The organism is Bartonella sp. HY328 (assembly GCF_025449335.1).
In the GTDB taxonomy this organism is placed as follows: domain Bacteria; phylum Pseudomonadota; class Alphaproteobacteria; order Rhizobiales; family Rhizobiaceae; genus HY038.
On sequence record NZ_CP104883.1, the window covers coordinates 1,881,273 to 1,996,615 of the forward strand.

A 115,343-nucleotide genomic window follows, 5' to 3' on the forward strand; every position below is an offset into this window, starting at 1 on the left:
GCCCAGGGGCATCAGGTTTACCTGGTTTTCCCGGCTTCGCATGGGGACCACGAGGACCGTCAGGACCGAATGGTCCACCTTGGAAATCGCGGAAGAAACGCTTTAATGGATGACCATCAGGTAACTGATCAAAATCTGGCCCACCAAAGAAAGGACCGTCGGCTTCTTGAGGGCGAGCGTCGCTTTTCACTTGAACAGAAACAACTGCGGGTTTTACCTTGTCCACCACATCAGCAAAACCCGTTTGTTTAGGGCCTTCAACAAAAACTGGATCAGCAAGGGCGGCACTTGAAAATGTTAGTGGCCCACTCAACACCACAGAACCTAGCATAATAGTTGATAGGCTGACTGCTGACAAAAAACGATGGGCAAAACGAAAGCGGCTTGACTTCGTCATTTATTCAACTCCTTTAATCCATTGGATTTAAAATGCAATTTTAAATAAGTTAGTAGAGAATAAAATTTTATCCAAATAGCTCAACTTGTATTACGTTCTTTATAATTTTTTAAACCTTACCAGCCAATGTCCAATAAATGAATTATTGGTAAGGTTTAGCATTTAAGAAAAGATTTAAAAAATAAAAGTACAAATATAAACTATTAAAAAAATTAATAAAACCAGTCGCATATTAGTCTTAAAAAAAGCAAGAGCAACCTTAATGTCTTCCATTTTGGCAATGCGGCCATTAATATTCTGTAATGGCTCATCCACGATGATGCCATCATATATTCTTGGCCCTGAAAGCTGAATATCTAAAAAAGCCGCATAAACGCTCTCCGGCCAACCGCCATTGGGCGAACGATGCCTAGGGCCATCATACATCATATTAACAAAACATTTTTTAAAGACTATAGTTCCCTTTTTGATTAGTGCAGCTATAAGCCCAATAAAAGCTGTAATTCGCGCTGGAATAAAGTTGGCAACATCATCTAATTTGGCTGCAAAATATCCAAAATAAAAATAACGCAAATTTTTATGCCCAATCATAGAATCGGCAGTATTAACCATTTTATAAAATAAGAGACCTGGCAAACCAAAGAAAAGATAAAATAAGATTGGCGCCATAACACCATCAGAACTATTCTCGGCAAGACTTTCAATCGCTGCACGAGAAATAGCAGCCTCATCAAGATTGTCGGGATTTCGTCCGACAATCATCGATATCGCATGACGCGCGCCTTCAATGCCATATATTTTAAATTGATGATAGACATCAAAAACATGATCATAGAGACTTTTTTGCGCTAAAAAACATGCAACCACTAGTATTTCTAACGAAATCCCCCAATAACCGCTTTGCCAGCAAACATATTCTACGATAACACCCATAAAAATTGCTATCGAACACAAAATAAAAATTGTAATAAAACCATTTAGCTTTTTGATATAATTAGAAAAATTTTTATTGTTTCCCCATTTTTCAGCGACAGTTATTAATTTTCCAAATCCGATTATAGGATGTGGAATATTCTTCCATAGCCATTTTGGATCACCAATTATGGCATCAATTATCAAAGCAAAAATCAAAACCAATATGCTATGTTGCAAAAATATTTTCCATTCAATCATTCATAGAACTAGGATAGTTGAAATATCCAGCCTATTTAAAGCTTCAATATTTTAAAACTTCGATTAAATAATATGCCAATTTTAAAAAGCTGGCTTAAGCTAAAAAGTAGTTTTAAGGTTGATCACTGTCGAGCGAAACAGCATCATTTTCACTTTTCTTTTCAATTTTCCATGCCCAAAGAAAAATAAGAAAACCTAATATCACCAAAAAGGCTCCTAACCATGCCGTCACTTCCAAACCAAAACCATAAATGATAACCAAACCACCTAAAAATGCTCCTAAAGCATTAGCGACATTAAAGGCAGATTGCATTAAGGCTGTGGCTAAGGTTGGAGCATTGGAAGAAACCTCGATGATTTTTGTTTGCACCGATGGCTGACTAACAAATGACGTGCCTATTAAAAATATTGCTATTACAGCAAGAATAGCATTCTCGACCATGAAGCCAAATATTATAAAGACAAAAATTCCCCAAAGCGTGGTAACAAAGATGGACGGCATAAGCCCCATTCGATACGCGATTTTAGGGCCAATTAGATTTCCGGCTACCATACCTGCACCGAAAAGAGGCAAAACAAATGGTATCCACGATCTGTCTATGTGAGACACATCGGTCAAAATAGGTTTTATATAAGTAAAAACAGCAAATAAGCCACCTGATCCTATCGCAATAATTGCTAAAAATAGCCATAATTGCCCACTTTTTAAAGCAGATAACTCACGCAGGGGACTTGCTCCTACAGCGGCATTTAAATGGGGTACAAAACGCCAAATCAAAAAAGCTGCGAAAAAAGCTAAAAAACCAACCAAAAAAAACGCAATACGCCATCCAAACAATTGCCCAACTAAAGTTGCACCGGGCGCACCGATTACTGTTGCAACAGTCAAACCAAGCATAACACTTCCTACTGCCTGCGCCCGTTTTCTAGCTTCTACCATCGATGCAGCAGCAATGGCTGCAACCCCAAAATAAATACCATGGGGTAGTCCACTTAAAAAACGCAAAACGCTAAATTGATCATAGGTTGACACACAGCCGGATAATATATTGGCTATTGCATAAAAAATCATAAAGGCCATTAACAGCATTTTTCGCGGCAACTTAGCAGTTAAGACAGCTAATAAGGGTGCTCCTATAACAACGCCTGACGCATAAAAAGAAACAAAATGACCAGCTGTTGAAGTGTCAACCTTGGTTGCAACAGCCACTTCAGGCAGTAAGCCCATGATAACAAATTCTGCTGTTCCAATAGAAAAACCGCCCATAGCAAAAGCTAGCTGACTCATTTTACGAGTTTTGTCATCAAAAGATTGCCCTGCTGGGAGATGATGAATTTTAAAAGCCATTTTGGCGTCTTTTCCTTGAAATATGAAACTTAATTTTCGTTATGCCCAAAGTAATTCTTTAAAAACTTCAACACTTAATCCATTAATAAGAAAACACCGCGTTAAGCGATTAGTTCCATATAACCTAATGATAATATGTTACAAAAATTTATTTTTTTAACCTATCAATGTATTATTAGTAAAAACACTAGACAAATAATTTAAAAATTTATGAATAATGCAAAAACCAGCTACATTTCTAAGAGGCAATATAGCAAATTATAGTTAAAATTTATTCCCGATCAATGACATGCAAAAAAGAGCCACTCACATTTTGGTGACACATTCCCACCCTACCCTGATCCTCATCCAAGGCATCCTTAACAGCAAAGAGTGGTGAAATAACCTTGGCATTAATGGTCGTTGCATAGTGAAATTCATGCCCCCTTAGAGCCTGTCGCCAAGGAGCGCCGGACAATGGAGATAATTTACGATAACCAAGATGAAGTTTTGGTTTTTTGATACTAGTTATTAATGGTAGTAAGCCGAGCATTGGATATAATGTTCCGCCTTTGTCTTCTATATATTCCCCCAACACCATATAACCACCACACTCGCCATAAATGATTTTGCCATCTGCTTTTGCTTGTTGTAGGGCATTTTTGAATATTGAAGCATTTGCCAATTTTTCAGCAAAAAGCTCTGGATAACCACCCGGCAAAAAAATTGCATTTGCATCTTTACTTGGTGCTTCATTATCAAGGGGAGAAAAAAAACTAAGGCTTGCACCTTGACGCTGCCAACCAGCCAAAATATGAGCATAGGCAAAGCGAAATGCATTATCACGTGCGATGGCTATATGTTGGCCAAGCGGCTCAAGACGTGGAACGCCAGCACTATAATCAGGATCAGATGTTGTTTTTGCCAATGAAAGCAAACCATCAAAATTCAATGAATCAGCCACAAAATCAGCAGCACCATCAATGAAACTGTCGATATTTTGCATTTCATGGGCTTGAACGAGACCCAAATGCCGCTCAGGTAACATCAATTTTTCGCTACGATGAATGGCGCCTAGGATATTAACACTAAGGGGCCTTAGCGCATCACGCAACAGCTTTTCATGACGGACACTACCAACCTTATTGAGAATAACACCAGCAATATAAATATCATCGGCAAAATTATTAAACCCATAAACTAAAGGCGCGATAGAATGAGACATCTTAGAGCAATCTATTACCAGAATAATAGGCAATGAAAGTTTTCTGGCTAAATCAGCTGCAGAGCCAGTTCCATCAAGTGCGCCATCAAATAGTCCCATCATTGCTTCTGCAATCAGCAAACGCCCGCCTTCTACCGCGCGCGCTGACAAGGCACTGACTAAATCACTGCGCATTGCCCAACAATCAAGATTTACACCGGTGTTACGGCAAGCCATTTCATGAAATGATGGATCGATATAATCTGGACCAACCTTTACAGGTGATATGGAAAAGCCATCCCGCGCCAATTTTCGCAAAATGGCCATCGTCAATACGGTCTTACCTGCACCTGAATGGGGCGATGCCAGCATGAAGCCTTTCATATCACAATCCCTAATCTAAAGCCTAATAGAGCACGTTTAGCTTATATAACTTAGCAAACTATTTGTTTCCTACTTAATGTTTTTTTAAATAAGCTATTTTTACAGACTAAAAAAACTAATTAAGACATCCAATCTAATAATGATGCAAACTCAACAACCGGTCCCAAAATGATAATTGCTGGTGCGCTTATTTTTTCTTGCATCATTTTCTCAACACTTTGTTCTAAACTAGTAATAACAACTTTTTGTCTTTGAGTTGTCGCATTAGAAATGAATGCCAATTGTTCGTTTCTGTCACGCCCACCTTTAAGCAAAGCGTCAACTATTGCGGCGAAATGCTTCAATGCCATATAAAAAACAATGACCTGCGAACCTTTTGCAATTGCGGGCCAATCTAGATTATCAGGTAGCCTTCCATTGGCGTCATGACCAGTAATAAAAGTTACAGATTGATTTGTATTGCGGCTAGTAATCGGAATTCCTGCATATGCGGGGCCAGCAATGCCGGCAGTGATCCCAGGAATAATACGGAAAACTATTGAAGCCTGCTTCAAAGCAAGAGCCTCTTCGCCCCCCCGACCAAAAACAAAAGGATCCCCACCTTTTAAGCGCAAAACGCGTTTGCCATTTTGCGCAAATTTAACGAGATCATTGGTGATTTCTTCTTGACTTAATGATGGCTTGCCCCCTCTTTTACCGGCAAATTGTAAAATTGCATCGGACTTTGCAAAACAAAGACAAGTAAGATCTACCAAGGCATCATAAAGTATAATATCTGCTTGAGCTATTGCATTAAGGGCATGAATTGTGAGCAAACCCGGATCGCCCGGCCCCGCTCCCACCAACCACACTTCACCTGGTAAAAATATTGGTAAATTCAACTTTTGTGCGATTGATCCATCTAACATTACTTTATTCAAACCTATTTCAAATCAATAGTTATTTCCGACTTCAAAAATATGGATAACAGCGATAAAATCCAATACAATATTTTAAAATAATTACCGCAACGACCAAAAAAGAGACAAATAACAGCTTATATAAAATCACTGCGGTATCTAAAACATTTTCTATAATTTCTCAACCACTGAAAGGCTAAGCCTTTAACATCTAAAAACCTTGTTTAACAGCAGGTTTGCCTGAGGTAATATAATGAGATTTCTGTCCGATAGATAGATCTATAATCAAGCGTATCTCAGATATATTCCTCATCTAAACTTTAAAATATGAAAACTTGAGACATATGCATTTTTGTACCTGCCTATTTTAGTAAGCAATAGTGGCTCACAAGATTAAGAAAAAAATTCATTATCTAAGGAAAAATTTAAAAGCCAATTTTTAATTTTGGTATTTTGAAACCAAAATCATTCTTCTTGCTACCGGCATGTAATTTCGTTACTATTTAAGCTATAGGAGTATAAGGAGCTGTTATTTGGATGCAGCATCAAGGTGGTTCATTGTAAAACCAATTCTTATAGCTTACAGGCGGATATTAAAATAGGAGCCGAAAAAACGTTAGAGTGCTCTGCCCCCTTGCCGTCCCTGCCCATTTTTCGTTTACATAAATAAGACTCCTATCATTGGTTAAAAGTTAAATAAAAAAAATAAGTTAGCAGTTTTATTCACCGCGATGTCTTTAGCTTAGCTCATATAAAAAAAGCACTTAGTTTAATTTTCAAGCTATTCATTAAGCGATCCCAGGGCTAGCCTTCACTTTTAAAAAGGCTTTAGAAAGATGACAGGCTGTTTGTTTATTTAAACCTTTGAAAAAATCGGGATAGTTAAGGTAAATTTTTTTCCGATGCTTTACCTATATTGATCTCGCAATTAGCCGAAAACACGTTACTAATCATTTAGCACCTTCATTAGGCTGCTCGATAACTATCATTTGGCATTGAGCCCAATCATGCGCAATTTTAAAAGCCAATAATGGAATTGCCGTCTTTCAATTATTTATGAGGCCAAACGCACAAAAAGTGACGATGCAAGAGATTCAATTTAAAAAAAGAATTTAGCTTAAAATGTGCATGAACTAAATTCAAATAAAAATAAATGCACCATGATATATCTGAAATTAGATAAATCAAAAACACCAAAAGAATAGACGTTCAAGAATTTTATACATCTAATTTAAAATTTGAAAAAAAGCGAGTATTATTAATAAAAAAGGGGGCAAAGCCCCCTTTTTTATTGAATGCGTCCACTTGCATGAGCAAGCATTGTATAAACTTTACCTGTATCGGAAGTCAAATATTCACGCACTGTATCGTTATTGCCACCGTTCTTAGTAACATCACCAAGTAAACGTTCAAAGTCTGTTATATACTGACTTACCGCGCGGCGGAACTCACCCTCTAATGCATATTTATGCTTAATTTTTTCAAATATCTTTAAACCACTTGCATTATATAAACGGTTTGGTGTGATATTCCTTTGTCCGCGACGATAATACTGCCAAAGCTCGGTAATCGCATTACGATCAATACCTTGAACAATATCAGCAGACATTGAGGTTAAAGTATCGCCTGCATTTTCAACTACTGGCTTTACTGTATTAACTGGCGTTTGAGCGGCACCCTTATCCATATCATCACGCGAAGCTCTCGCTAACAAATCTGATACCCAACCGCGCGACTGATTTGAACGCGGTGTCGATGCTGTGCGTGTATCTTGATGACCTGCACCAGCATCGGTTCCACGATTTACTGTTGGTTGCGGTTGCGGTGCAAAAGCTTGTGGTTGGACCTGTACATTTTGGGCAGGAGCATTTTGCACTGGCGTTGCCGGCTTGAATGTAGGTTGTGCCTGATAATTTGTATTTCCACTATTGCGCACAGCAGGACGAACAGCATCGCTCACCGCAGTAGAATTTGCCCCCGATAAATAGTTGGTCGCTAATGGAGCCGTATTTTGTACTTGTGAACCAGCAGTAACATTGGAACTAGCAGGATTATTACCTAAAAGACTAGTATTTTGTGAAACACGAGTATTGGTTGCGGTAAATGGTGTTGTCGCCATTGAAGGCATGATTGAAGGCAATGGATCAACATGCATATCACTTACACCAGCTCCAACAAGATCAGCTTGCAACGTCGCTGCCTTTTGCTCCTGCGGTGCAAAACTGCGAACAGGCTCTGCTACAGTTTGCTTTCTAGGTTCAGGAACAAAAAGGTTAGGCTGGTTAACCGCACCTGCGGCAGGCGTTGATACATCAAAAACTCGGCCAGACTCTTCAACAATCCCTGATAATTCCTTCAAAGCTTCAATTTGTTCAACGACAGCTTTGCGCATTGCTTCGGTATATTCCTTAGTCTGCGTTGGCAGTGTGCGCACGCCACGACTTAAATCAGCACGGGTACGGGCCAATTCTTCACGAATTTCTTCGGCTGACTTGCGAATTTCAGATGTTGCACCTTCAAAACGATTAGATGCATCATTTACCATTTCACTCAAGGATGATTGCAATTGCGCTGTCGATGAACGAGCTCGCTCTTCAGTACGTTTCATGATTGCAGCAATGATTTGTTCACAATTTTGCATCGTTTCAGAAACTTCTTCTGACTTTTGCACCAAACCATTTGCTAAAGATGATAACGCAACCTGCCGTTCATCTAGACGATCATTGAACATATCATGAGAACGATCAAGAAGCCCTGTAGCTTCTGTCAATATTTTGGCATGATCGTCAAATTGTTGCGAGAATTTAGCAACACCGTCCAAAGTAGATTTTGAAAGACCGTTGAAACGCTCAAGATCACTGTTGAGATTATTGCTTGTTACAGCAAAACTATCTGATAGCTGACCAATATTTTGTTTAAATTCATTTGTAACATCATTCAAACGGGTATCAACTTCATAAACACCATTACGAAGAGCATTAACGGTCTGTTGAATAGTACCATTTGACGTATCAAGACGATCGAGAAGCTGAGCAATGCTTTCTGAAATGTCGTTTTTAATTGCCTTTACAGCGGAAACGGTTTCGTCTGAACTATTAGAAAAATTACTAATAAAGTTATTATTTTCAGAACGCAAACGCTCTTCAGCTGCACGTGTGACTTCCTTAAGCTGATCACTAAACTGATTAGTGAGCATACCAAGTGAATCACTGGTCTTGGTAGCGGCAGCTTGTAGCTGCTCTGTCAAGCCATGCAAATCTTGTGTTTTATTAACAAGCTGACTTGCAGTTTTTTGCGTAATTTCTGAAATACGCCCCTCAATAGAGCTTAAGCCCGTTGCAACCCTCTCTTCTATAAGATTAATGTTTTCTTTTAAGAAAACAGAGCGATCAGCAAGCTTTTGCTCAACCGACTGAGCAGCCTGAACAACAGATCCACCGAGCCTTTCGCCAGCACTTACCAACATCGTTTCTGCCTTATCTGCCTCACCAGCTAAAGACAAAGCAACTTCGTTCATACGATTATTGATGCGTTCAAGACCTCCCGACAATTGATCGTCAATTTTGAACGTCTCTTGCTGCAGTCTTGAAGAGGCTGATGAAACATGGCTGCTGATAGCACCAAAGCTATTTTGCAATTGCTCATCAATTTTCTGAGCTTCTTCTGTAAGATTACCAGCAGCATCCACCATTTTCTCGTGGATACGGGCGATACTACCTGATAATTGATTATCAACCTTGCGCGCTTCTTCATTAAGATTTGCAGCAGCACTTGCCATTCTATGGCTGATCAAATCAAGACCAACAGCAATTTGGCCGTCAATTTTACGCGCTTCATCATTAAGATTAGAAGAAGCATCGGCCATGCGATTAGCAATAAGGTTCAAACCAGAATGAATATTACCTTCGATAATACGTGATTCATCAGTCAAATTAGCTGCAGCATCCGCCATACGACTGCTAATCAAATCGAGACCAGCGTGAATTTGGCCTTCAATTTCTTGCATATTACTCTTAAGCATTTGATCACGAACATTAAATTGTTCGTCAACATTTTGCGCAGCCTGAACAACCGAACCTGATAGGCGTTGGCCTGCAGACATAATAATATTATGGGCTTTTTCGGCTTCATTACTAAGATTTGCAGCTGTATTAGCCACACGATTTTCGATCGCACTAAAGCCACCGCTAAGCTGCACTTCAATATCTGCAACATTTTCTTTTAGATAAATAGCACGCTCTTGCAACTTGCGTTCAACTTCAAAAACTGACTCTAGTACAGATTCATTTAGCCTATCACCTGCGCGGGCAATCTGGCTTTCAGCACGTTCCGCCTCAGAGGCCAATGTACCAGAAACTTCAGAAATACGTTCCCTTAAAGTTTCAGACAATGACAATGCATTTTGTTCAAGCACTGTACGAACATTCGTAACACCGATTTCTAGCGCATTTTGCAGCGTTGCAGAGCGTTCATCAATAACTGCTGTTTGAGTTTCAAATGCTTTATCAAGCAATCCACTATTATGCTCAACAACCTCGCGCAAACTCACAGCACGTTGATCCAACTGCTGACCTTGTAATTCCAAACGCTCATCAACAGTTTGGAGAATACCACCAATATTATTCTTTAGTTCGATTGCTTGCTGAGAAATAATGTTACCATGATTGTAGAGCGTTTCCTCAATGATACCGTGACCTTGCTCAATTGCGCCCTTAAGATTATTTTGCCCATTTAGCAAAATATTATTAAATACACCTTCACCACTGGACAGAGTTTCCTTTAGTCCTTGTTGGCCACTTTGCATGATATCGTTAAAGTTAACGTGCCCTTGATTTAAGGTATCGGAAAGCATCGCTTGATTAGCGGATAACACTTCAGTCAAAGCATGCTGGCCATTATGCATAATATTATTAAATGTTGCATGGCTACCGCTTAAAGTATCTTCAAGAACAGCCTGACTACCAGATAATGTTTCCTTTAATACATGCTGCCCTGAGCCAAGCACCTGCTTAATATTTTCCTGCCCCGTTGCAATGGCTTCACCAATAGCTGCTTCGCTCTTAGTCAAAGTTTCCTTGACGCCGACTAAACGCTCATCAATTGTTTGGGCCAAATGAACGTGATTTTCAGCAAATGCATCTTTTAATCGTGACGTTTGATCTTCAAGGCGCTCAAGCTGTGTCATAAATGTTGATTTCAATACATCATCATTGGTTATAACCGCAGATTGAACGAGATCAACATGCTGGCCTAAAGCCTCAGTAAAAGAAACATTCCCTTGCGCAATCATATCACGAATATGAGCAATACGCGCTTCAATCACACCAGCCTGTTCGCCAAGAACAGCATTTAATGCTTCACTATTCATCTTAAGTGAGTCGTTTAGTGCTGTTGAACGTATATCAAGGTTCTTAGATTGAATCTCAATCGCCTCGCGCGCACTCTCAAAGCCGCGCGAAATAGTTTCTTCAAACTTGGCGCTGCGAACGAGGAACTCTTCAGATTGTGAAGTTGTCTTTTCATCAACCGATTGAATATTTGTTAAAAGTTTCTCTTCGATTTCACCTACATGGCGCGAAAGCAAGCCCAACTGTGTCGAAACGGTTGCAACAATTTGTGCGGCTTCCTTTTCTAATGTAGTTGATAGGCGTTCACGTCCCTCAGTAAACTGATGAATAAAACCACCTGCTCGCTCGTCCACCAATTTGGCAATGGTTGTACCAACAATTTCCATTTCATGAGAAAGACGTACTTTGGTTTCTTCAACAACAGAAAGAATGCCATCACGACCACCTGTTAAGGTTTGCGCAATATCACGCGTGCGTTGCTGGAATGCATCATTAATACGACCGACGTGGGTATCTAAAGCCACATTTAACTTGTCGGTACTTTCCTCTAAAGCTTCTGTGCGAGCAATAAATGAGCGAATTAAGGAAGTACTGCGATCATTCAACGATTCGTCTACTTGATCAAGCCGCTTTTCAAACGCCTGAATTGCCAGATTGGTAGCAGTATCAAAACTAGATGAAAGATCACTCGCCTGCTTTTCAAGATCTAAAATTTGATCGCTGAACTGACGCAAAGACCCTTTTGTCTTCTGATTTATAGTTTCATCTACATGGCTAAACTTGTCATTAAACTCACTTACCAACCGATCGGTTGACGACTTAATCCGTGCATCAATCTCCTCTGAACGCTCCTCAATTTCACTAAGGCTACTTGAAATAGCATCGGTTACACTAGTACCGTTCTTGGCAAGCCGCCCTGAAAGAAGAGCAAACTGTTCCTCCACCTTGGTGATTTGCTGGGCAAATTGATCTACGGATGATATAGCAAGATTATCAAGGTTTAAAGGTAAATCCTGCGCACGACTTTCTAACCTTGCGATCTGTTGTGAGAATGTAGCAAGTGACTTCTCACCACGGGTTTCAATTGCTTCATCAAGGCTGTCAAACTTACTTTGGAAGTCACTAAGCACCTTATCAGCAGTTGATCGCAATCTTGTATCGATATCATCAGACCGCTTCTCGATATCGGAAACACTATCATTAACCGCTTCAATAATTTTCTCACCGCTATTGGCTAAACGCCCAGTCAGACTGCTAAAGCGAGTTTCTACATCCTCTGTTCGATCGTGAACGATTTTAACAAAATCATCCATTTTCGAACCAAGACGTTCTGCAACTGCATTACTTGCTTGCTCTGTATGCTGATCAATTTGAGCAAACCGTGTATCAAGCTCTTCAAAAAAGCGACCACGTGATGCATCAAAGCTTTCAACCGTTTCAACAAATTTGTTGGACAATTGCTGCGCAACGCCTTCATTAGCAGTATTAAATTCATCAACCAACTCGCCCCAACGCATATTGAGTGTGTCGGATAATGTCGAGGTAAAGGACTCAGCGGATGCATTAATATGATCAGCAATTGAGTTAAACTCACGTGTGAGCTGATCTTTTGCGCCTGTAATTGTTGTTTTTACATGCTCAGCATGAGTAGAAACAGCCTCGCGCTCATTAGCGAGCTCAATAATAAGCGAACGAATGCGATTTTCATTTTCGCTATAAGCTTGCTCTAAATTATTCACTTCACTTTGCAATAAGGCTTCCAACTCACTGGCGCGCGAAATTGTCCGATCAATACCATCGCCCATTGCTTCAACTTCTTGGCGAATCGACGACCCAAGACTTTGTACCCGTTCCTTAGATTCCATTTCAGGTTCAAGCAAACGACGTGCAGCAATATTAATTTCTTCTACGGCATCCTGAAGTTCTCTGGCACGCCGAGCCAACTGGGCAAACCCTGCAAACATCATAATCGGAACAATCGTACCAGCAGTAACCAGCAAGCCTGAAGCACTAGTCATAAAGCCAGAAAAAGAACTATCTGCCGCAAGCTTATAAGCGGTAGCAACACCACCTACAAACCACAAGGCGCCGAGCGCTGTAGTACTCCAAAATACTGGCCCCAGCTTAGATTTCTTTTTACTTTTAACAGTCGGAAAGCTAGCATCACGCATCGAAACATTATTTATCGACAGCTCATGACGAACTCTATTTGGTTCCGTTTGCCCAACTTTTGGATCTATATCAGGCCGTGAAAACATCGAAGACCGATCGAGATCATCTACACGGCCTGCAACTACAGGCTCAACCTTTGAAGCAATAACATTTTTAGCAACATTAATACTTGCATTATCCGCAACAGCAATGCGTTCAACATCCCGTTTATTTGATTTTTCAACACCAGCAATTACCGGCATGTCAATTACAGCAACATCTTGCTCTAAATCATTGGACATTACCGATGAGGTTTCATTGGCATTGCTCTTTGAGAGACTTCCAACACGCGGAACAGGACGCACATTAGCAAGTTCTGGTGTTATTTCATCATTTGACAGTTCATCAGCAACCGCATCCATAAATGAAGCAGCGATATCCTCATCGAAATTAGGCTTAATAGCTTCACTAGAAACTGCTTCTTGGCCACTAGCCTTTTCTGAGTAATTTGTGTGGGCCACTAACTCTTCCGCAGCCAAAGCCATCTGCTGCTCTAAATTTTCAAGATCAAATAGCTCTGAATCTACTTCTTCAAACGCAGTTTCCAATTGCAGCTCTTGCAACAATTCCTCATCATGACTACGCTGATCAAGAACAACTTGATTTTCCACCGAACTTGATAAAGTGTTTTGATTGGAAAGATTTTCCTGAGATGTACTTTTCTCTACTGCGTTTTCTTCCAATGAAGCTGAGCGCAAAGCATCATCATCAAAATTAAAGTCGAGAGCATCCTCTACAGCGGCTTCAACATCGATATCAAACTTATCTGCTTTGGTTCTACGTGCCATATTCCGTCTCATCACCATTTTTAATCTGCAAGAATCATTTCTGCAAGACTAGTGGCTTTATGCCTGTTAAGAAATTAGAAAGGAAGAAGTTCTGAACAAAACGCGATACAAAACAGAACACATCAATTACATAATTACGTGTCATCTTAAGTGAGAATGAACGGAAAAGCAAATAATTTCAGTTATTAATAGGATAATTTTATTATGGTAAAAATATTGTTTATAACTTTGCCTGAAATGAAAGAAATCGCACTAAATGGTGAAATTGGTACATCTCTAATGGAATTAGCAGTTATAAATGATGTTAAGGGAATCATTGGCGAATGTGGTGGGGCATGTTCATGCGCTACCTGTCATGTCTATATTAGCGATGAATGGAGTACCAAACTACCTGACGCAACTACCATGGAAAATGATATGTTAGATTTTGTCGATAATGTTAAGGAAAATTCGCGTTTAGCCTGCCAAATATTTTTAACTGCAGATTTAAATGGTCTTAAAGTTTTCATTCCTTAAATGATAAAGCACATACCTAACTTTTCTTGACGTAAAATTTTAAATAAAATAAAAAATACTGCATTGGATTTTACCAATAGATAATAATTATACTTAAGTTCCTCATATTGAAAAATTTAAATAGCCACTGTGACACCACAAAAACATTTAATTTCAGCAAAAGCCCACGCATAGCTTAAAAATATAACTCAGTAGCCAAATAACAAAAAGGGCGGATATTTATCCGCCCTCAATAGGTTAATATAAAATAAGATTACTTTGTATTAACAGCTTCTTTAAGAGACTTGCCTGCAGAGAATTTTGGTACGTTGCGAGCAGGAATATCAATTTCTACATTGGTTGTTGGAATACGACCCTTAGTAGCAGCGCGATGGGAAACTTCAAAAGCACCAAAACCAGGTAAACGTACATCACCGCCTGCTGCCAATGCTTCAGTAACAGAGGCAATAAATGCATCTACAGCTGCACCAGCCTGCACTTTTGTAAGACCAGCTTTTTCTGCAACAGAGCTGACGAGTTCGTTCTTATTCATTCGGTATTTCCTTTCCTGACTTACCGGAGACATAACAATTTTAGCTATAAAGCAAGTTTATTGAAATCTACAACAAATTGAAGCAAAAAATTGCTACAACCACCTGTTTTCTGGCTCTTTTCATTATTTTTGTGCAAAAAAGCCACAAATTTTAAGAAAATCCCAAAAAAAAGAGCGGTAAAAACCGCCCTTTTCGTTATATTTTTGTGAATCAGTGCGCTATTGCATGAACACCTTTTTCTTCATCTGCATCTGAAGCAGTTGAAATTGGACTCAATGGCTCAGTCCACTCAATAGCCTCGGGTTGACGGACCAAAGCATGCTTAAGCACTTCACTTGCATGAGATACAGGTATAATTTCCATATTATTCTTAACATTATCAGGAATATCTACCAAATCTTTAGCATTTTCTTCCGGAATAAGGACTGTCTTAATACCACCACGCAATGCAGCAAGAAGCTTTTCTTTTAAACCGCCAATCGGCAATACACGACCACGCAATGTAATTTCACCTGTCATGGCAACATCCTTTCGCACAGGAATGCCAGTCATAATAGATACAATTGCTGTCATCATACCAACACCGGCAGAAGGACCATCTTTGGGTGTAGCACCTTCAGGAACATGGACGTGAATATCACGTTTATCAAAGAAAGGTGGCTCGATACCAAAATCGACAGCGCGCGAACGTACATATGATGCTGCGGCTGAGATTGATTCCTTCATGACATCACGTAAATTACCAGTCACGGTCATGCGGCCTTTACCAGGCATCATGACACCTTCAATAGTAAGCAACTCGCCGCCAACCTCTGTCCAAGCCAAACCAGTAACAATACCAATTTGGTCTTCGCCGTCAATTTGGCCAAAGCGATAACGTTTAACACCAAGATATTCGTCAATATTATCAGCATTGATCGTCACGGATTTTTTACCCGTCTTAATAATCTCAGTCACCGCTTTACGGGCAAGCTTCATCAGCTCACGCTCAAGACTTCTTACACCTGCTTCACGAGTATAATATTGAATGATCGAGCGAATAGCACTCTCATCAACAAAAAACTCATCTTTTGAAATTGCATGATCACTGATGGCCTTAGGCAGTAAGTGGCGTTTTGCAATTTCAACCTTTTCGTCTTCTGTATAACCGGCAATACGGATAATTTCCATACGGTCAAGTAATGGACCAGGAATATTAAGCGTATTAGCCGTTGTTACAAACATGACGTCTGATAAATCATATTCAACTTCAAGATAATGATCCATAAAGGTTGAATTCTGCTCTGGATCCAATACCTCCAATAAAGCAGATGATGGATCACCGCGGAAATCTTGCCCCATTTTATCAATCTCATCCAAAAGGAAAAGCGGATTAGAACGCTTAGCCTTTTTCATTGATTGAATAATTTTACCTGGCATTGAGCCAATGTAAGTACGGCGATGACCACGAATTTCAGATTCATCACGTACACCACCTAACGACATCCGAACATATTCACGACCAGTTGCCTTAGCGATAGAACGTGCAAGTGAAGTCTTACCAACACCTGGAGGGCCTACCAAACACAAAATTGGCCCCTTAATTTTAGAAATCCGGCTCTGCACAGCAAGATATTCAACAATACGTTCTTTTACCTTATCAAGACCAAAATGCTCCTCATCAAGAACCTTTTCTGCAAAATTGAGATCCTTCTTTATCTTGGACTTTTTGCCCCAAGGAATCGTTAGCAACCAATCAAGATAATTACGAACCACTGTTGCTTCAGCAGACATGGGTGACATGGAGCGAAGTTTTTTAACCTCTGCCGCGGTTTTTTCCTGAGCTTCTTTGCTTAACTTGGTATTTTTTGCAAGCTCTTCAATTTCAGATACTTCATCACGACCATCTTCGCCTTCGCCAAGCTCTTTCTGGATCGCTTTCATCTGTTCGTTAAGATAATATTCGCGCTGTGTTTTTTCCATTTGGCGCTTAACACGCGAACGAATACGTTTCTCAACCTGTAAAACAGAAATTTCACCTTCCATAAACGAAAGCGCTTTTTCAAGTCTTTGCGCTACAGAAAGTAACGATAACATTTCTTGCTTTTCAGAAAGTTTAATAGCAAGATGCGATGCTATAGTGTCTGCCAATTTAGAAGGTTCGTCAATTTGGCTAACTGCGGTTACAACCTCTGGTGAAATCTTTTTATTCAATTTCACGTAATTTTCAAAATCCGCAATAACTGAACGTGCTAAAGCCTCAATTTCAACCTTATCTTCCTCACCCTCATGAAGAACAATTGCCTCAGCCTGAATATATCCATCATCTTCTGAGAATGCTGATAATTGTGCACGAGCAACACCCTCTACAAGTACCTTAACGGTACCATCAGGTAGCTTAAGCAATTGCAAAATATTTGCCAAAGTGCCAATTTCATAAATGTCTTCGGTTTTGGGATCATCATCAGCGGCATTTTTTTGCGTTGCAAGCAAAATTTGCTTGTCTTCACGCATAGCCACTTCAATAGCTTTAATTGACTTTTCACGCCCAACAAAGAGCGGCACAATCATATGCGGGAAGACAACAATATCTCTTAGCGGCAAAACGGCATAAAGCCCGTTCTCGGCTTTTTTAGTCTTCTCGTTATTTTGCATTTCGTGTCCTTTCTGGGACCAATGGCCCCCACCGCCATAATGCATGCTCCAATTTTTGCAAACATGCATCACGCTTCTGAACAGATAATTGGTTGCCAAAAGAATGAAATTCAAGCCCTTGGCAAAGTTTAATTATTAGATCACATATTTTATGTAAATATTTTTTTCTAATTAATCATGCTATAAGCGTTTCTCCTCAATATCGCTTTAGCCTTCCAATTATCAGCAGCCAAATTAAAAAAACCATACTAGTAGATATGATTCAATAAGCAATGATAAAAAGGTCTAAATGGGCTATTTTAGGGAATTTTCCAAGCCAAATAATAATTATTGTGACGAAATAAGCATCCCCTACTCAATACTGTCGGGGTTAAAACCTTCAAAAACCATTTGGTCGGCTAACTTATTAACCGCTAACCACTGCTCTTTATTTTTAATGACACCAGCCAAAATAGGTACTCGCAAGCGTTGGCGCGTAAATCGCACAAAGGCATTGGGTAACTCATCCTTATTATATAAAATGAACTGAATATCATGGGCTAACATGGAAAAATTTGTTTCAATGGCGGCACGCTGAATGCCACTTGCACGCATACCATGAGTGACACCTTCAGCCGACACTGGAAAGCGCCTTAATAAATGAACCTCCCCAGCCAACATTGCAGCATTATTCCCATAATGACGCAACATATCACTTGTGGACGTTGCTAAACCTGTATCAAAATGGGGTGGATTACCATGCAGATTGACTAATACTGGAGTTCGTCCCTGAAGCTTTTCGAGGACGTATTCCAAACTTTGAATTACATCATTACTATCGGTAATCTTTTGACCAACAACATCTTTGGCTAGGCTGTCGATAACTTTTGGATTTGATGATGAAACCGACAAGTGATCATGATAAACAATAACAACACCGTCTTTAGTTAAGCAAGCATCCAGCATGATTGGAAAATTATGATCAACCGCTGCGTAAAAAGCTGTTAAACTATTTTCTGCAATATTTTTTTTAACATCATGTAATCCTCGATGGGCAATTGGCCTTTGCGTTAACCAGTCAAATGTCATTTTGCTCCCCTATGTTTTAGGAAAGGGGATATATATGCAAGTTATGAAAAAGGTCAACAAAATAGCTTCTTGCACAAAATTACAATAAACTATTAAAACGACTAATCCATCAACCCTATCATGTAGCAATAGCAAGCTAAAAGGCAAATTTTGCCAATTGGTCCGCTATGTTATAATATTCGTCGTAGCTCAGACTTTAATGTGATTTGCTGTTATTTGGCCATAGTCACGGTAAAATTTAGGCTTTGGCTTGAAAAGTGTATGGCTTTTCTAACCGATAGCTATGTTACCTCTGCAAGCATTGAGCTCATCCTCATCGCGTAAAACCAGTAACAGCCGAATACCCCCTTCTCATTACACGTGCTCTCTTCTAATAATAAAAGCATATAAGCTTGCCATTTTTATCACAAGCCATTTTGATTTTTAACTACAAGCCGCATTCATTTCGCTTAATCTGGTAGTGAACCGCAATATTTTAGCTAGATCTGTGCCTGTGTGCAATCCGACTTGAGGTCATTGCAAAAAAATATTTCACTGTAAGTTGGAATCCCGAATGAACCCACGACATCATTTTTCCAGACATAAAATCATGGCAGAGTATTTTATTTAATCGATGACTAATAGGTGCTATTTTCGATTGCAACACATGGTCGACATCATACATATAATGCGAAAAATGGCGTAATATCTATGACTTATACTTATCAGCAAATAAACCAAAGCCTTTATTTTACCCTTGCAATAAGCTGATGAATCACAAACCATAACACGCAACATAAAAATAGACGATCTTGCCTTGATTTCATTTCATAGCAAATGACAAATAAGATATTTTTTCCAATAATACAATTTTTAACGCAAAATTATTCTAAATTTACGATTAAAAATATTATGCAAGGGATTCATTTTTTTAAATAGTTCTGATAAATTACTATTGAAATTTTATAACAGGTCATAAAGTAAATCTACTCTATCTTGATGTCAGGGGTTTAGTTCTTTCGTTGAGTGAGTGCTTTAACAAATACCGTTAATATAGCGCCGGAAGACGGATCAGTTTTAAAACGTGCAAAAAAAGAAAAGTGAAAACAATCAGTTTTAACTGTTTTCTATAATAAAACGAGGAACAAATGGATAGGTTAGATCGTAAAATACTAAGACTTCTTCAAGCAAATGCAACCCTTGCTGTTGCGGATGTGGCCAAAAAAGTCGGACTTTCTACCACGCCGTGCTGGCGCAGAATACAGAAACTTGAGGAAGATGGTGTTATCCAGCGCCGCGTTGCTATACTTGATCCAGAACAAGTTAACACAAAGGTTACTGTGTTTGTATCCATTCGCACTGGCTCTCACTCTCACGAATGGTTGAAGCGGTTTTCAGAGGTTGTTCGCGAATTTCCAGAAGTTGTAGAGTTTTACCGAATGAGTGGCGATATTGATTATCTCCTACGAGTGGTTGTACCAGATATTAGCGCCTACGATAATTTTTATAAAAAACTAATTAGCAAAATTGAAATCCGTGATGTCTCATCCTCTTTTGCAATGGAACAAATCAAATATACAACCGAATTGCCACTTGATTATATGCTTATAGAAAAAGATACCGGCAAAAAAGATTTTGAATAAGTTTAATTTTCTAGTCGTTTTGATTAGAGCTTAAATTTGTTAATCCGAGTAAAAAGGCAGCTTAAACGTTAAGAACATACAAAAGAAGCGGATAGCAGTAGATTTACGTCTCAATTTTTTTAAACGCTGTAAATTAAAATTGATTTTATGTGAAAATTAAATAGCAAGGGAATGGATGGTTGTAAAAAGCTGTTTATATCAGATGGAGAAGTGCCGGCGCAAAAGTATTTTTCAAAAGTAAAACAGGTAAAGCTCATCAAGTCTTTAGTCGCAGACTCAAACGCACGTTCCTTTGCCGTCTTACTAGGAGTAAATAGGAACACTACGATAATTTATTTCCATAAGCTACGAGAGAAAACAGTTTCACGTCTTGAACAAAAAACACACCAACTTATGTGTGGTGAAATTGAACTTGATACGAGTTATTTGGGGGAGTACATAAAAGAGAAAGAGGGCGTGAAGCTGGTAGGAAAACACCCGTTTCGGATTATTAAAAAAAGCACTTCCACCTTTAATTAAAGGAGTGTGAGTGGCGTTTTAATTATCATTCAACACAGAACTTGATTAAAATATTGTCAAGTGGATGAAATGATTATACTTCAGATCATTTATGCCAGCCTCCGTAAATAATGTGAAAACTTTACTGAGAAATCCTTTAAATAATTTTTTCGTCGGCGTTCCGCAATCCCAAAGTTTTTTGACGTTTTTTCTCATCCCATTTTATTAAAAAATCAGTCTCAACCCTAAATATTTTTCTAAAACGATATTTCCTGCTGTTTTAACTAACTTGATAATGAGGGTGCAATACCTGCATGACTCAAATCAATATTAAATAAAGTCATTATAAAACATCTAGCCTTTCACCGGTTTTGGCCGGTCTAAACATTAAATGACGTCCGTCCCATCTTCGGCGACAAACTCCACCTTGGTACACTTGCCCCCCCTTGCAACAATGTAGAATATTTGCACAATTGCGAGCCTACCATATACTGGATAAACATTATTAATGATCTATATTTTGGATCAGTTAATCAGTGATTTGTTTTTTAGTAAATATCTGCGTGTAGGCTTAACGCTTCATTTTGCCTTATCTCGCGATATTGCAAGCATTGATCACCGGCGGATTATGAATGCTATTATCCGTATCTTTAATTATGAACTGCAGTAAAAAGATACCCGAAAGGATTTATGCCAACATAAAATATGATGCGGCCACTTTATACGCTCGAAACACTTGGTTTTATAGCCCTTTCTCTAGAGCAACTTGCTAAACAATAAATTAAACCTTAGCACATCATTATTGATGCACCAGATTTCAAAATAGACACCAAACCAGCCTTATGCTTGAAAAAAGATATACCTGTTTAACATCAACGGAAATATCACTAAGTTGTAGATGAGAATTAACTATTTGAGTTGAACCTAAATCTAGGACATTTTGGGGAAACCAAACCAAGTTTGCAAGTGTTTATCAAATAGGGTTGCAATCTGTCTGAATTGCTTAAGCTTTGAAAAAATTCAAAAATATGACGTGCTTTTCAGATGTGCCTATCCAAATAGCGACACCAATTAGCGCTCAAGCGCTGTGCAACAACCGGTATTGCCTGTGCTGCACTGGCCATGTCAAGATGATGCTGACCATCATTTCCCTTATCCGCAAGCAAAAAGTTTGCTTTAAAACCTCTAAAAAACTCCTTAACTTGCGTGATAGCATTACGATTTCCCGGTGTTACAATTATACGTAATGGTGTCCCCAAAACATTACCAACAAGTTGTATTTTACTGGTCAAACCGCCCTTGGAACAACCAAGCCGATGGGCATCAAGCCTCTCCTTTTTTGCTGCGCTCCGCAGCCGGTGCATGAGCACGATTAATCGTTGCATCAAGCATAAGCTATTCCATATCCAGCTCTTATGCATTTTTCTTCGCAGTAGGACACCTAAACACCTAATTAAAAGCAAGAAATATTTGTTTTGGCTTTAAAAATCATTAAATTCAAAGTGTAGATCCAACAGATGAGATTAAAAAGACATAGCGGGACAAAACCCTTGCGAAGTCTTTAGACCGCAAAATAAAAATGAAAACACATGATCAACTTAAACGGCAAAACAATCGAATGATAATCTAGCTTATCATGTAGCTGGTTAGAAATATACTGAAACAACCAAAACATCGCTATAAGTGCCAACTTCCGGCTGTTGATTACCTTGTGGATTTATTTGAGCATCAACCCGAATAGTTTGCTCAGAATTATTGCCAACACCCTTATAAGTATCTACGCCCCTTTCATTTCCCCAATTACTGCGAGTATTAGGCAAATAGACATCATATGCAATTGTTTTAGAACTATCATACATTCCATTAGGTAATTGTAAAGACATTCTACGATCTGTTGTATTCTTATTACGCCCACCATCTAACCCTATTTGATAATTTGCGTCAGAATTACACCGCACACTCAACTCTCCATAAGCAGTCATATTGGGAGTTAAGCGCGTATGTAAACCAAAATTAATGTTGCGCTTCGTAGTGACCATACATGAAGACTCAATTTTAGCCATTACTCTTACTGTAATTGGGTTAACGACATTGGGAAAACCACCACATAAAGTCATTGACGAAGGACTAGACCCACCAGCTCCAGTTCGCATATTTATAGTATACTCATTCCAATATTCGCCTATAGGAAGATTGGTATAATGAAAATTATATCGGGCAATCAAACTGAATCGCAGATCAACATCAACAGGTGCGGTTGGCATTGAAGTAGCCGAACGTATTGCACCAGCGTAGGACAGAGAAGCACCTGGTGTGGTATCGCCGTCGCCTACCTCTAAGCCATTGTTAGCGAAATTGATATAGTAATTATACGGCAGCTTATATGGAGAGGTGCGATCACCCTTAAGGTAAAGATACCTTGGTTCTATATCTTTAGGTGATTCGAGAGCGGTCACGCCAACACAGGCAGAGCCACTTACAATCCAATTATTATTACTATCTTGAGTAAAATAATCACTTTTGCATTGTGGCTGTATGTCGCTAGACGCTGTCAACACCCTATCTTCAAAGCCACTAATAATGCCAAAATTAATTAGGTTTGTACCAGTTAACGTACATATCATGCGATCCGGCAACCAGGCACTTTGAGCGGAAACATTATTAGCAAAAGAAAAAACAAAAACGGAAGCCAACAAAGTGTTTTTCAATACACACCATGAAGCAGTTTTTGTGCTTTTATTCTTGTCTGAATACATATTTTCAAAATCCTCTAATATTAATCTACAATATAAACGAACATGGAAAATCATATAAAAAGTAGAATATAAATAATTTAACTTATCAATAAAATACTTCCACCACGTTTAAAACAAACAAAGATTAGTATTTAGAACAGTATACAACTAATAATAATTTACATAAAATTACTATCTTCGAATTACACTTCCCATCGGTTTACATGTTATAGTTTGGCTACCCGACTGCAAACCAGAACTAACTGAGGCTTCAATAATAGCTTCACATGTATTTCCATTTTTTTCTAAAACATGCAGTGTTGCCGGCAAGCTAAGCTGACTAAGTTGAATAACAGCAAGTCCATCATAACCAATATCAAACCCAACATCAGACCCTGCAACCTGTGCATAAGATCCAACTTCAACTGCATTCCCATTCGGATTTTTTAATGAGACATATAAATATTGATCGCCTGTGGTTCCGCCAAAATGCACGACAACGCCACTTTGCGCGGCAGGGCGAACATCCTCATCTGTTTTTTCAACAATAGCATCAGCAGGCAAACTATCCATATCTAACGAAATATTTGAAGTTGTATAGGATAATAGATCTGGCACAACTAATCGGCCATTCCGCCAAGTATTACCATATTTCTGATTATTAACTTTAACGCCGACATCGGCTATACCAGTATTTACAACAGCAAATGAATCATTGATACGTGTTGTTGGCATCAAAGCGCCATCAGCATATACTAAACCACCCGAAGCGCTTGCGGTAGCGCGCCAAGTATCCTCGTACTGATCAATAGAAGCCCCAAGTAAAGCAACAGAAGTACGATATTGACCGTCTGCACCACGTTGCGTACGCTTGCCTTCAGTATCACGAATTGCCCACCCGTAATCGCCAACATTGCCACCCAAACTTTTACCAACTTGCGACGTGAAGCGAGAGCCTTCATGATCAGTAGTAACATTGGCTGATGCGCTGTATCCTTTATCAAAAGTGAAGGATAAGCCTGCAAAAACACTATAGGCGTTTGAATCTTTTAAATTCACAAAGCCAGTCGCATAACCATTTATACCCTTCCCGAAACTACGACTACTAGATATACTTAAATATTTGGAATCTTTTTGATCCCAATAATCAACTTCGGTATAACTCAAGGTAATTGTAGCAGGATCAAACCGCAAATTTGTACTTAAAGACAATTGGTTAATCGCTTTCGCAGGCCTGCTAGAGGCACGAGTATAGCCACGAAAACGGTCATTAGAAAAATCAATATTTTCCCAATCTATATCTTCAGTAATATTGCGATTTTTGCGGTCAACAATTGATGCCATATCATTATAATTGCTATAAGTCCGTTGCGTCATAGCATTAAAATAAAAGCCCCAGCGCTGTAACTGTAAATTTGCATAAAGCTGTTGCCCAGTTTCACTTCTATAGCTACTAGCACTACCGGCGACAGAAAGACGACCAAAATCAGCTAACGTAAATACAGCGCCTAAACCACCATTAAAAAAATGGCTTCCAGCTTCTGCATGGGCTTCGCCGGTCAAGCTATTCGTAAAGCCATAGCGTGTCGTACCAGATACGAAGAAATCACTCGAATAGCTACCAGATTTACTACCATAATTGGTACGTGGGACACCAGCTTCTACTGCGAAATCCCAAAGCCCTTGAGCCAATAGATCGCTAGAAGCGTAAAATGATATTTCCTTTACAGTTTCTTGTCCCATCGCATCACGTACAACAAGACGAGCCGAATTGGCGCCAGTCACTACAGGAATATCGGTTAGAGAAAAAGGACCGGTTGGCACATTTTCAACAGCTCGTTGCGCGTTATTAATATAAAGATCTACTGCTGATGGAACCGCAGCTGAACCTGAAACTTCAGGCAAAGCCATAGTTACAAGATTATCCCGTAAATCAAAATTTCTGCGAAGTTGAACGCCGCCTAAACGGGTCGAGCGTGACCAAGCAACACTTCGAGTAATCAAATCACCCACTTGGTAAGTCATCAGACGCTTTTCATCTGAATAGGTCCAGTAGCTATCTAAGCGAATAGCATCGCTTCGATTCCGTCCAAACCCTTGCGAGGAATAACGCAAAAGTTCAGATGTGTAAAACGTACCAAACTTCCCTGAAATACGACCATCTATAGTGGCTGAAACACCCTGAAAATCCCAAATATCTTTGAAGTTTTCGTGACCAGAATCAGCAAAAATATCATAATTTAAAACTGCAGCAAAATCCGATTGTGGCTTCAACTCACCCTCAGCACCACCAGAACGCGCAGCAGCAGCTAAAGGATTAAGACTTAAAGCATAGGGAGCAAGAGCATCAGGATCCGTAGTTACAAATGCTAAAACTTCAGTACGTGGATCAAATGTAAATTGAACATTCTTAAGAGCAGATAAATTGACCCACCCATCGCGATCCGTAGCAGACCTTTGAGGAAGAATACCAATTCCCCTCAAGACATCTGCATTCATAATAAAAGAACCATCTGCCAACTGACGGATAGCAATAACATTAGGACGAGTTTCACCATTAACAGTAACATCAACGAAAGCATCAGCTTGCTGAGCTGACACAGTATCCAGTGCTGGCCCTACAGAAGCCCCCTCTTGATAACCAAGGGCAGCTAATTCATCAACAGCATCAGTGTGGTTATTCGTTGCACCTGTATAATTAGAACTAGCGACTTCATCAGATGTCATCCATTGCACATTATCGCTTATCTCCTGTGCAAAACCATCTGCAGTAAAACATCCTAAAAAAGTTCCACCAGCCAATAACAGAGCCATGCCACTTGAACTAGAAAGCAGCTTTATACCAGTTTTTCTACTGTACTTATTAATCATCCTATATGCCCCCATAGGAATTTAAACTCTTAGGCATAAGCAATGCCATTCGGTCTAATTTGTCCCGCACAAACCCGACCGAAAATTCAACCGACTACCCACATAAACATTGACTATTGAACTGGATACTCGACCTGCCCCGCATCAGAGGTGAATCTTATACCATCGGGCTTACCACCTCCCTTAGTTGCAACAAAAAATCGAAAGGCAGATCCGGGTAAAGCATATCCAGCAAGCTTCGACTTACTTCCAATAACCTGACCACCAGCAAGAAGGAAAACATCCGCCATACGAACACGATTACTGCCTCGATTGGTTGCAGTCACATTAAAACCACCGGCTGCAGGTTGAGCAACAAAAGACATACCAGACTGAACCGCTGTTCCTCCACCGGTACCCGGAGAGAAAAACACTGGAACAACCTGACGTAAAACCATACTAACCCCTGCAGAAGATTCACCTGCACCATTTGTCCGCAATGCAGAAGGCGGAATTTGGTCAACGAAGACACGATAAGTCTCTTGCTTTGTTACAGCGCCCTTTGCCACCCGCGACACACGAACTGTTGCAACACCACCAGCTTTAACAGAAACAAAGGGCGGAGTAACAATTACATCATTTGTTGGGGCATAATAATCCTTGCCACCCTTTTGCTGCCAACGATAAGCGCGGACCTGCAGGCGAACTGGCATTCGACTCGTATTTCGAACCATGATATTGTCTGAAACCTTTGGCGGCTTTACATCCAAAACCAATGGCATAACAGTTAAGCTCACACCATTAGCTAATTCTTGCGATTGCACTGCCCCAGTCGCCAAAGCCAAGTAAACTAAGATAAAAGCTAAAATTCGCATGTAACTATCCATCAAATTTAAAATCAAAAAAATAAAATTGGGATGGAGTTTCCCCCACCCCAGCCCCCAGAAGGGAGCATTAGCTATTAGTAGGTAAGTGTTGCAACCAATGCATCAGTATAAGTACCAACGGCTGGCTGAGTCTGGCTAGCTGGAATAGCTGGAATACAAATTGCAAAATAATGGGTTTTGGAACCATTCATGCTACCACCGGTATTATCAATAGTACCAGTAAATGAACCAGCAGGTGTTGCATCCCAACGCTGACCACCACAGCTACGTGAAGCCAAGTTAACAGCTTGATAAACATCATAGTTAATCAAGTTAGTACCGCTGCGAAGCTTACGACCTTCACTAAAACTACCGTCTGCGGCCCAATTATTACCTTGACCAAGGGTCAAAGTATAAGCACCAGCATTTGTTGCAGTACCTGCGTTACAATCAACAACAACTTCACGTGTTTCAATCAAGTTTGTTGAAATGCGTGAATAGGTACCAAAATTAACATTACCAGAATTATTAGGGAAATTTACTGTACAACCAGTTGTAATAGTAACTTCAACCTGCAAATTTGCAGTAGCTGGATTTGGTGATTGTGCCTGAGCCAAACCTGCCCCCAAAGCCATAATACCTGCAGCAGTCAAAGTTTTTAAAATAATACGTTTCATTTGATAACTCCTAATTCTAAGCACAGTTTATTTAATTCTGCACACCCTATGCAGAATTTAACATTACCAATGGCAATCCAATGGCAATCCAAATAATACTTCACGAAAATCGAAGACTCTTTATTAAATTAACTCACCTACCCCAGGCAAGTTAAAACAAACAAACAATGAAATATAAAATAGACTTCAAATGATTGTAATTAATAATAAAGAGTTAAATCAAAATACTAAAAGAAATAAATATTTTACTTCAAATTAATACATCAAATCGCCCCCGACTTAAACGCTTAACTGTTGTTTATCATTCAATATAGCTTAAATCAATATAGAATTTATTAAAATATGCACGTAATGCACAAAAGCAACATTTTAAAAACTGTTAATATCTTAATATACTAATATCTATATTAGAATATTAAGATATTAAACAACTAATATACGAATATATTTTAGAAATTTTTTATTACGATATTTATACTTAAAACAGCAAATTATAAGACAAAATGGACATAATACCGCCTATTATTTTACTCTAAATTTAAGTTTAAGTTATTAAAAAGCTATTATTAAAATACCATTCGCCTTATTTTAAAACAATGCAATAAAAAAACATTGTAACGGCGTTAGATATCCGTTTCATTGATCTAAACCGCAATACGATATATTTTAATAATGAGAAGTAAAATGCCTTTGAATATAGCAATGTTAAAACAGTTATATATTGCAATTTAACTTAATTCGCAAAAAACCAATACTTTATTCCGAGACCTACGATTATCCATCCATTGCACATTCCACCCTAAGAGGTGTCATTAACTTGCTCTCACTATAAAGTAATTTTAGATGTTTTTATGGATTATGAAAAAATTACAATCGATGAAATTATTATCTAACTGTAGCATTATTAATACCAAATAAGACAACAGCTAGTCGAACTTAAAAAATTAAACTAAAATCGGTAATCCTATAAGACTTAATTCACTTCAAAATAATTATTTTTATTGGTCTTAGCTTAGAAAAAATATATTTATAAATATACAAAATTTTACTATCAATGAAACTAGTAAAAAATTGAAATATATATTGCCGAATAACTGATTGAAATAGCTGTTAAAATGGTTAGTATTTATCGTAAATTGCTATTATGGCTCGTTCATAAACTGCTGCACCGCTTTAACTAAGCGCACTTACTTGCAGCTAGCCACAGTCAAGTTTAACAAAATGGAACGACTGAACGCCGAGTAAACACCACTTAGAAAGCTTAATTTTTTTAAAACATTTGAATTTATTTTTACAGATTATAAATCGCATATTTAATTAATATACGCAGATTCTTGATGAACTAAGTTTTCACTTAAGCCAGAATGACTGATCTCAGTCTTTAACAATAACGCAATCAACAGCTAATTCTCAACAAGATATGCATCGAGAAATCATCAAAAAACTCAAACATAAAACAAGAGGCAGCACTCTAAATCATTGAGTACAACACAATCCATTTATAACAAATGCAATGGATGCTAAAAACAAAAAGTCCTTACATGATGTAAATCAGCGTGTTTAATAGCTTAATTATTTTCGCTTGGGAATAAAAAGCCCCACACACAGAAAACCAGCAAGAAGACCACCAATATGGGCCTGCCAAGCAATGTTACCATCAAACATACTGCCCGACACCCCATATAGTAAATTGCAAATCAACCAAAAACCCATAATAGTAACAATATCACGTGAGCGAATGGCGATACGTATCGGCAGTATATCACCATATAGAGCTGGATGGAAAAAGGATCGCCCGTAGCCGAATCGTGCAATCGCACCTAGCATACCCGATACAACCGCCGACGCACCAACAACTGAATTTGGGCTATCAATATTAAATATATAGTAAAAAAGCGCGCCGGCTACAGCAGTTACTAGCCAAAAAATAAGAAAGCCACCCACCCCCATCCGGCGCGCTAGCGCTGAACCGAAAGTTACAATGAATAGCATATTCATACCAATATGGCTCCAACTTCCATGCATGAAAGAATAAGTAAGAGCTGTTAACAAAACTTGGGGCGTTTGCTCCGACCCAAATATTAAAGGAGTAAATGCAAAACGCAAACTAAAACTAACTCTCGCAGCCGAATCCAAAAAATATTGCTCCCATACAAATACAGCAATATTAATAACAACACATACAACTACAACTGTAGGTATATTAAACATAGGTTCACGATTACGAAAGGAGTTAATATTATTATTCCGCATTTTACTCTTTCTCTTAGTCGATCATTTATTCAAAGTTTACGATAGTAATAATTCTTTGCACTATATTCAATAAAAAAAATTCTTATTATAGGTGATAATTTCGTTAAATAAATTAAATTACTTGTTTCTATTTTTTTACCATAAGAATCGATTTTTAACTTTCTAGATTTGAAACATCATTCACATTCTTTCAAAAACGATTAAAAATATCTCAAGCAATGCCATTCATTTTGGTGAATAGCACTTGTCCCCATTAAGAATTATCAATTCATTTGACGTAATTTTGTTAACAGTAAATATTTTACCGGCATTTATACGATAATAGGTGCGTTCACCAACGTCAAGAACATGACAGCTTCGCTATGTATCAATATAAATGATATTTTAGGGTTTGACATACTCTTTAATAATGAAAATTAAACTAGATATTTAAGTATTAGCAAATTTAACTAAAATTACCGAACTTTCAGGTTTTGGAGCTGCAATACGGGCATTTTACGACCACTCGGCGAACAATCATTTTTTTGCGCCTTTTACCTAAAAAGAAAACATCAGCTCCAATTTTACCATCAAAGATTTCGCAATGTTCATTATAGAAATAACCCATTGTATTTGAGGCAAGATCTATTCCTTTACCAAAACCACCAAAAAATGCTTTAAATGGTTTTTCCAGATAGCTTGGTGTGTCCCGGAATTAAAACATTTATAGAGAATCTCCAGACTTCCGACTATAGGATAGGTCGCGCTAGTGACAAATGCAATGTAATCCATGATAAAACCACTAATAAAAAATTTAGCATTACTTATTAGCCTTAATTAGCAGCCCTTACCAAGGCATCACAACTATATCGCAAATTACGATCAATATTTAAATGAGAATCATCAAATCACTTACTGTGTTCTACTAAAGTGAAACACAGCTTTAAATACAGCTCATCTAAATATTACACTCGCTAGAGCGGTAAATTAGAATCTATTGATACTTTTATTTTAGTTTTACTCAACTTAATTATAGATAATAAAATCGGCGTTTTTCGTCGAAGAATCCAAGAATCCGACAGGCAGGAACAAACTAAAGTTTATTTAAAACAAATACTTAGAAATAAATTAATTTTATATACGTATTTTTATTATTTTACAGTTGACGTTTTGCATTGTTAAACGTATGTTCCGCGCACTTCTCGCAGCAAATTATGCTGTAAGGGAGCGCGTAGCTCAGCCGGTAGAGCAACTGACTTTTAATCAGTAGGTCCAGGGTTCGAATCCCTGCGCGCTCACCATCAAATATTTTTCCTTGTTTTTTCCATAAGATATCTTGCCCCAAATTTTTAAATTTATGTCTTGATACAATCATAACCATCAGCCTGAAGTCACGAAAACTGAGGGGCTTAATACGCGTTTTTTAGCGCGGCGCATTCATAGCTCAACGCTTTTTTCTATTTTTAGGTTGGCTAGAAGTTAGACATTAGAGCCATAAATACTACTAAAATGGATTTCCAATAAACTGGAACCATTATTGGTGTATGAGTCACTAAAAAAATATTCCCGCTTACACTGTTTTCTGACAACCTATATTTTGTCATAAACAAGCCCCTTACGCTTATGCAGCTTTATAGCAGGAATTTTACCCTAACTTCTAATAGATGCTATTTCTTGTTTTTTCTTTTAAGGCCTCGCTTTAACATTGCAATGCTTGCACCGCCTATAGCAAAAACGGTTGTAAAGTAAACAATCATCGCCCCGAGAACAAGCCCCGTAACAGTTAGCGCACGAACGAACAATGATGCCTCAACTGATAATGGATATTTAAAATACTGAATGGCGAAATATAATGCTACAGCCATAATCAATGATGCGATCAACAAACGAGGAATACGCTTTAAAAGCTGGCTATCCCTATTCCAATGCCCTCTTTTTACAAGAGTTGCTAATAAAAGCACCGCATTCACCCAACCAGCAACAATTTCAGCAATAGCAATACCTTTTGCCGACAAATGGGGGAAAAGCGTAATTGCAATAGCTACATTGACAATCACAGAAATACCAGCAAAAACCATTGGTGTTTTTGTATCTTCACGTGCAAAAAAACCCGGAATAAAAGCTTTTATAAGTACAAATGCCGGCAGACCTAGCCCATAAATTGCCAGTATAGACGCAACAGTCGTGGTTGCATCTGCATCAAATTGACCGCGTTGAAACAACAACCGCACAATAGGCTCAGACATAACAAGGAAGGCTGCGGCTGCCGGCAGCGTTAAAAACAGCGTAAACTCAACAGACCTATTTTGTAGATTACTTGCTTCTTCCATGTTTTTTGCTCTCAATGCCCGTGATAATTCCGGCAAAAGAACTGTTGCAACAGCAATACCGACAACCCCAAGCGGTAATTGATAGAGACGATCGGCATAAACAAGAGAAGAAACGGCTCCCGATTGGCTTGATGCAATATTGGTATTTATTAGCAGATTAATTTGGGTAATACCGCCAGTAATAGCTGCAGGGAGTGCTAAAACTAACAAGCGGCGCACATTAGCTGTTAATTTAGGAATCTGCAGTGTGATCTTCATGCCAGCATGATAAACTGCACCCCATACGATGAATAATTGTACCAAGCCTGATGCCAAAACACCCCATGAAAGATAAACACCAACGTGCCAAACATCCAATTTAGCATACCACGCATACGCTAATACACCGATAAGAATAATATTTAAGAAAACAGGGGCTATAGCTGCTGCAAAATAACGATGTAGCGAATTGAGCATACCACCCATCATTGCCGCCAATGACATACAGGCTAAATAAGGAAACATTATAGTCGCAAGGCGTACTGTGGCATCATATTTTTGCGGATCGCTTGTGAAACCTGGGGCGATAACATAAGAAACAAGCAAAGGCATTGATAGTTCCATTGCAATTGTCAATACAATCAAAATGGAAAATAGGACACCAAAAACTTCTTCCGAAAATTTACGTGCACTTTCAATACCCTCCTCCTCAATTTGTTTTGAGAATAAAGGCACAAAGGCAGAATTAAAGGCGCCTTCTGCAAAAAGTCGGCGAAATGTGTTGGGAAAGCGAAATGCAGCGTTAAACGCATCGGCAACGGGCCCTGTTCCAACAGCGGCAGCCATTAGCATCTCGCGTATAAACCCAAAAATACGGCTCATCAATGTACCAGATGCAACCGTTGCAAACTTCTTTAAAAGACTCATTCTACTGCTTTTCAATGAAAATACCGCAATATTTTTATAAATAGCGGATATTATGCTTTTTGCTAAACCTTTAATGATAACCAAATAAATTTAACATTACCAAATTAAGAAACTCTTATATCACGAGCTAACTGTAGCTAATCGTTAATCATAAAAAAAATTAGAAATTCTAGGCTTGTCAAGCGGAAACTACGCCACACCTATCACAGAATACTTATCGTTTCAGGCTTGTATGTTGATATAAGTAAGGTAAGATTTAACGGCTGACGCAACAAAAGCAACATTACCTTGTTGCTTATTTTAATTTGAAATTATTTTTGGAAAATATTGAGCCAAGCTTTAGCGCACTTTTATTAATTCTATAAGAAAGCCTGATGGGCTAACTTTGTTTATCAAGTTTTCTAAATTTATCAGTAAGGAAATAAAATGGTTGATCATAAAACGCATGGCCAAAAAATCAAAATAATTGACGTAGAAAAGCTTGATGAACAAGATGATAATGAGAACGGTCCTGTTGATACGGTTGATATCTTTGATGAAGTGACAGAGGGAGGCACACCAAGACAACAAAGACAGCGACATCAATATCTAGATGATATTGACAATCCTCTTGATAATGAAGACGCAGATATCATAAGCGAAAATATGTATGAAAGCGAGCCAGACCAAAATGAAGAAGAATAAGCTTCTTTTTGATTTAATATCCAACAGATTAAATAAAACTCGATAGTTTAGCTTATTGCGCCCCCACGAGCCGAGGTAGGGGCGCTATAATGTTATTCTACTGGAACAATCTTACCAGATTCCCATTTGTAGAGAGAAAATGTTTTCGATGTCATATCCCCACGTTCACCATAGGTAATTTCACCAATGGCCGTTGGAATTTTCTCACCAGAATGAAGAACCTCAGCAACAGCTTGTGCATCATCTGGACTTCCAGCTTTTTCAATACCAAAAGCAATCACTTGCACAGCAGCATAGCCATTCATTGTGAAGGCTTCAGCAGGGATATTATTGGCACTGAGCGCTTCTAGTGCTTCTTTTGCCAAAGGATTTTTCGATGAATCTGCAGGATTTGTGAAAATTGTGCCCTCAACTGCATCTCCAGCAATTGTTCCTAATTCGGACGTATTAAGGCCATCACCACCAATCATGATCGCCTTCACGCCTTGTTCACGCATTTGGCGCAAAAGAAGACCTGCCTCTGGGTGGTAACCACCAAAGTAAACATAATCAATATTATCAGATTTCAAACGGCTCACAATAACATTGTAATCGCGCTCACCAGGCGTAATTGAACCATAATAGGCTTCTTTTTCACCGCCATCATTTAAAGTTTTCTTAAATGCATCTGCAAGACCTTTGCCGTAAGTGGCTTTATCATGGATAATTGCAATATTCTTTCCCTTCCAATGAGCCAGTGCATATTGCGCAGCAAAATCTGCTTGCTGGTCGTCACGGCCTATTGTTCTAAATACATTCCACATATTACGTGCGGATAGCTCAGGGGTTGTTGATGACGGTGTTACCATCAAAATATCATTATTTTGTAGAATAGTTGAAACTGGCATTGCCGAGTTAGAGGTTACTGGTCCGACAACATAAAGAATACCTTCACCAGCAATTTGATTGGCAACTGAAATACCTTGCTTGGGCTCTGCCGCATCATCAAAAATCTTCAAAACAAGCTTTTCGCCGTTGACGCCACCATTTTTATTAATTTCATCAATCGCAATACGAGTACCATTGCTCGCCTGTACACCGTAAGCGGCAACTGAGCCCGTTACAGGCCCGATGAAGCCGATGGTAATGTCCGCAGATGCATTTGTCGCAAAAAAACAACTGGAAAGAAGAGCAGCAGAAAAAATGGATTTCATAGATAAGCGCATATATGATACTCCCAGATCAAAACATAAATTTATAGGATATGCTATTATGAATTAAGGATAAAGCATAGGAAAGTTTATAAAACAGATTTTATGTGATTTAAAGCCTTATAGCCAATTTAATGTTAAATTAGAAAAATTGAAAAATCGCATTATAAAAGTAAATAAATTACGCGAAATGCAACCACAACGCACCAACTTCAAACATTTTTTCAACAAAGGAAGCTTGGTTTTGAGTTTCCAAGCCGATATACATCCTAAGGGGTAGAAAATATCCAATCATCTACCCGACCATTAGCCATGAATGTAAATTAAGCTACATCCTCTTGCAGCACTTCTTTAACGGCGGTTGCTAACTGTTTCAATGAAAACGGTTTAGGTAAAAATGTAAAATTAGCACCTTCTGGCAAATTTTTAGCAAAAGCATCTTCTGCATAACCTGATACAAAGATAAATTTAATATAAGGATATTTCTTTTGTAGTACTCGCAATAAACTTGGACCATCCATCTCTGGCATAACCACATCCGAAACGACTATATCAATTTCACCGTTACATTCTTCGATAACTTCAAGAGCTTCAACACCGCTTGCTGCTTCATAAACAGTATAGCCACGCGATTGTAATGCTTTAACACCGCCCTTGCGTACAGCATCCTCATCCTCAACTAATAATACAGTGGCCGAGCCGGAAAGATCGACAGATTTATGCTCTATAGCCTTAACTTCAAGCTTTTTGGGTTCTTCATCTACGCCTATTGCTGGAATATAACGCGGTAACAAAATACTAAATTTGGTACCAACACCGATTTGGGATGAGCAAAAAACATAGCCGCCCGTTTGGCTAATAATACCGTAAACCATTGATAAGCCAAGGCCTGTACCCTTGCCAAGCTCTTTTGTCGTGAAAAAGGGATCAAAAATCTTCTCTAAAATTTCACTAGGAATTCCTGTTCCTGTATCGCTAATTTCGATAAGAACATAATCTTGCTCAAGCGGTGTTGGGCGCTCATATGGAAATAATTGTGAAGCCGGTAAATTAGCGGTTTTAATAGTTAAAAGCCCACCGTCGGGCATGGCATCCCGCGCATTGGTTGTAAGGTTCATAAAAACCCGCTCCAACTCGGCTAGGTCACCTTTTACCGGCCAAATATCACGCCCATGCTCGATCACTAATTTAATGCTGGTACCAATAAGCCTGTCGCCCAGCAATCTAAAATCCGATAAAACATCGGTCAAATCAAGTACTTCAGGGCGCAAAGTTTGGCGACGAGAGAATGCTAAAAGCTTTTGGACTAATGCCGCCGCACGGTCAGCATTATTTTTAATATTCATAATATCAGGGTGCGATGGATCTGAGCTGCGATGGCTAAGCAATAACAGGTCACAGGACATCGTGATCGCGGTAAGCACATTATTAAAATCATGGGCAATACCACCAGCTAATTGTCCGACAGCTTGCATTTTTTGACCATGTTCAACTTGTTGCTCTAAGGCGCGTTGCTCGGCAATTTCTACAACAGAAACAATTAGTAAAGGTTCGCTACCATTGGTGGTTATCGGCAATTGACTAAAATACAGCCGAATATACCCATCTTCACGATTCACCAATGAAGTATCAAGATAGGCAATATTTTTTGCACCAGAAAACGAGTTGGTTAAAATTTGCTCTAAACGGATATGATCACGCGGATGAATAAGGTTCGCAAGGTTCTTTACCATGCTATCATCACTGCTTATCGAGATGGATTTTATAAACTCTTGATTATGATTGATTATTTCACCATGAGATCCAACTAAAGCCATTGCGATTGGATTTGCGTCAAAAACATCCAGTGATTGGCCACTCATATAAGAAAGATTTTGTGACTCTTTTACTAGACCTAGCGATCGTGTAATATCATTTTTTTGATCTGCGCGTAATAATAGAAGTGCCCTTCTATCTTCACCAGTAATAGCACCAGTCATAGCGGCCATATACATAGTTACTTCGATAGGCGAAGCAGAGGCATAAGATAGCTCTAAATCAAAAACAAGGTTCTTTGTGTTGTTGCCCGCAATTGCTTTATTGATGTGAGCAAAACTCTCTGCACCAATAAAATTAATAAAATTAAAATCTTGCAATGGAAATTGTGCAATATCAACAGCCAACCATTCGGCAAGCGTTGTATTCATATATTTTATTTGTCCATCATCACTAAACGATATAAAGCCGGCAGGCGAGTTATCAAGGTGATAGATCGCTTCTTGCAAATCCTCAAATAGGCTTTCTTGCCGATCACGCAATTCAGTAAAATCAGCAATATTCCAAATAATAAAACGCTCGCCCTCTACCTCCATAGGGCTTACATTAACTCCATAAACAAAACTTTTACTATGCTCACCTATTTTAGCCAAACCGCCAGGAATGCGTAATTCTTCATAAGCATTATTATCACTTTGAGCAGCAAGGTTTAGCTTATATATTATCTGTGCGGCCTTTTCATTTTTACTAAACAAGACTTCAGGTGTATAAGACTTTTCTCCAGCTAATTGTCTATAGGCAGAATTCATATAACGAATAGTGCCTGTGCTATCAGTAATGACAACTGCATCAGGCATATGATCAAGCATTTTCACAACAGAACTTTTGCGCGGGTCAGCTGTCGTGAAACGACATACTCCTAAAGTAGTACACAGTAAAAAAAATAGACCAATTGCTGAAAAACCACATAAAACTGCTAGTAGAATTTGCGGGTCAAGCTTCATCTGATATGCATAGTAGGCACTCGCACAACCACCTATGATAAGGAATACAGATATGACCCTACCAAATATCGCCCAACTATTTTTACCGTGATCTTCAGATGGCCCGTTAGCATTTTCATCCCGCGACATCATATAACCCTTTTACTCAAAACGCACATATATTTTATTCTGTTCAACCACAATGCAGCCAATGGTGCAAATCCAGATTGCTAATATAACAGCTTTAAAAAGAAAATGGCTGTGGATGCTTATTGAATAAAAGCATTTTTTTCCATTTCCATCTGTTAAGCTTTCCTTTATTATGTCAAAACCATTAATAAATTTATTTTCTTTATCGGGTTTTGATTTTAATCATCAGGGGGCCCGCGGTTTTAAGGACGGAGAATGGACATGAATGCTTGGCTGACTACACAGATAGGCGCTGAGGCTGCCCAAATTGTCAGCTATGCAGCGTATTTTGTTGCTGCTATCATAGTTTTATGGGTAATCATTTTAATTATAAAACGCATTACGCGGGGTACCTATGTTGTAGGCGGAAAAGATCGTGAAGCTCGATTATCCGTTCGCGACGCAGCTCCTATTGATAGCAAAAGAAGGCTCGTTCTTATAAAGAGAGATAATATTGAACATTTGATCCTTATTGGCGGTCCAACAGATATTGTCATCGAAACCAATATTTCTAAACTTCCATTAGCTGACAATAACTCAATTGGGGATTTAAGTATTACTTCAACCAACAATGAGCAGAATCAGGGATTAGGTGATATTTTCCCAACTGCATCCCTATCAACGAACATAGCAGCAACGACTACTGCACCGTCTAGTATGGTGACAACGACTGCGGCGCAGTTAGATTCTTCCATAGCCCCTCAAGAAAATCTAAATATTGCAGAATTCAACAATGTGGACGCAGGTACAGTCAGCCATATTGAGCAATTGCAGGACACGCTGCATAACGGTAACTTAAATACCTCCATAGATTATGTCGCGGATGAGCCAAAAGTCGCAAGGGCACCGCAATCTGATTCGAATTCAGTTTTTGATGTGGCAACATACAAACGCGATGACATTGAAAAACAAACTTCGCCAGAATATGATAGTGGAAACACTGAAAAAACATCACCTACTGTGCCGGATGAAGAACGCTTTGAAGCTGAAAATATTGCGTTTAATGATGGCCCAACAAGGATCAATCCGCACAATCAAGATCTTAGTGAAGAAAATCATGAAACGGCTATGGTTGTCGTTCACGACGACCAAATTCACAACGATGAAACAGCAATAGAAGCAACAGATATACAAGGTACAAATTCAGCCTCGCAAGAGCCATCTCTAGATAAATCTTCTTCTAAAGATGATTCTGACTTAGATATGTCTTCATCTAACAAATCTAATGCTGATTTCGGCTTTGAACAGCCATTTAAATCTGTAGAAACAGCTCAAAATACATTTAAAACAGAACAAAATAATTCAAAAAGGGTAAGTGGTTTCACTCAAAGGGATTCTTTTTCACTGGGAAGCTCATCGTTAAAAGGCAACTCACAGCGCTCCATTAACCAAGAGAATAATGATCGCCTATCACGACAGGCTGCACCTCAAGAAACCTCAAAACAACAAGTCCAAGACAATCCATTTAGAGCTCCAAAGCCGATAAATCCTTATAAAGTTATGAAAGCCGCAGGTGCATTTGGTAATAGTAACGTTAACTTTAATGCAACAATTAGCAACGCGCCTCTTAGTAAGAGCAATGCGTCAAATGATAAAAGCAAGTTATCAGCCACAAATAATGAACGATTTGGTGATCAACAGGTGCATCCAACCATAAGCCCTGTAAAAAGAACGGAAGCTGCAACACTTTTAGAAAAAAGTGAAGAGAACCTAAAAGACGAAGCTCCAAAACTTAAAAACGATAATAACTTGGCTGTGGCTGCAAAGGATTCTCAACCACTAAAACAGATGGAACCGCAAGCGGTACGTTCAGATAGTGAGTTGAATGGTAGCACATTGAAATATCAAAGTGTTTTGGGTGAAACAGCTATCAACAAGGGAAGCAATGCTCCTAGCACTAAAACATCTGCGCAAGATAATCAGCCTCAAAAAGGCTTTGTGCCAACAGAAAAGTCAAGGCCTGCGCAGGAACGTCCTGTGGCGCAGCGCAGTGTCCCTCAAGGAATGTTACGACCACCGCTTATGGCCAAGCCACGCAATGCAGCGGTAACCGCGATGAACAAGCAATCTAAACCAGTTACTGGCTTGGATAACGCAAAAAATTCGCAACAAACCACAAATATTACTGAGAACAAAAGTCAAACAGTAACTGATAACAACACCGACACGAAAAAACCTAGTTTTATCAACGAAAATAAAGCCGTTGAGAATGAGCATAATGTTGATGCAATGCAGCAGGCAAAAAAAGAATCCGCAAAGGGCAAGGCTACAAATTTGCAGAAGTTTTCATTGCAGCTTCTTGAACCACAACATATTCTTGATAAGCCTAACCGCAATGAACAAATGACAGATGTTAAAATTCAACAAAGTTCCTCAACCACTTCAGATGAGGAAGACTTTGACCGCCGATTAAAAAACGAACTTGAACAACCGGTAAAAAAATAGGATCCTATTGACCGCGCATTGCATCAAGATTTAAGGAAAATCTATTTATTTACATCATGATCCGATTTGCAAATTTGCAAATCGGATTTTTATTTCATCTAAAGCGATATTTCAGTGATTTAAAGCGTTTTCTCTCTGTACAGGAAAGTAATATTCAACACTTTAAGTAATGTTTTACGGTCATACGGCTACCGATTCAAAAACCCCTCAATACGATTTAAGGCGATTGCCACGCGGTTCGGATCGCCTGCATAAGAAAAACGTAGAGACCGATGCCCCTCAATCGGATCAAAATCCTGTCCCGGCGTTACTGCAACAAATGTTTCGGATAATATTTTTTTGGCCAACGTCATGCTATCATTGCTAAATTTTGAACAATCACAATAAGCATAAAATGCGCCATCTAACGGCGCTAAGAGGCTTAGCCCTATACGAGGTAAACTATACGCAAGCAAATCACGACTCAATTGATATTGAGCTTTTACTCGCTCAAGCTCCTCAGTTGCATCAAAGGCTGCTATAGCTGCTTTTTGCGATAGCTCGGGAGGTGAAATATAAAGGCTTTGCGCAATTCGCTCAATTGAACGCACGGCATTTTTTGGTAAAACCATCCAACCGATACGCCATCCAGTCATACAATAATATTTTGAAAATGAATTAATAATAGTTACATTATCACTATATGATAAGGCTGTAATATCGGGACCTGAATAATTTAAACGATGATAAATCTCGTCCGATATAATATGGATATTATTGTCAGAAGCAGCATTTACAATCTGAATCAATTGCTCTGCATTTAATGAAGCTCCCGTCGGATTAGCTGGAGAGGCAAATAATACTGCTTTTAAAGGCGTTCTTTTATGGGCTTCCAACAGCGCATCAACTGTTAGTACACCACCATTATTTTTATCAACTTCAATTTCTATAACATTAATGCCTAATGCCTTCATTATATTGCGATAAGCTGGATAACCTGGACGTGTAATAGCCACATTATCCCCCACATCAAAATAACTTAAAAATGCCAAGTTAAATGCCGCAGACGAACCCGTGGTAATAGCAATACGTTCAAAACCGATTTCAATTCCATGATGGATAAAATAATAATGGGCTATTGCTTCACGTAGGGCTTTAAGCCCCAATGAATCCGTATAGCCAATGTGACCATCCATCAACGCCGCGTGTGCTGCTTCCAAGACTGCTTTAGGTGCAGGTGCTGATGGTTGTCCAACAGCCAAAGATATAACATCATTGCCCTGCCCTTTTAGATGATTAGCAGCAGCAAGAATATCCATAGCGTAAAATGGCTCGACATCGCCGCGGTTTGAAAGAAATTGCAATTTCGCTCTCCAACTCTTTTAATATTTAATATAATTATAAGTAAAACGATAGAAATCATTTTATAAGTTCAATAAATGGCCTCATTTTTAAATGAACTATATCCGGTATTATTTTTTATAAAAAAAACATATAAAGTAATAATTCCTATATCCAGAACCTAATACGTCAAATAAAATTGTGCAATAAACCGCAAAACATCGGAATAAGAAAACGACAATTAGTTGGTATACTCATTTGAGCTTTATGACCCCGCTTTTGTGTACTATCAAGATACAGTTAAATCTCGCAACAACTTTGTCCAAGAGCTTTGAAAATATTGTTTTTTCCCAACGATTCTTCGCAAATTAAACTTTTGCGTTGCCAAACAAATTTTCTCATATTATTTCATTTAAATTAATAGGTCCTGCCTTAAGGCAATTCTGTATTGCCCTATAATTGCCCGATTAATATGACCTTGATTGATAAAGTAAATCTTAATTTGTCTAAACCATCAGCTATTATAAAACGTAAATTTTATATCCAGCTGTTTTATGAGGTTTTCCCATTTATGAATACAGCAAAGAACAGTCAGTATAAACTTCGCAAAAAGTTTGACATAGCTTATTTTTTATCAATGAATAACTACTATTTTAAATATTTGAAATCATTACTCTCTTTAAATTTGCTATTAGCAATTTCATTAATTTTGGGTAATTTCTCAACAAATGCTTCGGCGCAAGGCCGTACTATCGCGTTGGTAAGAGACGCTGAAATTGAAGCTCTAGTAAGGGATTATGCTCGCCCACTATTACGCGCTGCAGGACTTCGTTCGGATGTAGAAGTCATTCTTGTCAACGATAGGAGTTTTAATGCTTTTGTTGACGGTGCGCGCATTTTTATTAATGTCGGTGCTTTAATGCAATCAGAAACACCTAATGAAATCATTGGTGTTATAGCTCACGAAATTGGTCATCTTGCTGGTGGTCACCAACATCGTCTACGCGAACAAATGAAACGTGCACAAACAATGGCTGTGATTGGCATGTTGTTGGGTATTGGCGCCGGCGTTGCGGGTAGCTCGACTGGTAATAGCGATGCAGGCGCCGCTGGCAGTGCCATAGCTATGGGCAGTAGCGATATTGCTATGCGTACTCTTATGGCTTATCAACGCGGTGAAGAAAGCGCAGCCGATCGCTCAGCGATCAACTACCTCAACAAGACGCAGCAATCGGCAAAAGGGATGCTTACTACTTTTGACCGGTTAGGCCGTTCACTTAATTTATCAGGATCGCGAATTGATCCTTACCGTAGCAGCCATCCATTGCCACCCGAACGCGTCGCAGCTATTCAAACATTAGCTAAACAAAGCCCTTACTTTGAAAAGAAAGATCCAACAGATTTGCAGCTTCGCCACGACATGGCAAGGGCAAAAATAGCTGGCAATATGGGGCGGACTTCGGAATTGCGTCGCATGTTTGCGGCTAATCCCCGCTCTTTGCCAGCTCGCTACGGTGATACTATCATTGCCGTTGCCAATGCCCGTCCTCAAGAGGGTATAACAAAAGCTAAAGCATTATTAAAAGAGCAACCGCAAAACGCCTATTTTCAAGAATTATTAGGCGATGCACTGTTGCGCGCCAATGATGCGCAAGGAGCCGCCGAAGCCTATAAGCGCGCAAGTTCACTGGATAAAAATCACTCTAGCCTATTACGTATCAATTATGGACGAGCCTTGCTCGCAACCAACAAGCCAAGTAATCTTACGCTTGCAGTTAGTGAAATTAAAGCTGGTTTGCGTAACGAACCTTCTTTCGCTTCAGGCTATGGTGTTTTAGCACAGGCTTATGGCCGACAAGGGCAAACTGGGCTGGCTGATCTTGCTACTGCTGACATGTATTATTATGGCAGCGAATATAAACAAGCTAGAATTTTTGCAGTGCGCGCGCAACGCGGCCTTAAACCCAATTCTGCAGAATGGTTAAGGGCACAGGATATTTTAACTTCGACCGAAAATCGTAAGGATAAAGACAAATAGTTTTTATTTGTCAAAGGCACGTAGATTTGCTTTATTGTTCAAAAGGTTTAAATAAACGAAATTAAAATAATCGCAATAAATGCTGCTTGAAAAACCGCTCATCCAAATTATAAGGGACGCACTAGATTATGAATAAGGCACTAAAGCAATTAAAATCAAAGGGAATTATAAGCCTCACAATTCTTGGGTCCTTTGTTTTAACTAGTCTCTCACCTGCCATGGCTGAGGGCGCATTGCAGAAATCTGAACTTGCTGCAATTAAAAAAGAAATTCTATCTGATCCATTATTTTTAAGCCATTTACGCGATAAACTATCAGCGAATACTATGGATGATGATCATATTCGCAGTGTTGTAAAAAAGTATCTTATTGAAAACCCTGAGGTAATGTTGGAAGTTCAACAGGCTTTGATCGCGAAACAATCGGATAGCGCGAAGGAACGCGCACCTGAAGTAACTGCAAAAATCATAAATTCTAATTTTGAAAAAATATTCAAGTCACCCGATGACATTGTCCTTGGCAATCCTGATGGTGACGTTACTATTGTTGAATTTTATGATTATAATTGTGGTTATTGTAAACGCTCTTTCGAAGAAGTTCAAAAGCTTTTGCAACAAGATAAAAATATACGCTTTGTGATGAAAGATTTACCGATTTTAGGAAATGATTCTGTCCAAGCACATCTTGTTGGACAAGTCATGCGGCAAAAATATCCTGAGAAATATCAAGAATTCCATTTAAAAATGATGAAACTTGAAGCCAAAGCAAGCGAACAAAGCGCACTCGACGTTGCAAAATCATTAGGTGCAAATATTGATGAAATTCAAACATTAATTAGTGGGGCTACACCTGCCGAACCGTTAATCAACAATGGAGAGATTGCAGCCCAACTGGGCATCAATTTTACGCCTTGCTTTGTTATTGGAGATCAGCTGATTATGGGTGCTACCGATGAGGACACCTTGGAAGCTATCGTTTCAGAAATTAGAGCGAACGCTAAAAAGGGATAAATCAAAATTTTAACTGTGCCATGAATTCTATTTGAAAAAATTCATGGCATTTTTTACAAAATTGAAATTCATTTCCAATATATTAGCGTAAATTACTTAAACAAGATCATGCATTATTGATCGATTATCGCGATAATTGGGTAGCTCTATTTAAAACGGCGATCAATATCTTGATGGAATTATTACACTTTGCCTATTGACGAAAATTCAAATAAATAGCTATTAAAGTGTTTATAGAACGCATATTTTGCGCAAAAACACAAAATACGAATAAAAGCACAAGAAAAATTGAATTTTTGCTTTTTCTTGTTATCAATTCCCTCTATAAGGCGATTTATATATTTTGCTGCCAAGTGGCATCATAGGGCACTGGATTATACAGTCCCTATAGCAAGGAGCTTAGATAAAAATGACAACAGATAAAAAGACCGGCTTTAACACAGATCTTATTCGTGATTTGGCTGAAATTTTGAATGATACCAATCTTTCAGATATTGAAGTTGAGCAGGATGATTTACGCATTCGCGTTTCGAGAACTATCGGTGGTGGCATCGCCGCCCAGCCAGTTTATGCCGCACCCGTAAGTGCACCTGCCATGGTAACAGCCCAAGTTGCTAGCGCACCAGCTGTAGAAACGGCAAGCAAAAATGCAGTTCCCTCACCAATGGTTGGCACGGCTTATCTTTCCCCTGCCCCAGGCGCGCGCGCATTTGTTGAGGTTGGTCAACAGGTTAGCGAAGGCCAGACTTTGCTTATAGTTGAAGCAATGAAAACCATGAATCCGATTTCATCACCTCGTGCTGGAACAGTAAAGGCAATTTTGGTTGAAGATGCACAGCCAGTTGAATTTGGTGAGCCTTTAGTTGTTGTTGAATAAGTAGGCGTATAGTAATGATCAAGAAAATCCTTATAGCAAATCGTGGCGAAATTGCACTTCGCGTTCTAAGGGCCTGTAAAGAGCTTGATATAAAAACCGTAGCAGTCCATTCTACTGCCGACGCCGATGCTATGCATGTTCGTCTTGCTGATGAAAGTGTCTGTATTGGGCCCGCTCCTTCACGCGATAGCTACCTTAACATGCATCAAATTGTTGCTGCATGTGAAATAACCGGTGCAGATGCTATCCATCCAGGCTATGGTTTTTTATCTGAAAACGCCAAATTTGCAGAGATTCTTGAAGCTCACGCTATTACTTTTATTGGCCCTACCTCGGCCCATATTCGTATTATGGGTGATAAGATTGAAGCTAAGAAAACCGCAAAACGCCTTGGCATCCCAGTAGTTCCTGGCTCTGATGGTGCTGTAACTGAAGATGCTGAGGCAATGCGTATTGCACATGAAATTGGCTTCCCGGTCATCATAAAGGCATCAGCTGGCGGTGGTGGACGTGGCATGAAGGTTGCGCGCAACGCTGATGAGCTATCAATTGCACTTTCAACAGCACGTACCGAAGCGGGTGCAGCTTTTGGTGACGACGCGGTTTACATTGAAAAATATCTTGAAAAGCCCCGCCATATTGAAGTTCAAGTTATGGGCGATGGCGCAGGAAATGCAATTCACCTTGGAGAACGCGATTGTTCGTTGCAACGGCGCCATCAAAAGGTTTGGGAAGAAGCAACCTCACCTGCATTAGATGATGAAGCCCGTCAAAAAATTGGTAATATCGTTGCCAAAGCCTGTGCTGGTCTTGGTTATCGCGGTGCTGGCACTATCGAGTTCCTATATGAAAATGGTGAGTTTTATTTCATTGAGATGAATACGCGCTTACAAGTGGAACATCCAGTTACCGAAGCAATCACGGGTATAGACCTCGTACATGAACAAATTCGCGTTGCATCAGGTAATGGTTTATCGGTCACCCAAAATGAAGTTCGTTTTTCAGGTCATGCGATTGAATGCCGTATTAATGCAGAAGATCCGCATAATTTTACACCATCACCTGGTTTAATCACTCATTTCCATACTCCAGGTGGGTTGGGCATTCGTGTTGATTCGGGAGCCTATACGGGTTATCGTATTCCTCCTTATTATGATAGTTTGATCGGTAAGCTTATTGTTCATGGTCGTAATCGCAAAGAATGTATGATGCGTTTACGCCGTGCGTTGGATGAGTTTGTCGTTGATGGTGTAAAAACCACGCTACCATTGTTCATGGATCTCATTAAGAATGATGATATCGCCAAAGGTGACTATGATATTCATTGGCTAGAAAAATATTTGGCGAACAAAAATTCAGCTAAATAATTAGTTTCATATTAAGTACTATAATTAGAGCAATTGGCATAGTCTAAACTATCAATTGCTCTAATTTGTTTTTATCAGGTTCTATTTATAAATGTGCTATACCTAATAGCAATATTTTTAAGTTAAGTGGTATAATCATGGATTATTATAAAATTGATCCCGACGACTTGCTTAACGCCTATGCTCAAGGCATTTTTCCAATGTCTGATGATGCGGATGATCCAGATATTTTTTGGGTAAAACCTAAAATGCGTGGTATTATCCCTCTTAACTCGCTTCATATTTCACGCAGCCTTGCAAAATTTTTGCGTAAGAATCCTTTTGAAATTCGATTTGATACAGATTTCTTAGGAGTGATTAATGGGTGTGCAGAAGCCAAGCAAGGCCGAGAAAATACATGGATAAATCAACCAATACGCGATGCATGCCATACACTTTTTTTAAGTGGTTTTTGCCATACTGTTGAAGCTTGGCGCGATAATCACTTGGTAGGCGGTCTCTATGGTATTTCGCTTGGCGGTGCGTTTTTCGGTGAAAGTATGTTTTCACGCGCAGACAATGCTTCTAAAGCGTGTTTAGTAGCTTTAGTTAACTTACTGCAAACCCATGATTTTCAATTATTGGACACCCAGTTTTTAACCGATCACTTGGCTAGCATGGGTGCTATCGAAATTTCGCAAGAAGAATATGAAAAACTTCTTTTCGCCGCTATCAAGGTTAAGGCTAAGTTTTAAATAACTTTAAAGAACATTAGTAAGGTTGAATTAAGCCAATTTGATACTTATATATGGATATTTAAATCCAAAAGCTTAACCAAGCCAAAATTTAGGGTATAGATTGCTTCTATGGGACTTAATCTTGTAAAATTATGTGTTGGCGCATCTTCAATAGAAGATTTACAGGCTTGGATTGACTTTATAATGGACGAAAAGCGTTCATTAGGAAAAGCAGCAATGCAAACCCATACCACACGCATGATCCCCAAACGTAAAGACGAGCTACTTGACGGCGGCTCACTTTATTGGGTTATTAAAAATAATGTTCAATGTCGGCAAAAGCTGCTTGATATTCAAGAGTTTATTGATAATGATGGCATTAAAAGATGTGACTTGGTTTTAGAGCCTAAAATCATTGAAACACAATGGCAACCAAGACGTGCATTTCAAGGCTGGCGTTATCTTGATGATAAAGATGCCCCAAAAGATTTATCATCTAATAGCTTAGCGGATTTACCCGTTGAACTGCGCCACGAGCTTGCCGAGCTTGGCTTACTTTAGCCTTATAAAAAACTGTTCATCATTAAGCATGAGAATAGAGCACGTCACCAACTTAACTGACAATGCTCTATAATTTAGATCTAGCTGAGATTAAGTCTTTCTCGTCTTATTTTAAATGCCTCATAGGCAGAACTTGACAGATCAACACTAATTTTTACGCTACCATCTTCGCGATCTTTACGCTGATGATTACGCCCATTGCGATAAAGCCAATCCAACAACACCAATTCGTTTGAATTTAACTGCAAGCTAATGCGCTCAATTTTTCCAGATATACGCTGTTCAATAAGTGTGGTTAACTCATCAATACCAGTACCATCAATTGCTGATAGTGGAATGCTTGGTAAAATTGCTGTTTGCGCTGTCTGCTGCAACTGCTCTTGAGCTGCCTGCTCAAGCCTATCTACCTTATTCCAAACTTCAATCATGCGTTCTGGATCATCAACCTCAACTCCAAGACCTTTTAAAATATCCAAGACATCTTGGCGATGGACTGCATTATCGGGATCTGACATATCACGTACATGTAGAATAATATCGGCTTCAATCACCTCTTCCAAAGTTGCCCGAAATGCAGCAACCAAATGGGTTGGCAAATTGGAAATAAAGCCCACCGTATCAGATAAGATAACCGTATCACCGTGTGGAAATTTTATGCGTCGTAATGTGGGATCAAGCGTTGCAAATAGCATATCCTTGGCCAAAACATCGGCGCCGGTAATGCGATTAAACAATGTTGACTTACCAGCATTGGTATACCCAACAAGTGCAACAACTGGATGAGGAGTCTTTTTACGTTTGGCACGATGCAATTCGCGTGTCTTCACTACCTTTTCAAGATCACGTTTCAAACGCGTAATCTTATCTTGTAATAAACGCCTATCTGCTTCGATCTGGGTTTCACCTGGCCCACCCAAAAAACCGCCACCGCCGCGCTGCCGTTCCAAGTGGGTCCAACTACGAACAAGACGCCCCTTTTGATAATTTAAGTGGGCAAGTTCAACCTGTAGCGTTCCTTCACGGGTACGCGCGCGTTCACCAAAAATTTCAAGAATAAGACCAGTGCGGTCAATAACCTTGCAATTCCAAGCTTTTTCAAGGTTGCGTTGCTGAACTGGTGTTAAACTATAATCAACAATTGCCAGGCCGATTTCATTATCAAAGATGATTTCACCAAGCTCATCCACCTTACCGCTGCCCAACAGGGTTGCAGGTTTCACCTGACTTAGGGTCACTGTCTGCTGTACTATGACATCAAGATCAATCGCTCGCGCAAGCCCTAAAGCTTCCTCAACCCGTGCTGAGATGCTACGGCTAGGCATATTTTCCTGCGGACGATCCTCTTTTACAACCGGCACAACAACAAGACTGCGCACTGCTATGGGTTGATGATCAACTAACTTATGTTCAATAACTATTTCTTTTTCCAAGGATATTCTTTTTCACCTAACGATGTTTGTGTTTATTTTGAGTAATGCATTTATTGAAAAGCAATCCCAATTCAGTCTTTTTTATTATAAACAAGACCAATCCTATATATAAATTCAACTTGGTATTTTGCAAGTGACTTCATTATCGCCTAAGTCGTATTGAGCCATATTTTGATATAAATAGCAATCTGCAAATAAAAAAGCCCTTGTTAGAAACAAGGGCTTAAACATGAACGAATTGTTTTTTTAAATTAGTTTGTTGGCACACCTGATGAAGGTGCCGGCGCATTTTGTGGTATAGTTGTAGCTGGTGCATCAATGCTGTTAGGCACACCAGTATTTGTTGGTGCCGTTGGAGCTGGCGCACTAATAGCTGCAGGAACATTATCTAACTCTGATGATGATCTATGACCTGATACAGACTGCAAAACAGTTAATATGATGGATGTTAAAAAGAAACAAGCAGCAAGAATTGCGGTAAAACGGGTTAAGGCATTTTTGGTGCCACGTGCGGTCATAAAACCAGAACCACCACCTATACCAAGGCCACCACCCTCAGAACGTTGGATCAATATGACCCCAACAAGGGCAATAACAATCAGAAGGTGGATAACGATGACAACTGTCTGCATTGGTCCTGTCTTTCATGCAAGTTTGCCTCACGTTCATTGGAGAGGCGGCTTTAATTATTATAACGAGAGTGGGAACACGATCAGTACCCAAATACATATCTTGCAGTGTTTACACGTAAAATAAAAATAATCCAAGAAAAATATCAAAAAACTTGATAAGTTTCTTGGTCAAAATTATTTTTGGATAGTAATTAAGAGCTTATCACTTACGTCCAGCATTGCAAATTGCAAGAAAATCTCCTGCTTTTAAGCTTGCACCTCCAACAAGTGCGCCATTGACATTATCAACAGCCAGCAAAGTTGCTGCATTATCAGGCTTTACTGAACCGCCATAAAGGATACGTATTTGATTTGCATTTTCACCATAACGCTTTACCAAAACACTACGGATGAAGCCATGCATTTCTTCCACATCGTCGATAGTTGGAATTTTTCCGGTGCCAATGGCCCAAACAGGCTCATAAGCGATAATTGTATCTTTATCGTTGATTTCATCAGGCAATGAACCAGCCAACTGGCTTTCCACCACTGAAAGAGCGCTACCGTCTTCACGTTCTTGCAACTTTTCACCAACGCACACCACTGCAACAAGATTAGCTCGATGGGCAGCTTCTGCTTTTTTACGGACAATTTCATCACTTTCATGATGATATTCGCGTCGTTCTGAATGCCCGACAATTACAAAAGAAGCCCCCGCGTCCTTAATCATCGGCGCAGAGACATCACCCGTATATGCACCATTGTCTAAAACATGACAATCCTGACCACCAAGAGCCAGTACTTCGCCAGACAAAATGTCATGAGCTCGCGAAATAAGTGTTGCCGGAACACAAATTAATGCATCAAAGCCGCTACCAAGATCAGAGCTTAAACCCACTGCGATAGCCCGTAATTCGGAAAGCGATTCGCTTGTGCCATGCATTTTCCAATTTCCTGCAATTAGCGGACGAATTGTACTACCCATTTTTGTCTCCCTTGCCCCCTTTGCCCAAAACTGCAAAAGGACTATGCCAACTTGGCATGAATATGAGATTATAGACAATAAACATATTCACATCATTATTTAACTGGCTACAGTTCATGAATCGATTGCCATTAATAAAGCCCAAATATGTTTTTGGCACAAGCGAAAGTTTATTTATAAACTAATAGCTTTGTCTTTTTCAAACTGAGCCTAGAAAATGGCAAAGAGCAATCTGCTGTAATGATTTCCCAAAGGCTATCCACGTAACAATATTGCATTTCACCATCATTTTTTATGATTGGCTATTAACTCAAGCACCGACTCGATCGCAATCGGCATGCTAAATGTGTTTGATTGCAAATATTCACATTTCGCATTTTTTAGCATGATAGCAAGCCCTTCGCTTTCAACACCTTCGGCAATCACTTGAAAACCTAAATCATGCGCCATTCCAATTAGCGAACGCAATAAGATATTTTGTTTTGGACGCTCATTATTAAGCAGCGAACGATCAAGTTTAATAATATCAAATGGGAAACGTACAAAATAAGAAAGTGAAGAATAACCGGTACCAAAATTATCGAGCACCAAGCCAACACCAAGACCTTTTAACCTTTCAAATAAGGATACCGAAAGTTCAGGATTTTGCATAAGCACCGCTTCTGGCATTTCGATCAATAATTGTCCTTCACGCAATGGATTTCGAACGATCATCGATTGAATGCCAGTTACCAAATCATTACGAAGCAAGTCAGCACTTGGTAAATTAACTGAAACGAAGTAACGATTACCTGGGAATTTTTGATTTAGTAAAGCTATACCTTGCGCAGCCCGATGCAACACAAAATTAGCAAGTTCCATAGTGATTCCAGCATTTTCGGCAGCAGAAATAAAGTCTTGAGTAAATAATGTACCACGGCTTGGGTGATCCCATTGCAACATCGCTTCAAATCCTACCAATGTACCGTCAGCGATTTTTAATACAGGATGATAAACCACATTAATTTGATCGTGACTTAAAGCTTCACGCAATTCATCGTCGATTGAGCGCTTTTCAATATTTTGGCTACGGAAAACCGGCCTAAATGGTTCAATTTTATTGCCGCCATTATATTTTGCCGCAAACATTGCTAAGATACCATCATTGAGACGATCTTCCGCAGTAGCAGTACCGCCGAGCCATGGCAAGAGACCAATAGAGGCTGTCAATTGCACTTCGCGTTTTGCAAAGCTAATTGGCATATTCAAGGCTTTTTTAAGATTGATAGTAAAATTTGCTACCTTGGAAAGATCATTTTGTGACGCGAGTAAAAATGCAAATCTATCGGAAGAAATACGACTTAACGTATCCAATGGTTTGAGATGACGAGCAAGTCGCCGCGCCATGGCGAGCAAGAATGTATCACCTACCGACAGGCCGTAGCGTTGATTAATCGAGCGGAAGTTGTCAAAGTCGATAATCAAAAGTGTGGGTTTTAGATTTTCATCATTTTGCGCCAAATCACAATAAGCCTGTAAACGGTCTAAAAACAATTGTCGATTGGGAAGACCTGTTAGGCTGTCATAAATTGAATTATGCAGCAAACGCTCTTCGGCCTTTTTATGCTCAGTGACATCCATTAGCATGCCGACACAACGTATAATTTCGCCGTCCGGACCAATAACAGGACGTGCACGCAACGAAAACCAACGATATTGACTATCGCCAGCCCTCAGCCGGAACGTCTGATCAAGGCGGCCTGCACGCGTATCCAAAATTGCATCAAGAGTCATTCGGAAACGATCTCGATCATCAGAGTGCATGGCCGGCAACCAATTGCGCATTGGCCCAATAAGACTCTTTGCTGCAGATCCAATATAAATAGATAAATCTGGTGTAGTAACGACCCGATCTCTTACTACGTCCCAATCCCAGACGATCTGATCAGTTCCCATAACGGCAAGTGCCTGCCTCTCAAGATCAGAAAAAATACCTTGATTACCAGCACCGCTTGAAAATGCATGCTGCATAACTGTGAAGCTTAATAATAGCACGATAAGCACAAGACCACCAGCTAATGCAGGTTGAACAATATCATTATCTAACTTACCAGTAACTGCGGCATAGGCAGCAACCAGCCAAAGAATAAACAAAATCCAACTCGGCACCAGCATAATAGCTCGGTCATAGCCGCGAATGGTCAAATAACAAATAAGTAAAACGCCGATTAATGCTGTTGCACCAAGTGAAACACGCGCAAAACCAGCGGCTTGTACCGGATCAATAAGGACCATACCGCCGAGACCACAAAGCGCGCCAAGCCACAACACGATACCGAAACTAAAATGATAATGCCAACGATGTAAATGCAGATAGGTGAAGAGGAAAACCAATATTGTACCAGCCAAGGCCACTTCGGTACCCGCTCGCCATAGTGGTTCAGAATTAGGAACAACATTGAAAAGTTTGTTTAAAAAACTGAAATCAACACAAATATAACCAAGCACCGCCCAAGCAAAAGCGGCGGTTGCTGGAAAAAGTGAGGTACCTTTAACAACAAATAAAATAGTAAGAAGCAAAGCCAAAAGGCCAGAAATCCCAAGAAGGATACCACGATAAAGAGTATAAGAATTCACAGTATCCTTATAAGCATCTGGTTCCCATAAATATAATTGCGGCAAATCACGCGATCCAAGCTCTGCAACAAGCGTTACAACTGCGCCAGGATTAATTGTAAAGCGAAAAACATCTGAGTCGGGGCTGGCTTGCCGCTCAAGTGTAAAACCCTCACTTGGAGTTATAGATTGAATACGAATAGAACCAAGATCAGGATCAAGTAAGCCAGAACCAGCAAGGCGATAATGGGGTGCAACAATTAAACGATCAAGCTGACGATCGCTAGGATTAGCAAGCGTTAAAACCGCCCAATTACCTTGAGAGTTTTCGCCATTTGCCTGCACTTCAATGCCGTGAATGATTCCCTCTGGATCGGGAGGCGTGGTAATACGGAAACTGGAACCCTGATCAAGCGAAATTTCAACAAATCCCGATAAATCAACAGCAGCACTATCCGGCGATATCTTGACGGGATCCGCTGAAAAGGCAAATTTTGACATGCCAATGAGCATGAAAGATAAAAGGGCAAAACGAAAAAAATAGCGTATTAAAGCCAATTCGGGCCTCCGGCAGTTTTAGCATTATCAAGCTGGGCGCATAAAAATGCGCATTTAGATAAAGGCTCACAGCTTCGGCTCGGCATCAGACCAATTATCCCTTTACGTTAAGCGAATGTTGGGCAAATCACCTCGCCCGATTTAGATAAAACCAATAAAGATCCTTTACATGGCTTTCAAGCTATTTAATGGCATATATTTCACAAAAGTTTAAATACCGAATACTATGTGGATCTAAATAGCACAATGCAGTGCCTCAAACGACAAAAACCAAGTTTTATATCTCTAATAAGCCGATAATGTTCACGAAATTCTGAGCCCTGATGCATATTAAAAGTAGCATAAACAGATATTTTTCATCGAAATTTTTTCTACATAAACACTAGCTCGATAAGTACGCCCTTAATCGCTTTGTTTTAATTTAGAAATGTAACACTATAGCAGATAAGTTTTCAGCACTTAAACTTACAAGACAAACCGATAATAGGCTTTCCCTCAACTTAAAATCTTATTATCCATATTAAAATTTAATGGTTTTATGATAAATTAAACTTCATTATTGGCAATAAATGCGTAAAAAAACTTTTTTAAAAAAAAGACTTGTAAGAGTGCATACCATTTGCTAAACGCCGCTAGCTGATTTATTTTAGCTTCTACCACGTGCGGTCGTGGCGGAATTGGTAGACGCGCAGCGTTGAGGTCGCTGTGGGGCAACCCGTGGAAGTTCGAGTCTTCTCGACCGCACCATTTCAATAGCTAAAATTCCATTCTTTAATTTGAACTCATCCTCATTTATGAACTAGCCAAGGCAATTTTTGCTGATACATATATCCCAAATAAGTACTCTGTGGCTCACGGCTTATTAATCCACCGCAAATTCAGTACCGCTAAGTTGGATTATGACCAACTGCCCCAATTGATCAGCGCGGATTCCTCTCCAACATCCACACGATTGAAACTCACTTTTTCATTGAATCCTCTTTCAGGAGGAAGTAAAATTTATAGGCAGCCAACAGTTGAACTTGATGACGACAGCATCATTTAGGCAAGCAATCTAAAGTGCACTTAATGTAAGGCCTAATAATAATATTAATGGACTTAACAAAAACTGCCTTATTTATCTCTACTCTTTATGTATCATCGCACTTGTGCGATTATTTTTAAAATTTATAAATTTTACATTAAATAAAATGATCTAATAAACTGATAAAAAATACAATAAAGAAAACGGTAAATATCTAATATATTGATTTATTCATTATTATATCTGCGATTACATTCACCTTGAGCGCATTAGGAGCATAAAAAACATTTACTATAGCATTTTTATGTCGGTGTTTTTTATGAATAGCGTAGAGCTTTCGAGCTTATGTTAGAAATCTCTCATCTTTTTTTTGCGATAGTTCCTAACCGTAGATAAAATTCATATGTAGAGATACTGAAAGATTAAAAACTATCGCTTTTATATATTTTTTGAATATAATTTTACTTTATTCAACCGCTTGCGGTCTTAAATCCACAACAGCTGTTGTTTCATTGCTACGGAACAAAATTCTACTATATTTCCAATCATCGCCAAGTTTTTGACCAACGATTAACACAACACCACTTCCTTTGGGCCCAGTAAGTGGAATGGACATATCAATCATTCCTTGTTCATTGGGTGCAGGCGTATTACCACCAACAAAAAAACCTTCTTCAATCGGTTCACCCATTAAAGCAACAATTTCAGCATTTTTTTTTGCTATTTCCAGTCCTAGTAGATAAGGCTCAGACTTTTTCACTGCACCAACAACAAAATAAATAATGGTGCAAATCACAAGAATAAAAGCACCTATGCAGCCAAGTATAATCAAAAGGGGGAAAAACCACCCCTTATTACGCGCCCACCAACTAATTGGCTCAACATGCGACATTACAAGATTTCCTATTATAAATTAAAGTAGTGTTGCAACGGGAATAAACGAATATAACAAATAATGTAAGTACTCTTCACCGTTAAAATAGATTTTTATCATTGCTTTCAATTAAATTTGGCAATGCATTGAATATTAAACCAATATTCAATGCACTTTTAAAAAATAACTCTATTTATGGGGGGAATTTTTTTGCGCTATAAAAAGCTGACCCGCAACAGGTTTTTGCTGTTCAAGGCGCACAACGATATTTTGACAATCAAGTATGATTAAGCCATTATCATTTAAAACCTTTACTAAGTAATCTTCACTGTGAGCAAAGCGCTGAAAAGGCCCGACGATAAAGGGGCGATCAGCAAAAGATTCCTTATCAGTAGTTTCACTTGAAAAACCAAAAATCCCGCCATTTTCAAGATGACCTGCGACGTTTTTAAAAAAATCATCCAATTGGCCCATATAAGGCAATACATCTGTTGCTACAATGAGATCCCACTGTTGATCACCTGCTTGCTCTAAGAAACCAACTGCATCACCAACAAATAGCTTATCATAATCCCCTTTTTCATAGGCAATGGCGACCATATTTTCAGATATATCAATGCCCGTTTTCTCCTTGGCCATATCATCAAGCGCATCTGCCGATAGGCCTGTACCACAACCAAGATCAAGCATATGCTCAAACATAAAATCGCCGTCCAGCACTTCAATCAAGCGTTCTCGCAATTGTAATGGCACATCATATTGCAATTGGTCGACGAGAATCATATCAAATACGTCGGCATGTTGATCAAATAATGTAGCAACATAGGCTTTGGGTGCATTTTGAGGCACATCCCCCTTCCCCATCGCCGCCAAGCGCACCGACGCACCGGCATGATCATCAGAATCGAGCTCTAAAGCTTCGCGATATGCAATTGCAGCCCCATCAAAATCACCCGATTTTTCCAAGCTTAAACCGCGATTGTAAGCTTCTTCAAGGGCATCTTCATCAATCATCTCTTTTTTCTTTCCGCTGCGACAAATGTCGGGCAATTATAGTACACGCCATAAGCTGAATTTGATGAAATAGCATCAAAGGCAACACAACAGCACCAATATTAATATGGCTATAGCTTGAAAATATGGCATTTGCCATAGGAGCACCGCTTGCCAAGCTTTTTTTGGAGCCACAAAACATAATTGTAATACAATCCGGCTCATTAAACTTCAAAAGTTTGGCACTCCACCATGTAATCGTCAATACAAGGAATAATAAGACAACATCAAATCCCACCATGGCCATAAGATCATGCCATGATGTATTTGCCCATAATTTTTGTGTCACAGCTTCTGAAAAGGCAAGATAAACAACCATAACAATAGAACCACGATCAACAATTGAGGTTAAGGTTTTGTGACTATTTAAAAAAGAGCCAAGAAAACGTCGGCATAGCTGGCCCGCTAAAAAAGGTAATAAAAGCTGTACGATAATACTTAAAAAAGCATCAAGAGAAATACCCGCCCCTGAATGAGCCTGAAATAAAAGCCCCACAAGAAAGGGCGTAACAAACATGCCTAATATATTTGATGCGGAAGCTGAAACAATCGCCGCAGGCACATTTCCACCTGCAATTGAGGTAAAAGCAATAGATGATTGCACTGTTGAAGGCAACACACACAAATAAAGAATGCCAGCATAAAAAATAGATTGCTTTAATGAGGGAATAAGCCAACCAGCACCAAGACCAAGAATAGGGAACAGCACAAATGTTGACAAAAATACCATTAAATGCAAACGCCAATGGGTAACACCAGCTAAAACCGCCTCACCCGACAAGCGCGCGCCATGCAAAAAGAATAAAAGCGCTACAGCACATTTTGTAGCAAGCGAAAACCAATCTGCCCCCTTACCACTTACTGGCAAGAAACTAGCAAGGATAATTGTTGCAATTAAAATGGTTAAAAATTTATCAGGTAAAAAGCGTGCCACAAATCACCTCATTGTGGAAAAGAGAAACTAACTAATGTGAGCCGATAATTAAACTGCTATTATTCCCCCTGCTTCCTCTATCCTTGTTAAGGGCAATTTCATAGGAATTAAAATAGAAATTGAGTGGAATAATTACAGGTTGAAAAAATTACAGGCCAGTTTTTTGCATTTCTTCTAAGCCATTGATATAGCGAATTGAATTTTTTTGGTACAATTTAGCTGATGCAGTGTTTTTTGCAATTTCGCCCTCAGTAAGACTGCGTTTTACTTTAGCTGGACAACCAATAATCAATGAATTAGCTGGAAAAACTTGCCCCTCTGTCACCAATGCTCCTGCACCAACGATTGAATTTTCTCCAATGACCGCCTTATTCATAATCACAGCCCCCATGCCAATGAGACAATTATCACCAATAATGCAACCATGAATAATAGCACGATGACCTATTGTGCAATTGCGCCCAATAGTGACAGGAATGTCTTTATCGGTGTGGATAGTCGCACCATCTTGTACATTGGAGCCTTCACCCACAATAATAGGTTCATTATCACCCCGTAAAATGGCACCAAACCATATACTAGCAGAATCATTAATAATTACCTGGCCGATAATATCCGCGCTTTTTGCTACAAAACTAGTTTTCTTTTCGACGATATGCGGCATGTGCCCATCAAGAACATAAATAGTCATTTCAATTCTCCAGTAGATGACAGCAAAAATTGAACTATCAATAAAATAAAGCTCAAATTTAAAGCAAAGTTTTTAAATATACAAAGACAGAAATCACATTCGGCAACACAATATCGTTAAGTCCCAGCTTGAAAATAATTCCGCTTAAAAAAACAAAAGCGCATATATTTACCCAGACAGTGTCTACAAGAAATCAAAATAATAAAGGATAGCTTAAAATACCAATATTAAAATTATCGGCCACGCTTTTAACCGTATTACATACAAACGAAAAAAATAGCTGGTGCTTCTACAATGCCTAAAAAATTGGTTTGATGTAGGCAGAGAATATCGCCAAAGCAAATTATTAGATACCAGCAATTTATTTATATATCATCATATTTTTGCCGTAACGATACGTTTAACGCAACATGATATAAACGCGAAATAGCGGACATAAAAAAGTCAAAAAACGCCGATTTCAACGCTACATTTTCATAAAAACATCCAATCCTCCATCCATGCAATATTTACTGTTAGTAAGCCCATGTAATATTTCAAAAAAACTAAAGGTATTTAAATATTTTAGAAACAAAGATGGTCATCTTAAAAAGCAAATCGCCCATAATATGAACAAATAACGTGATATATTGAGCAAACCATTGAAATCTATTTAATTCAACTTAAATCAGCATAAGCTAATCAAACTGTTCTTTAAAAAAATGTAATACATTTCAACACCAATTAAATAGCCGAAAAATAAAAATAGCAAAACTATTTTTGTTTCTCTTGTTCTATTCGTAATTATAATATAAGTAGGTGTTCAAAATGGCGGGTTGGGTAACATAAGTTAATTGCAAGTGATAACTTCATGGATAGATTTTTTTAATATCTCATTCTATGATCGCTAGCTATTGTCGAATTACGTCAACACCCCTATCTAAGATATGATATTTTAGCAGAAGCAAGTAAGCCTATTGCCATCTTTATTTTTCGGCAACTGGCTGCTATTAATGATATTTAAATAACGATTTTTTTTAAGAGGAATAATGATGGCATCGCAGGGTAAAATATGGGGAAAAGAATCTGCAATGAAATCTTTATCAAACTCATCAGGCAAAGTGATTATTGTTGCGCTATCAATGGCATGCGTTTTGACTTTATCAGGTTGCCAAGGATTAAAGTTAAAGCGAAATCAGAATGTGCAAGCTTTATCAAATCCGCCCCAATCTACTCTCGCATTAGCAAGGGCGAATGATGTTAGTAATGCAAGTAACAATCCGCTCCATACAATCAATACTGATAACCTCAATATTACTGATGCGGTGGGTATTGCAATTGCGCGCCATCCAGATATTGGCCGCGCATCTGCTGTGGTTGTTCAAAGTAATGCGCAAATTTCCATTGAAAAGTCGGCTTGGTATCCAACATTCCAATATGGTGTTGATCCAGGTTATAACCGTTATTACGCCTCAAGCAATAGTGACCGAACTGGCTCAAGCGTGCGTGGTTCAGTAGGTGTAACGCAATTAGTCTATGATTTTGGTCGCACTTCAAGCCGAATTGGTGTTGCTAAAGCAACTTATGAAAAAGATAGCTACCTTTTATCTAAAGCCGTAGAAGATGTTGCAACCAATATGTCAGTTGTATTTATTGAATTGTCAGCGTCTCAAGAGTTGATTGCTGCGGCAGAGCGCGAATATGGTGCCATGCGGCGTACACAAGAAAAGATTGCAGAGCGCGTTCAAAGCGGTCTTTCTGATGCGGTCGATCTTAACCAGGCAGATGTTGCTATTCAACGCGCGCGCTCAGATCTTTTATCGGCTCAAAATAGATTTGATATAGCTGCTGGACGTTTCGCTGAAATAACTGGTATCCGCCCGACAAAAGTAGCGAATATGGAAACAACCTCAAAATTCCTTGATTCTCTTGGCCGTGGACGCAATACGATTGAAAATACGCCTAATGTTTTAGCAGCTGATGCGGAAGTTAAAGCTTCGCTCGAACGTGTTAGGCTTGCAAAAGCACAACTTTACCCATCGGTAAGTGTGGCAGCCAGCCAACAAAAATCCACAGGACAGCGCAATATTACCAATGATAATTCATTTGTTGGCTTGCAATTAAGCGGTTCATTAAATTCAGGCTTTAGGGAAAAACACCAAATTGCTTCAGCACAGGCTGAGGTAAATGCAGCCAAGCAGGCAAGTGAAAATGAGCGCCTCGTTGCACGGACAACTGTCAGCTCTGCCAAAACAGAAGCTGATGGTGCTACCGCCAGAATGGGTAATTCAAAACAACTGATGTCACTATCTTTGACATCGCGCGATCTTTATTGGCAACAATATACATTAAATAAACGTCCTCTAACGGATGTTGTGAATGCCGAACGCGAAACTTTTATTGCTGAAAGTGAATATGTTACAGCAATGGCCGACTACATGACCGCACGTATTAAAGCTTACACTGCGGTTGGTGAACTGGTGGAGCGTTTAAGAGGCGGACGATAATTGGCGGGGTGTCATAATGACCGATAAAATTGAAAATATTAGCAGTATACAACCTGCCTTTGATGCAACCAAATGGACTGATGTTTTACTTCTAGCTGCGCGTCAGCTTAGTATAAAATCTTCACCTGAATTGGTGCGTAATGCAGCAGCTTGGACAAAAGGCGGGGATCCGAAACAATCTACAATAGATATTGCTTTGGCCTGTGGCCTTAACGCAACCTATTTAAGCATAGACGAAAGCAATCTTTCTAATACTATGTTGCCATGCGTCATTGAAATTGGCAAAGAACTAGGTTTACTGACTGCCTTTGATGAAAAGCAGGCTTTGATCCATTTTGTAGTAAACGGAAAGTCTTTTGAACGCCGTGTTGCGCTTGACCAACTATTTAAGGCTGGAAAACGTCAAATCTTATTGCTTGACCGTCATGAAGCTGTGCGCGACGACCGACTTGACAAATATCTTGAAGAAAAGCCACAATCATGGTTAAGGGGTATTTTTACCAGCAATTGGCCTCTTATGGTGCAATTGGGACTTGGCTCTCTTTTTGGCAACCTTCTTGCTATCGGTACTTCACTTTTTGCGATGCAAGTTTGGGATCGCGTTGTTCCATCGCAATCACTCTCAACGCTATGGGTTCTTTTTACCGGCGTTGCAATTGCAATGATTATGGAATTCTTGATGCGTATGTCACGCGTATCAGTTACGGATTATTTTGGAAAGCTTGCTGACTTAAAATTGTCTGGTATGTTTTTCTCACGCACATTAAATATTCGCAATGATTCACGACCACGTTCACCTGGCACATTGGTTTCGCAGCTACGTGATCTTGACCAAATTCGTGAATTGCTTACCTCTAGTACACTTGGTGTATTAATTGATTTACCTTTTGTTACAGTGTTCTTGGCCATTATATGGGCGCTTGGTGGTCCATTAGTTTGGATTCCAATCCTTGCTATTCCGTTGATTATTCTACCTGGTATCATTGCGCAAATTCCGCTCGCTAAACTAGCAAATGCTGGCCTTGACGAAGCGGCGCTGCGCAACGCAGTTTTAATGGAATCTATCTACCGCGCAGAAGACATTAAATTACTACAAGCAGAACCACGCTTTCGTAATGTCTGGGATAACGTCAACAAGACGAGCGGTGACATCAGCTTGAAACAGCGCAAATGGGCTGCGCTATTGATGCATTTTTCACAAATGATACAACAGCTTGCTTATGTCGGCGTAATTGTTGCGGGTGTATATGGTATTTTGAACAATGTCATGTCATTTGGTGCTGTGCTTGCCTGCTCTATCCTAACCAGTCGTACAATTGCTCCATTAGCACAAATTCCAGGTATTTTGGGTCGTTTGCAAAATGCCCGCGTTGGTAAAAAAGCGCTTGATGGTTTGCTCACTTTACCAGTCGATCATGACAGCAAAAATGATTATTACCATAAGCCCGTGATTTTAGGTAACTTCGACTTTACAAATGTTGCCTATGCCTATGGTCCTATGGAAAAACCAGCCTTAGTTATACCTCGCTTGACTGTCACAGCTGGTGAGCGGATTGCTGTATTGGGGCGTGTTGGTGCTGGTAAATCTACACTATTGCGTATGATTGCTGGACTTTCTGCCCCTGTTCAAGGTCAAATTACGCTTGATGGCACACCAATGAAAATTATTGATATTGCAGATATCCGCCGCGACGTTGGTGCAATGCTGCAAGAATCAAGCCTTTTTTACGGCACATTGCGTGATAATCTTCTTATTGGTAGCCCATTAGCAAGCGATGAAGATATTTTAAAAGCAATGCGACTAGCATGTGCAGATAAATTATTACTAAATCAGCCTCATGGTTTGGATTTAAAACTACGCGAAAGTGGTATTGGACTTTCAGGTGGACAAAAACAAGCGCTTATGCTGAGCCGTCTTTATTTACGTTCACCTAACGTCGTAATCCTAGACGAACCCACTGCATCTCTTGATGAGGGGACGGAAGTTGAAGTTTTACGCAATCTCCAACAATGGCTAACCAATCGCACGCTAATCGTTGCTACCCATAGATATCCAGTTTTATCACTCGTTGACCGGATATTAATTGTAGATAATGGTCGCATCATTAGGGATGGACCTAAGGATGAAATATTAAAAGCAATGAGCGCTGGCCAGCAAGCTGTGCAGCCAACACCGACTACCGAAGCCACAAAAACGCCCAACCCATATGCTAAATCGGGTTCTGGTGTGCTGTCAATCAAGCCAGCCAAGGCATCAGAAAACCCATTTAGAAAATAAGGCGGGGAAATTATGTTTAGTGATGGAATGTTCAAAATATACGGCGTAACGAATAAGGCCCGTATAATGCTTTGGATAATGATGACTGCCCTTGCTGCTTTTTTAGTGTGGGCTTGTCTTTTTGAGCTTCAAGAGGTGGCCGTAGGCGAAGGTCGAGTTATTCCTTCAATGAAAGGACAAATCGTCCAGAACCTTGAAGGCGGAATTATTGAAAATCTTACTGTAAAAGAAGGCGATACAGTTAAAAAAGGTGATGTATTAGCCACTCTTGACATGAAATTGTCGCAAGCTAAATTTGATGAAACCTCATCAAAAATTATCACGCTGCAAGCTCGGGCTGCGCGTATTGAAGCGGAAATAAACGATGCAGATAAGATTGATTTTCCAGCAGATGTATTGAAATTTAAAGAGGTAACGCAGCGTGAAACAAACCTATTCACGGTTAATAGGCGTGCATTTAAAGAAAACATTTCAAATATCCAAAACCAGTTAAATCTTGCTGAGGAGCAAATTAAAATAGCCCAGCCCCTCATGCAAAGTGGCGCGGCAAGCAAGACTGAACTTCTACGTCTTCAGCAAATTGTTGCTGAGCTCACTACCAGTCTTGGCGCTAGTCAAAATCAATATCTTGTGGCATTACGTGATGATTACACCAAAACCATGAGCGAATTAGAGCCGCTAATCAAAAGCCTAGGAGGCTTAAAAGATCAACTTAGCCGCAGAGTTATTACATCCCCAACAGAAGGCATTGTTAAAAATGTCAATGTCTCTACTATTGGTGGTGTTATAGCACCTGGCGGAATCTTGATGGAAATTGTACCGCAGGACGATCAATTGGTAATCGAAGCCAAGATAACCCCTCGTGACATTGCTTTTATCCATGATGGACAAAGTGCTAATGTAAAAATCTCTGCTTATGACTCTGGCGTATATGGATCTATGAAAGGTAAAGTTATTTATATTTCACCAGATACTATTGAAGATGAAGCAGATAAGCGTGTTCGCTATTATCGTGTCCATGTGCAGACAGATCAAAGCTACATTGATGTAAAAGATAAAAACCATCCTGAAAAGGATCATAAATATTCAATTTTTCCCGGCATGGTAGCCACAACAGAAATTAGTACGGGACAAAAGACCATAATTGCTTATTTGTTAAAGCCTCTCAACAGAGCTGGCGAAGCTTTACGTGAACGCTAAATTTATCAATAGTAATTCATTAAACCACACAATGCCGCATGTTTATTGCGGCATTTTTTATTTACTCGCCTCCTCTTAGGAGGAGCATAAATATATTTGCCCAAGATAAAAATTTGCTTACAGTATTGAACTGTTTAATTGAAACTCGCTCACCTTTTATGCAACTCTGATTATTTTTTTTACCGAGTTAATGCTGTTTTTAGCGTTTCTTCACCTAACAAAAACATACGAAGTAACCCTATTCAGCCTATTAGAATAAAAATTAAAAACATATAACCGATTGTTAATATTTGAAAAATAAAGACACCCTGTAAAAGCTGTAAATTAAATTACGCTTTTATAAAGTCGATTTAACTGTAATCATAAACTTAAAATGCTTTCAGCGTAGCCTCATTTATTATCCTATCAATGAGGGCAAAAAGCATGATTGAAATTTGCAAATAAATCTGGAGTTTTTGTCCACAAATAAACTGCAAATATAACCAAGCCCAGAGCGATAAGTGCAGCATTTAACTTTAAAAGGTTAAGAGATTTATTCATGAATAATAGCCTTTTCATTAACAAAGAAATGGACAGATACACCAACTAGACTTAGAAAAATTGCAAAAATCCATATATTTGTATAATTTCCAGTGAGGTCATGGTTAACACCACCTAACCAACCTCCGAAAAATGACCCTACTTGATGGGCCAAAAAGACAAGACCAACAAGTGTGGTTAAATAGCGCACTCCAAATATGTTGGCAACAATACCATTGGTTAGAGGTACGGTCGATAGCCAAAGAATACCCATCAACGCGCCAAATAAATATACAGAATAAGTGGTTAAGGGCATAGTTAAAAAAATAATTATAGCCACTCCGCGCAATCCGTATAGTGCCATTAACAAATGCGGCTTTGAATATTTATCACCTAGCCATCCCGCTAAATAAGTTCCAACAATATTAAATAGCCCGACAAGAGCCAAAAATATTGTGCCCTTCGTATTATCGAACCATTATCAATCAAATATCCTGGCATATGGATACCGATGAAAACAACTTGAAAGCCACAAACAAAAAAACCTAAAGATAAAAATAGGAATGGCTTATATTTAATAGCAATGCCAATTACTTCTTTTAATGAGGCTTGTTGTTTATTTTTCGCTAAAGAAGCAGCACCTTTTGGCGATTGCGGAACTTTTAATAAAAAAGCTAATGGTATAATCAATGCACTTAATAAAGCACTGACAAGCAAAGATATAGACCAACCATAGTTTTTGATTAAAAGTAATGTTGAAGGTAACATTATAAATTGCCCCAATGAGCCTGCCGCACTGGCCATCCCCATCGCTAAGCCGCGTTTTTGCACTGGTGCCGCACGGCCAACAGCAGAAAGCAATACTGAAAAAGACGTTGCCGATAGTGCCAATTCTAAAATAACACCAAGGCTTAGGTTCAACATAATACCCGATGAACTAGTCGCCATTAACAATAAGCCTAAACTATAAAGAATACCGCCAATAAGGACGGTTTTTTTAGCGCCATATTTGTCAGAAAAAGCACCAGTAAAAGGTTGCACTATCCCCCAAAGTAAGTTTTGCATCGCAATTGCTAAGCTGAAAACACTATGCCCCCACGCCAATTCATTGCTCATAGGCACAAGATATAGCCCAAACCCATGACGAATCCCCAAAGAAAGTGCTAAAATTATTGCACTACCGATAATTATGTAAATAAAATTTGGGGAAAATTTTTCTGACGGCATATTGAACCTTATTCTTCTTAAATGCATTAACAGGGGAATAGGCGTTTACTTAATCTGTTGTTTTCATTTGTGTGCAAAATGAAAAATAGATTATAGGTGAAATCTATTTTAATGCAATTTTTATTTTAAAATGTATTTAATGGGTTAAATGACTTATTATTCTTAAACTGATTAATAAAAAAGATTTGGAGGTTTTATGCCAAGAGTTTCAAAGGACAAAATGATCCAAAATCGCACAAGAATAGAAGAAACAACCGCGAAGCTCATCAAAGAAAAGGGGCTAAAAGTCAGTATCGCGGATCTTATGAATGCATCCGGTTTAACCCATGGTGGATTTTATAAGCATTACAGCTCAAAAGATGAATTATTGACCAAGATTTGTTCGCTGATGTTTAACGCTTCAAACGAAAAATGGCAAAAAAAAGTAAAAGACGCACCATCCCATGCACTGGCGCGGCAAGTAATATTAGAAGGCTACTTGTCACAACAAAACAAAAACAATGTTGCTGAAGGTTGCCCTATACCATGTCTCGCCATGGATATTTCGCGTCATGACACCAGCGAAATGATTAAAAATTCTTTTAAGCAGGGAATAGAACAACTTTTAGCTATTCTTACCACGCTAGAAGACACTGATACCGCTGAAGACGATGCAATCTATGATTTGTCGGTAATGGTAGGGGCACTACTCTTAGCAAGAGCGACCAGCGGCGAATTATCCAATCGTTTTTTATCAACGGCCAAGTCGAAGCTCATTGCAGATAGATGATTTTTCACAGTGTTGCAAATTTTGTATTGCGCAGATTTTTAGCTTAAGCTGCGGACGGTAAACCTTGACGATTTCCAATGTCACGTAAATGCTCATGGGCAATATAGCATTACCCGTTTATCACAACGTGACATATTATCATGGAATACTATTTTCTCTATTAACTAGCCATATGTCTTGATCTTCAGCTAATTTAATATATCGTTTTCCTTCCTCTTCATTTTTTCAACTCCATCTCCATTTTTATACATAACGCCCAAAAAATACTGCGCTCTATCAAATCCTTGTAAAGCAGCCTTCTGAAACCATTTAAACGCTTCGTTTTTATTTTTTTATACCGCGACCATAAAAAAATTTTTCACCTAAGTTACTTTGAGCTCTATAATAACTTTGTTCAGCTGATTTTTTACACCATTCAAACGACATATATTCATCTTTTTCAACTACTTGGCCAAAATAGTAAAAATCAGATAAAAAAATTTGCGCTTGTGGGTGCCCTTTAACCGCTGCTAACTCAAACCATTTAAATGCCTCTACTGCGTTATATCTTTATGATGGTGCTATATAATAATATTTACCTAGTTCAAATTGGGCGTTTGTATGGTCATTATCGGCGGCTAGCTTGAACCATTTAAATGACTCTTCTTCCTTCTTATTATTTTCACTATTTAAATATATCAAACCTAGCATATATTGGGCTTCAGCGCCCCCTCTTTCAGCAGAGCGTTTAAACCACTTTATAGCTTCCATCTTATTTTGTGCAACTTCATTTCCATAATAGTAATATAGCCCCATTTTGTATTGAGATTCTGTTCTGTTAATCGTTGCTAAATATTCAGTTTGTTTAAATCCATCAGAAGTTTCAGCATAGCACCAACTATTAGATGAAATAAAAAGCGAACCAATAAACATAAAAACAACCGCACTTTTTTTCATTTTATACCTCATGTAAATTTATAAAACTTGCGACAAGGCCTTATTTTTCCCAAGCATTAAGAATGAGGATAGATAGATTATCTTGTGGCCTATAATTTTGCGCTTTGATTTCAAATTGTGTAGAGCTAATTTTTTTGACACCATCACCACACAAACTAATCAGATTATCAGGGTCTCCTTTATCAATAACAAGACGAAAACCACCAATTATGCCATCATTCCAGTTTTCATTAGCTGTTAAAAGATAACCAACGGGCGTTATAACGCCTGTTTCATAGCCAGCTTTTTGCTTCAAAGACACGCCATTGATAAAGCCTTTGTCGATACAAAACTCATTAACAACCTTCTCATTGTTGATCGTTTTTAAAAGTGTACTTATAGGTTTCGGCGAACCTTTACCACTCAAAGGCTTATAAACAACGCGCATTGTAACAGGTTTGCCTGCAGGAAAAGCCTGCTGCCAATAAAATGATATTTGCAGCACATCTTTGTCTTGCGAGGCTGTCTTAATGATTTGTCTTTGCCCATTTAAGTCAATGCGCTTACCGTCGACCCACACTTCAAAATCCACGAACCTGTCTTTTTCACTCAACTGGCTCATGTCAATTCCAAACTTTTGAATGTCATCAGATGTATGTGTCTTAGGGTCGATTTCTAATGGTGGCAGTGAAAAGAAAACATTTGTTGTTATGTCTTTATTTGTTTTGTTTTCATAAACCGAATTGATTTCAACTTTATCCATTGAAATAACTAGGGCTTGAGCGTTGATTGTAATTGGTTCATTCTTAGCCAAAACAAAACCACCTGCTGGCCTATATCCACCAACATTCAAAGCCTCATTGATATCAAACGGTGCCCTTGGCTTTTTGAAAAGTTTGAAAGATGCTGCCCCAAACCATTTCGGATTTTTCGACTTACACCCATCATCAAACATTTCAGTGTATAGCCAATAATCATACAAAGACAAAGAATTAACTTTTTCTATGACGAAAAAGCATCCCGTTCTTTTATCCTTATCTTTTGGAAGCGGTTCTTTTTTTTCGTAAACGAAAAAAACATTCGGATCATCTGTTCTTGAATCAAAAACGATAGGGCATTTCTTTTGATTTTCACATGAACGTATTTGAAAATCAAAATCATTACCGTTATCATCTATATTTCTATCAAAAGGATACACCAATAAGTTCGAGATCTGCCAATCGGTATTTTTCTTTAAAACATATCCAGCATCAACATAATCATTACTATCGAGTTGATCCCCTTTTAAACATGAATAGTTTTTTAAACGTAACCATTCACCATAGCCTTCACTTTCAACAGGAGCATAATAGCTAATTGGACAGCCTGCATCGAGGGTGTTGATTATTTTACATTTTTTTGATGGACAAGAATATATAGGTGTTGAGCGAATAATATAAGCATTTCCATCCCTATAATCCCACAATGGATTTCCGTATTCATCGACAGGTTGCTCGGCACCATTCATATTTTGCGCATTCAATGGAACTGCATTTATAGTCATAAACAAAGAATAAAAAATTAAAAAGACATTTAAATAATATAACATTTTGGTAAAACCAGTCTTATTGCAAATATTATTCATAATCGGTAATAACCTAAGCTTGAAAAAATTTAGCCACACTAGATCCTTGGGGTTGCCTATTTTACTTAGCCATAAATCCTCGTTAGATTAAAGTACAAATTACTTTATCTAGCAAGGATTGATTTTAATAGTTTGGATCTTTGTCTATTAAACCTTTGGTAAATATTAAAAAAAATAAAACAATGATTACTTTTTAGAATCTTTAAATATTCATCATAATATAAGCGCATAATAACTTACTGATTGATAAAACATTCATTATGCAACCGAAATACTACAACCCAATATTATGATAGCGTATTAAAAGCGATCATTGCTATAAAAAAACAATGTTATGAGGCCAAGGTCATCAATAATATAGGACGGCTAAATGCACAATAATCAGCGATCAAACAGCTTTAAGCCTATAAAAGGAGTTTCGTCTGAGTTGCATATGCCAGGCCTTGAGCCTATTAATTATAATATTAATTATATTATAATTAAGTAAAAAAATAAATTTGATAAATATTTTCTTATTGAAATAAATATTACAGTACAATAAACATAAAAATAAGTAATTTTTCTATTAAATCTGACAATAAAAAATCAAATAAGATAACTGTCGCAAGGAGGAGCTTCAGCATTTGGCTAAAAATGTTAAGACTACCTCCAATCAACGTCATCCACCAATAATAGACACACCGGACGATATTGCCTACCTTCCACCCAAAAATAAAAGCTGGCTGTTTGATCGCCTAAATAGGATTTTCAACAGACTTTGCAATTTATATAATTTTGAAGGTGCTCTTGGCAGCATATTTTTATTTGTACCGGTTATTGCTGGTAGTGGTTCCATTTGGTATTTTAATCTAGATTATGAACCATCATTAATCTATCTCCTTTTATTATTGCTGTTAAGTCTTCTAATCTTTGCGCTTTATCGTCATAATCGATTGTTGCGTTTATTTGCTCTTACCTTTGTCCTTTTTAATGCAGGGGTCATTGCAGGCAAGGTAGAAACTATTCGAAAAAATACCCAGATCATTGCCAATACCTCAACAACCACTATTAAGGGTCGTATATTATCACTTGATAAAGGCATTAATGGCGACTACCGTTTAGATCTTCAAGTTTTAGCAAGTGAAAACCCAGCGCTTCCTTTTACCCCTGATAAGATACGTTTAACTGCGCGGAGCTTACCCGCTAATATACTTATAGGTGATGGACTTTATGGGCTTGTTCGCTTGCGCCCTCCTAGCGGTCCGTCACGCATCGGCAGTTATAATTTTTCGTTCCATAACTATTATTCAGGTGTTAGCGCCCAAGGTTTTTTTATGGGCGAACCACAACTAATTTCAGTTTCAGCGCCAACCAATATAACCCAGCGGCTTTTTTTAGCCATTGCCACTCTACGCAGCAACATGACCGAACGTATCACCAATTCAATTGGTGGCGAGGCTGGTGCGGTGGCTGCTGCATTGATTACCGGACAACGGGGCGGCATTAGTGATGATACCAATAAAGCGTTGCGGGTTTCCGGGCTCTCCCATATTCTTTCTATTTCCGGCCTACATATGGCAATGGTAACGGGCATGATTTTGGTAGTGGCTCGCCTCATTCTATCCTGCTTTCCATCTTTTGCTATGCGTTATCCAGCTAAAAAGCTAGCAGCCATCATTGCGCTATTGGCTGCATCATTTTACCTCATTTTATCTGGAGCAGATGTTGCCGCCCAGCGCTCTTATGTGATGGTTGCCGTTATGATGATTGCAATCGTATTTGATCGCTCCGCCCTTACCATGCGAAATATTGCCATTGCTGCATTGATTACAATTATCATTTCTCCCCATGAAATTCTTGGGCCCAGCTTCCAGATGTCCTTTGCTGCAACAGCCGCACTAATTGCAGTTTTTGGCTGGTGGAGCAATCGAGAGAAAAAACAAAATGGAAAAATAGTTAAGAAGAATTTTCTATATAAATTTGTTTTGGTGCCAATTGTTTCAACCGCTGTAGCCTCTTTAGTAGCTGGCTTTGCTAGTGGAATTTTTGCAGCCTATCATTTCAACAATACTGCGCCACTTGGAATTTTGGGCAATGGGCTTGCCTTTCCTATCATGTCTATATTGGTGATGCCTTTTGCACTTATGGCAGCAGTTTTAATGCCACTCCATCTTGAATGGTTACCATTACAAATTATGGGAGCAGGAGTAGATATTGTAAAAAAAATTGCATTTTGGGTTACATCTATTTCACCAGACTTTAACACCAACATAATTAATGAACATGATTTGATATTTTTAACTTTGGGTCTAATCCTACTGTTTTTTTTACAAACGCGATTAAGGCTACTTGGACTTATTCCCCTTTGTGTTGGTATGTTACTTACTTTTAGCTCACCAATTCCAAGCATACTCATTTCGGAAGATGGCCGTCTTGTTGCGTCTTTTACTAAAGACCATAAATTTGCAGTCAATCAGCTAAGGCCACCAAGTTACCTTGTGAATAACTGGCTTAGCAGTTTGAAGTTAAAACCTGCGGATATCATACCAGTGAATAGCCAAGCTCCCTTTGGCTTTACCTGCACAGAATTTATCTGTCATCTAAATTTAGAAAGCAACAAACACCTAACAATCATCGATAATCCAAATTTTTTGAAAGAAAACTGCGACCAAGCAGATATTATATTTTTAAACTATGTCAGCACAAGCTATCCAAAACTTGCCAATGAAGGCTGTAAAGCAAACGCATTACTGATTACAAAGCGCGATATTGCACTTAATGGCACGGCTGAAATTTATAATGAAAATGGAGAGTTTGTTATTAAATGGGCGTCGGGATCTCCTCAACGCCCATGGAATGATTATCGTAAAGTTTCTAGATTAGCTCTAGGCATTAATGACTAAAAAACTCAATTCTTGCAATATTCAGAGATTTCAAGTTAAAAATTGACCCATTCTTTGCCATTGCTAACTTTTTCAATATCTTCATTTATACATTTTTTTATAAGATCACGCACTTTGTTCACGCCTATCTTTAAATCAGGGGCAATTTCAACCAGTGGTAACAATACAAAACATCGTTCGCTAATGTGTGGATGAGGAAGCGTTAAACTATCTGTTTTGAAATATTCAACCCCTTCAAAACTCAATATATCAAGATCAATTGTTCTTGGTCCCCACCGCTCAAGGCGCTCTCTTTTAAGGCTTAACTCAACTTTCAAACATTGGTCCAAAAAACTTTGCGGATCAAGACGAGTATGAATTAAAGCGCAACTATTATAAAACCATGGCTGATCAACATTTCCCCATGGCGGTGTTTTATATAGGGATGATATATCCAATAGCTTATTATCTGGTGTTTCAGTCAGTTTTCGCAATGCGTTTGCCATATTATGCGGCACATCACCAATATTACCACCAAGGCCAAGCCAAACCTTTTTATAGGAATTTTCTGCTTTTATATTCATTATGCGTTAGCCCTTACAAAAGCATCCGCAATTAAAAGCGCATCCCTATTCACTTCAATATTGTGAACACGAAAAACATCAAAACCTAGATTGCGCATTAGAACTGACGTGGCTGCTGTTGCAACATCGCGTTGATCGGCGATATCTATGTTGGCAATACTGCCTATAAAACGTTTGCGTGACGTACCAGCCAATAAAGGATAGCCTAAGACATGTAATTCATTTGCACGTTTCATCAAGGTCATATTTTCATCAACAGTTTTTGCAAAACCAAAGCCTGGGTCAAGCACAATTGCCTCATCAGCAATACCAGCGTTTTTTGCAAGCTTAAGTGATTCGGTTAAAAAATGGATTTGATCTTTAATAACATCACTGTCGCGCGAGCGTTCGCGCCCCGTATGCATTATAACAACCCCTGCCCCGGTTTTTGCAACAATATCAGCCATATCGGCATCTTTTTGCAGCCCCCAAACATCATTAATAATATGTGCCCCTAATGCAACACATTCAAACGCAGTTTGCGCATGATAGGTATCAATCGAAATAACGCAGTTTGTTTCCTTTACCAAAGCCTTTACAACGGGTATAAGCCTACTTAACTCAGTTTCCACATCTATCGGCTCTGCGCCTGGTTTTGTAGTCTCAGCACCAATATCAATGATAATTGCACCTGCTTCAATCATTGCTTTGGCTTTTTGGACAGCAATATCCGGTTGATTAAAGCGACCACCGTCAGAAAAAGAATCTGGGGTTACGTTTAAAATTCCCATTAATATGGACTGAGGTCCTAAAATAATTTCGCGATTATGTGCACATTTCCAAATTTTATTCATAGAATTTACTTTTTTTAAGAGATTCTGTTTTATCAATAATAATTACACTTCTATACAATAAGTTTATCCTTATCCTCAACTACTCATATACCGCATTTCAGGAGTATCGGTTAATGCGCATGCTTCCCACTATTATTCTAGCAGCTTTGTCAGCAGTCTGCTTGGCGCAATCCGCATCGGCATCCAAAATTTATCGTAAAGATAGTTTTTATACAATTTCCGGAAATACTGCGGCTGAACTTGATCGCTCAATGTCAGGGAGCGGTCCATTCCTAAAAACCACAGGTAGCCGCCATCCTGGTGCTACACGTTTGAAGTTTGTTCCAAATATTCGCCTTGTAAAAGATGGACGTTATTGCAAGGTGGCTAAGGCTGAAATCGATATTCAGGCTAAAGTATTACTTCCACGTTGGAAGCAGCGCAACTCAACGCGCTCAGCCGAACTTGCACTTATTTGGGATGTGTTATACCGCGATATTCGCCGTCATGAAGAAAGCCACATTATTATCGCTCGTGCCCATGCAAGTGAAATGGAGCATGCTATCCGTTCCCTTTATTATCGTAAAGACTGTAAGGAATTACAAGCTGACATCAATAAAGTAGTGGGCCGTATCATGCGCAAACAAGACCGCGCACAAGCCTATTTCGAGCGCGTCGAAACCCTTAACTTTGAAAAGCGTTTTTCACGGCTGCTCAATTATCGCTTGCAACAGCTAGAAGGCAAATAAGCCGTTTAAATTGCAAAAAAATAAAAAGCCCTTTTCATCAGTGAAAAGGGCTTTTTATTTACATATATATCGCTATATATTTTTTACTTACGATGCAAAAATACCGTTACAACAGGCTTTTTACCCCAAATTTCATTGACGGCTGAACGCACTGCTCTGCGTGCGGACTCTCGCACAACTTCGCCATCGCGGCGGCGCTGTTTTGGAATAGAGCCAATTGCATCTTCAACCCGATCCATTAATAGGTCTTCCATCAACTCACCACGCCCGTCAGTTTCTGGTACACCATAAGCTACAAGATCAGGTGCACTTGCCAATTCAAAGTTTTTATCCATTAGCAAAGATACAGCAACATGACCGACATAGCTTAACTTGCGGCGTTCGCGAATACCAAGTTCATCCTCGTCACCAAGAAGATATCCATCTTTATAAATACGTCCGACAGGCACTTCATCAATAATGCGTGCTTCACCGGGAGCTAATAAAAGCATATCGCCATTGCGAATTGACGCAACTTTCTTAATGCCCTCTTGTGCACCCAAAGCTGCATGGGCTGTCAAATGTGCTGCCTCGCCGTGAACTGGAACAAGAACATCTGGACGTACCCATTTGTACATTTGCCGCAATTCATCACGGCGTGGGTGCCCAGATACATGAACAAGGCCATTACGCTCAGTTACCACTTCAACACCGCGATCGATTAATAGATTTTGAGTTTCAATAATGGCTTTTTCGTTACCCGGAATAGAACGAGATGAATAAATCACCATATCGCCGGCACCAAGTTCAATATCGCGCATTTCATCGCGTGCAATTTTGGCTAATGCTGCGCGCTGTTCGCCTTGGGATCCTGTAAGGATTATAACAATTTTATCGCGGGGGATATAAGGATAATCCTCTTCAGATAAAAATGGATCCAGCCCTTCCATCATTCCAAGTTCTTGCGCAACTAAAACACTGCGCTTCATTGAGCGTCCCAGTAAAAGCACTTTACGCTCTGCATGCTGAGCCGCAACCGCAATAGATTTAATACGACCAACATTTGAGGCAAAAGTTGTGATCGCAACTCTTCCCTTGGCATTGCCAATGATAGTTGCTAAGCTTTCGCTAACGGCTGTTTCCGTTGGTGAGGTACCCTCCACCATAGCATTGGTTGAATCACAAATAAGCGCTAGAACACCTTCATCACCAACTTGGCGAAACCTTGCTTCGTCGGTAGTATTGCCAAGGGTTGGTTCTGGATCAATCTTCCAATCGCCTGTATGGACTACATTACCAAGTGGGGTGCGCAATACTAAAGAGACAGGTTCAGGAATAGAGTGGTTAACTGCAACAGCCTCAACTTCAAAAGGACCAACCTGAAAACGCTCACCAGCTTTGAATAACGTCAACGGTACTTCATAAGATTGGTAATCTGATTGCCGTTTGGTTTCCAACATGCCAGCAGTAAAAGCAGTGCAATAAACCGGAATTTTTAATCTTGGCCATAAATCAAGCACCGCACCATAGTGATCTTCATGAGCATGGGTGATAATTAACCCACGAATATTATGGCGCTCACTTTCTAAAAAACGAATATCGGGCAAGATCAAATCTGCTCCGGGTAATTCCGGCCCTGCGAAACTTACCCCCATATCAACCAATAACCACTCGCGGTCATCTTCGGCGCCATAACCATATAGCGCAAGGTTCATACCAATCTCGCCTACACCACCAAGTGGTAAAAAGACGAGCTCAGTGCCATCTTGAACGGCCATCTATTGCTCCCTTTTGTCAGCATTATTAAAATCCATCATTTAAAATGCTGCTTGTTTAGTTTACTATTTTAATTCGATATCATCTACAAATTGCAACGTTTTTCAAAAATAGCAGCAGCTTAACCCAAAGCATCGTCTTCTCAAACCTTTGAGAGTGCCATGATTATTAAAGCTTTAAATTACCGCTATAACCAATTAAATTTATTGCCTAATAGGCTGTTAATGACATTGCCAGAGCACATCTGCCTTATATTAAAAGGCGATGCGCTCCCTGTTTTTCAATATTTTTAGCGCAAACGCTTCATTCTTGGCTCTGAAAGCTCACCAGCAAGGCGGCGATCTAGATATTCAGAACAATCTTCAATTAGCTCTTCAACACGCCCCGTAAAGAAATGGTTTGCACCTTCCAAGGTTTTTTGAGTGATTGTAATCCCCTTTTGGGTTTTTAATTTATCGACCAAAGACTGCACATCTTTTGGAGGCGCAACCTTATCCGCATCACCATGAATGATAAGTCCTGATGATGGGCATGGTGCCAAAAAGGAAAAATCGTAAGTATTAGGTTGCGGCGCAACTGAAATAAAACCTTCAATTTCTGGGCGGCGCATTAATAATTGCATACCAATCCAAGAGCCAAAAGAATAGCCCGCAACCCAACAATTGCGAGAATCTGGATGGAGCGATTGAACCCAATCCAACGCGGCGGCGGCATCAGATAATTCACCTGCGCCGTGATCAAACTCACCTTGGCTGCGGCCAATACCGCGAAAATTAAAGCGCAATGTGGTAAAATCGCGTTCTTGAAACATATAAAATAGATCATAAATGATCTTATTATTCATTGTGCCGCCAAATTGTGGATGTGGATGCAAGATAATCGCAATAGGGGCATTTTTTTCTGATGAAGGTTGATAGCGGCCTTCGAGACGCCCAGCCGGGCCGTTAAAAATTATTTCAGGCATCCATTACTCCAATAATTCGCCAAATCTTTAGTTAGCATGGTGTTATTAAGCTCCACTTGACGCTTACTCACCGACGCTTTAAATTGATTAAAGATTGTTGGAAAAATCCACTTTTCTTAAAAAAATCATGTTTCATAACTGGTAAACATGTCGCTATTTGTTAAATAGGCGTTATGCTATGTATTTTTCAAGAAAATTACGCAGTTAAACCATTAAAAAGCAAATTTTTTATATAATTGGATTGAATTAATGGCCAAAAGCCGCATTTATCTCGATTTTAATGCCACAACTCCGCTAAGCGATTCTGCTAAAACTGCTTTAATGCAGTCTTTTGAACACTTTGGTAATGCGTCATCGGTTCATAGTGAAGGAAGAACAGCCAAAGCGCTTATCCAAACCGCACGACGTCACATAGCTGAAAGCCTGAACGGCAATATCGACAATATCATATTTACCTCTGGCGCAACTGAAGGCGCGGCACTTGCTCTTACCCCTCATTACATGATGGGGCGCAGCGCTGTTTTATTTTCTAAACTCTATGTTAGTGCGACTGAACATCCTTGCGTTTTAGCTGGCGGGCGTTTTGATAAAGCAGATATAGTTACTATTCCAGTTGATAAAAATGGTTTAATTGATTGTAATATTTTAGAAAATGAACTTAAAAAACATGATAAATCTGCTGGATTACCTCTTATTAGTATTCAATATGCCAATCATGAAACTGGCGTTTTGCAGCCAATTGGTCAAATTGCTGATACTGTAAAACAATCTGGCGGGGTTTTTGTTGCGGATATTGTGCAAGCTTATGGCAAAATGCCTATTGATCTTGCGGAGCTTGGCGCAGATTTCGTCTTTATAAGCGGTCATAAATTGGGGGCACCCAAGGGCATTGGCGCGTTAATCGCATTGGGCAGCGTTTTAATGCCTAAAGCCTTACTTACTGGCGGCGGCCAAGAACATGGTCACCGCAGTGGAACGCAAGCTGTAGGCATGATTAGCGCTTTTGGTGCAGCCGTTGAAGACATCAAACGGCACGATAACGAATATAGCCGCCTAAAGACCCTACGCAATCATCTTGAACAAGGATTAAAAGAAATTTCGCCCGATTGTATCATCCATGGCGAACAGTCAGAGCGATTACCGAATACAACATTCTTTTCCATTCCAGACATGAAAGCTGAAACATTGCAAATCGCTTATGATTTGGCAGGAATTGCAGTTTCCGCAGGATCTGCCTGCTCGTCAGGGAAAGTATCTAGTAGCCCTGTTCTCAAAGCTATGAATTATGATGATGACAATGGTGCCATACGAATTTCCACAGGTTGGCGGACAGAATTACAAGATATCGACACTTTTTTAGCAGAAACACAAAAAATTGTCAGCAGATTTAAAAAAAATTCGCAAAAGGCTTGAATTTTTTTAGAATAGTTTTAAAAACAAATAAAGCTTGAGTGATATTGTCATGTTTATTGAATTTTGATTCTAATCAATTATATTGGTTTTATAAAGCAATTCTAATATCATTTTTTGCTTTTTCAATAACTGCTGGACTTTGACCCGGCCAGGATGGAGATAAGCTTATGCCTGCAGTGCAGGAAACAATAAGACAGGTTAGCGAAATTGACGTTGACCAATATAAATATGGTTTTGAAACCGAGATTGAAACAGATAAAGCCCCAAAAGGCTTAAACGAAGATATTATTCGTTTCATTTCTGCGAAAAAGAGCGAGCCTGAATGGATGCTTGAGTGGCGTCTTCAGGCTTTCCAACGCTGGCTTAATATGAGCGAGCCCCATTGGGCGCGCCTTGAATATCCTAAAGTAGATTTTCAAGATCTTTATTATTATGCTGCCCCCAAAAATCAGGACGGTCCCAAATCTTTAGATGAGGTTGACCCTGAACTATTGGCAACCTATGAAAAGCTTGGTATTCCGCTGAAAGAGCAGGAAATTCTTGCTGGCGTTCGCAAACAAGATGAGCGCTCAGAGCTTGAAGATAATATTTATGCAAGTGGCCGCGTTGCTGTTGATGCTGTATTCGATTCCGTATCGGTTGTAACAACATTCAAAAAAGAGTTAGCCAGTGCTGGCGTTATCTTCTGCTCAATTTCAGAAGCTATTCGCGAATATCCTGAGCTTGTGCAAAAATATCTTGCATCGGTGGTTCCAGTTGCCGACAATTATTATACAGCACTTAATTCTGCTGTATTTACTGATGGTTCATTTGTCTATGTGCCAAAGGGTGTACGCTGCCCTATGGAATTGTCTACTTATTTCCGCATCAACGAGCGCAATACAGGCCAGTTTGAACGCACATTAATCATCGTTGAAGAAGGTGGTTACGTCTCCTATCTTGAAGGTTGTACCGCGCCGCAACGCGATGAAAATCAGCTTCACGCAGCTGTGGTTGAGCTGATTGCCTTAAAAGATGCTGAAATTAAGTATTCAACTGTACAAAACTGGTATCCTGGCGACAAGGAAGGAAAAGGCGGCATTTACAACTTTGTAACCAAGCGTGGGGACTGCCGTGGCGATAACTCCAAAATTTCTTGGACACAGGTAGAAACCGGCTCGGCCATTACTTGGAAATATCCATCTTGTATCCTACGTGGTGATAATTCGCGCGGCGAATTCTATTCAATCGCCGTATCTAATGGTTATCAGCAAATTGATTCCGGCACCAAAATGATCCACTTGGGTAAAAACACCTCAAGTCGTATCATTTCTAAGGGCATATCGGCTGGTTTTTCCAACAATACCTATCGCGGCCTAGTCACTGCCCAAAGAAATGCTGCCAACGCACGTAACTTCACGCAATGTGATAGCTTGCTTATTGGCAATGATTGCGGTGCCCATACAGTGCCATATATCGAAGCAAAAAATGCAACTGCTCAATTTGAGCATGAGGCAACCACGTCCAAAATTTCCGACGACCAATTATTTTACGTGATGCAACGTGGTATTCCTGAAGAGGAAGCCATTGCTTTGATCGTCAATGGTTTTGTTAAGGAAGTTATTCAAAAGCTACCGATGGAATTTGCAGTCGAAGCGCAAAAACTCATCAATATTAGCCTTGAAGGTAGCGTTGGTTAAATATTTTTTCGGCTGGCAGCTTTATGTTAGCGCCGCCGTATGAAGGATTAAAAATATGTTAGAAATTAAGAATCTTCATGCCCGTATTGCAGAAAGTGGTACAGAAATTATTCGTGGGTTAGACCTTACAGTTCACGATGGTGAAGTTGCCGCAATTATGGGGCCAAATGGTTCAGGTAAATCAACCCTTTCTTATATTCTTGCTGGGCGTGACGATTATGAAGTCACAGAAGGTGAGATTATTTATAATGGTGAAAATATTTTAGAACTTGATCCTGCAGAGCGCGCAGCTCTTGGTGTATTTCTTGCATTCCAATATCCTATGGAAATACCAGGCGTTGCAACCATGGAATTTTTAAAAGTGGCAATGAATGCACAGCGACGTGCGCGCGGTGAACCAGAATTAAAAATCCCTGAATTTCTTAAACGCGTCAAGGATGCGGCAGCCGATTTGCAAATGGACATGGCTATGCTAAAGCGTCCATTAAATGTTGGCTTTTCCGGCGGTGAAAAGAAGCGTGCGGAAATTCTTCAAATGGATTTATTGGAACCAAAGCTTTGCGTTTTGGATGAAACTGACAGCGGCCTTGATATTGATGCTTTGAAAATCGTTGCCGATGGCGTGAATAAATTGCGAGGCCCAGATCGCTCATTCCTTGTTATTACCCATTACCAGCGTCTTCTTGATTACATTGTTCCAGATACCGTCCATGTTCTTTATAAAGGCCGCATCATTAAAAGTGGTGATAAATCATTGGCACTATATCTTGAAAATAATGGCTATGCTGAAATCATTGGCGAAGGCGCATAAGGGAGCTTGTTTATGTCTATCATGACAAAGGCTGAATATACGTCAGCTGAAAAAGCCCTTATTGAAGGGTTAGAGACCGTTGCCGCCCAACTTCCTGGCGATGTTGGCAATGTTTTGTTACGCCAAAAAGCACTTGAAACCTTTGCCGAAAAAGGCTTGCCGTCACGTAAAATCGAAGCTTGGCATTATACGGATTTACGCACCCTATTACGTGATATCCCTGACTTTGCAAAAGATGAGGCCTTTGCAAGTGATGGTAAAACGGCTGCGCTGGAGCCAATTTTGGCAGGCAGTACAGTTTTGCCATTGATGAATGGTAAAAGCATAAATAGTGATGCACTAACAAATGCTAAACCCGTGGCTAAAGAGCTTTCATCAGGAACCATTTCCTTACCAAAGCACTTTGCTAGCGATGATGTGATTAGCCAAATCAACACCGCTTATGTAAGTGATGGTTGGTCAATTAATATTAGTAATAATGACGACGATATTAGTATTATCGAGCTTCAAAACATTGTTACGAATGGTCAATCCCATACAACCTCGCCAGTAAGTGTGGCAGCGGGTAAAAAGGCAATCATTATTGAGCGTCAACTAGGCGATGATAGCGCAAGCTTTTCTAGCGCGATTAATCGCTTAGCGGTTGAGGATGATGCTGAAGTACTTTGGATCATTATTCGCGAGCGTAACCAACAAGCCATTGAGTTTAATCAGTTTAATGCTGTTTTACAAAATAACGCCAAATTGAAACTCTATATTATCAATGCTGGCGTTAAACTATTACGCCAAGAAATCAATGTTGATCTTTGCGGTGAAGGCTCGGACTTCCAATTACGCGGTCTTAATTTGCTTAACGGACAAAGCCACACCGACACAACAATGACCGTTCGCCATTTGGTTGAAAATACCACTTCAACTGAAATTGTACGCAATGTTGCAATGGATAAAGCACGTGGTGTTTTCCAAGGTATGATCCGCGTTTCGCGTGAAGCGCAAAAGACCGATGCTCGCATGGCGTGCAATAGCCTTATTCTTTCCGATCAAGCAGAATTTGACGCAAAACCAGAGTTAGAAATTTTTGCTGATGACGTTGCTTGCGGCCATGGAGCAACTGTTACCGAGATTAACCACGACCATCTGTTTTATTTAATGGCACGTGGTGTACCTGCGTCAATAGCCAGAGGATTATTAGTTAAAGCTTTTGTTCAAGAATTAATTGAAGAGCTTGAGGACGAACCGCTTGAAGACGCATTAAAACTAACAATTGATCAATGGCTTATCAATCACTTATAATGTAAAATATAAAGTAAGGGACTTATAATGACCTTGGAAAAAGCAAGCGAGATTTTTGACGTTAATTCTATTCGCAAGGATTTTCCTATCCTCTCGCTCGAGGTTTATAATAAGCCCCTTGCCTATCTTGATAATGGTGCATCTGCGCAAAAACCACAATGCGTCATTGACGCTATCACCAATGCCTATAGTAGCTCTTATGCTAATGTGCATCGCGGTTTGCATTTTCTATCTAATGCAGCAACAGACCTTTATGAGCAAGCACGAGAAAGCGTTCGGAGCTATCTTAATGCCGCATCAAGCGATGAAATTATTTTTACTAAAAATGCTACGGAGGCAATTAATACTGTAGCCTATGGTTATGCAATGCCTAACCTAAATGAAGGTGATGAAATTATCATTAGCGTGATGGAACATCATTCAAATATTGTTCCTTGGCATTTTTTGCGTGAAAGACAAGGTGTAAAGCTAGTTTTTCTTCCCGTAGATGACGACGGTATTTTACACTTTGAAAGTTTTGAAAAGGCGTTATCACCAAGAACAAAATTTGTAGCTCTTACTCATATGTCCAATGTTTTGGGTACTGTTCCACCTGTTAAAAAAATCATTGATCTAGCCCATCAGCACAATATTCCTGTGCTCATTGATGGCGCACAAGGCGCAGTGCATTTAAATGTTGATGTGCAAGCCTTGGATTGCGATTTTTATGTTATTACCGGTCATAAATTGTATGGACCATCCGGCATAGGTGCGCTTTACGGCAAAAAATCTATTTTAGAAAAGATGCGACCATTTCAAGGTGGCGGTGAAATGATTGAGGAAGTACGGGAAGATTACATTTCCTACAACCATCCTCCCCATCGTTTTGAAGCAGGGACACCGCCGATTGTGCAAGCAATCGGCCTTGGCGTTGCACTTGACTATGTGCAAAACATTGGCCGCAAAGCAATTATGGAATATGAGCATAGGCTAACCCTTTATGCCCATGAACGTCTAAATGAAATTGATGGATTGCGCATTATTGGCAATGCGCCCAATAAGGGTGGTATTATTTCATTTGAAATGCAGGGCATTCATGCCCATGATATTTCAATGTTTGCAGATCGCCAAGGTGTTGCGTTACGCGCTGGCACCCATTGTGCACAGCCATTATTAACTCGTTTTGATGTTACATCCACCTGCCGCGCGTCACTTGCTATGTATAACACTAAAGAAGAAATTGACCAATTGGCTAACGCTCTTGAAAAAGCGAGGACTTTTTTCAGATGACCGAAAATATTGAAGAACAAAAGACAGACACCACTGCTATCAACGTGGAGGCAGCACCAGAAGCTGCAGTATCAGCTATTCCTGCTGAGGAGTTGGATCGGCTGACAGATGATATTATCGCAGCATTGAAAACAGTTTATGACCCTGAGATTCCTGCCGATATTTATGAGCTTGGTCTTATTTATCGTATTGATATTGAAGATGATCGTTCGGTTAAAATCGAAATGACATTGACCGCTCCGGGCTGCCCTGTTGCCGGCGAAATGCCTGGATGGGTTGAAAACGCAGTTAGTGCGGTTGAAGGTATTCCTTTTGTGGAAGTCACGATGACATTTGATCCGCCATGGTCACCTGACCGCATGTCTGAAGAAGCACAAGTTGCCGTTGGCTGGTATTAAATAACACAAAGCTGCATGTTATTTATTGCAACCATGCAGCTTTAAATACTTTATATAACATTTTATTTTACAACAATAATTATGGCTTTAAGTATTTGTTTGCGACAAAATAAATCATCCATATTTGCGTAAGGCATCAAGCATATAGTTGCGCCCATTAAGTGACAAGCCGACATCCCCATTTAAAATTTCCATAAAATCATCATTACGTACATAATGATTATCAATTCCATCAATAATTTGGGCATCGCCAAAAACGACATAAAACTTATTTTCATCTTGTTTCCAAATATATAGGGAAACACCTTGATATTTAAACAGTGCATTTTGATAAACCAGATCACCAAATACCTCGTCATAATCATCTATGCTATCAATTGGAAAATTTTGACTTCCTTTTTTGGAAACGAAGCCAATAACCTCACGAATTTTCTCCGCACCGCTTAATTTAAGATAATAAGACAATGTGGGCTTGTCCAATGGCATTATGGATATGCGCGATTTATAATTAAGATGAGCGATCACTTCCACATCAAGCAGCATGTCATCATCAAAGAACTTTTGTACATCTTCATCAGCATAATCTGTCATTTTATTACCTGTTTCCTTAATGTTGAAAGCTTCGCTCGAAAGACCACACATAAACGTTACTTAGCATGATATAATTTTGCGCTAAAGTCAGCCAAAATTAATTTTACAGGCAAACTACTTATCCTTGAAAGTGCGTGTATTTTTGCTATTAATTTGTCTTTGACGCAAACATCCAAATTAGTAACATCTATAGATCTTAATGCATCAATACACGCAATGGAGAGATCATCGTCAGTACCTACAAGCAACTGTAAAATGACCTGTAATTCATGTGAATTTTGCTGATAACCTAAACATTCGACAAGTCTTTGTTGCCAGAACAGAGGTTTTAAGCTGAGATTTTTTTGTAATACTTCCCAATCATTTTCACTAAATTGGCTCAATATTTCCTCAGCTTCAACAACAACCACATCTGACCAATAATCACTCGCCCAACGCGTATTGCTAAAAATTGTGATTAAATCATTAAATTTTTGATACATTAGGAACAATTTCTATTGGATTAAATTTTGTTTTACGATGTATTTAGCTATACTTCATGGATGAAATATTTTCTAGAAATTTTAACATTGCTGGACTTTGATAACGAGCTTTATTGCGCAACAAGGAAAACGGGCGTTTTTCCAACTTGAAAGGCAATACTGCTAACATATTGGCTTTAATATAATGCTGTACTACAAATTGTGATAAAGGCGCTGCATAGTTACCGGATAAAACAGCACTAAGCACTGCCTCATTAGATGGCAAAGTAAATTTAACCTTAATTTGGTCAGCATCTAATCCCGCTGTTTCAATAGCATGATAAAAGCTGCTTCTTGTACCCGATCCTTCTTCGCGCATAATCCAGCTTAATTTATAAAGCTGATAATTGATATCCTTAGTCTTCTTATCAAATTTAATACTTATTTCACTAGCAAGACGCGGTGATGTCACAACCAATAATTGATCATCCATAATGTGATCGCGCTGCACGCTAGTCAAGTGTAAATTGGTTTCAATAAATCCAATATCACAAATACCTTCTTGGACCGCACGAGCAACTTTGTCACTATTGACGATAGTAAGATCAATTGTAACAGCTGGGTATTCGTCATTAAAAGCGGACAAGAGTGGCGGCAACCAATAATTGGCAATTGTCTGGCTTGCATAGAGTATTAAACTACCACGACTTAGGCCCGACAATTCTTCTAATAGACGTTCAGTCATCGCAGCACGTTGTAAGGTGGAGCGCGCCTCCTCCAAAAATACCTTACCAACTTCAGACAATTTAATTTGCCGCCCTACCCGATAAAACAGCGCCAAATTGAAATTATTTTCCAAATTATGAATAGATGTTGATAAAGCGGAAGGTGTTAAACGCAAAGCATTAGCCGCTTGCGTTAGATGCTCTCGCTCGGCAACCGCCACAAAAATCCGTAATTGCTCTAGTGTTATCATGACAACCGTTCAATTAAATTTAACAAATCATAATATTTTTTAAAATAGACTAAATAATAATTTTGCTTATTGATAGGGATTAATAAAAAAAAATTTAAAAGTAGTATCTATTATGAGAAATTCACCCACAGACCTTATATTCCGCTTTTTCCCCGGCATCGCCTTATGCTGCGTTATCTCTGCGGCAAGTTTTGGCCTCCAAGCGGTTGGACAATTATTTTTTGGCCATTATTTTCCTGAAGCGCTGGTATTGGCAATTATCCTAGGTGTTCTATGTCGCAGTATTTTTAATTCTGCGCAATTTCCCGCCTTTAAGCGTTTTGATGAAGGCATTGGCTTTTCGGCTCATTTTTTGCTTGAGCTGGCAGTTATGCTCTTAGGCGCATCGATTTCTACAACCATTATCATGCAAAGCGGCTTACAAGTATTGTTAAGCGTTGCTGTCGTGGTCTTCCTTTCCATTTGCATATCCTATTGCATCGCTCGCGCACTTCGCTTGTCGTCCACCATATCACTTCTACTTGCCTGTGGTAATTCCATATGTGGTAACTCGGCTATTGCAGCAGTAGCCCCAGTTATTGGTGCCAAAAGTGATGAAATAGCTCCATCCATTGCCTTTACTGCTGTGCTTGGTGTTCTCGCCGTGTTATGCTTACCTTTACTTGTCCCTATTTTGGGCTTTAGTGATCATCAATATGGTATTTTTGCTGGCATGACTGTTTATGCTGTACCACAAGTGTTAGCAGCAACTGCACCAATTTCCGCCATCTCTGTCCAAACAGGTACAATTGTAAAGCTCATTCGCGTACTCATGCTTGGACCCGTTATTTTTATCATTAGCCTTATTAAGGGTAGCAGCCAAGCCCAAAAGACACCTTTGTCGCGTATGGTTCCTTGGTTTATTATTGGCTTTATTGTACTTGCACTTATCCGTTCACTCGACTTTATCCCAACTTTTGCCCTCACACCGATTAATATGACGACGGTCATCTTAACTAATATTTCCATGGCTGCCTTAGGCCTTGGTGTAGATATTCGTGCCCTCGCCCGTTCTGGTGCGCGTGTTATTTTTGCGGCATTTCTATCATTGATTGCACTATGCACTTTGGCGTTTATTGTTATATTTAATGTCTTGTAAAAGGATTTTTAGCCGAAATTTGAGACGGCAATAAATTATCAATACTACCTCATAAACCACTTTTATCACAACTAGAGATGTCCAACTAAGATGCTTTATCATTTTAAGCTAACTATGAGTTATTTTTGAAATTTTATTGCTTTAAAAATCGTGTTGACCAACGAATCATAATAGCTTTGGGTGGCATAAAGTTGGTTTTTCGCATTTCAAATTGGGTTGGTGAAATTTTTTTTATTGTCACCGCAAAAACTGACTAAATTATCCGCTTTTCCCTTATCAACTACTAAACGAAAACTACCAATTTTTCCTAGACTATCCGCTGGAGAAAACTCCAAATATTCATCGTACCAAAATGTATATCCATCAGTATAACGTTTTTTTAAAGCGGGCAAAAATTCATCTTTAATACAGTATTCATTATCATATTCTATATTGTCAATTCCGCCAAAATCCAATCCTGTGCCCGGCATATATTGTAAAGCAATCTTTACTTCTTTATCAACTCTAAGTCTATGTGACCAGAAAAAAGCTATTTACTCAATGCAACTATGTTTTCCGTCAATACAGTCCCACCACTTCCATTCAATTTAATCCTCGTAAACGATGGATAGATTTCGACATCATTATTAAAAAAAAGAAAATCACGTGGTTTTGAATACTCAACTCCGGGAAATAAATTTACTTCTGGCAGTGTAAGTTTAACTTCAGTTAAAATGTCACTCTTCCCTACATTTTTAAATATATAGGTGCATTTTACTAACCCAACAGATACATAAAAATCTTGCAATATTACCTCAATATCTTCGGCGTTAACAAGAGTCAGTCCGCCTGCTTCATTACCGAGCGCCGCGAAAGCATTTATTGAGTAAACTGCGTTCACCCATGACAAACAAAAATACAAAAATACTTAATCACCTTCATGTAAGCCCCAGCAACCAATTTGCAAATTTCCGTCTGAACAATGATATTTAAATCGCTGACGACTTACAGAGCGACTATGGCATAATAACCAATTTACGAAATTTAGATGCATTTATTTAATTATTAGAAATTGCAACTATTTAAAATTGCGTGCCCCTATTATAAGAACTAAAAAAGCCGGATGGAAATTCCACCCGGCTTAATCACATACCTAAATTTGAAACAATCTTATTCAGCAGCTTCTTTAGTCAATACTTTAACCGAACCACCAGCTTTTTCAACCTTTTCAACTGCGGCTTTAGAAGCGCCAGCAATTTCAAAAGAAACTTTGCCAGTCAATTCACCATCAGCAACAAGACGAACACCGTCTTTAACGCGACGAAGAACGCCAGCAGCTTTCAAAGCTTCTACAGTAACAGCTTGTTTGCCATCAAGTTTACCTGCATCAATTGCAGTTTGAACACGACCAAGTGAAACAACATTGAAGTCTTTTGCAAAAATATTATTAAAACCGCGCTTTGGCAAACGACGGTAAATAGGCATTTGACCGCCTTCAAAACCATTGATCGCTACACCTGAGCGGGATTTTTGACCTTTAACACCGCGTCCAGCTGTTTTACCAGAACCAGAACCGATACCACGGCCAAGGCGCTTGCGGGCTTTAGTCGCGCCATCTACGTCGCGTAATTCATTAAGTTTCATAACTCTCTCCTGCCCTTGTTATCAAGCCTCATCCACAACGCGGACGAGATGTTGAACCTTGGCAATCATGCCACGTACTGCTGGGGTATCCTGCAATGTACGACGACGGTGCATTTTATTAAGACCAAGACCGATCAACGTTGCACGTTGTTCAGCCGGACGGCGGATTGGGCTACCAGTTTGTTCAACCGTTACCATCTTGCCGTTCTGAGATTTTTTCTCAGCCATTGTACTATTCCTTTTTATCAAGCCGTAAGGCTATTATTCTTCTGTACCAACAAGACTTTGGCGACGCGCTTGCAAAGTCGAATATTTAACGCCGCGCTGCGCAGCTACATCCTTAGGATGCATCTGGCGCTTCAAAGCATCAAATGTTGCACGAACCATGTTGTATGGGTTTGAAGAACCAAGCGACTTAGCAACAACGTCTTGCATGCCAAGTGTTTCAAACACTGCACGCATTGGACCACCTGCAATGATACCAGTACCAGCTGATGCACTACGCAACAATACTTTACCTGCACCATGACGACCTTCAACATCGTGATGAAGGGTACGACCTGAGCGAAGTGGAACAAAAATCATTTCACGCTTTGCAGCTTCAGTTGCTTTACGAATTGCTTCAGGTACTTCGCGAGCTTTACCATGGCCAAAGCCTACGCGGCCCTTTTGATCGCCAACAACAACAAGCGCGGCAAAACCAAAACGACGACCACCTTTAACAACTTTAGCAACACGATTAATGTGAACGAGCTTATCAACAAACTCGCTATCACGTTCTTCGCGATTACGTTCTTTCTGTGCCATTCCTAATTCCTTTTTCTTTTCCGGAAGCACTATACAAACCTTGTAATTTGACAAGGCACTAAATGCACACTGCAAGCTCTAAAATTGGGAAACCCCAACAAGCTAACAATATGAACAAATCTAAGGCGCCTAGCAAAAAGCAAGGCGCCTCAAAATATTAGAAGCTTAAACCGCCTTCACGGGCAGCTTCAGCAAGAGCCTTAATACGACCATGATAAATATAAGCACCACGATCAAAGACAACTTCCTTAACACCAGCTTTTGCAGCACGTTCAGCAATTAATTTGCCTACTGCACTGGCTGCACTGCAATCTGCACCACCTTTGATAGTGTTTTTTAGATCACCATCAAGTGTAGATGCCGCAACAACTGTATGTCCGCGCACATCATCAATGATCTGCGCATAAATATTCTGATTCGAGCGATGCACACTCAACCGTAAGCGGCCATTAGCGACCAATTTAATCTGACGGCGAATGCGATAAGCACGACGCTGTAGAACTTCTTTACGCGAAGCCATAACGCAGATTCCTTATTTCTTCTTGCCTTCTTTACGGACGATACGCTCACCAGCATATTTGATGCCTTTACCTTTATAAGGTTCTGGACCGCGATATTCGCGGATCTCAGCAGCAACTTGTCCAACCTTTTGTTTATCAATACCAACAACAACAATTTCCGTTGGCTTAGGAACGCTAACCGTAATATCGGCTGGCACTTCATAAACAACTTCATGGCTGAAGCCGAGAGAAAGCTGAAGGTTTTTGCCCTGCATAGCAGCACGATAACCAACACCATTTATTTCTAGCTTCTTTTCGAAGCCGTCCTTAACACCCTGCAAGATATTTACAAGCATTGTGCGGGACATACCCCATTTTGATCGGGCATCCTTGGACGCATCACGCGGTGTTACAGTTAAAGCATTATCTTCAAGCTTAACTAGAACTTCGTCGTTAACAACAAATGATAATTCGCCTTTAGCGCCTTTTGCCTTAACAACTTGTCCTTCGACCGTCGCGGTTACACCTGCAGGAACCTGAACGGGTTTTTTTCCAATACGAGACATTGTTCAACCTGTCTTTCCTGGGTTAAAGCTAATACCACATCAGAAGATGCGGCAAAGAAGCTCTCCACCTACATTCTGTTCACGAGCTTCATGATCGGCCATCACACCTTTTGGCGTTGAAAGGATATTAATACCCAATCCGTTAGCCACATGAGGAATAGACTTAACCGAAACATAAACGCGGCGACCCGGTCTTGATACGCGTGAAATCTCACGAATCACCGGCATACCTTCGTAATACTTCAATTCGATTTCGATTTCAGATTTACCGTTATCAAAATCACTTTGGGTATAACCACGAATGTAACCTTCTGACTGAAGAACATCAAGAACGCGAGCGCGAAGCCTTGAAGCAGGAGTTACAACTTTCGTTTTACGGCGGCCGATCGCATTGCGAATGCGTGTCAACATATCACCGAGAGGATCTGATACAGACATATCTTATCTCCTTCTTACCAGCTAGACTTGACAATACCTGGCACTAAACCAAGTGAGCCAAGTTCACGCAATGCGATACGTGACATTTGCAATTTACGATAATAAGCGCGTGGACGACCTGTCACTTCACAACGATTGCGAACACGAACTTTCGCTGAATTACGTGGAAGCTCTGCAAGCTGAATGGTGGCTTTAAAACGCTCATCAAGCGAAACAGACTGATCCATAACAACAGCTTTAAGCTTTGCACGACGATCAGCATATTGCTTAGCCATCTTCTGACGACGCTTATTTTTTTCTACGGCACTAACTTTGGCCATTTCTATACCTCGCTACGCTTGCCGTTACGACCGGAATGGGAAGTTGAATGCGCGTAATAATTCACGTGCTTCATCATCCGTATTAGCCGTCGTACAAACGATAATATCCATGCCCCAAATTTGATCTACTTTATCATAGTTGATCTCTGGGAACACAATGTGCTCCTTGATACCCATAGCGAAGTTGCCACGACCATCAAAGCTTTTCGGGTTGAGACCACGAAAGTCGCGAACGCGCGGCAATGCAATAGTCACAAGACGATCTAGGAATTCAAACATGCGATCTTTACGCAAAGTAACCTTTGCACCTAAAGGCATATCTTCACGAACCTTAAAGGTCGCGATAGAATTGCGAGCACGCGTAACAACAGCGCGCTGACCAGCAATGAGAGTTAGATCTTCAGCAGCAATACCAGGCTTCTTTGAATCGCCTGTAGCTTCACCTACACCCATATTCAAGACAACCTTGTCTATGCGTGGAATCTGCATTTCATTTGCATATTTGAATTTTTCGAGAAGCTCCTTACGGATCTCTTCACGATATTGCTTTTTCAAGCGCGGTTCAATTTTTGTATCAGCCATCGATCAGATCTCCAGAACGCTTAGCAACACGGACCTTACGACCATCAGCTTCCACACGGAAACCAACACGAGTAGGCTTACCGTCACTTGGATCAGCAATAGCGATATTAGACAAATTAATCGGCGCTTCCTTAGAAACAATACCGGCTTCCTGAGTCTGCGTCTGACGCTGATGACGCTTCACCATATTAATACCGCGAACAAGCGCCGTATTTTCTTTAGGGCTTACCTTGATAACTTCGCCACTTTGACCTTTATCTTTCCCAGTCAAAACTACGACTTTATCCCCTTTACGAATTTTTTGCATTTGTACCGCTCCTTAAAGCACTTCGGGAGCAAGCGAAATGATTTTCATATGGTTCTTCGCGCGAAGTTCGCGTGGAACCGGTCCGAAAATACGCGTACCGATTGGCTCTTTTTTGTTATCAATGATAACAGCAGCATTTTTATCGAAACGAATAACACTGCCATCGGCGCGACGAATATCCTTAGCGGTACGAACCACTACTGCCTTCATCACGTCACCTTTTTTAACGCGGCCGCGCGGAATAGCTTCCTTAATAGAAACGACAATAATGTCGCCCACAGAAGCATATCTCCGCTTCGAACCGCCCAGCACCTTGATGCACATGACACGACGGGCACCGGAATTGTCCGCAACGTCGAGGTTTGTTTGCATCTGAATCATGACTGGCCGCCTTCTTTTATGTTGTAGTCCCGGACGCCATACAGCATCCTGACTAGCCTGTCAAACCACGATTTAAACATTTTCATGAATAAGCGAAAAAAGGTTGCGTATAACGCACCCTTTTTTACACTTTACACAATAAATGCGCTAATTATTTTGTTGCGCTGTTGTTAACAACGACCCAACATTTATCTTTTGAAATTGGCGCTGATTCTTGAATTGAAACAAAATCACCAATTTTGTACTGATTGTTTTCATCATGCGCTTTATACTTCTTAGACTGACGAATAGTCTTTTGAAGAAGCGGATGAGAATAACGGCGTTCGACCTTGACTACAATAGTCTTGTCGCTCTTGTCGCTAACGACAACGCCCTGCAGAATGCGTTTCGGCATGATCTATTCCTTATGCCTTGCTATCGGCCGCCTTCTGGCGGGCAATTGTTTTAATACGCGCGATGTCACGGCGAACCTCTTTCACGCGCGCGGTCTTTTCCAACTGGCCTACAGCTTTTTGAAAACGCAGATTGAACTGCTCTTTCTTAAGCGAAGCCAATTCTTGATTAAGCTGGTCGAGCGTCTTGGCCCGAAAATCAGCGGCTGTCATCGCAGAACCCTTTACTCAGCAATACGCTGGATGAAACGTGTCTTAATTGGAAGCTTTGCAGCTCCCAAACGAAGAGCTTCACGTGCGATTTCTTCAGATACGCCATCAAGCTCAAACATGATACGACCAGGGGCAACGCGAGCTGCCCAATAGTCTACACTACCTTTACCTTTACCCATACGAACTTCGGTTGGCTTAGAAGTAACCGGAAGATCTGGGAAAATACGGATCCACACGCGACCAGCACGCTTCATATGACGCGTGATGGCACGACGGGCGGCTTCAATCTGACGCGCAGTTACGCGCTCAGGCTCAACTGCCTTCAGACCGAAAGCACCAAAATTCAATTCCGTTCCGCCTTTTGAATTGCCGTGAATACGACCTTTAAACTGCTTACGGAACTTTGTGCGCTTGGGCTGCAACATTGTTCTTTACTCCAAAAATCTCTGTTTTACCGTCAATCAAGCGTTGTCGCGACGACGGTTCGACGGAGCACCCTGACTATCGCTTTCAAGAGCGCGGCGTTCAGAAGCCATTGGGTCATGTTCAAGAATTTCGCCCTTGAATACCCAAACTTTAACACCACAAATACCATAAGCGGTTTCGGCTTCAGCTGTACCATAATCGATATCTGCACGCAATGTATGCAAAGGCACACGACCTTCACGATACCATTCCATACGAGCGATTTCAGCACCACCTAAACGACCGGAACAGTTGATACGAATACCTTCTGCACCCAAACGCATAGCTGACTGAACAGCACGCTTCATAGCACGACGAAATGCAACGCGGCGTTCTAACTGCTGAGCAATCGATTGAGCAATCAAAGTTGCATCAACTTCTGGCTTACGGACTTCAACGATATTCAAAGACGCATCAGCGTTAGTCATATCGCTTAACTTGCGGCGAAAACGCTCAATATCTGCGCCTTTTTTACCGATAATTAAACCGGGACGTGCAGCATGAATGGTGACGCGGCATTTTTTATGAGGACGCTCAATAACAATCTTGGCAATACCAGCAGTCTTGAGTTCATTCATCAAATACTTACGGATCGCGAGATCTTCATGCAACAGCTTACCATACTCACCAGTATTTGCAAACCAGCGTGAATTCCATGTGCGATTAATACCGAGACGAAGCCCGATGGGGTTAATCTTCTGACCCATTATGCAGCCTCCCCTGTTGCAGCGACTTCACGCACCACAATGGTAAGATGCGAGTATGGCTTTTCTACACGGCTTGCACGACCGCGACCGCGAACGTGAAAGCGTTTCATTACGATTGACTTACCTACATGTGCTTCAGCGACAATCAACGAATCTACATCAAGATCATGATTGTTTTCTGCATTTGCAATAGCAGACTCTAGAGTCTTCTTTACAGTTGCAGCGATACGCTTACGCGAGAAGGTCAAATCCGCCAGTGCCGTATTGACGTTTTTTCCGCGGATCATGGCAGCAACCAAATTTAATTTTTGGGGACTGACACGGATTGTACGAGTAACTGCTTTAGCCTCGTTATCTTTGAGCTGGCGCGGAGCCTTGGCTTTGCCCATTCTTATTTCCTCTTCGCTTTTTTGTCCGCACCATGACCATAATAGGTCCGGGTCGGAGCGAATTCGCCGAATTTTTGTCCGACCATTTCCTCGGATACGGAAACAGGAACGTGCTTGTTACCGTTATATACACCAAAGGTCAAGCCCACAAATTGCGGCAAAATAGTGGAGCGACGGCTCCACATTTTGATAACTTCATTACGACCACTCGCGCGTACCTTCTCAGCTTTCTTGAGAAGATAGCCATCGACAAACGGTCCTTTCCAAACTGAACGAGCCACTTTAGACTACCTCTCTTATTTCTTACGCTGATGACGTGAGCGCATGATGAACTTATCAGTCGCTTTATTCGAACGCGTACGTTTACCTTTTGTTGGCTTACCCCAAGGTGAAACCGGATGACGGCCACCAGAAGTACGACCTTCACCACCACCGTGCGGATGGTCAACAGGGTTCATAGCAACACCGCGTACATGAGGACGCTTACCGCGCCAACGTGAACGACCGGCCTTACCATCATTGATATTACCATGATCGGCATTAGATACTGCGCCAACTGTTGCAAAACAGCTACCTGAAACCAAGCGTTGTTCACCTGAATTCAAACGCAAAATAGCCATACCTTGATCGCGGCCAACAAGCTGGGCGTAAGTACCAGCAGAACGGGCAATTTGACCGCCCTTGCCTGGCTTCATTTCCACATTGTGGATAATTGTACCAACTGGCATCGCGCTAAGTGGCATTGCATTACCAGGCTTTACGTCAACGCTAGCGCCGGCAATAACCTGATCTCCAACAGCTAAACGCTGTGGTGCAATGATGTAGCTCAACTCACCATCCTGATAACGGATAAGTGCGATAAAGGCTGTACGATTAGGATCATATTCTAAACGCTCAACGGTTGCTGGAACTTCGCGCTTTAAACGCTTAAAGTCCACAAAACGGTATGTACGCTTATGACCACCACCTTGGAAACGAACGGTTACCCGTCCAGTATTATTACGACCGCCTTTTGAGGAAAGACCTTGGGTCAAAGCCTTCACAGGCTTTCCCTTATAAAGACCTGACCGGTCAACAATAACAAGCTGACGCTGGCCTGGCGTGGTCGGATTGAAATGCTTAAGTGCCATTATTCCTACTCCACGGCCTCTTATAGACCGGTCGATACGTCAATTGTCTGACCTTCAGCCAATGTGACAATCGCTTTTTTGACATCGCTCTGGCGCCCGACAATGCCACGGAACCGCTTAACCTTACCCTTACGGACAAGTGTATTAACAGCTACTACTTTTACGCCAAATAGCGCTTCGATTGCAGCTTTAATTTCTGGTTTCGTAGCCTTAGGGGCAACGTTGAATACAACCTGATTATTTTCTGAAATCAGGTTGGACTTCTCGGTAATAACCGGACTGACGATCACGTCATAGTGTCTAAGATCCGTCATTTAAACCGCTCCTCAAGGGCTTCAACTGCAGCCTTGGAAAGAACAAGCTTACCACGACGCAGAATGTCATAAACATTAATGCCCTGAACCGGCAACACATCAACATTTGGAATGTTTGATGCAGCGCGGCTGAAATTAACATCGATTTCAGATCCACCGATGAGCAAAGCGTTTTGAAGACCTAGATTTGCAAATAAGCCGGTCAAAACTTTAGTCTTTGCATCTTTAACTGCAAGCTCGTCAATAATGATAAGATCATTATTTTTTGCCTTAGCCGAAAGAGCATGTTTCAAACCAAGCGCACGAACCTTTTTAGGAAGATCATGAGCATGAGAACGCATAACTGGGCCATGCGCTTTACCACCGCCACGAAACTGTGGAGCACGTGCGGAATGGTGACGAGCGCGACCTGTACCTTTTTGTTTGTACATTTTCGCGCCGGTACGGGAAACATCAGCACGAGTTTGCGCTTGATGAGTACCTTGTTGACGACGAGCAAGCTGCCAACGAACAACACGCTGAAGAAGATCTTCGCGTGGCTCAAGACCGAATACTAAATCCGATACATTGAGCTTGCCGGCTTCGCTGCCTTCAAGTGTAGTAATATTGAGATCCATTATTCGGCTCCCTCAGCTGCGGGTGCGGCAACTTCAGCTGCTGCATTACCTGACTGGCGTAGAGCTGCAGGCTTTGGTGCATTAGCAGGAAGAGCATGCTTTACGGCATCACGAACAAGAATCCATGCGCCCTTTGAACCAGGAACTGCCCCACGAACAAGAATAAGTCCGCGAGCAAGATCTGTAGACACAACTTCAATATTCTGAGTGGTGATACGTGTCTGGCCCATATGACCAGCCATTTTCTTACCCTTAAAAACTTTACCCGGATCTTGACGCTGACCAGTAGAACCATGTGCACGGTGAGTGATGGAGTTACCATGCGATGCACGATGACCACCAAAATTGTGGCGTTTCATAACACCAGCAAAACCCTTACCGATGGAGGTACCGGTTACGTCAACTTTTTGACCCGGAACGAAATGTTCTGCAGTAATTTCCGCACCAACATCCAGAAGATTTTCTGGAGTTACGCGGAACTCTGCCAATTTTGCTTTAGGTTCAACCGAAGCTTTGGCAAAATGACCACGCAATGGCTGCGTTGTATTTTTAACCTTAGCAAGGCCTACACCTAATTGAACAGCGGTATAGCCGTTTTTATCGACTGTACGCTGTGCGATAACCTGACAATTCTCCATACGAAGAACAGTAACAGGCACATGCTCACCTGCATCATTATAAATGCGGGTCATGCCCAGCTTTTGTGCAATTACACCTGAACGCATTGGATTTAATCCTTCCGTCCCAAGCTTAAAGCTTGATCTCGACATCAACACCAGCAGAAAGATCGAGCTTCATAAGAGCATCAACTGTCTGTGGAGTTGGGTCAACAATATCAAGAAGACGCTTATGGGTGCGCATTTCAAACTGCTCACGGCTCTTCTTATCGATGTGTGGCGACCGGTTAACCGTGAATTTCTCGATCCGTGTTGGAAGAGGAATAGGTCCACGTACATTGGCGCCGGTACGCTTGGCTGTCGAGACGATCTCTCGTGTCGACGCGTCAAGGATCCGATGATCAAACGCCTTAAGGCGAATGCGGATGTTCTGACCGTTCATTATTATAGTTCCTTGTTATGCGGAACACTTCACAAGGAAGTGTTCCTCAACGAAATTTTGCCAATTATTCAATGATTTTCGCTACAACGCCCGCACCAACGGTACGACCACCTTCACGAATAGCGAAGCGGAGCTTCTCTTCCATTGCGATTGGAACGATCAAAGCTACATTCACAGAAATATTATCACCAGGCATAACCATTTCTGTACCTTCAGGAAGCGTAACAATACCTGTCACGTCTGTTGTACGGAAATAGAACTGAGGACGATAATTTGTGAAGAATGGAGTATGGCGACCGCCTTCTTCCTTCGTCAAAATGTAAGCCTCAGCTTGGAATTTTGTATGAGGTGTTACTGAACCTGGCTTTGCCAAGATCTGACCACGCTCGATACCTTCACGATCAACACCGCGAAGCAACGCACCAATGTTATCGCCAGCCAAACCTTGATCAAGAAGTTTGCGGAACATTTCAACGCCAGTAACAGTGGTTTTTGAAGTTGGACGAATACCGATGATTTCAACTTCTTCACCAACTTTAACAATACCACGCTCAACACGGCCAGTCACAACAGTACCACGACCTGAAATTGAGAACACGTCTTCAATTGGCATCAAGAAAGGCTGATCAATTGGACGCTCTGGCGTTGGAATATAAGCATCAACTTCGCTCATGAGAAGACGGATTGCATCTTCACCAATGGTCTTGTTGCTGTCTTCAAGTGCTGCAAGAGCTGAACCCTTAACGATAGGAATTTCATCGCCTGGGAAATCATATTTTGAAAGAAGTTCACGAACTTCCAATTCAACAAGCTCAAGAAGCTCTTCATCATCAACCTGATCAACCTTATTAAGGAAAACCACGATTGCAGGAACACCAACCTGACGAGCAAGAAGAATGTGCTCGCGGGTCTGTGGCATTGGACCATCTGCTGCAGAAACAACAAGAATAGCACCATCCATCTGAGCCGCACCGGTGATCATGTTCTTAACATAGTCAGCGTGGCCTGGGCAATCAACGTGAGCATAGTGACGGTTTTCTGTCTCATACTCTACGTGTGCAGTTGAAATGGTGATACCGCGTGCCTTTTCTTCAGGTGCAGCATCAATCTGGTCATAAGCGCGAAACTCACCAAAATATTTGGTGATCGCAGCTGTCAAACTGGTTTTACCATGGTCAACGTGACCAATTGTGCCGATATTAACATGCGGCTTATTACGTTCAAATTTGCTCTTAGCCATTTGAGCTCTCCGTATAATGCCCTAAGGCAATGTTTAAAACTGTAACGCAATCAGCGATTACGCATATTTCTTTTGAATTTCCTGAGCGACAGCTGCAGGAACAGGCTCGTAATGATCGAACTGCATAGTATATTGTGCACGACCCTGACTCATTGAACGGAGTGAATTAACATAACCGAACATATTTGCCAATGGCACATTTGCATTAACAACTGTTGCAATACCACGAGCTTCAGTACCTGAAATCTGACCACGACGGGAATTCAGATCGCCGATAACATCACCAACGTAATCCTCGGGAGTTACAACTTCAACCTTCATGATTGGTTCAAGAAGCTGAGCGCCTGTCTTCTGAGCACCTTCACGGAATGCTGCACGAGCAGCAATTTCGAAGGCAAGAACAGAAGAGTCAACATCGTGATAAGCACCATCAATAAGTGTTGCTTTAACACCAAGCATAGGGAAGCCAGCAAGCGGACCTGCACCCATAACGCTATCAATACCTTTTTGAACACCAGGAATATATTCCTTAGGAACAGCACCACCAACGATCTTTGATTCGAAGATGAAGTCATCACCATCATGAGGTTCAAAAATAATCTTAACGCGAGCAAACTGACCAGAACCACCAGACTGTTTTTTATGAGTATAGTCAATTTCTGCTGCACGAGTGATTGTTTCACGATATGCAACTTGTGGCTGACCAATATTTGCTTCAACCTTAAACTCGCGACGCATACGGTCAACAAGAATATCAAGATGAAGTTCACCCATACCAGCAATAATTGTCTGACCTGATTCTTCATCCGACTTAACGCGGAATGATGGATCTTCAGCTGCAAGACGATTAAGTGCGAGACCCATCTTTTCTTGGTCAGCCTTAGTCTTAGGCTCAATTGCAATCTCAATAACTGGCTCTGGGAATTCCATACGCTCAAGAATAACAGGCTTCAATGGATCACAAAGAGTGTCGCCAGTCGTTGTTTCTTTAAGACCAGCCAAAGATACGATATCACCAGCATAGGCTTCTTCAATATCTTCACGCGAATTGGAGTGCATTTGCAACATACGGCCAATACGCTCACGCTTACCTTTAACGGTATTCTCGAGAGAAACACCCTTAGTCAATTTACCGGAATAAATACGGCAGAAAGTCAAAGAGCCAACGAATGGATCGTTCATGATCTTGAACGCAAGCATGGAAAGCGGAGCTTCGTCTGAAGATTCGCGACTTGTTTCAGTCTCAGTTTTAGGATCGATACCCTTAATCGCAGGAACATCAAGCGGTGAAGGAAGAAAATCAACAACACCATCAAGAAGCGGCTGCACACCCTTATTTTTAAAGGCAGAACCACAGAAAACAGGATGAAACTCAACAGAACAGGTACCACGACGAATGAGCGAACGAAGCTCATCATTTGTAGGCATTTTACCTTCAAGATATGCTTCCATTGCAGCTTCATCAACTTCAACAGCAGCTTCAATCAATGCTTCACGATACTCAACAGCACGATCTTTAAGATCATCAGGAATCTCGACTACATCCCAAGCAGCACCAAGCTGTTCGTTCTGCCAGATAAGCGCCTTCATTTCAATAAGATCAACAACGCCAGCAAATTCACTCTCAGCACCAACAGGCAACTGCATAACAACAGCCTTTGCACCAAGACGAGTCTTTACCATTTCTACCGAACGATAGAAATCTGCACCGATCTTATCCATTTTATTAACAAAGATCATGCGCGGAACATTGTACTTCTCAGCTTGACGCCAAACAGTTTCAGTCTGCGGCTCAACACCAGCATTCGCATCAAGAAGAGCAATAGCACCATCTAGAACACGCAATGAGCGCTCAACTTCAATGGTAAAGTCAACGTGACCTGGAGTATCAATGATATTAAAGCGACGCTTCTTACCATCACGACCTTCCCAGAAAGTGGTTGTAGCAGCAGAAGTAATGGTAATACCACGCTCTTGCTCTTGCTCCATCCAGTCCATGGTCGCAGCACCATCGTGCACTTCACCAATTTTATGCGATTTACCGGTATAGTACAAAATGCGCTCAGTGGTAGTTGTCTTACCAGCATCGATATGCGCCATAATACCAAAATTACGATAGTCTTCAATTTTAAATTCGCGGGCCATTTTCTCTGCCTTTGATTAGAAATGCCGAATTACCAGCGATAATGGGAGAATGCACGGTTAGCTTCAGCCATACGATGCGTATCTTCACGCTTCTTAACAGCAGAACCACGATTATTGGAAGCATCCAACAATTCACCCGAAAGACGATCAATCATTGTTGTCTCATTACGCGAACGAGCCGCATTGATAAGCCAACGAATTGCCAAAGCTTGGCGACGATCTGGACGAACATCAACAGGAACCTGATATGTTGCACCACCAACACGGCGTGAACGAACCTCAACATGAGGAGAAACATTTTCAAGAGCCTGATGAAACAAAGCAACAGGCTCTGATTTTGCCTTAGCTTCAATAGCATCCAAAGCGCCATAAACGATACGCTCTGCCACAGACTTCTTACCGTCAAACATAACGGCATTCATGAATTTTGTAATAACCAAATCACCAAACTTTGGATCTGGATTAATTTCGCGCTTTTCAGCTTTATGACGACGGGACATATTATCGGTCTCTCAATCTTACTTCGGACGCTTCGCGCCATACTTGGAACGGCGCTGCTTACGATTCTTAACACCCTGCGTATCAAGAACACCACGAATGATGTGATAACGCACACCTGGAAGATCCTTAACACGACCCCCACGAATCATCACAACAGAGTGCTCTTGAAGATTATGCCCCTCACCAGGGATATAACCGATAACCTCAAATCCATTCGTTAGACGCACCTTAGCAACCTTACGAAGAGCCGAGTTAGGCTTCTTTGGGGTCGTTGTATAAACACGTGTACAAACGCCACGCTTTTGCGGATTGGCCTGCAAAGCAGGAACCTTATTACGCTTCACCGACGCTACACGCGGCTTGCGGATCAACTGGTTTACGGTAGGCATTGAACCTTCCTCTACTAAAAACTCTTCAAATAACCCAAAAGGGCTGCTTCACACATGCAAAAAAACCGGACACAACCACAACTGCAGCTCGCCCGACAAAAACAGAGGAAGCCAGAGGCTTCATGCAATGCATGCACATATACAAATTATGTAAAACCAACCCTGTTTGAAGCTAATTTCTTAGCAAGACGCCTAGAAAAAGGCCGCTTCACATTGGTTTAGATGGGCTTCTGATACATGGATTATAGCATCGCGTCAAGTGCAATATGTGTAAAACTCGGCTTTTTTTGCGTATTTTCTCGTTTTTTTTCAGCTTTTATTATAAAACTGAAATATGGTTAATGCGAAGTTAAGGTGATTTATGGTTTTTGAATAGAATATCGTAATAGCGAGTCGATTTTCACAAAAGCAAGAAAATAAGTAAGTATCATAATTAAGCCAATAGTCATAATTTTACGGCGCAAAAGCGCTTCCCCTTGGCAGTGATTAATGGCGTGATGTAGTAAATTGGGCTTGCTCTTTTCTGGACATGCGCTTTAAAATGCAACTACAATAATATACCGCCCCACAAAATGGTAAGGACGCTATGAAAATCGCAACTTGGAATATTAACGGCGTAAAAGCGCGAATTGAAAACTTACTTGTTTGGCTAAAGCAAGATTCACCTGATATTGTGTGTTTACAAGAAATAAAAAGTATTGATGAAGCGTTTCCACGTTCGCAGATTGAAGATCTTGGCTACCATGTCGAAACTCATGGCCAAAAAAGCTTTAATGGGGTGGCTTTATTATCAAAAAAATCGCCCGACGAAGTACTGCGCGGACTGCCCGGCAATGATAGTGACGAGCAGGCTAGATTTATTGAGGGGGTATTTTCAACTGCTACCGGCCCCATCCGTGTTGCTAGCCTATATTTACCTAATGGCAATCCTGTTGATACGGAGAAATATCCTTATAAATTAGCTTGGATGGAACACCTTGCAAACCTTACAAAAGAAAGACTTACCTTTGAGGAACCCTTCATACTTGCCGGCGATTATAATGTTATCACCAATCCAATTGATGCAAAATCACCTGAAAAATGGATAAACGACGCCTTGTACTTACCACAAACAAAAGCTGCCTTTCGTAAAATTATCAATTTGGGCATGCAAGACGTTATTAGAATGGCAACTAATGATCCGGTTTATAGTTTTTGGGATTACCAAGCTGGTGCATGGCCGAAAAATGAAGGTATCCGCATTGATCATTTTCTAGCCTCACCAGAAGCAATTGATAAAATAACTGCCTGCGGAATAAGCAAAAGCCTCCGCGGTTGGGATAAACCGTCGGATCATGTTCCCGTTTGGATTGATATCAAAGACTGATAAAAGCAGACAATATTTTGCTTGACGGCAACACGGTTAAATAACTGACTCCCCCAAAAAATTGCATTATTGTTGCAACTTAAAGACGAAAAACACCCAAAAGCGCATAAATTTATAGGTCATTTTAGAGTCTGGCTTATTTGACAACCCAATACCACCCAAACAAATATCGTAACTGCTTTACATAAAACCTTAAACAGAAACGGAAAAGGGCGCGAAAACTCCAAAAAATATTGCTCCAATAACAAATTTATAGATCAATCGAACAAGCGCCCTTCTCACCCTCGTAGATGAGTATATTGAATTTATTTCTGTATTTAGAAGTAAAAAGTGGCTATTGAAAAAAAACTACAAATAACGGTAGCGATATTGAGATATCGTTAGTTGTAAAGATACGAGATAAATATCAAAAAGTATTAATACCAAACGCATTAATATAAACATCCCGCAAATTTGGCTATGCATAGATATATCATTTTATCACGATATTATCGATGATGAAGTTTCAAAAGTAAGAATAGATTTTATAGACATTCAAAAATTGCCCATTTATACCCAATTCAACCATATCTTCGGGCTGATTTAAAGATATCAGTAAAGCGCGGGATAAATTAAAATCACAACCAATAAAATCCAGTACACAAACAAAAATTTATAAAAAATGTGAATAAAAATTTAGATTGCCATCAGCTTACATAACCAACTAAATTGTCTATGACATTAAAAACTTAGATGTAAATATTGAGATAAAATATATTAATCTCTATGAATAAAACTTTGACATAAATGTATAAGATTAATAGCGGTATCAATGGAAAAATTTCAACGCTACCCCAAACACCTAATGTAAGACAAGTAAAAAACTTACAGAAAAACAGCACTCTATCACAGTTTTTACAAAGCTATTTAAGCAGGCCGTTTCTGAAAATTACCATTGGCAAACATTATTTACACATTACAACAAAAAGCAACCATTCTTACACTTCATGTTTATGCGCAGATTGGTTACAATCCGCTTAACACAACAATATCCTATAATTACAGATAAATGGTTATATTTTAGCCGTCCACCTCACCTATATCAACAAATTATAATATTATTTATCTGCTTAAGTGCATGATATTTAGCACTAGGGCGTATTTATTTTTTTTAAAGGGCTTATTTTTCTTTCGTAAATGTGCCACTATTTTTTCAAAGGTCATTCGCCTTTGGAACAAAATGATAACGTCGATCGTCATATTTAGGAGGAAATTCATGAAAAAGGCATTTATCGCCTTTGCTGCTACTGCCCTATTTGGCCTTAGCGCTGCGGCACAAGCACAAACTGCCGACACACTTGAAAAACTTAAGCAAACAGGTGAAGTCACCTTAGGTGTGCGCGAATCTTCTGGCCTTGCTTACACAATTGGCGCAGGAAAATATGTCGGCTTTCATACTGAAATGGCCGAACGTATTGTTGATGATATTTCCAAAAAAATTGGTAAGCCTCTAAAAATAAAGTACCTGCCAATTACTTCAGCCAATCGCATTCCGCTCGTGCAAAATGGTACCTATGATTTTGAATGCGGCTCAACCACCAATAATCGTTCACGCGCAGAAGAAGCTTCATTTGCTTATACTACTTATGTAGAAGAAGTTAGAATTGCGGTTAAAAAAGATTCTGGGATTAATTCGATTAACGACCTTAATGGTAAAACCGTTGCTACCACTACTGGAACGACCTCTGTGCAGACCTTGCGCCGCAACCAACGAGCTGAAAATATTCGTTTTAGGGAAATGCAGGGCAAAGATCACGCTAATAGCTTTATTTTGTTAGAAAGCGGGCGTGCCGACGCTTTTGTTATGGATGGCTCCATTCTAGCTGCCAATATTTCTAAAGCTAAAAATCCTGCCGACTTTAAAATTCTAGATGAAGTCCTATCTGTTGAGCCAATTGCATGCATGTTACGCAAGGGTGACGATAATCTTAAAAAAGAAATTGATGAAAGTATTGTGCGTCAGGTAAAAGATGGATCACTTGAAAAGCTTTATAATAAGTGGTTTTTGGAACCAATTCCTCCAGCAAATGTTGTCGTAAACCTTCCACTTTCTGCAAGTACCCGCAATGCATGGGACCACCCTAACGACAAGCCTATGGAAGATTATCCAGAAAACAAGTAACACCAATTCATCGCTAAAAGGCAGCTTACACTGCCTTTTAGTAAAATATTAAGAAAAAGGAATATCTAATTGTAATATACAACAATATAGCTTTAAAGATTAAATAGAACGATAAAAATTGAGGCTGATAATATACTGGTTTATTAGCCTTTGTAAAATAATCGCTGTGATTTTATAATACTTTTCAAAGCTATTGACGAACTTTCAATTGAATAAAACGAAGTTTTTCCGAGATTGTCGTTTTCCTAAAATATTACAGTTAACTATTATGTGGTTTTATTTTAATTAAAAGGTGTTACTCCCAAGCATTTTAGCGTTGAAATTATTGTGCTTGCAGGTCCTCATTTTGAGTATATAGACCTATGCATGTTGACATTGATAAACAACATGAAGGATATTGATAAACCGCATTACAATGGGTTTACGGTTGTAGTTTTAGGTGAGTTTATCACGCAATAGCAACCGATTAGCACTTTTTTGGATGAAAAGTGTGATCGTATTTTACGTTTTTGGGCAAATAATTAAGTCCTTTAACGCGTTTAAACATTATTTTTATAGCGTTGGTTACTCCAAACCTGGCACTCATAAAGAGCGATAAACCCTATAAAATCAAAGTAATATAGTGTTTTATTCTTATAAAACATTATGGAATATCAGAGTTAAAAATGAAATTTCGTTTTTAACATAGTGGAGCAGCTCAATGGCGCTTGATTTTAGTTTTTTATGCAAGGATACGACTGATCCGATATCTATCGCACCGACCATACCTGGTTGCTTTGGTAATTACGAAGACTTTACACAAACTTATCTAGATTCTCTGTTGGGAAGTTTTCTAAATACCATTTTGTTATCTGTGGGCGGTCTCATTCTTGCTGTTATATTTGGCTTTCTAATTGGTACGATAAGAACATTGCCTAATAATCCAATATTAAGATTTTGGGCATCTTGCTGGGTAGAGATCTTTCGTAACATTCCTATTTTGGTTCTTGTATTTATTTGCTATTTTGTATTACCCTATATAATTATCCCACTTGGTGATTTAGCAAATAAATACGAATATTTTGGTCTTGTCTTAGTGATATTGGCACTTGGATTTTTTACCTCAGCTCGTATTGCCGAACAAGTACGCGCAGGTATCGCCGCCATTCCAACAGGGCAAAGATATGCGGCACAGGCTTTAGGATTTACAACATTCCAAACCTATCGCTACGTTTTGTTGCCACGAGCACTGCGTACTATTATGCCGCCACTGACTTCAGAATCTATGGGAATTGTAAAAAACTCTTCTGCTGCAATGGGCGTTTCAATCGCAGAGTTAATACGTTACCTTAATAATACGATTGAATTGACCAACCGAAATTATGAAGTTTTCATTATCATAACCGTCCTTTATGTCATTTTAGCTTTAGTGGTATTCTTTATAATGTCTATGCTTCAGCGATATTTGCGCATTCCTGATAATGATACAAATGGAAGGAATTAATAAGACATGAACTTTTTAGATTTCCTTCAAACAATAGGCATAAATCTTCATTTTGATTTTTCTTTCGTAAGCTGGGATTATGTAAAGGAATATCTCTTAGAAGGTTTTTATTTCAGTGTTGGAATGACTATTCTTGCAACCATATTAGGCGTAATTTTTGGCACGCTACTCGCTTTAGGTAGATTATCAAAAATTCCGGTACTTTCTCAAATCATTACATTTTATATTGTTGCGATGCGCTCACTTCCACTTATGTTAGTGATCTTGTGGTTTTTCCTTTTAATTCCATTAGTGACAGGGAAAGTGCTGGGTGTTTTCTTATCCGCTTTGATAACATTCTCAGCCTTTGAAGCCGCTTATTTTGCTGAAATTATGCGAGCCGGGATTCAGTCTATTCCGCGAGGACAGTTTCAGGCTGGAGAAGCTTTAGGCATGACTTATTGGCAAAGAATGAAAATTGTTGTCTTACCGCAAACTTTTCGAAATATGTTACCAATTTTATTAACTCAGGTAATTATTCTTTTTCAAGATACGTCACTTGTCTACGTCATCAGTGGTTTAGATCTTTTTAAAGGTTTTACTCAAGCCGCTAATAACAGCCATGCTAATGAAAACTACATTTTAGCTGGTGTAACATATTTTATTATTTGTTTTTCACTGTCTCTCTGTGTCAAACAACTACAAAAAAGAATTGCAATTATTCGCTAATTGAAGGAAAAAACAATGTCCTCTACTCATTCCCATATGATTGAGATGAAAGATGTCTCTAAATGGTACGGGCCATTCAACGTCTTAAAAGACTGCTCAATGAATATTGACAAAGGCGAGGTTGTGGTTGTTTGTGGGCCATCAGGCTCTGGTAAATCAACACTAATCAAAACCATTAATGCGCTAGAGCCATTTCAAAAAGGTGAGATTTGGATAAATGGCACTGCAGTTCATAGCAAGCAGACCGACCTACCAAAATTGCGTAGCCGAGTTGGTATGGTGTTCCAACATTTTGAGCTGTTTCCGCATTTGTCAGTTTTAGATAACCTTACCATTGCACAAATTAAGGTTTTAAAACGTAATAAAGTAGAAGCGGAAGAAAAAGCATTAAAATATCTTGATCGTGTTGGCTTGATCGAACATAAAAACAAGTTTCCTGGTCAACTTTCAGGCGGGCAACAGCAACGTGTTGCTATCGCACGTGCTTTGACCATGGACCCAATTGTTATGCTGTTTGATGAACCAACATCAGCATTAGATCCTGAAATGGTTGGTGAAGTGCTTGATGTTATGATCAGTCTTGCCAAAGAAGGCATGACCATGATCTGCGTTACCCATGAAATGGGTTTTGCCCGCAAGGTTTCAAACCGCGTTGTCTTTATGGATAAAGGCCAGATTTTAGAAGATTGCAGTAGTCAAGAATTTTTTGATGATGCAAGCGCAAGAACACCGCGTGCCCAAGACTTTTTATCAAAAATTCTTAATCATTAAACTTTGATGCCGCTATTGCCTTTTTAACCAAAACGCCGCTTATGAAATATTTCATAAGCGGTGTTTTATCTTTATATAACAAGATAGCTTTTAGTCATAGTCTAACCAAAATTTTTGACTGCTTAAATAACTTGCTTTAAAAGTGCTATTTTTTTGATGGTACAATAGAATAGCACTCTATCTCATTACAAAAAATTATCGCCAGCCAAGTTCTGGTGCAATATAGCGCAAGATAGATTCAATCACATGGGCATTATATGCAACCCCCAATTGATTGGGAATGGTCAGCAATAAGGTATCAGCTTCCTTAATCGCTTCATCTTGCGCCAATTGCTTAATAAGTGCTTCTGGCTCATCAGCATAGCTTCTACCAAAGACAGCGCGAGTGCTTTCACCAAGATAACCAAACCTATCGCTATCATCGCGCGTACGGCCAAAATAAAGCCGATCTTCATCACTAACCAATGGGAAAATGCTACGGCATACCGACACGCGCGGTGCAAAACCATGTCCAGCCTCTGCCCATGCAGCCTTATAGGTGCGTATTTGCTCAGCCTGCTGAACATGAAATGCCTTACCATTTTCATCATCTTTCAAGGTAGAGCTTTGTAAATTAAAGCCCATTTTTGCCGCCCAAATAGCCGTTTTATTGGAACCTGCTCCCCACCAGATGCGGCGTTTTAAACCATCGGAATGTGGTTCTAACCGCAATAATCCGGGGGGATTTGGAAACATTGGCTGCGGATTGGGCTTTGCAAAACCAACCCCATCAAGCAAGTTGAAAAATTCCACACCATGGCGGCGCCCCATATCGGCATCGCTTTCGCCTTCACGCGGTTGATAGCCAAAATAACGCCAGCCATCAATGACTTGCTCTGGTGATCCCCGGCTAAGACCAAGCTGCAAACGACCACCAGAAATAAGATCAGCAGCACTGGCATCTTCCACCATGTAATGGGGATTTTCATAGCGCATATCAATAACCGCTGTACCTATCTCGATACGCGATGTTTTAGCAGCAATTGCACTTAAGAGTGGAAATGGTGATCCTAATTGCTGTGCAAAATGATGAACACGTGAATATGCCCCGTCAGCACCAATCTCCTCAGCTGCAACGGCTAGGTCTATAGTTTGTAGCAAAACGTCAGAAGCATTGCGTGTACCCGAATGTGAATCATCGCGCCAATGGCCAAAGGATAAAAAACCAATTTTTTTCATATTATATACTCCTAAAGAGCATAGGCTCTTGTTGACTATAGAATAATGGCGCTAATACTTAGAAACAAGAGCGTTAACATCGGAAAACTCCCGACAGATTGTTCACAAAACAGCAACAATCATCAAATTCATAACAAATAACTCTAAATAAAAAAAATCCAGCAATAACCGCACGCGAGCCGTTTATTGCTGGATTAACATTAACTAAAAACACTAAAGAAAAGCTACAATCTACAAAAGCGATTTATACACACTTACCTCAATGCCTGTACCGAAAGGCAATAACAGGCTTGTTAGATCAGCTTTTTGTTTTAATGCGGCACTGTAGCGAGCAATTTCTTCGCCACCTGGCTTAATCATATTATCAGCGACAATGATGGCACTGTCGTTTAATTTTGGATAAAAAAGATCAAGACATGGTGTATATAGATCTTTCCAGAGGTCTAAAAAGACAAAATCAAATTTATCATCTGTCTTTTCTAAAAAATCAAGCGCATCAGTCACCCGATAATCGACATAGGCATCAAGTCCTGCCTTCACAGCCATTTCTTTTGCATATTGCGATTTATAATCATGATATTCCAATGTGGTGACCTTGCCCCCAGTTGCCCTTGCCGCATCGGCAAGCCAAAGGGTTGAATAGCCAAAAGATGTACCAATTTCTAAAATATTGGGGTTGCGCAAACTACGGATCATAATATTAAGCAACTGACCAGTTTGTGGGCCAATAGCCCTCATTCTTTGGTCTTGCCCGCCATCGCGCCCCCCAATAATTTCGCGTTTCATTTCCTGTCGCTCTAGTCGCATACGATCATGATATTGGTCTAACACTGCAGTTAATTGCAAGTCAGGATTGACCACAGAAAAATCCTGTGTTGATCGCTCATTATTGCTTTTGCCAGATGCTAAATTTTCATTATTCATCATGCTCTCCTGCGGTGATTGGAAATTCTATTTCAATACGCGTAATGGTTTCGTTGACAATCTGCAAAATTTTTGCTGATACGTCTTCATCTCCCTGATGGCGAATTTTGGATTTAACCACATGCCGCAAGCGATCTAAAGCCTCGCGCAATTGCGGATTACCGCGCCTTGTCTTTGATCCTTCATCTTCTTTAAAAGTGCGAATGAGCAGTTCATCAGCCAATTGACGATTTGCTTGCAAAAATGCGCTACCTTCACTGGTTAAGCTATATTGCTTTTTACCATTTTCAGCCACGGCAATTTCAGTATACCCCATGTCTTCCGTCCACGCTAAAGTCGGATACATAACGCCCGGACTTGGGACATATTGCCCAGCAAAACGCTCCTCAATTTGGCGCATTAATTCATAACCATGAGCTGACTTTTCACCTATCATAGCCAACAATAATATACGCAATTCACCATAATCAAAAAGACGGTTACGACGATGACCTTCGCCACGAGGCCTGCCACCCCGATAACCACCTTTATGGTGATCACCTTGATGATGACCACTTCTAGGTTGTCCGCGTTCCCCACGGCGCTCCGCGCCTCGCCCGCCACGTCTCTCGTGGCGACTATAGCTCTCCTCATTCAACTCTTGCTCAACAGATTTATGTTCATATTCTAAATTAGATTGATCGTTATTCATTTCTACCTCGATATTATTTGATTGTTATTTTATGGATAGAACGACTTATGGTTTTCGTTCAGATTTTATTTTCCATAAAGCAGATATATTACGATATATAACTAAAATCAAGATATATATCGTAATTTTTTGTTACAAATAATTTAAGCTAATAAAAGCCTTTAAATCAAAATACAAAAAATATGCCACAACCCATTATTTTAAAATAAAAAACGCGACTTATAAAAATAAGCCGCGCTCTAATAGAATCTAGATTTTCTAGCAAATCAGACATATTTAGATATGGCAGTGCATCGTCGAATTAATGCAACACGTCAACCTTACCCAACATTAAAAGAAACCCTGCGGATTAACCGAATAGCTTACCAAAATATTTTTTGTTTGCTGATAAGCTTCAAGGGTCGTCTTATACATTTCACGGCCAATACCAGATTTTTTATATCCACCAAAAGCAGAATGGGCCGGATAGACGTGATAACAATTTGTCCATACACGACCAGCTTGTATTTTACGACCAAAACGGTAAACTTTATTGACATCACGTGTCCAAATACCCGACCCCAAACCATACATAGAGTCATTGGCTATCGCTAATGCTTCTTCATCGGTTTTAAAAGTTGCAACCGCTAATACAGGGCCGAAAATTTCCTCTTGAAAAATGCGCATCGTATTGGTGCCCTTAAACACCGTTGGCTCAATATAACAGCCTTTGGCAAGATCGCCATCCAAAGATGATTTTTGCCCACCAATCAGCAATTGCGCACCTTCTTGCTTGCCGATGTCGATATAGCGCAAAATCTTATCCATTTGTTCTTGCGAAGCTTGGGCACCTATCATAGTTTGCGGATCAAGCGGATTGCCGCGTTTTATATCAGCAACCCGTTTTAATGCCCGCTCCATAAAGCGGTCATAAATACTTTCGTGGATAAGGGCACGGCTTGGACAAGTGCAAACCTCACCTTGGTTTAAGGCAAACATCACCAATCCTTCAATCGCCTTATCGATAAAGGAATCTTCAAAATCCATAATATCGCCAAAGAAAATATTGGGCGATTTACCACCAAGCTCCAAGGTTACCGGTATGATATTTGCAGCTGCGGCTTCCATAATCTTCCGCCCCGTGCCTGTTTCACCCGTAAAAGCAATTTTAGCAATACGTGGGCTGGTAGAAAGTGCCGCCCCCGCCTCTTCACCAAAGCCGTTGACAATATTAATCACCCCGGCAGGCAATAGATCAGCAATTAATTCCATCACATATAAAATAGATGCTGGTGTTTGTTCTGCAGGTTTTAAGACAATGCAATTGCCTGCTGCTAAGGCTGGCGCCAACTTCCATGCCGCCATAAGGATAGGAAAATTCCACGGAATAATTTGCCCAACAACACCAAGCGGCTCATGAAAATGATAGGCAACAGTATCATCATCAATTTGCGAAATGCCACCTTCTTGGGCGCGCAATAGACCAGCGAAATAGCGGAAATGATCAACGGATAACGGAATGTCAGCAGCCATAGTTTCGCGTATGGGCTTGCCATTATCGAAAGTTTCAGCAATTGCTATTTTTTCTAAATTTTGCTCAATGCGATCAGCTATGCGCAATAGCACCATGCTGCGTTCAGTAGGGCTTGTCGTCCCCCATTTTTCTTTTGCTGAATGCGCCGCATCAAGCGCCGCCTCAACATCTACGGCCTGTGAGCGCGGCACTTCACATAATAACTTACCATCTACCGGTGAATGATTATCAAAATATCGGCCATCTTTTGGCGCAACCCATTGCCCACCAATGAAATTTTCATAACGCATTTTAAAAGGTGATATCGGATATGTCGTAGTATTCATATTAACTCCTCCCAAGGGTCGATAAACGACAAAAAAAACCAACAGCTTAAAGGCAAATACAAAAATTGTAGTATCCAATTAAACTATGATTTAAAATTCCAAAACTCTCAACTCCCATACATGTAAGACATTTTATCGCTAAGCATTTAACTACTTTGCCAACTATCTCATCATGTCCCGTTTGATGATAGGTCCGCTCGTTAATACGGTCAAGACTTTTGAAAAACGAGCTTTATAATACCTGAAAAAACCGCAATTTTTTACTTCATAGCCCTAACTATTAAACGCCTTTTTTGATAAAAATGCGCGCGGCTAAATGCCGCTTTTCGATGTAAAAATTAGCCCAACTCTTAAATATTGACGATTACAATTACTTTGCCGGCATATTTACGCCAACTAATTTTTATCATTAAAATCAGTTAAATATCGACTTATACACAAAGCGAAAACCTATAAAATTTAGACTAAGAATCAAAAAACATTGAAAAATTCTAATTTTTGTGTATTTTTCCCACAGTCTAGCGCTATTTTTTATAAAGTAACAAATATTGAACACTGTGTTATTTTTATCATGTTATAGTAATTAATGCCCGCAGTGAAAGCACCTATTAACCATTCACTGCAATAATAGGTTAGCAATTAGGGCAAGGCATCGTTTGGCACGTTATGCTACACGACAACAAGGCTGGGATAAATGTTTAGCAAAGCTCATAAAAAAACACATAATAAGGCGGTTTTTATGTTTAAAAATATCCTCGCGATTATTATTGCTTCTTGTGGATTTTTATTATCAATTCAAGCTGCAAACAGTGAAACCAGATCCTTGAAGCTTTATTACATCCACACCCATGAAAAAGCTGAAATCGTTTTTAAGAAAAATGGTAAATATGTTGATAGTGGCCTTAGGCAGCTAAATGTATTTCTACGCGATTGGCGGCGTAATGAGCCAACAAAAATGGATCCACGCCTTTTTGATTTGATTTGGCAGGTATATAAGCTTAGCGGTTCGCGTGATTATATTCATGTTGTGTCGGCCTATCGCTCCCCTACAACGAACAATATGCTGCGCTCGCGTTCAGCTTCTAGTGGTGTTGCCAAGAACAGCCAACACACTTTAGGGCGCGCTATGGATTTTTATATTCCTGATGCCAATTTATCAAAATTGCGTCAGATTGGTCTAAAACAAGAAGTTGGCGGCGTTGGTTATTATCCAAGATCTGGCTCGCCATTTGTGCAT

The 115,343-nt window shown here is 39.9% G+C and carries 100 protein-coding genes, 2 tRNA genes and 1 pseudogene (2 of these 103 cut by a window edge); 32 read left to right on the plus strand and 71 right to left on the minus strand.

Annotation, left to right across the window (positions count from 1 at the left end; all coding sequences use genetic code 11):
- The 6 genes from N5852_RS08000 to N5852_RS08025 form a co-directional block, all read right to left on the minus strand.
- Positions 1-397, minus strand: the beginning of a protein-coding gene (locus tag N5852_RS08000; RefSeq protein WP_262097310.1) for a Do family serine endopeptidase. Its footprint begins 1,151 nt before the window's first position; 397 of the gene's 1,548 nt are visible here — the first part of the coding sequence; it begins with the start codon at positions 395-397; the stop codon falls past the left edge of the window.
- A 174-nt stretch (positions 398-571) separates the two neighbouring features.
- The gene (gene cbiB, locus N5852_RS08005; protein ID WP_262097311.1) at positions 572-1,570 is read right to left on the minus strand and encodes an adenosylcobinamide-phosphate synthase CbiB; all 999 of its coding nucleotides are present in this window, start codon (positions 1,568-1,570) and stop codon (positions 572-574) included.
- A 112-nt stretch (positions 1,571-1,682) separates the two neighbouring features.
- The gene (locus tag N5852_RS08010; protein WP_262097312.1) at positions 1,683-2,918 is read right to left on the minus strand and encodes an MFS transporter; all 1,236 of its coding nucleotides are present in this window, start codon (positions 2,916-2,918) and stop codon (positions 1,683-1,685) included.
- A gap of 271 nt (positions 2,919-3,189) precedes the next feature.
- Positions 3,190-4,485 carry a cobyrinic acid a,c-diamide synthase CobB gene (locus N5852_RS08015; protein WP_262097313.1) on the minus strand — a complete coding sequence of 432 codons (1,296 nt, stop codon included), beginning with the start codon at positions 4,483-4,485 and terminating at the stop codon, positions 3,190-3,192.
- 119 nt (positions 4,486-4,604) lie between these two features.
- A complete protein-coding gene (gene cobA, locus N5852_RS08020; protein ID WP_262097314.1) occupies positions 4,605-5,393 on the minus strand; it encodes a uroporphyrinogen-III C-methyltransferase in 789 nt (262 codons plus the stop codon).
- A 1,279-nt stretch (positions 5,394-6,672) separates the two neighbouring features.
- Positions 6,673-13,731, minus strand: a complete 7,059-nt coding sequence (locus tag N5852_RS08025; RefSeq protein ID WP_262097315.1) for an apolipoprotein A-IV repeat region-like domain-containing protein — start codon at positions 13,729-13,731, stop codon at positions 6,673-6,675.
- A gap of 204 nt (positions 13,732-13,935) precedes the next feature.
- Between N5852_RS08025 and N5852_RS08030 the strand changes: the two genes are divergently transcribed.
- Positions 13,936-14,247, plus strand: a complete 312-nt coding sequence (locus N5852_RS08030) for a 2Fe-2S iron-sulfur cluster-binding protein (protein WP_262097316.1) — start codon at positions 13,936-13,938, stop codon at positions 14,245-14,247.
- A 253-nt stretch (positions 14,248-14,500) separates the two neighbouring features.
- On the opposite strand, the gene N5852_RS08035 is transcribed toward N5852_RS08030, so the two are convergent.
- The 3 genes from N5852_RS08035 to N5852_RS08045 form a co-directional block, all read right to left on the minus strand.
- A complete protein-coding gene (locus tag N5852_RS08035; RefSeq protein ID WP_262097317.1) occupies positions 14,501-14,779 on the minus strand; it encodes an HU family DNA-binding protein in 279 nt (92 codons plus the stop codon).
- 211 nt (positions 14,780-14,990) lie between these two features.
- On the minus strand, positions 14,991-17,414 hold the full coding sequence (gene lon / locus N5852_RS08040; protein WP_262097318.1) for an endopeptidase La: 2,424 nt from the start codon (positions 17,412-17,414) through the stop codon (positions 14,991-14,993).
- A gap of 351 nt (positions 17,415-17,765) precedes the next feature.
- Positions 17,766-18,482: a glycerophosphodiester phosphodiesterase family protein gene (locus N5852_RS08045; protein WP_262097319.1), complete on the minus strand. Its 717-nt coding sequence runs from the start codon at positions 18,480-18,482 to the stop codon at positions 17,766-17,768.
- A 1,127-nt stretch (positions 18,483-19,609) separates the two neighbouring features.
- On the opposite strand from N5852_RS08045, the gene N5852_RS08050 reads away from it, so the two are divergent.
- Both N5852_RS08050 and N5852_RS08055 read left to right on the plus strand, forming a co-directional pair.
- Entirely contained in the window at positions 19,610-20,104 is a 495-nt protein-coding gene (locus N5852_RS08050; RefSeq protein WP_262097320.1) for an Lrp/AsnC family transcriptional regulator, read from the plus strand.
- A gap of 171 nt (positions 20,105-20,275) precedes the next feature.
- Positions 20,276-20,623: a hypothetical protein gene (locus N5852_RS08055; protein ID WP_262097321.1), complete on the plus strand. Its 348-nt coding sequence runs from the start codon at positions 20,276-20,278 to the stop codon at positions 20,621-20,623.
- 1,019 nt (positions 20,624-21,642) lie between these two features.
- On the opposite strand, the gene N5852_RS08060 is transcribed toward N5852_RS08055, so the two are convergent.
- From N5852_RS08060 to N5852_RS08085, 6 genes are all read right to left on the minus strand, one after another.
- Positions 21,643-21,987 (minus strand): hypothetical protein, encoded by a 345-nt coding sequence (locus N5852_RS08060; RefSeq protein WP_262097322.1) that lies wholly within the window; start codon positions 21,985-21,987, stop codon positions 21,643-21,645.
- 261 nt (positions 21,988-22,248) lie between these two features.
- Positions 22,249-23,358, minus strand: coding sequence for a Csu type fimbrial protein (locus N5852_RS08065; protein WP_262097323.1), 1,110 nt, complete (start codon positions 23,356-23,358; stop codon positions 22,249-22,251).
- Between the two features lie 171 nt (positions 23,359-23,529).
- Positions 23,530-26,208 (minus strand): fimbria/pilus outer membrane usher protein, encoded by a 2,679-nt coding sequence (locus N5852_RS08070; RefSeq protein ID WP_262097324.1) that lies wholly within the window; start codon positions 26,206-26,208, stop codon positions 23,530-23,532.
- 113 nt (positions 26,209-26,321) lie between these two features.
- Positions 26,322-27,062, minus strand: a complete 741-nt coding sequence (locus tag N5852_RS08075; protein WP_262097325.1) for a fimbrial biogenesis chaperone — start codon at positions 27,060-27,062, stop codon at positions 26,322-26,324.
- Between the two features lie 86 nt (positions 27,063-27,148).
- On the minus strand, positions 27,149-27,730 hold the full coding sequence (locus N5852_RS08080; protein WP_262097326.1) for a spore coat protein U domain-containing protein: 582 nt from the start codon (positions 27,728-27,730) through the stop codon (positions 27,149-27,151).
- Between the two features lie 1,572 nt (positions 27,731-29,302).
- A complete protein-coding gene (locus N5852_RS08085; RefSeq protein WP_262097327.1) occupies positions 29,303-29,983 on the minus strand; it encodes a rhomboid family intramembrane serine protease in 681 nt (226 codons plus the stop codon).
- Positions 29,984-31,187: 1,204 nt separating this feature from the next.
- On the opposite strand from N5852_RS08085, the gene N5852_RS08090 reads away from it, so the two are divergent.
- Positions 31,188-31,263 (plus strand) — tRNA-Lys (locus N5852_RS08090).
- A gap of 366 nt (positions 31,264-31,629) precedes the next feature.
- On the opposite strand, the gene murJ is transcribed toward N5852_RS08090, so the two are convergent.
- A complete protein-coding gene (murJ, locus tag N5852_RS08095) occupies positions 31,630-33,198 on the minus strand; it encodes a murein biosynthesis integral membrane protein MurJ (protein WP_262097328.1) in 1,569 nt (522 codons plus the stop codon).
- Between the two features lie 426 nt (positions 33,199-33,624).
- On the opposite strand from murJ, the gene N5852_RS08100 reads away from it, so the two are divergent.
- Complete coding sequence (locus N5852_RS08100; RefSeq protein WP_262097329.1) at positions 33,625-33,882, plus strand: hypothetical protein; 258 nt, start codon at positions 33,625-33,627, stop codon at positions 33,880-33,882.
- 92 nt (positions 33,883-33,974) lie between these two features.
- On the opposite strand, the gene N5852_RS08105 is transcribed toward N5852_RS08100, so the two are convergent.
- The gene (locus N5852_RS08105; RefSeq protein ID WP_262097330.1) at positions 33,975-35,087 is read right to left on the minus strand and encodes a branched-chain amino acid ABC transporter substrate-binding protein; all 1,113 of its coding nucleotides are present in this window, start codon (positions 35,085-35,087) and stop codon (positions 33,975-33,977) included.
- Positions 35,088-35,395: 308 nt separating this feature from the next.
- Positions 35,396-37,960, minus strand: coding sequence for a hybrid sensor histidine kinase/response regulator (locus N5852_RS08110; protein ID WP_262097331.1), 2,565 nt, complete (start codon positions 37,958-37,960; stop codon positions 35,396-35,398).
- Between the two features lie 255 nt (positions 37,961-38,215).
- Here N5852_RS08110 and N5852_RS08115 point away from each other — a divergent pair, with 255 nt between their 5' ends.
- A complete protein-coding gene (locus N5852_RS08115) occupies positions 38,216-40,444 on the plus strand; it encodes a flagellar biosynthetic protein FliO (RefSeq protein WP_262097332.1) in 2,229 nt (742 codons plus the stop codon).
- Between the two features lie 188 nt (positions 40,445-40,632).
- Here N5852_RS08115 and N5852_RS08120 read toward each other — a convergent pair whose 3' ends face one another.
- Positions 40,633-41,787, minus strand: a complete 1,155-nt coding sequence (locus N5852_RS08120) for a pyridoxal phosphate-dependent aminotransferase (RefSeq protein ID WP_262097333.1) — start codon at positions 41,785-41,787, stop codon at positions 40,633-40,635.
- Between the two features lie 686 nt (positions 41,788-42,473).
- On the opposite strand from N5852_RS08120, the gene N5852_RS08125 reads away from it, so the two are divergent.
- The 6 genes from N5852_RS08125 to N5852_RS08150 all read left to right on the plus strand — a co-directional run bounded on the left by N5852_RS08125 (position 42,474) and on the right by N5852_RS08150 (position 48,333).
- Positions 42,474-43,802, plus strand: a complete 1,329-nt coding sequence (locus tag N5852_RS08125; protein ID WP_262097334.1) for a M48 family metalloprotease — start codon at positions 42,474-42,476, stop codon at positions 43,800-43,802.
- Positions 43,803-44,020: 218 nt separating this feature from the next.
- On the plus strand, positions 44,021-44,812 hold the full coding sequence (locus N5852_RS08130; RefSeq protein WP_262097335.1) for a DsbA family protein: 792 nt from the start codon (positions 44,021-44,023) through the stop codon (positions 44,810-44,812).
- Between the two features lie 409 nt (positions 44,813-45,221).
- On the plus strand, positions 45,222-45,689 hold the full coding sequence (accB, locus tag N5852_RS08135) for an acetyl-CoA carboxylase biotin carboxyl carrier protein (protein ID WP_262097336.1): 468 nt from the start codon (positions 45,222-45,224) through the stop codon (positions 45,687-45,689).
- A 14-nt stretch (positions 45,690-45,703) separates the two neighbouring features.
- On the plus strand, positions 45,704-47,056 hold the full coding sequence (gene accC / locus N5852_RS08140; RefSeq protein WP_262097337.1) for an acetyl-CoA carboxylase biotin carboxylase subunit: 1,353 nt from the start codon (positions 45,704-45,706) through the stop codon (positions 47,054-47,056).
- A gap of 137 nt (positions 47,057-47,193) precedes the next feature.
- Positions 47,194-47,790, plus strand: a complete 597-nt coding sequence (gene aat, locus N5852_RS08145; protein WP_262097338.1) for a leucyl/phenylalanyl-tRNA--protein transferase — start codon at positions 47,194-47,196, stop codon at positions 47,788-47,790.
- A 111-nt stretch (positions 47,791-47,901) separates the two neighbouring features.
- On the plus strand, positions 47,902-48,333 hold the full coding sequence (locus tag N5852_RS08150) for a DUF1489 family protein (protein ID WP_262097339.1): 432 nt from the start codon (positions 47,902-47,904) through the stop codon (positions 48,331-48,333).
- An 80-nt stretch (positions 48,334-48,413) separates the two neighbouring features.
- Here the strand turns inward: N5852_RS08150 and hflX are convergent, their stop codons facing one another.
- The 4 genes from hflX to N5852_RS08170 all read right to left on the minus strand — a co-directional run bounded on the left by hflX (position 48,414) and on the right by N5852_RS08170 (position 54,467).
- Complete coding sequence (gene hflX, locus N5852_RS08155) at positions 48,414-49,763, minus strand: GTPase HflX (protein WP_262097340.1); 1,350 nt, start codon at positions 49,761-49,763, stop codon at positions 48,414-48,416.
- 251 nt (positions 49,764-50,014) lie between these two features.
- Complete coding sequence (gene secG, locus N5852_RS08160; RefSeq protein ID WP_262097341.1) at positions 50,015-50,395, minus strand: preprotein translocase subunit SecG; 381 nt, start codon at positions 50,393-50,395, stop codon at positions 50,015-50,017.
- Positions 50,396-50,597: 202 nt separating this feature from the next.
- Complete coding sequence (gene tpiA, locus N5852_RS08165) at positions 50,598-51,359, minus strand: triose-phosphate isomerase (protein ID WP_262097342.1); 762 nt, start codon at positions 51,357-51,359, stop codon at positions 50,598-50,600.
- 285 nt (positions 51,360-51,644) lie between these two features.
- Positions 51,645-54,467, minus strand: a complete 2,823-nt coding sequence (locus N5852_RS08170) for an EAL domain-containing protein (protein ID WP_410004254.1) — start codon at positions 54,465-54,467, stop codon at positions 51,645-51,647.
- Between the two features lie 707 nt (positions 54,468-55,174).
- Here N5852_RS08170 and N5852_RS08175 point away from each other — a divergent pair.
- Positions 55,175-55,259: transfer RNA gene (locus N5852_RS08175), tRNA-Leu, on the plus strand.
- 743 nt (positions 55,260-56,002) lie between these two features.
- On the opposite strand, the gene N5852_RS08180 is transcribed toward N5852_RS08175, so the two are convergent.
- From N5852_RS08180 to N5852_RS08195, 4 genes are all read right to left on the minus strand, one after another.
- Entirely contained in the window at positions 56,003-56,428 is a 426-nt protein-coding gene (locus tag N5852_RS08180) for a cytochrome c oxidase assembly factor Coa1 family protein (protein WP_262097344.1), read from the minus strand.
- A gap of 171 nt (positions 56,429-56,599) precedes the next feature.
- The gene (locus N5852_RS08185; protein ID WP_262097345.1) at positions 56,600-57,424 is read right to left on the minus strand and encodes a methyltransferase; all 825 of its coding nucleotides are present in this window, start codon (positions 57,422-57,424) and stop codon (positions 56,600-56,602) included.
- A complete protein-coding gene (locus tag N5852_RS08190; protein WP_262097346.1) occupies positions 57,417-58,397 on the minus strand; it encodes a bile acid:sodium symporter family protein in 981 nt (326 codons plus the stop codon). Before N5852_RS08190 ends, N5852_RS08185 begins: the two co-directional genes overlap by 8 nt.
- Before the next feature lie 148 nt (positions 58,398-58,545).
- Positions 58,546-59,088 carry a gamma carbonic anhydrase family protein gene (locus N5852_RS08195; protein WP_262097347.1) on the minus strand — a complete coding sequence of 181 codons (543 nt, stop codon included), beginning with the start codon at positions 59,086-59,088 and terminating at the stop codon, positions 58,546-58,548.
- A gap of 1,028 nt (positions 59,089-60,116) precedes the next feature.
- On the opposite strand from N5852_RS08195, the gene N5852_RS08200 reads away from it, so the two are divergent.
- The 3 genes from N5852_RS08200 to N5852_RS08210 are packed head-to-tail and all read left to right on the plus strand — an operon-like array spanning position 60,117 to position 65,052.
- A complete protein-coding gene (locus N5852_RS08200; RefSeq protein WP_262097348.1) occupies positions 60,117-61,574 on the plus strand; it encodes a TolC family protein in 1,458 nt (485 codons plus the stop codon).
- Between the two features lie 16 nt (positions 61,575-61,590).
- Complete coding sequence (locus N5852_RS08205) at positions 61,591-63,852, plus strand: type I secretion system permease/ATPase (RefSeq protein WP_262097349.1); 2,262 nt, start codon at positions 61,591-61,593, stop codon at positions 63,850-63,852.
- A 12-nt stretch (positions 63,853-63,864) separates the two neighbouring features.
- The gene (locus N5852_RS08210) at positions 63,865-65,052 is read left to right on the plus strand and encodes a beta-barrel domain-containing protein (RefSeq protein ID WP_182419221.1); all 1,188 of its coding nucleotides are present in this window, start codon (positions 63,865-63,867) and stop codon (positions 65,050-65,052) included.
- 532 nt (positions 65,053-65,584) lie between these two features.
- On the opposite strand, the gene N5852_RS08215 is transcribed toward N5852_RS08210, so the two are convergent.
- Positions 65,585-66,019, minus strand: a complete 435-nt coding sequence (locus tag N5852_RS08215; RefSeq protein WP_262097350.1) for an MFS transporter — start codon at positions 66,017-66,019, stop codon at positions 65,585-65,587.
- The gene (locus tag N5852_RS08220) at positions 65,977-66,798 is read right to left on the minus strand and encodes an MFS transporter (protein WP_262097351.1); all 822 of its coding nucleotides are present in this window, start codon (positions 66,796-66,798) and stop codon (positions 65,977-65,979) included. The genes N5852_RS08215 and N5852_RS08220 overlap by 43 nt, the downstream gene beginning before the upstream one ends.
- A 196-nt stretch (positions 66,799-66,994) precedes the next feature.
- Between N5852_RS08220 and N5852_RS08225 the strand changes: the two genes are divergently transcribed.
- Positions 66,995-67,567: a TetR/AcrR family transcriptional regulator gene (locus N5852_RS08225; protein ID WP_262097352.1), complete on the plus strand. Its 573-nt coding sequence runs from the start codon at positions 66,995-66,997 to the stop codon at positions 67,565-67,567.
- A 188-nt stretch (positions 67,568-67,755) separates the two neighbouring features.
- Here the strand turns inward: N5852_RS08225 and N5852_RS14730 are convergent.
- The 4 genes and pseudogenes from N5852_RS14730 to N5852_RS08235 all read right to left on the minus strand — a co-directional run.
- Positions 67,756-67,899: pseudogene (locus N5852_RS14730) on the minus strand (hypothetical protein); the annotation flags it as partial.
- Positions 67,892-68,047, minus strand: a complete 156-nt coding sequence (locus N5852_RS14735; protein WP_410004255.1) for an SEL1-like repeat protein — start codon at positions 68,045-68,047, stop codon at positions 67,892-67,894. The gene N5852_RS14735 and the pseudogene N5852_RS14730, both read right to left, overlap by 8 nt.
- Before the next feature lie 69 nt (positions 68,048-68,116).
- The gene (locus N5852_RS08230) at positions 68,117-68,503 is read right to left on the minus strand and encodes a tetratricopeptide repeat protein (RefSeq protein WP_262097353.1); all 387 of its coding nucleotides are present in this window, start codon (positions 68,501-68,503) and stop codon (positions 68,117-68,119) included.
- A 40-nt stretch (positions 68,504-68,543) separates the two neighbouring features.
- Positions 68,544-70,106: a DUF4424 family protein gene (locus N5852_RS08235; RefSeq protein ID WP_262097354.1), complete on the minus strand. Its 1,563-nt coding sequence runs from the start codon at positions 70,104-70,106 to the stop codon at positions 68,544-68,546.
- Between the two features lie 623 nt (positions 70,107-70,729).
- On the opposite strand from N5852_RS08235, the gene N5852_RS08240 reads away from it, so the two are divergent.
- Positions 70,730-72,988 carry a ComEC/Rec2 family competence protein gene (locus tag N5852_RS08240; protein ID WP_262097355.1) on the plus strand — a complete coding sequence of 753 codons (2,259 nt, stop codon included), beginning with the start codon at positions 70,730-70,732 and terminating at the stop codon, positions 72,986-72,988.
- 35 nt (positions 72,989-73,023) lie between these two features.
- Here N5852_RS08240 and folK read toward each other — a convergent pair whose 3' ends face one another.
- Together folK and folP are read right to left on the minus strand one after the other, a co-directional pair.
- Positions 73,024-73,551: a 2-amino-4-hydroxy-6-hydroxymethyldihydropteridine diphosphokinase gene (folK, locus tag N5852_RS08245; protein ID WP_262097356.1), complete on the minus strand. Its 528-nt coding sequence runs from the start codon at positions 73,549-73,551 to the stop codon at positions 73,024-73,026.
- Positions 73,551-74,384, minus strand: coding sequence for a dihydropteroate synthase (gene folP / locus N5852_RS08250; protein WP_262097357.1), 834 nt, complete (start codon positions 74,382-74,384; stop codon positions 73,551-73,553). The genes folK and folP overlap by 1 nt, the downstream gene beginning before the upstream one ends.
- Before the next feature lie 113 nt (positions 74,385-74,497).
- Between folP and N5852_RS08255 the strand changes: the two genes are divergently transcribed.
- Positions 74,498-75,112, plus strand: a complete 615-nt coding sequence (locus N5852_RS08255) for a DUF922 domain-containing Zn-dependent protease (protein WP_262097358.1) — start codon at positions 74,498-74,500, stop codon at positions 75,110-75,112.
- 83 nt (positions 75,113-75,195) lie between these two features.
- Here the strand turns inward: N5852_RS08255 and N5852_RS08260 are convergent, their stop codons facing one another.
- Positions 75,196-76,869 (minus strand): ribonuclease J, encoded by a 1,674-nt coding sequence (locus tag N5852_RS08260; RefSeq protein WP_262097359.1) that lies wholly within the window; start codon positions 76,867-76,869, stop codon positions 75,196-75,198.
- A gap of 287 nt (positions 76,870-77,156) precedes the next feature.
- Positions 77,157-77,831, minus strand: coding sequence for an alpha/beta hydrolase (locus tag N5852_RS08265; protein WP_262097360.1), 675 nt, complete (start codon positions 77,829-77,831; stop codon positions 77,157-77,159).
- A gap of 249 nt (positions 77,832-78,080) precedes the next feature.
- On the opposite strand from N5852_RS08265, the gene N5852_RS08270 reads away from it, so the two are divergent.
- The 6 genes from N5852_RS08270 (at position 78,081) to N5852_RS08295 (ending at position 84,694) form a co-directional block, all read left to right on the plus strand.
- Positions 78,081-79,244: a cysteine desulfurase family protein gene (locus N5852_RS08270; RefSeq protein ID WP_262097361.1), complete on the plus strand. Its 1,164-nt coding sequence runs from the start codon at positions 78,081-78,083 to the stop codon at positions 79,242-79,244.
- Positions 79,245-79,411: 167 nt separating this feature from the next.
- Positions 79,412-80,923: a Fe-S cluster assembly protein SufB gene (sufB, locus tag N5852_RS08275; protein WP_262097362.1), complete on the plus strand. Its 1,512-nt coding sequence runs from the start codon at positions 79,412-79,414 to the stop codon at positions 80,921-80,923.
- Between the two features lie 55 nt (positions 80,924-80,978).
- The gene (gene sufC / locus N5852_RS08280; protein WP_262097363.1) at positions 80,979-81,734 is read left to right on the plus strand and encodes a Fe-S cluster assembly ATPase SufC; all 756 of its coding nucleotides are present in this window, start codon (positions 80,979-80,981) and stop codon (positions 81,732-81,734) included.
- Between the two features lie 12 nt (positions 81,735-81,746).
- On the plus strand, positions 81,747-83,027 hold the full coding sequence (sufD, locus tag N5852_RS08285; protein ID WP_262097364.1) for a Fe-S cluster assembly protein SufD: 1,281 nt from the start codon (positions 81,747-81,749) through the stop codon (positions 83,025-83,027).
- A gap of 27 nt (positions 83,028-83,054) precedes the next feature.
- Complete coding sequence (locus N5852_RS08290; protein ID WP_410004206.1) at positions 83,055-84,296, plus strand: cysteine desulfurase; 1,242 nt, start codon at positions 83,055-83,057, stop codon at positions 84,294-84,296.
- Entirely contained in the window at positions 84,293-84,694 is a 402-nt protein-coding gene (locus N5852_RS08295) for an SUF system Fe-S cluster assembly protein (RefSeq protein ID WP_262097365.1), read from the plus strand. Before N5852_RS08290 ends, N5852_RS08295 begins: the two co-directional genes overlap by 4 nt.
- A 114-nt stretch (positions 84,695-84,808) precedes the next feature.
- Here the strand turns inward: N5852_RS08295 and N5852_RS08300 are convergent, their stop codons facing one another.
- Genes N5852_RS08300 through N5852_RS08310 form a run of 3 tightly spaced genes read right to left on the minus strand, consistent with a single transcriptional unit; the run spans position 84,809 to position 86,722 of the window.
- Positions 84,809-85,285, minus strand: a complete 477-nt coding sequence (locus tag N5852_RS08300; RefSeq protein WP_262097366.1) for a hypothetical protein — start codon at positions 85,283-85,285, stop codon at positions 84,809-84,811.
- A 56-nt stretch (positions 85,286-85,341) separates the two neighbouring features.
- Positions 85,342-85,767, minus strand: a complete 426-nt coding sequence (locus N5852_RS08305; RefSeq protein ID WP_262097367.1) for a hypothetical protein — start codon at positions 85,765-85,767, stop codon at positions 85,342-85,344.
- A 43-nt stretch (positions 85,768-85,810) separates the two neighbouring features.
- Positions 85,811-86,722: a LysR substrate-binding domain-containing protein gene (locus N5852_RS08310; RefSeq protein ID WP_262097368.1), complete on the minus strand. Its 912-nt coding sequence runs from the start codon at positions 86,720-86,722 to the stop codon at positions 85,811-85,813.
- Positions 86,723-86,834: 112 nt separating this feature from the next.
- Between N5852_RS08310 and N5852_RS08315 the strand changes: the two genes are divergently transcribed.
- Positions 86,835-87,860 carry a YeiH family protein gene (locus tag N5852_RS08315; protein ID WP_262097369.1) on the plus strand — a complete coding sequence of 342 codons (1,026 nt, stop codon included), beginning with the start codon at positions 86,835-86,837 and terminating at the stop codon, positions 87,858-87,860.
- Positions 87,861-88,066: 206 nt separating this feature from the next.
- On the opposite strand, the gene N5852_RS08320 is transcribed toward N5852_RS08315, so the two are convergent.
- From N5852_RS08320 to rpsL, 27 genes are all read right to left on the minus strand, one after another.
- Positions 88,067-88,393 carry a DUF4424 family protein gene (locus tag N5852_RS08320; RefSeq protein WP_410004256.1) on the minus strand — a complete coding sequence of 109 codons (327 nt, stop codon included), beginning with the start codon at positions 88,391-88,393 and terminating at the stop codon, positions 88,067-88,069.
- Positions 88,390-88,740: a DUF4424 family protein gene (locus tag N5852_RS14740; RefSeq protein ID WP_410004257.1), complete on the minus strand. Its 351-nt coding sequence runs from the start codon at positions 88,738-88,740 to the stop codon at positions 88,390-88,392. Before N5852_RS14740 ends, N5852_RS08320 begins: the two co-directional genes overlap by 4 nt.
- 269 nt (positions 88,741-89,009) lie before the next feature.
- Positions 89,010-89,483, minus strand: coding sequence for a 50S ribosomal protein L15 (gene rplO / locus N5852_RS08325; protein WP_262097371.1), 474 nt, complete (start codon positions 89,481-89,483; stop codon positions 89,010-89,012).
- A 21-nt stretch (positions 89,484-89,504) separates the two neighbouring features.
- Positions 89,505-89,711 (minus strand): 50S ribosomal protein L30, encoded by a 207-nt coding sequence (gene rpmD / locus N5852_RS08330; protein WP_262099730.1) that lies wholly within the window; start codon positions 89,709-89,711, stop codon positions 89,505-89,507.
- Between the two features lie 33 nt (positions 89,712-89,744).
- Positions 89,745-90,290, minus strand: coding sequence for a 30S ribosomal protein S5 (rpsE, locus tag N5852_RS08335; protein ID WP_182419515.1), 546 nt, complete (start codon positions 90,288-90,290; stop codon positions 89,745-89,747).
- Positions 90,291-90,447: 157 nt separating this feature from the next.
- Positions 90,448-90,810, minus strand: coding sequence for a 50S ribosomal protein L18 (gene rplR, locus N5852_RS08340; RefSeq protein ID WP_262097372.1), 363 nt, complete (start codon positions 90,808-90,810; stop codon positions 90,448-90,450).
- 12 nt (positions 90,811-90,822) lie between these two features.
- Positions 90,823-91,356 (minus strand): 50S ribosomal protein L6, encoded by a 534-nt coding sequence (rplF, locus tag N5852_RS08345; protein WP_262097373.1) that lies wholly within the window; start codon positions 91,354-91,356, stop codon positions 90,823-90,825.
- A 39-nt stretch (positions 91,357-91,395) separates the two neighbouring features.
- Positions 91,396-91,794 (minus strand): 30S ribosomal protein S8, encoded by a 399-nt coding sequence (gene rpsH / locus N5852_RS08350; protein ID WP_182419518.1) that lies wholly within the window; start codon positions 91,792-91,794, stop codon positions 91,396-91,398.
- Positions 91,795-91,808: 14 nt separating this feature from the next.
- A complete protein-coding gene (rpsN, locus tag N5852_RS08355) occupies positions 91,809-92,114 on the minus strand; it encodes a 30S ribosomal protein S14 (RefSeq protein ID WP_182419519.1) in 306 nt (101 codons plus the stop codon).
- Between the two features lie 24 nt (positions 92,115-92,138).
- Entirely contained in the window at positions 92,139-92,696 is a 558-nt protein-coding gene (gene rplE, locus N5852_RS08360; protein ID WP_182419520.1) for a 50S ribosomal protein L5, read from the minus strand.
- Positions 92,689-93,003, minus strand: a complete 315-nt coding sequence (rplX, locus tag N5852_RS08365; RefSeq protein WP_182419521.1) for a 50S ribosomal protein L24 — start codon at positions 93,001-93,003, stop codon at positions 92,689-92,691. The genes rplE and rplX overlap by 8 nt, the downstream gene beginning before the upstream one ends.
- 12 nt (positions 93,004-93,015) lie before the next feature.
- Positions 93,016-93,384 carry a 50S ribosomal protein L14 gene (rplN, locus tag N5852_RS08370; protein WP_182419522.1) on the minus strand — a complete coding sequence of 123 codons (369 nt, stop codon included), beginning with the start codon at positions 93,382-93,384 and terminating at the stop codon, positions 93,016-93,018.
- Between the two features lie 151 nt (positions 93,385-93,535).
- Positions 93,536-93,778: a 30S ribosomal protein S17 gene (gene rpsQ, locus N5852_RS08375; protein ID WP_262097374.1), complete on the minus strand. Its 243-nt coding sequence runs from the start codon at positions 93,776-93,778 to the stop codon at positions 93,536-93,538.
- Between the two features lie 10 nt (positions 93,779-93,788).
- On the minus strand, positions 93,789-93,989 hold the full coding sequence (rpmC, locus tag N5852_RS08380; RefSeq protein ID WP_182419524.1) for a 50S ribosomal protein L29: 201 nt from the start codon (positions 93,987-93,989) through the stop codon (positions 93,789-93,791).
- 11 nt (positions 93,990-94,000) lie between these two features.
- Positions 94,001-94,414, minus strand: coding sequence for a 50S ribosomal protein L16 (gene rplP / locus N5852_RS08385; protein WP_182419525.1), 414 nt, complete (start codon positions 94,412-94,414; stop codon positions 94,001-94,003).
- Positions 94,415-94,450: 36 nt separating this feature from the next.
- A complete protein-coding gene (gene rpsC / locus N5852_RS08390) occupies positions 94,451-95,161 on the minus strand; it encodes a 30S ribosomal protein S3 (protein ID WP_182419526.1) in 711 nt (236 codons plus the stop codon).
- Complete coding sequence (gene rplV, locus N5852_RS08395) at positions 95,161-95,550, minus strand: 50S ribosomal protein L22 (RefSeq protein ID WP_182419527.1); 390 nt, start codon at positions 95,548-95,550, stop codon at positions 95,161-95,163. The genes rpsC and rplV overlap by 1 nt, the downstream gene beginning before the upstream one ends.
- A gap of 2 nt (positions 95,551-95,552) precedes the next feature.
- Entirely contained in the window at positions 95,553-95,831 is a 279-nt protein-coding gene (gene rpsS / locus N5852_RS08400; RefSeq protein ID WP_182419528.1) for a 30S ribosomal protein S19, read from the minus strand.
- 15 nt (positions 95,832-95,846) lie between these two features.
- Positions 95,847-96,680 (minus strand): 50S ribosomal protein L2, encoded by an 834-nt coding sequence (gene rplB / locus N5852_RS08405; protein WP_182419529.1) that lies wholly within the window; start codon positions 96,678-96,680, stop codon positions 95,847-95,849.
- Between the two features lie 20 nt (positions 96,681-96,700).
- Positions 96,701-96,994: a 50S ribosomal protein L23 gene (locus tag N5852_RS08410; protein WP_182419530.1), complete on the minus strand. Its 294-nt coding sequence runs from the start codon at positions 96,992-96,994 to the stop codon at positions 96,701-96,703.
- Positions 96,991-97,611, minus strand: coding sequence for a 50S ribosomal protein L4 (gene rplD, locus N5852_RS08415; protein ID WP_182419531.1), 621 nt, complete (start codon positions 97,609-97,611; stop codon positions 96,991-96,993). The genes N5852_RS08410 and rplD overlap by 4 nt, the downstream gene beginning before the upstream one ends.
- Positions 97,611-98,336, minus strand: coding sequence for a 50S ribosomal protein L3 (rplC, locus tag N5852_RS08420; protein WP_182419532.1), 726 nt, complete (start codon positions 98,334-98,336; stop codon positions 97,611-97,613). The genes rplD and rplC overlap by 1 nt, the downstream gene beginning before the upstream one ends.
- 25 nt (positions 98,337-98,361) lie before the next feature.
- Positions 98,362-98,670 (minus strand): 30S ribosomal protein S10, encoded by a 309-nt coding sequence (gene rpsJ, locus N5852_RS08425; RefSeq protein ID WP_002964363.1) that lies wholly within the window; start codon positions 98,668-98,670, stop codon positions 98,362-98,364.
- 64 nt (positions 98,671-98,734) lie between these two features.
- Positions 98,735-99,910 carry an elongation factor Tu gene (gene tuf, locus N5852_RS08430; RefSeq protein ID WP_182419000.1) on the minus strand — a complete coding sequence of 392 codons (1,176 nt, stop codon included), beginning with the start codon at positions 99,908-99,910 and terminating at the stop codon, positions 98,735-98,737.
- 57 nt (positions 99,911-99,967) lie between these two features.
- Complete coding sequence (gene fusA / locus N5852_RS08435) at positions 99,968-102,055, minus strand: elongation factor G (RefSeq protein ID WP_262097375.1); 2,088 nt, start codon at positions 102,053-102,055, stop codon at positions 99,968-99,970.
- A 29-nt stretch (positions 102,056-102,084) separates the two neighbouring features.
- Positions 102,085-102,555 (minus strand): 30S ribosomal protein S7, encoded by a 471-nt coding sequence (gene rpsG, locus N5852_RS08440; RefSeq protein WP_182419534.1) that lies wholly within the window; start codon positions 102,553-102,555, stop codon positions 102,085-102,087.
- Between the two features lie 18 nt (positions 102,556-102,573).
- Entirely contained in the window at positions 102,574-102,945 is a 372-nt protein-coding gene (rpsL, locus tag N5852_RS08445) for a 30S ribosomal protein S12 (protein ID WP_182419535.1), read from the minus strand.
- 586 nt (positions 102,946-103,531) lie between these two features.
- Between rpsL and xth the strand changes: the two genes are divergently transcribed.
- From xth to N5852_RS08470, 5 genes are all read left to right on the plus strand, one after another.
- Entirely contained in the window at positions 103,532-104,311 is a 780-nt protein-coding gene (gene xth, locus N5852_RS08450; RefSeq protein WP_262097376.1) for an exodeoxyribonuclease III, read from the plus strand.
- A gap of 1,255 nt (positions 104,312-105,566) precedes the next feature.
- A complete protein-coding gene (locus N5852_RS08455) occupies positions 105,567-106,472 on the plus strand; it encodes a transporter substrate-binding domain-containing protein (protein WP_262097377.1) in 906 nt (301 codons plus the stop codon).
- A gap of 700 nt (positions 106,473-107,172) precedes the next feature.
- Complete coding sequence (locus N5852_RS08460) at positions 107,173-107,955, plus strand: amino acid ABC transporter permease (protein ID WP_262097378.1); 783 nt, start codon at positions 107,173-107,175, stop codon at positions 107,953-107,955.
- Between the two features lie 6 nt (positions 107,956-107,961).
- Entirely contained in the window at positions 107,962-108,663 is a 702-nt protein-coding gene (locus N5852_RS08465) for an amino acid ABC transporter permease (RefSeq protein WP_262097379.1), read from the plus strand.
- Between the two features lie 36 nt (positions 108,664-108,699).
- Entirely contained in the window at positions 108,700-109,434 is a 735-nt protein-coding gene (locus N5852_RS08470) for an amino acid ABC transporter ATP-binding protein (RefSeq protein WP_262099731.1), read from the plus strand.
- Positions 109,435-109,629: 195 nt separating this feature from the next.
- On the opposite strand, the gene N5852_RS08475 is transcribed toward N5852_RS08470, so the two are convergent.
- The 4 genes from N5852_RS08475 to N5852_RS08490 form a co-directional block, all read right to left on the minus strand.
- Positions 109,630-110,652: an LLM class flavin-dependent oxidoreductase gene (locus N5852_RS08475; protein WP_262097380.1), complete on the minus strand. Its 1,023-nt coding sequence runs from the start codon at positions 110,650-110,652 to the stop codon at positions 109,630-109,632.
- Between the two features lie 231 nt (positions 110,653-110,883).
- Entirely contained in the window at positions 110,884-111,459 is a 576-nt protein-coding gene (locus N5852_RS08480) for an O-methyltransferase (protein WP_410004258.1), read from the minus strand.
- Between the two features lie 109 nt (positions 111,460-111,568).
- Positions 111,569-112,267: a PadR family transcriptional regulator gene (locus tag N5852_RS08485; protein ID WP_262097382.1), complete on the minus strand. Its 699-nt coding sequence runs from the start codon at positions 112,265-112,267 to the stop codon at positions 111,569-111,571.
- Positions 112,268-112,597: 330 nt separating this feature from the next.
- Positions 112,598-114,106 carry an acetaldehyde dehydrogenase ExaC gene (locus tag N5852_RS08490; RefSeq protein ID WP_262097383.1) on the minus strand — a complete coding sequence of 503 codons (1,509 nt, stop codon included), beginning with the start codon at positions 114,104-114,106 and terminating at the stop codon, positions 112,598-112,600.
- A gap of 739 nt (positions 114,107-114,845) precedes the next feature.
- Between N5852_RS08490 and N5852_RS08495 the strand changes: the two genes are divergently transcribed.
- On the plus strand, positions 114,846-115,343 hold the 5' end (the start) of the coding sequence (locus N5852_RS08495; RefSeq protein WP_262097384.1) for a peptidoglycan L,D-endopeptidase MepK. 1,173 nt of this gene lie beyond the right edge of the window; 498 of the gene's 1,671 nt are visible here — the first part of the coding sequence; its start codon is at positions 114,846-114,848; its stop codon lies beyond the right edge, outside the window.

Coding starts and splice junctions, on each gene's coding strand:
- N5852_RS08045 (WP_262097319.1), bottom strand. CDS start 18,482: ATGACATTTGACTGGTTAACGCAAAGGCCAATTGCCCATCGAGGATTA.
- rplO (WP_262097371.1), bottom strand. CDS start 89,483: ATGAAACTTAATGAATTACGCGACGTAGATGGCGCGACTAAAGCCCGC.
- N5852_RS08150 (WP_262097339.1), top strand. CDS start 47,902: ATGGGACTTAATCTTGTAAAATTATGTGTTGGCGCATCTTCAATAGAA.
- rplV (WP_182419527.1), bottom strand. CDS start 95,550: ATGGGCAAAGCCAAGGCTCCGCGCCAGCTCAAAGATAACGAGGCTAAA.
- rplP (WP_182419525.1), bottom strand. CDS start 94,414: ATGTTGCAGCCCAAGCGCACAAAGTTCCGTAAGCAGTTTAAAGGTCGT.
- rpsE (WP_182419515.1), bottom strand. CDS start 90,290: ATGGCACAGAAAGAACGTAATCGCGAAGAACGTGATAGCGAGTTTGTT.
- N5852_RS08080 (WP_262097326.1), bottom strand. CDS start 27,730: ATGAAACGTATTATTTTAAAAACTTTGACTGCTGCAGGTATTATGGCT.
- murJ (WP_262097328.1), bottom strand. CDS start 33,198: ATGAGTCTTTTAAAGAAGTTTGCAACGGTTGCATCTGGTACATTGATG.
- rplD (WP_182419531.1), bottom strand. CDS start 97,611: ATGGATCTCAATATTACTACACTTGAAGGCAGCGAAGCCGGCAAGCTC.
- N5852_RS08305 (WP_262097367.1), bottom strand. CDS start 85,767: ATGTATCAAAAATTTAATGATTTAATCACAATTTTTAGCAATACGCGT.
- N5852_RS08315 (WP_262097369.1), top strand. CDS start 86,835: ATGAGAAATTCACCCACAGACCTTATATTCCGCTTTTTCCCCGGCATC.
- N5852_RS08170 (WP_410004254.1), bottom strand. CDS start 54,467: ATGCTCATTGGCATGTCAAAATTTGCCTTTTCAGCGGATCCCGTCAAG.
- N5852_RS08480 (WP_410004258.1), bottom strand. CDS start 111,459: ATGCGACTAGAGCGACAGGAAATGAAACGCGAAATTATTGGGGGGCGC.
- tpiA (WP_262097342.1), bottom strand. CDS start 51,359: ATGGGTAGTACAATTCGTCCGCTAATTGCAGGAAATTGGAAAATGCAT.
- N5852_RS08055 (WP_262097321.1), top strand. CDS start 20,276: ATGGATGGTTGTAAAAAGCTGTTTATATCAGATGGAGAAGTGCCGGCG.
- rpsQ (WP_262097374.1), bottom strand. CDS start 93,778: ATGCCGAAACGCATTCTGCAGGGCGTTGTCGTTAGCGACAAGAGCGAC.
- rplB (WP_182419529.1), bottom strand. CDS start 96,680: ATGGCACTTAAGCATTTCAATCCGACCACGCCAGGCCAGCGTCAGCTT.
- rplE (WP_182419520.1), bottom strand. CDS start 92,696: ATGGCTGATACAAAAATTGAACCGCGCTTGAAAAAGCAATATCGTGAA.
- N5852_RS08310 (WP_262097368.1), bottom strand. CDS start 86,722: ATGATAACACTAGAGCAATTACGGATTTTTGTGGCGGTTGCCGAGCGA.
- N5852_RS08185 (WP_262097345.1), bottom strand. CDS start 57,424: ATGATTGATGAAGATGCCCTTGAAGAAGCTTACAATCGCGGTTTAAGC.
- rplR (WP_262097372.1), bottom strand. CDS start 90,810: ATGGCTTCGCGTAAAGAAGTTCTACAGCGTCGTGCTTATCGCATTCGC.
- N5852_RS08075 (WP_262097325.1), bottom strand. CDS start 27,062: ATGCGAATTTTAGCTTTTATCTTAGTTTACTTGGCTTTGGCGACTGGG.
- rpmD (WP_262099730.1), bottom strand. CDS start 89,711: ATGGCTGAGAAAAAATCTCAGAACGGCAAGATGGTAACGGTTGAACAA.
- aat (WP_262097338.1), top strand. CDS start 47,194: ATGGATTATTATAAAATTGATCCCGACGACTTGCTTAACGCCTATGCT.
- rpmC (WP_182419524.1), bottom strand. CDS start 93,989: ATGACAGCCGCTGATTTTCGGGCCAAGACGCTCGACCAGCTTAATCAA.
- N5852_RS08465 (WP_262097379.1), top strand. CDS start 107,962: ATGAACTTTTTAGATTTCCTTCAAACAATAGGCATAAATCTTCATTTT.
- N5852_RS08130 (WP_262097335.1), top strand. CDS start 44,021: ATGGCTGAGGGCGCATTGCAGAAATCTGAACTTGCTGCAATTAAAAAA.
- N5852_RS08235 (WP_262097354.1), bottom strand. CDS start 70,106: ATGAATAATATTTGCAATAAGACTGGTTTTACCAAAATGTTATATTAT.
- rpsL (WP_182419535.1), bottom strand. CDS start 102,945: ATGCCTACCGTAAACCAGTTGATCCGCAAGCCGCGTGTAGCGTCGGTG.
- accC (WP_262097337.1), top strand. CDS start 45,704: ATGATCAAGAAAATCCTTATAGCAAATCGTGGCGAAATTGCACTTCGC.
- N5852_RS08105 (WP_262097330.1), bottom strand. CDS start 35,087: ATGCGCTTATCTATGAAATCCATTTTTTCTGCTGCTCTTCTTTCCAGT.
- rpsN (WP_182419519.1), bottom strand. CDS start 92,114: ATGGCCAAAGTTAGTGCCGTAGAAAAAAATAAGCGTCGTCAGAAGATG.
- N5852_RS08460 (WP_262097378.1), top strand. CDS start 107,173: ATGGCGCTTGATTTTAGTTTTTTATGCAAGGATACGACTGATCCGATA.
- N5852_RS08470 (WP_262099731.1), top strand. CDS start 108,700: ATGATTGAGATGAAAGATGTCTCTAAATGGTACGGGCCATTCAACGTC.
- N5852_RS08195 (WP_262097347.1), bottom strand. CDS start 59,088: ATGACTATTTATGTTCTTGATGGGCACATGCCGCATATCGTCGAAAAG.
- N5852_RS08085 (WP_262097327.1), bottom strand. CDS start 29,983: ATGCGGAATAATAATATTAACTCCTTTCGTAATCGTGAACCTATGTTT.
- N5852_RS08030 (WP_262097316.1), top strand. CDS start 13,936: ATGGTAAAAATATTGTTTATAACTTTGCCTGAAATGAAAGAAATCGCA.
- N5852_RS08260 (WP_262097359.1), bottom strand. CDS start 76,869: ATGGCCGTTCAAGATGGCACTGAGCTCGTCTTTTTACCACTTGGTGGT.
- rplN (WP_182419522.1), bottom strand. CDS start 93,384: ATGATTCAGATGCAAACAAACCTCGACGTTGCGGACAATTCCGGTGCC.
- N5852_RS08265 (WP_262097360.1), bottom strand. CDS start 77,831: ATGCCTGAAATAATTTTTAACGGCCCGGCTGGGCGTCTCGAAGGCCGC.
- N5852_RS08010 (WP_262097312.1), bottom strand. CDS start 2,918: ATGGCTTTTAAAATTCATCATCTCCCAGCAGGGCAATCTTTTGATGAC.
- rpsJ (WP_002964363.1), bottom strand. CDS start 98,670: ATGAACGGTCAGAACATCCGCATTCGCCTTAAGGCGTTTGATCATCGG.
- N5852_RS08070 (WP_262097324.1), bottom strand. CDS start 26,208: ATGATTAATAAGTACAGTAGAAAAACTGGTATAAAGCTGCTTTCTAGT.
- accB (WP_262097336.1), top strand. CDS start 45,222: ATGACAACAGATAAAAAGACCGGCTTTAACACAGATCTTATTCGTGAT.
- N5852_RS08035 (WP_262097317.1), bottom strand. CDS start 14,779: ATGAATAAGAACGAACTCGTCAGCTCTGTTGCAGAAAAAGCTGGTCTT.
- folK (WP_262097356.1), bottom strand. CDS start 73,551: ATGAATATAAAAGCAGAAAATTCCTATAAAAAGGTTTGGCTTGGCCTT.
- fusA (WP_262097375.1), bottom strand. CDS start 102,055: ATGGCCCGCGAATTTAAAATTGAAGACTATCGTAATTTTGGTATTATG.
- N5852_RS08100 (WP_262097329.1), top strand. CDS start 33,625: ATGGTTGATCATAAAACGCATGGCCAAAAAATCAAAATAATTGACGTA.
- N5852_RS08475 (WP_262097380.1), bottom strand. CDS start 110,652: ATGAAAAAAATTGGTTTTTTATCCTTTGGCCATTGGCGCGATGATTCA.
- rplX (WP_182419521.1), bottom strand. CDS start 93,003: ATGCAAAAAATTCGTAAAGGGGATAAAGTCGTAGTTTTGACTGGGAAA.
- N5852_RS08060 (WP_262097322.1), bottom strand. CDS start 21,987: ATGCAACGATTAATCGTGCTCATGCACCGGCTGCGGAGCGCAGCAAAA.
- N5852_RS08255 (WP_262097358.1), top strand. CDS start 74,498: ATGCGCATGCTTCCCACTATTATTCTAGCAGCTTTGTCAGCAGTCTGC.
- cobA (WP_262097314.1), bottom strand. CDS start 5,393: ATGTTAGATGGATCAATCGCACAAAAGTTGAATTTACCAATATTTTTA.
- N5852_RS08180 (WP_262097344.1), bottom strand. CDS start 56,428: ATGTCGCATGTTGAGCCAATTAGTTGGTGGGCGCGTAATAAGGGGTGG.
- lon (WP_262097318.1), bottom strand. CDS start 17,414: ATGCAAAATAACGAGAAGACTAAAAAAGCCGAGAACGGGCTTTATGCC.
- N5852_RS08290 (WP_410004206.1), top strand. CDS start 83,055: ATGACCTTGGAAAAAGCAAGCGAGATTTTTGACGTTAATTCTATTCGC.
- N5852_RS08485 (WP_262097382.1), bottom strand. CDS start 112,267: ATGAATAACGATCAATCTAATTTAGAATATGAACATAAATCTGTTGAG.
- N5852_RS08015 (WP_262097313.1), bottom strand. CDS start 4,485: ATGAAAGGCTTCATGCTGGCATCGCCCCATTCAGGTGCAGGTAAGACC.
- xth (WP_262097376.1), top strand. CDS start 103,532: ATGAAAATCGCAACTTGGAATATTAACGGCGTAAAAGCGCGAATTGAA.
- N5852_RS08065 (WP_262097323.1), bottom strand. CDS start 23,358: ATGTATTCAGACAAGAATAAAAGCACAAAAACTGCTTCATGGTGTGTA.
- N5852_RS08270 (WP_262097361.1), top strand. CDS start 78,081: ATGGCCAAAAGCCGCATTTATCTCGATTTTAATGCCACAACTCCGCTA.
- N5852_RS08025 (WP_262097315.1), bottom strand. CDS start 13,731: ATGGCACGTAGAACCAAAGCAGATAAGTTTGATATCGATGTTGAAGCC.
- N5852_RS08205 (WP_262097349.1), top strand. CDS start 61,591: ATGACCGATAAAATTGAAAATATTAGCAGTATACAACCTGCCTTTGAT.
- N5852_RS08210 (WP_182419221.1), top strand. CDS start 63,865: ATGTTTAGTGATGGAATGTTCAAAATATACGGCGTAACGAATAAGGCC.
- rplF (WP_262097373.1), bottom strand. CDS start 91,356: ATGTCTCGTATTGGAAAAAAACCCGTTCAGGTTCCTGCAGGTGTAACC.
- rplC (WP_182419532.1), bottom strand. CDS start 98,336: ATGCGTTCAGGTGTAATTGCACAAAAGCTGGGCATGACCCGCATTTAT.
- N5852_RS08115 (WP_262097332.1), top strand. CDS start 38,216: ATGGACATGAATGCTTGGCTGACTACACAGATAGGCGCTGAGGCTGCC.
- rpsG (WP_182419534.1), bottom strand. CDS start 102,555: ATGTCCCGTCGTCATAAAGCTGAAAAGCGCGAAATTAATCCAGATCCA.
- sufD (WP_262097364.1), top strand. CDS start 81,747: ATGTCTATCATGACAAAGGCTGAATATACGTCAGCTGAAAAAGCCCTT.
- rpsC (WP_182419526.1), bottom strand. CDS start 95,161: ATGGGTCAGAAGATTAACCCCATCGGGCTTCGTCTCGGTATTAATCGC.
- N5852_RS08410 (WP_182419530.1), bottom strand. CDS start 96,994: ATGACGGATCTTAGACACTATGACGTGATCGTCAGTCCGGTTATTACC.
- tuf (WP_182419000.1), bottom strand. CDS start 99,910: ATGGCTAAGAGCAAATTTGAACGTAATAAGCCGCATGTTAATATCGGC.
- N5852_RS08230 (WP_262097353.1), bottom strand. CDS start 68,503: ATGAAAAAAAGTGCGGTTGTTTTTATGTTTATTGGTTCGCTTTTTATT.
- N5852_RS08110 (WP_262097331.1), bottom strand. CDS start 37,960: ATGTCGCGGGATGAAAATGCTAACGGGCCATCTGAAGATCACGGTAAA.
- N5852_RS08050 (WP_262097320.1), top strand. CDS start 19,610: ATGGATAGGTTAGATCGTAAAATACTAAGACTTCTTCAAGCAAATGCA.
- rpsH (WP_182419518.1), bottom strand. CDS start 91,794: ATGTCTGTATCAGATCCTCTCGGTGATATGTTGACACGCATTCGCAAT.
- folP (WP_262097357.1), bottom strand. CDS start 74,384: ATGAATAAAATTTGGAAATGTGCACATAATCGCGAAATTATTTTAGGA.
- N5852_RS08295 (WP_262097365.1), top strand. CDS start 84,293: ATGACCGAAAATATTGAAGAACAAAAGACAGACACCACTGCTATCAAC.
- N5852_RS08200 (WP_262097348.1), top strand. CDS start 60,117: ATGATGGCATCGCAGGGTAAAATATGGGGAAAAGAATCTGCAATGAAA.
- sufB (WP_262097362.1), top strand. CDS start 79,412: ATGCCTGCAGTGCAGGAAACAATAAGACAGGTTAGCGAAATTGACGTT.
- N5852_RS08490 (WP_262097383.1), bottom strand. CDS start 114,106: ATGAATACTACGACATATCCGATATCACCTTTTAAAATGCGTTATGAA.
- N5852_RS08225 (WP_262097352.1), top strand. CDS start 66,995: ATGCCAAGAGTTTCAAAGGACAAAATGATCCAAAATCGCACAAGAATA.
- secG (WP_262097341.1), bottom strand. CDS start 50,395: ATGCAGACAGTTGTCATCGTTATCCACCTTCTGATTGTTATTGCCCTT.
- sufC (WP_262097363.1), top strand. CDS start 80,979: ATGTTAGAAATTAAGAATCTTCATGCCCGTATTGCAGAAAGTGGTACA.
- N5852_RS08300 (WP_262097366.1), bottom strand. CDS start 85,285: ATGACAGATTATGCTGATGAAGATGTACAAAAGTTCTTTGATGATGAC.
- N5852_RS08455 (WP_262097377.1), top strand. CDS start 105,567: ATGAAAAAGGCATTTATCGCCTTTGCTGCTACTGCCCTATTTGGCCTT.
- N5852_RS08220 (WP_262097351.1), bottom strand. CDS start 66,798: ATGCCGTCAGAAAAATTTTCCCCAAATTTTATTTACATAATTATCGGT.
- cbiB (WP_262097311.1), bottom strand. CDS start 1,570: ATGATTGAATGGAAAATATTTTTGCAACATAGCATATTGGTTTTGATT.